At 70.2% G+C, this 113,099-nt stretch carries 103 protein-coding genes and 1 pseudogene (2 of these 104 running past the window's edge); 41 read left to right on the top strand and 63 right to left on the bottom strand.

Features of this window, described 5'->3' with window-relative positions:
* From AB0M73_RS02795 to AB0M73_RS02725, 15 genes are all read right to left on the bottom strand, one after another.
* On the bottom strand, positions 1 to 343 hold the 5' portion of the coding sequence (locus AB0M73_RS02795; protein ID WP_363885995.1) for a class I SAM-dependent methyltransferase. It extends 431 nt beyond the left edge of the window; the window shows 343 of its 774 coding nt (coding positions 1-343); the start codon lies at positions 341 to 343; its stop codon lies beyond the left edge, outside the window.
* Positions 340 to 1,221 carry an alpha/beta fold hydrolase gene (locus tag AB0M73_RS02790; RefSeq protein WP_363885994.1) on the bottom strand — a complete coding sequence of 294 codons (882 nt, stop codon included), beginning with the start codon at positions 1,219 to 1,221 and terminating at the stop codon, positions 340 to 342. Before AB0M73_RS02790 ends, AB0M73_RS02795 begins: the two co-directional genes overlap by 4 nt.
* 41 nt (positions 1,222 to 1,262) lie before the next feature.
* Positions 1,263 to 2,462, bottom strand: coding sequence for a hypothetical protein (locus AB0M73_RS02785; protein WP_363885992.1), 1,200 nt, complete (start codon positions 2,460 to 2,462; stop codon positions 1,263 to 1,265).
* Positions 2,459 to 2,974, bottom strand: a complete 516-nt coding sequence (locus AB0M73_RS02780) for an adenylyl-sulfate kinase (RefSeq protein ID WP_363885989.1) — start codon at positions 2,972 to 2,974, stop codon at positions 2,459 to 2,461. Before AB0M73_RS02780 ends, AB0M73_RS02785 begins: the two co-directional genes overlap by 4 nt.
* The gene (locus AB0M73_RS02775) at positions 2,971 to 3,735 is read right to left on the bottom strand and encodes a phosphocholine cytidylyltransferase family protein (RefSeq protein ID WP_363885986.1); all 765 of its coding nucleotides are present in this window, start codon (positions 3,733 to 3,735) and stop codon (positions 2,971 to 2,973) included. Before AB0M73_RS02775 ends, AB0M73_RS02780 begins: the two co-directional genes overlap by 4 nt.
* Complete coding sequence (locus AB0M73_RS02770; RefSeq protein ID WP_363885983.1) at positions 3,732 to 4,331, bottom strand: gamma-glutamyl-gamma-aminobutyrate hydrolase family protein; 600 nt, start codon at positions 4,329 to 4,331, stop codon at positions 3,732 to 3,734. The genes AB0M73_RS02775 and AB0M73_RS02770 overlap by 4 nt, the downstream gene beginning before the upstream one ends.
* Before the next feature lie 5 nt (positions 4,332 to 4,336).
* Complete coding sequence (locus tag AB0M73_RS02765) at positions 4,337 to 6,706, bottom strand: PEP-utilizing enzyme (protein ID WP_363885980.1); 2,370 nt, start codon at positions 6,704 to 6,706, stop codon at positions 4,337 to 4,339.
* Between the two features lie 904 nt (positions 6,707 to 7,610).
* On the bottom strand, positions 7,611 to 7,946 hold the full coding sequence (locus AB0M73_RS02760; RefSeq protein WP_363885977.1) for a hypothetical protein: 336 nt from the start codon (positions 7,944 to 7,946) through the stop codon (positions 7,611 to 7,613).
* Between the two features lie 33 nt (positions 7,947 to 7,979).
* Positions 7,980 to 8,210, bottom strand: coding sequence for a hypothetical protein (locus AB0M73_RS02755; RefSeq protein WP_043716915.1), 231 nt, complete (start codon positions 8,208 to 8,210; stop codon positions 7,980 to 7,982).
* A gap of 62 nt (positions 8,211 to 8,272) precedes the next feature.
* Positions 8,273 to 10,633, bottom strand: coding sequence for a caspase family protein (locus AB0M73_RS02750; protein WP_363885973.1), 2,361 nt, complete (start codon positions 10,631 to 10,633; stop codon positions 8,273 to 8,275).
* A gap of 111 nt (positions 10,634 to 10,744) precedes the next feature.
* On the bottom strand, positions 10,745 to 10,918 hold the full coding sequence (locus AB0M73_RS02745) for a LuxR C-terminal-related transcriptional regulator (protein WP_363885970.1): 174 nt from the start codon (positions 10,916 to 10,918) through the stop codon (positions 10,745 to 10,747).
* A complete protein-coding gene (locus tag AB0M73_RS02740) occupies positions 10,869 to 13,643 on the bottom strand; it encodes an AAA family ATPase (RefSeq protein WP_363885968.1) in 2,775 nt (924 codons plus the stop codon). Before AB0M73_RS02740 ends, AB0M73_RS02745 begins: the two co-directional genes overlap by 50 nt.
* Before the next feature lie 55 nt (positions 13,644 to 13,698).
* A complete protein-coding gene (locus AB0M73_RS02735) occupies positions 13,699 to 15,156 on the bottom strand; it encodes a hypothetical protein (RefSeq protein ID WP_363885966.1) in 1,458 nt (485 codons plus the stop codon).
* 28 nt (positions 15,157 to 15,184) lie between these two features.
* Positions 15,185 to 17,896, bottom strand: coding sequence for a CHAT domain-containing protein (locus tag AB0M73_RS02730; protein WP_363885964.1), 2,712 nt, complete (start codon positions 17,894 to 17,896; stop codon positions 15,185 to 15,187).
* 80 nt (positions 17,897 to 17,976) lie between these two features.
* Entirely contained in the window at positions 17,977 to 18,948 is a 972-nt protein-coding gene (locus AB0M73_RS02725) for a hypothetical protein (protein ID WP_363885963.1), read from the bottom strand.
* A gap of 206 nt (positions 18,949 to 19,154) precedes the next feature.
* Here AB0M73_RS02725 and AB0M73_RS02720 point away from each other — a divergent pair, with 206 nt between their 5' ends.
* Together AB0M73_RS02720 and AB0M73_RS02715 are read left to right on the top strand one after the other, a co-directional pair.
* Positions 19,155 to 19,631 carry a LuxR C-terminal-related transcriptional regulator gene (locus AB0M73_RS02720; protein WP_363885960.1) on the top strand — a complete coding sequence of 159 codons (477 nt, stop codon included), beginning with the start codon at positions 19,155 to 19,157 and terminating at the stop codon, positions 19,629 to 19,631.
* Positions 19,615 to 19,821 (top strand): hypothetical protein, encoded by a 207-nt coding sequence (locus AB0M73_RS02715; RefSeq protein WP_363885958.1) that lies wholly within the window; start codon positions 19,615 to 19,617, stop codon positions 19,819 to 19,821. The genes AB0M73_RS02720 and AB0M73_RS02715 overlap by 17 nt, the downstream gene beginning before the upstream one ends.
* Positions 19,822 to 19,854: 33 nt before the next feature.
* On the opposite strand, the gene AB0M73_RS02710 is transcribed toward AB0M73_RS02715, so the two are convergent.
* From AB0M73_RS02710 to AB0M73_RS02640, 15 genes are all read right to left on the bottom strand, one after another.
* A complete protein-coding gene (locus AB0M73_RS02710) occupies positions 19,855 to 20,514 on the bottom strand; it encodes a 4Fe-4S single cluster domain-containing protein (RefSeq protein WP_363885956.1) in 660 nt (219 codons plus the stop codon).
* Positions 20,511 to 21,680, bottom strand: a complete 1,170-nt coding sequence (locus tag AB0M73_RS02705) for a hypothetical protein (protein ID WP_363885955.1) — start codon at positions 21,678 to 21,680, stop codon at positions 20,511 to 20,513. The genes AB0M73_RS02710 and AB0M73_RS02705 overlap by 4 nt, the downstream gene beginning before the upstream one ends.
* Before the next feature lie 12 nt (positions 21,681 to 21,692).
* On the bottom strand, positions 21,693 to 22,256 hold the full coding sequence (locus AB0M73_RS02700) for an FHA domain-containing protein (RefSeq protein ID WP_363885953.1): 564 nt from the start codon (positions 22,254 to 22,256) through the stop codon (positions 21,693 to 21,695).
* A complete protein-coding gene (locus AB0M73_RS02695; protein WP_363885951.1) occupies positions 22,253 to 24,214 on the bottom strand; it encodes an AAA family ATPase in 1,962 nt (653 codons plus the stop codon). The genes AB0M73_RS02700 and AB0M73_RS02695 overlap by 4 nt, the downstream gene beginning before the upstream one ends.
* Positions 24,207 to 25,505 (bottom strand): hypothetical protein, encoded by a 1,299-nt coding sequence (locus AB0M73_RS02690; protein WP_363885949.1) that lies wholly within the window; start codon positions 25,503 to 25,505, stop codon positions 24,207 to 24,209. Before AB0M73_RS02690 ends, AB0M73_RS02695 begins: the two co-directional genes overlap by 8 nt.
* 33 nt (positions 25,506 to 25,538) lie before the next feature.
* Positions 25,539 to 27,713 (bottom strand): protein kinase, encoded by a 2,175-nt coding sequence (locus AB0M73_RS02685; protein WP_363885947.1) that lies wholly within the window; start codon positions 27,711 to 27,713, stop codon positions 25,539 to 25,541.
* Positions 27,714 to 27,756: 43 nt separating this feature from the next.
* A complete protein-coding gene (locus AB0M73_RS02680) occupies positions 27,757 to 28,944 on the bottom strand; it encodes an OmpA family protein (protein ID WP_363885946.1) in 1,188 nt (395 codons plus the stop codon).
* Positions 28,944 to 29,735: a hypothetical protein gene (locus tag AB0M73_RS02675; RefSeq protein WP_363885944.1), complete on the bottom strand. Its 792-nt coding sequence runs from the start codon at positions 29,733 to 29,735 to the stop codon at positions 28,944 to 28,946. Before AB0M73_RS02675 ends, AB0M73_RS02680 begins: the two co-directional genes overlap by 1 nt.
* Entirely contained in the window at positions 29,735 to 30,139 is a 405-nt protein-coding gene (locus AB0M73_RS02670) for a hypothetical protein (RefSeq protein ID WP_363885942.1), read from the bottom strand. Before AB0M73_RS02670 ends, AB0M73_RS02675 begins: the two co-directional genes overlap by 1 nt.
* Positions 30,136 to 30,909, bottom strand: a complete 774-nt coding sequence (locus tag AB0M73_RS02665; RefSeq protein ID WP_363885940.1) for a hypothetical protein — start codon at positions 30,907 to 30,909, stop codon at positions 30,136 to 30,138. The genes AB0M73_RS02670 and AB0M73_RS02665 overlap by 4 nt, the downstream gene beginning before the upstream one ends.
* Positions 30,910 to 30,959: 50 nt before the next feature.
* The gene (locus tag AB0M73_RS02660; protein ID WP_363885939.1) at positions 30,960 to 31,772 is read right to left on the bottom strand and encodes a hypothetical protein; all 813 of its coding nucleotides are present in this window, start codon (positions 31,770 to 31,772) and stop codon (positions 30,960 to 30,962) included.
* Positions 31,773 to 31,992: 220 nt separating this feature from the next.
* Entirely contained in the window at positions 31,993 to 33,348 is a 1,356-nt protein-coding gene (locus AB0M73_RS02655; protein ID WP_363885937.1) for a hypothetical protein, read from the bottom strand.
* Positions 33,345 to 34,658, bottom strand: a complete 1,314-nt coding sequence (locus AB0M73_RS02650; RefSeq protein WP_363885936.1) for an AMP-binding protein — start codon at positions 34,656 to 34,658, stop codon at positions 33,345 to 33,347. Before AB0M73_RS02650 ends, AB0M73_RS02655 begins: the two co-directional genes overlap by 4 nt.
* A 29-nt stretch (positions 34,659 to 34,687) precedes the next feature.
* Entirely contained in the window at positions 34,688 to 36,952 is a 2,265-nt protein-coding gene (gene aroF / locus AB0M73_RS02645; protein WP_363885934.1) for a 3-deoxy-7-phosphoheptulonate synthase, read from the bottom strand.
* 124 nt (positions 36,953 to 37,076) lie between these two features.
* Complete coding sequence (locus tag AB0M73_RS02640; RefSeq protein WP_363885932.1) at positions 37,077 to 38,315, bottom strand: MFS transporter; 1,239 nt, start codon at positions 38,313 to 38,315, stop codon at positions 37,077 to 37,079.
* Between the two features lie 109 nt (positions 38,316 to 38,424).
* On the opposite strand from AB0M73_RS02640, the gene AB0M73_RS02635 reads away from it, so the two are divergent.
* Positions 38,425 to 38,994, top strand: coding sequence for a GNAT family N-acetyltransferase (locus tag AB0M73_RS02635; RefSeq protein ID WP_363885930.1), 570 nt, complete (start codon positions 38,425 to 38,427; stop codon positions 38,992 to 38,994).
* Between the two features lie 13 nt (positions 38,995 to 39,007).
* On the opposite strand, the gene AB0M73_RS02630 is transcribed toward AB0M73_RS02635, so the two are convergent.
* The gene (locus AB0M73_RS02630) at positions 39,008 to 40,678 is read right to left on the bottom strand and encodes a class I adenylate-forming enzyme family protein (protein WP_363885928.1); all 1,671 of its coding nucleotides are present in this window, start codon (positions 40,676 to 40,678) and stop codon (positions 39,008 to 39,010) included.
* 214 nt (positions 40,679 to 40,892) lie between these two features.
* On the opposite strand from AB0M73_RS02630, the gene AB0M73_RS02625 reads away from it, so the two are divergent.
* Genes AB0M73_RS02625 through AB0M73_RS02600 form a run of 6 tightly spaced genes read left to right on the top strand, consistent with a single transcriptional unit; the run spans position 40,893 to position 49,489 of the window.
* Positions 40,893 to 41,213, top strand: a complete 321-nt coding sequence (locus tag AB0M73_RS02625) for a chorismate mutase family protein (RefSeq protein WP_052396569.1) — start codon at positions 40,893 to 40,895, stop codon at positions 41,211 to 41,213.
* Between the two features lie 39 nt (positions 41,214 to 41,252).
* Complete coding sequence (gene pabB / locus AB0M73_RS02620; RefSeq protein ID WP_363885927.1) at positions 41,253 to 43,355, top strand: aminodeoxychorismate synthase component I; 2,103 nt, start codon at positions 41,253 to 41,255, stop codon at positions 43,353 to 43,355.
* Positions 43,352 to 44,248 carry a prephenate dehydrogenase dimerization domain-containing protein gene (locus AB0M73_RS02615; protein ID WP_363885926.1) on the top strand — a complete coding sequence of 299 codons (897 nt, stop codon included), beginning with the start codon at positions 43,352 to 43,354 and terminating at the stop codon, positions 44,246 to 44,248. The genes pabB and AB0M73_RS02615 overlap by 4 nt, the downstream gene beginning before the upstream one ends.
* Positions 44,245 to 45,495 carry an aminotransferase class I/II-fold pyridoxal phosphate-dependent enzyme gene (locus tag AB0M73_RS02610; RefSeq protein ID WP_363885925.1) on the top strand — a complete coding sequence of 417 codons (1,251 nt, stop codon included), beginning with the start codon at positions 44,245 to 44,247 and terminating at the stop codon, positions 45,493 to 45,495. The genes AB0M73_RS02615 and AB0M73_RS02610 overlap by 4 nt, the downstream gene beginning before the upstream one ends.
* A complete protein-coding gene (locus tag AB0M73_RS02605) occupies positions 45,492 to 46,355 on the top strand; it encodes a HemK/PrmC family methyltransferase (protein ID WP_363885923.1) in 864 nt (287 codons plus the stop codon). The genes AB0M73_RS02610 and AB0M73_RS02605 overlap by 4 nt, the downstream gene beginning before the upstream one ends.
* Positions 46,356 to 46,366: 11 nt before the next feature.
* Positions 46,367 to 49,489, top strand: a complete 3,123-nt coding sequence (locus tag AB0M73_RS02600) for an amidohydrolase family protein (protein ID WP_363885921.1) — start codon at positions 46,367 to 46,369, stop codon at positions 49,487 to 49,489.
* A 13-nt stretch (positions 49,490 to 49,502) separates the two neighbouring features.
* Here the strand turns inward: AB0M73_RS02600 and AB0M73_RS02595 are convergent, their stop codons facing one another.
* Entirely contained in the window at positions 49,503 to 50,597 is a 1,095-nt protein-coding gene (locus AB0M73_RS02595; protein ID WP_363885919.1) for a helix-turn-helix transcriptional regulator, read from the bottom strand.
* Positions 50,598 to 51,091: 494 nt separating this feature from the next.
* Between AB0M73_RS02595 and panD the strand changes: the two genes are divergently transcribed.
* Positions 51,092 to 51,514: an aspartate 1-decarboxylase gene (panD, locus tag AB0M73_RS02590; RefSeq protein ID WP_363885917.1), complete on the top strand. Its 423-nt coding sequence runs from the start codon at positions 51,092 to 51,094 to the stop codon at positions 51,512 to 51,514.
* A gap of 53 nt (positions 51,515 to 51,567) precedes the next feature.
* On the opposite strand, the gene AB0M73_RS02585 is transcribed toward panD, so the two are convergent.
* Complete coding sequence (locus tag AB0M73_RS02585; RefSeq protein WP_363885915.1) at positions 51,568 to 51,726, bottom strand: hypothetical protein; 159 nt, start codon at positions 51,724 to 51,726, stop codon at positions 51,568 to 51,570.
* A gap of 10 nt (positions 51,727 to 51,736) precedes the next feature.
* Between AB0M73_RS02585 and AB0M73_RS02580 the strand changes: the two are divergent.
* Positions 51,737 to 51,957, top strand: a pseudogene (locus tag AB0M73_RS02580) (cytochrome P450); the annotation flags it as partial.
* Between the two features lie 200 nt (positions 51,958 to 52,157).
* On the top strand, positions 52,158 to 53,645 hold the full coding sequence (locus AB0M73_RS02575) for an LCP family protein (protein ID WP_363885913.1): 1,488 nt from the start codon (positions 52,158 to 52,160) through the stop codon (positions 53,643 to 53,645).
* A 19-nt stretch (positions 53,646 to 53,664) separates the two neighbouring features.
* Here AB0M73_RS02575 and AB0M73_RS02570 read toward each other — a convergent pair whose 3' ends face one another.
* Positions 53,665 to 54,345: a DUF2306 domain-containing protein gene (locus AB0M73_RS02570; protein WP_363885911.1), complete on the bottom strand. Its 681-nt coding sequence runs from the start codon at positions 54,343 to 54,345 to the stop codon at positions 53,665 to 53,667.
* 137 nt (positions 54,346 to 54,482) lie between these two features.
* Between AB0M73_RS02570 and AB0M73_RS02565 the strand changes: the two genes are divergently transcribed.
* Entirely contained in the window at positions 54,483 to 55,112 is a 630-nt protein-coding gene (locus AB0M73_RS02565) for a TetR/AcrR family transcriptional regulator (RefSeq protein ID WP_363885909.1), read from the top strand.
* On the opposite strand, the gene AB0M73_RS02560 is transcribed toward AB0M73_RS02565, so the two are convergent.
* The 3 genes from AB0M73_RS02560 to AB0M73_RS02550 all read right to left on the bottom strand — a co-directional run bounded on the left by AB0M73_RS02560 (position 55,102) and on the right by AB0M73_RS02550 (position 56,690).
* Positions 55,102 to 55,335 (bottom strand): hypothetical protein, encoded by a 234-nt coding sequence (locus AB0M73_RS02560; RefSeq protein ID WP_363885907.1) that lies wholly within the window; start codon positions 55,333 to 55,335, stop codon positions 55,102 to 55,104. The genes AB0M73_RS02565 and AB0M73_RS02560 overlap by 11 nt on opposite strands.
* A gap of 96 nt (positions 55,336 to 55,431) precedes the next feature.
* Entirely contained in the window at positions 55,432 to 56,028 is a 597-nt protein-coding gene (locus AB0M73_RS02555) for a phosphatase PAP2 family protein (protein ID WP_363885905.1), read from the bottom strand.
* Positions 56,029 to 56,042: 14 nt separating this feature from the next.
* Positions 56,043 to 56,690 carry a class I SAM-dependent methyltransferase gene (locus AB0M73_RS02550; protein WP_363885903.1) on the bottom strand — a complete coding sequence of 216 codons (648 nt, stop codon included), beginning with the start codon at positions 56,688 to 56,690 and terminating at the stop codon, positions 56,043 to 56,045.
* Positions 56,691 to 56,763: 73 nt separating this feature from the next.
* On the opposite strand from AB0M73_RS02550, the gene AB0M73_RS02545 reads away from it, so the two are divergent.
* Positions 56,764 to 57,651 (top strand): AraC family transcriptional regulator, encoded by an 888-nt coding sequence (locus AB0M73_RS02545; protein WP_363885901.1) that lies wholly within the window; start codon positions 56,764 to 56,766, stop codon positions 57,649 to 57,651.
* Here AB0M73_RS02545 and AB0M73_RS02540 read toward each other — a convergent pair.
* Both AB0M73_RS02540 and AB0M73_RS02535 read right to left on the bottom strand, forming a co-directional pair.
* On the bottom strand, positions 57,620 to 58,357 hold the full coding sequence (locus tag AB0M73_RS02540) for an SDR family NAD(P)-dependent oxidoreductase (protein ID WP_363885899.1): 738 nt from the start codon (positions 58,355 to 58,357) through the stop codon (positions 57,620 to 57,622). The two genes, AB0M73_RS02545 and AB0M73_RS02540, sit on opposite strands and share 32 nt — an antisense overlap.
* Before the next feature lie 17 nt (positions 58,358 to 58,374).
* Entirely contained in the window at positions 58,375 to 59,802 is a 1,428-nt protein-coding gene (locus AB0M73_RS02535; RefSeq protein WP_363885897.1) for a DHA2 family efflux MFS transporter permease subunit, read from the bottom strand.
* Positions 59,803 to 59,853: 51 nt separating this feature from the next.
* Here AB0M73_RS02535 and AB0M73_RS02530 point away from each other — a divergent pair, with 51 nt between their 5' ends.
* Both AB0M73_RS02530 and AB0M73_RS02525 read left to right on the top strand, forming a co-directional pair.
* Complete coding sequence (locus AB0M73_RS02530; protein ID WP_363885896.1) at positions 59,854 to 60,534, top strand: TetR/AcrR family transcriptional regulator; 681 nt, start codon at positions 59,854 to 59,856, stop codon at positions 60,532 to 60,534.
* Positions 60,535 to 60,544: 10 nt separating this feature from the next.
* Complete coding sequence (locus AB0M73_RS02525) at positions 60,545 to 61,069, top strand: DinB family protein (protein WP_363885894.1); 525 nt, start codon at positions 60,545 to 60,547, stop codon at positions 61,067 to 61,069.
* Here the strand turns inward: AB0M73_RS02525 and AB0M73_RS02520 are convergent.
* Both AB0M73_RS02520 and AB0M73_RS02515 read right to left on the bottom strand, forming a co-directional pair.
* Entirely contained in the window at positions 61,056 to 62,285 is a 1,230-nt protein-coding gene (locus AB0M73_RS02520; RefSeq protein ID WP_363885893.1) for an MFS transporter, read from the bottom strand. The genes AB0M73_RS02525 and AB0M73_RS02520 overlap by 14 nt on opposite strands.
* Before the next feature lie 43 nt (positions 62,286 to 62,328).
* Positions 62,329 to 64,035 carry a hypothetical protein gene (locus AB0M73_RS02515; protein ID WP_363885891.1) on the bottom strand — a complete coding sequence of 569 codons (1,707 nt, stop codon included), beginning with the start codon at positions 64,033 to 64,035 and terminating at the stop codon, positions 62,329 to 62,331.
* Positions 64,036 to 64,214: 179 nt separating this feature from the next.
* Between AB0M73_RS02515 and AB0M73_RS02510 the strand changes: the two genes are divergently transcribed.
* Both AB0M73_RS02510 and AB0M73_RS02505 read left to right on the top strand, forming a co-directional pair.
* Positions 64,215 to 65,180 (top strand): BTAD domain-containing putative transcriptional regulator, encoded by a 966-nt coding sequence (locus tag AB0M73_RS02510; RefSeq protein ID WP_363885889.1) that lies wholly within the window; start codon positions 64,215 to 64,217, stop codon positions 65,178 to 65,180.
* A gap of 4 nt (positions 65,181 to 65,184) precedes the next feature.
* The gene (locus AB0M73_RS02505) at positions 65,185 to 65,697 is read left to right on the top strand and encodes a pyridoxamine 5'-phosphate oxidase family protein (RefSeq protein ID WP_363885887.1); all 513 of its coding nucleotides are present in this window, start codon (positions 65,185 to 65,187) and stop codon (positions 65,695 to 65,697) included.
* A gap of 4 nt (positions 65,698 to 65,701) precedes the next feature.
* Here the strand turns inward: AB0M73_RS02505 and AB0M73_RS02500 are convergent, their stop codons facing one another.
* Positions 65,702 to 66,058: a nuclear transport factor 2 family protein gene (locus tag AB0M73_RS02500; protein WP_363885885.1), complete on the bottom strand. Its 357-nt coding sequence runs from the start codon at positions 66,056 to 66,058 to the stop codon at positions 65,702 to 65,704.
* A 240-nt stretch (positions 66,059 to 66,298) separates the two neighbouring features.
* Between AB0M73_RS02500 and AB0M73_RS02495 the strand changes: the two genes are divergently transcribed.
* From AB0M73_RS02495 to AB0M73_RS02485, 3 genes are all read left to right on the top strand, one after another.
* The gene (locus AB0M73_RS02495) at positions 66,299 to 66,850 is read left to right on the top strand and encodes a DinB family protein (RefSeq protein WP_363885883.1); all 552 of its coding nucleotides are present in this window, start codon (positions 66,299 to 66,301) and stop codon (positions 66,848 to 66,850) included.
* 237 nt (positions 66,851 to 67,087) lie between these two features.
* Positions 67,088 to 67,411, top strand: coding sequence for a helix-turn-helix transcriptional regulator (locus tag AB0M73_RS02490; protein WP_043717013.1), 324 nt, complete (start codon positions 67,088 to 67,090; stop codon positions 67,409 to 67,411).
* A 390-nt stretch (positions 67,412 to 67,801) separates the two neighbouring features.
* Complete coding sequence (locus tag AB0M73_RS02485; RefSeq protein WP_363885880.1) at positions 67,802 to 68,947, top strand: DUF222 domain-containing protein; 1,146 nt, start codon at positions 67,802 to 67,804, stop codon at positions 68,945 to 68,947.
* Between the two features lie 89 nt (positions 68,948 to 69,036).
* Here AB0M73_RS02485 and AB0M73_RS02480 read toward each other — a convergent pair whose 3' ends face one another.
* The gene (locus AB0M73_RS02480) at positions 69,037 to 69,627 is read right to left on the bottom strand and encodes an ATP-dependent Clp protease proteolytic subunit (RefSeq protein ID WP_043717015.1); all 591 of its coding nucleotides are present in this window, start codon (positions 69,625 to 69,627) and stop codon (positions 69,037 to 69,039) included.
* A complete protein-coding gene (locus AB0M73_RS02475) occupies positions 69,624 to 70,238 on the bottom strand; it encodes an ATP-dependent Clp protease proteolytic subunit (protein WP_363885878.1) in 615 nt (204 codons plus the stop codon). Before AB0M73_RS02475 ends, AB0M73_RS02480 begins: the two co-directional genes overlap by 4 nt.
* A 133-nt stretch (positions 70,239 to 70,371) precedes the next feature.
* On the opposite strand from AB0M73_RS02475, the gene AB0M73_RS02470 reads away from it, so the two are divergent.
* The 3 genes from AB0M73_RS02470 to AB0M73_RS02460 are packed head-to-tail and all read left to right on the top strand — an operon-like array spanning position 70,372 to position 72,618.
* On the top strand, positions 70,372 to 70,926 hold the full coding sequence (locus AB0M73_RS02470) for a TetR/AcrR family transcriptional regulator (RefSeq protein ID WP_363885876.1): 555 nt from the start codon (positions 70,372 to 70,374) through the stop codon (positions 70,924 to 70,926).
* A gap of 15 nt (positions 70,927 to 70,941) precedes the next feature.
* Positions 70,942 to 72,138, top strand: a complete 1,197-nt coding sequence (locus AB0M73_RS02465; RefSeq protein WP_363885874.1) for an FAD-dependent monooxygenase — start codon at positions 70,942 to 70,944, stop codon at positions 72,136 to 72,138.
* Between the two features lie 45 nt (positions 72,139 to 72,183).
* Complete coding sequence (locus AB0M73_RS02460; RefSeq protein WP_363885872.1) at positions 72,184 to 72,618, top strand: hypothetical protein; 435 nt, start codon at positions 72,184 to 72,186, stop codon at positions 72,616 to 72,618.
* Positions 72,619 to 72,687: 69 nt separating this feature from the next.
* Here AB0M73_RS02460 and AB0M73_RS02455 read toward each other — a convergent pair whose 3' ends face one another.
* From AB0M73_RS02455 to AB0M73_RS02445, 3 genes are all read right to left on the bottom strand, one after another.
* Positions 72,688 to 72,897 (bottom strand): antitoxin, encoded by a 210-nt coding sequence (locus AB0M73_RS02455; RefSeq protein ID WP_363885871.1) that lies wholly within the window; start codon positions 72,895 to 72,897, stop codon positions 72,688 to 72,690.
* A 113-nt stretch (positions 72,898 to 73,010) separates the two neighbouring features.
* The gene (locus AB0M73_RS02450) at positions 73,011 to 73,763 is read right to left on the bottom strand and encodes an ABC transporter permease (protein ID WP_363885869.1); all 753 of its coding nucleotides are present in this window, start codon (positions 73,761 to 73,763) and stop codon (positions 73,011 to 73,013) included.
* Positions 73,760 to 74,677 (bottom strand): ATP-binding cassette domain-containing protein, encoded by a 918-nt coding sequence (locus AB0M73_RS02445; RefSeq protein WP_363885867.1) that lies wholly within the window; start codon positions 74,675 to 74,677, stop codon positions 73,760 to 73,762. The genes AB0M73_RS02450 and AB0M73_RS02445 overlap by 4 nt, the downstream gene beginning before the upstream one ends.
* 126 nt (positions 74,678 to 74,803) lie before the next feature.
* Here AB0M73_RS02445 and AB0M73_RS02440 point away from each other — a divergent pair, with 126 nt between their 5' ends.
* Positions 74,804 to 74,947, top strand: coding sequence for a hypothetical protein (locus tag AB0M73_RS02440; protein ID WP_363885865.1), 144 nt, complete (start codon positions 74,804 to 74,806; stop codon positions 74,945 to 74,947).
* 236 nt (positions 74,948 to 75,183) lie between these two features.
* The gene (locus AB0M73_RS02435; RefSeq protein ID WP_363885863.1) at positions 75,184 to 75,573 is read left to right on the top strand and encodes a PPOX class F420-dependent oxidoreductase; all 390 of its coding nucleotides are present in this window, start codon (positions 75,184 to 75,186) and stop codon (positions 75,571 to 75,573) included.
* Here the strand turns inward: AB0M73_RS02435 and AB0M73_RS02430 are convergent.
* On the bottom strand, positions 75,560 to 76,435 hold the full coding sequence (locus tag AB0M73_RS02430) for a LysR family transcriptional regulator (protein ID WP_363885862.1): 876 nt from the start codon (positions 76,433 to 76,435) through the stop codon (positions 75,560 to 75,562). The genes AB0M73_RS02435 and AB0M73_RS02430 overlap by 14 nt on opposite strands.
* Positions 76,436 to 76,467: 32 nt before the next feature.
* Between AB0M73_RS02430 and AB0M73_RS02425 the strand changes: the two genes are divergently transcribed.
* From AB0M73_RS02425 to AB0M73_RS02415, 3 genes are read left to right on the top strand one after another with little or no spacing between them, the layout of a single operon-like run.
* Complete coding sequence (locus AB0M73_RS02425; RefSeq protein ID WP_363885860.1) at positions 76,468 to 77,904, top strand: aldehyde dehydrogenase family protein; 1,437 nt, start codon at positions 76,468 to 76,470, stop codon at positions 77,902 to 77,904.
* Between the two features lie 4 nt (positions 77,905 to 77,908).
* Positions 77,909 to 79,369 (top strand): aldehyde dehydrogenase family protein, encoded by a 1,461-nt coding sequence (locus AB0M73_RS02420; protein WP_363885858.1) that lies wholly within the window; start codon positions 77,909 to 77,911, stop codon positions 79,367 to 79,369.
* Positions 79,370 to 79,385: 16 nt separating this feature from the next.
* The gene (locus tag AB0M73_RS02415) at positions 79,386 to 80,345 is read left to right on the top strand and encodes a methyltransferase (protein ID WP_363885856.1); all 960 of its coding nucleotides are present in this window, start codon (positions 79,386 to 79,388) and stop codon (positions 80,343 to 80,345) included.
* On the opposite strand, the gene AB0M73_RS02410 is transcribed toward AB0M73_RS02415, so the two are convergent.
* The 4 genes from AB0M73_RS02410 to AB0M73_RS02395 all read right to left on the bottom strand — a co-directional run bounded on the left by AB0M73_RS02410 (position 80,284) and on the right by AB0M73_RS02395 (position 86,927).
* Positions 80,284 to 81,210 carry a hypothetical protein gene (locus AB0M73_RS02410; protein WP_363885854.1) on the bottom strand — a complete coding sequence of 309 codons (927 nt, stop codon included), beginning with the start codon at positions 81,208 to 81,210 and terminating at the stop codon, positions 80,284 to 80,286. The two genes, AB0M73_RS02415 and AB0M73_RS02410, sit on opposite strands and share 62 nt — an antisense overlap.
* Positions 81,211 to 81,390: 180 nt before the next feature.
* Positions 81,391 to 81,657, bottom strand: coding sequence for a hypothetical protein (locus AB0M73_RS02405; protein ID WP_363885852.1), 267 nt, complete (start codon positions 81,655 to 81,657; stop codon positions 81,391 to 81,393).
* Positions 81,658 to 81,670: 13 nt separating this feature from the next.
* A complete protein-coding gene (locus AB0M73_RS02400) occupies positions 81,671 to 85,789 on the bottom strand; it encodes a hypothetical protein (RefSeq protein WP_363885850.1) in 4,119 nt (1,372 codons plus the stop codon).
* A 61-nt stretch (positions 85,790 to 85,850) separates the two neighbouring features.
* Positions 85,851 to 86,927: a hypothetical protein gene (locus tag AB0M73_RS02395; protein ID WP_363885849.1), complete on the bottom strand. Its 1,077-nt coding sequence runs from the start codon at positions 86,925 to 86,927 to the stop codon at positions 85,851 to 85,853.
* 214 nt (positions 86,928 to 87,141) lie between these two features.
* Between AB0M73_RS02395 and AB0M73_RS02390 the strand changes: the two genes are divergently transcribed.
* Positions 87,142 to 89,148: an RICIN domain-containing protein gene (locus AB0M73_RS02390; RefSeq protein WP_363885847.1), complete on the top strand. Its 2,007-nt coding sequence runs from the start codon at positions 87,142 to 87,144 to the stop codon at positions 89,146 to 89,148.
* Between the two features lie 192 nt (positions 89,149 to 89,340).
* Here AB0M73_RS02390 and AB0M73_RS02385 read toward each other — a convergent pair whose 3' ends face one another.
* Positions 89,341 to 89,907 carry a hypothetical protein gene (locus tag AB0M73_RS02385; protein ID WP_363885845.1) on the bottom strand — a complete coding sequence of 189 codons (567 nt, stop codon included), beginning with the start codon at positions 89,905 to 89,907 and terminating at the stop codon, positions 89,341 to 89,343.
* Between the two features lie 260 nt (positions 89,908 to 90,167).
* Between AB0M73_RS02385 and AB0M73_RS02380 the strand changes: the two genes are divergently transcribed.
* Positions 90,168 to 91,436: an epoxide hydrolase gene (locus tag AB0M73_RS02380; protein WP_363885843.1), complete on the top strand. Its 1,269-nt coding sequence runs from the start codon at positions 90,168 to 90,170 to the stop codon at positions 91,434 to 91,436.
* On the opposite strand, the gene AB0M73_RS02375 is transcribed toward AB0M73_RS02380, so the two are convergent.
* From AB0M73_RS02375 to AB0M73_RS02360, 4 genes are read right to left on the bottom strand one after another with little or no spacing between them, the layout of a single operon-like run.
* On the bottom strand, positions 91,433 to 91,849 hold the full coding sequence (locus AB0M73_RS02375; RefSeq protein WP_363885841.1) for a VOC family protein: 417 nt from the start codon (positions 91,847 to 91,849) through the stop codon (positions 91,433 to 91,435). The genes AB0M73_RS02380 and AB0M73_RS02375 overlap by 4 nt on opposite strands.
* A 57-nt stretch (positions 91,850 to 91,906) precedes the next feature.
* Complete coding sequence (locus AB0M73_RS02370; protein ID WP_363885839.1) at positions 91,907 to 92,569, bottom strand: SDR family oxidoreductase; 663 nt, start codon at positions 92,567 to 92,569, stop codon at positions 91,907 to 91,909.
* Position 92,570: 1 nt separating this feature from the next.
* Positions 92,571 to 93,425: a DUF427 domain-containing protein gene (locus AB0M73_RS02365; protein WP_363885837.1), complete on the bottom strand. Its 855-nt coding sequence runs from the start codon at positions 93,423 to 93,425 to the stop codon at positions 92,571 to 92,573.
* 16 nt (positions 93,426 to 93,441) lie between these two features.
* Positions 93,442 to 95,241 carry a Na+/H+ antiporter NhaA gene (locus AB0M73_RS02360; protein WP_363885835.1) on the bottom strand — a complete coding sequence of 600 codons (1,800 nt, stop codon included), beginning with the start codon at positions 95,239 to 95,241 and terminating at the stop codon, positions 93,442 to 93,444.
* 86 nt (positions 95,242 to 95,327) lie between these two features.
* Here AB0M73_RS02360 and AB0M73_RS02355 point away from each other — a divergent pair, with 86 nt between their 5' ends.
* On the top strand, positions 95,328 to 95,822 hold the full coding sequence (locus AB0M73_RS02355; RefSeq protein ID WP_363885833.1) for a CGNR zinc finger domain-containing protein: 495 nt from the start codon (positions 95,328 to 95,330) through the stop codon (positions 95,820 to 95,822).
* 13 nt (positions 95,823 to 95,835) lie between these two features.
* Complete coding sequence (locus AB0M73_RS02350) at positions 95,836 to 97,482, top strand: MOSC and FAD-binding oxidoreductase domain-containing protein (protein WP_363885831.1); 1,647 nt, start codon at positions 95,836 to 95,838, stop codon at positions 97,480 to 97,482.
* On the opposite strand, the gene AB0M73_RS02345 is transcribed toward AB0M73_RS02350, so the two are convergent.
* Both AB0M73_RS02345 and AB0M73_RS02340 read right to left on the bottom strand, forming a co-directional pair.
* A complete protein-coding gene (locus AB0M73_RS02345; protein WP_363885829.1) occupies positions 97,447 to 98,343 on the bottom strand; it encodes a serine hydrolase in 897 nt (298 codons plus the stop codon). The genes AB0M73_RS02350 and AB0M73_RS02345 overlap by 36 nt on opposite strands.
* Positions 98,344 to 98,375: 32 nt before the next feature.
* Positions 98,376 to 100,616 carry a glycoside hydrolase family 3 C-terminal domain-containing protein gene (locus AB0M73_RS02340; RefSeq protein WP_363885827.1) on the bottom strand — a complete coding sequence of 747 codons (2,241 nt, stop codon included), beginning with the start codon at positions 100,614 to 100,616 and terminating at the stop codon, positions 98,376 to 98,378.
* 199 nt (positions 100,617 to 100,815) lie between these two features.
* Between AB0M73_RS02340 and AB0M73_RS02335 the strand changes: the two genes are divergently transcribed.
* Together AB0M73_RS02335 and AB0M73_RS02330 are read left to right on the top strand one after the other, a co-directional pair.
* Positions 100,816 to 101,796, top strand: a complete 981-nt coding sequence (locus AB0M73_RS02335; RefSeq protein ID WP_363885825.1) for a LacI family DNA-binding transcriptional regulator — start codon at positions 100,816 to 100,818, stop codon at positions 101,794 to 101,796.
* 98 nt (positions 101,797 to 101,894) lie between these two features.
* On the top strand, positions 101,895 to 102,689 hold the full coding sequence (locus AB0M73_RS02330) for a hypothetical protein (protein WP_363885824.1): 795 nt from the start codon (positions 101,895 to 101,897) through the stop codon (positions 102,687 to 102,689).
* A 125-nt stretch (positions 102,690 to 102,814) separates the two neighbouring features.
* On the opposite strand, the gene AB0M73_RS02325 is transcribed toward AB0M73_RS02330, so the two are convergent.
* Both AB0M73_RS02325 and AB0M73_RS02320 read right to left on the bottom strand, forming a co-directional pair.
* Positions 102,815 to 103,705, bottom strand: a complete 891-nt coding sequence (locus AB0M73_RS02325; protein WP_363885822.1) for a hypothetical protein — start codon at positions 103,703 to 103,705, stop codon at positions 102,815 to 102,817.
* Positions 103,702 to 105,717 carry an NB-ARC domain-containing protein gene (locus AB0M73_RS02320; RefSeq protein WP_363885820.1) on the bottom strand — a complete coding sequence of 672 codons (2,016 nt, stop codon included), beginning with the start codon at positions 105,715 to 105,717 and terminating at the stop codon, positions 103,702 to 103,704. Before AB0M73_RS02320 ends, AB0M73_RS02325 begins: the two co-directional genes overlap by 4 nt.
* Positions 105,718 to 105,770: 53 nt before the next feature.
* Here AB0M73_RS02320 and argG point away from each other — a divergent pair, with 53 nt between their 5' ends.
* The gene (argG, locus tag AB0M73_RS02315) at positions 105,771 to 107,237 is read left to right on the top strand and encodes an argininosuccinate synthase (protein WP_363885817.1); all 1,467 of its coding nucleotides are present in this window, start codon (positions 105,771 to 105,773) and stop codon (positions 107,235 to 107,237) included.
* A 51-nt stretch (positions 107,238 to 107,288) separates the two neighbouring features.
* On the opposite strand, the gene AB0M73_RS02310 is transcribed toward argG, so the two are convergent.
* Entirely contained in the window at positions 107,289 to 108,044 is a 756-nt protein-coding gene (locus AB0M73_RS02310; protein ID WP_363885815.1) for an alpha/beta hydrolase, read from the bottom strand.
* Positions 108,045 to 108,087: 43 nt separating this feature from the next.
* Positions 108,088 to 108,552, bottom strand: a complete 465-nt coding sequence (locus AB0M73_RS02305) for an Lrp/AsnC family transcriptional regulator (RefSeq protein ID WP_363885813.1) — start codon at positions 108,550 to 108,552, stop codon at positions 108,088 to 108,090.
* Positions 108,553 to 108,635: 83 nt separating this feature from the next.
* Here AB0M73_RS02305 and AB0M73_RS02300 point away from each other — a divergent pair, with 83 nt between their 5' ends.
* The 5 genes from AB0M73_RS02300 to AB0M73_RS02280 all read left to right on the top strand — a co-directional run.
* The gene (locus tag AB0M73_RS02300) at positions 108,636 to 109,844 is read left to right on the top strand and encodes a PLP-dependent transferase (protein WP_363885811.1); all 1,209 of its coding nucleotides are present in this window, start codon (positions 108,636 to 108,638) and stop codon (positions 109,842 to 109,844) included.
* Between the two features lie 18 nt (positions 109,845 to 109,862).
* Positions 109,863 to 110,360 (top strand): hypothetical protein, encoded by a 498-nt coding sequence (locus AB0M73_RS02295; RefSeq protein WP_363885809.1) that lies wholly within the window; start codon positions 109,863 to 109,865, stop codon positions 110,358 to 110,360.
* Between the two features lie 62 nt (positions 110,361 to 110,422).
* Positions 110,423 to 111,007, top strand: a complete 585-nt coding sequence (locus AB0M73_RS02290; protein ID WP_363885807.1) for a GNAT family N-acetyltransferase — start codon at positions 110,423 to 110,425, stop codon at positions 111,005 to 111,007.
* A gap of 40 nt (positions 111,008 to 111,047) precedes the next feature.
* Positions 111,048 to 112,043, top strand: a complete 996-nt coding sequence (locus tag AB0M73_RS02285; RefSeq protein ID WP_363885805.1) for an LLM class flavin-dependent oxidoreductase — start codon at positions 111,048 to 111,050, stop codon at positions 112,041 to 112,043.
* 186 nt (positions 112,044 to 112,229) lie between these two features.
* Positions 112,230 to 113,099 carry the 5' portion of an ABC-F family ATP-binding cassette domain-containing protein gene (locus AB0M73_RS02280; RefSeq protein ID WP_363885803.1) on the top strand. It continues 726 nt past the right edge of the window, so only the first 870 of its 1,596 coding nucleotides appear in the window; it begins with the start codon at positions 112,230 to 112,232; its stop codon lies off the right edge, out of view.

Genomic DNA, 113,099 nt, shown 5'->3' with positions numbered 1-113,099 from the left:
TGGCGAAGGACGAGCCGAAGGTGACCAGGTCGTAGCGGTCGGCCGGCAGGCCGGTGTCCTCGCCGATGCCGACGTGCCAGGTGACGTCGGTGTCGGCGGTGCGGCGGATGCCGATCTCGCGCATGGCCTCGTTCGGCTCGACGGCGTCGATGACGCATCCCCGGGCGACCAGGTCGACGGTCAGGTGGGCGTTGCCGGCGCCGATGTCGGCGACCCGGGGATGTGGCTTGCCCGCGAGCGTGACGATGCGGTCGACCGCGCGCGGCGCGTAGGGCGGGCGCTGGGTATAGGTCGCCGCGAGCTTGGTGTAGTCCCATTCCACTTTGGAGCTTCCGGTGGTCATCGTGGGTCGTTTCCCTTCCTGGGTCGGGGAGTGTAGGTCAGCCAGCCGCGCACCACGTCGGTGAACGCCTCGGGTTCATCGGTGTAGACCGTGTGCCCGCTGTGCTCGAACATTCGCAACTGCGCGCCCGGAATGCCGTCGGTGATCTCCTCGGAGAACTCCGGCGCGCAGATCCAGTCGTGCCGGCCGCCGATCACCAGGGTCGGCGACGTGATCTTGCCCAGCTGGTCGGTGACGTCGTAGTCCCGCAGGAAACCCGAGTACCCCTCGTTGATGGCGTCGATCGAGTAGATGCAGCGACGTTCCCGCTCCTTGGCCAGGTCGAAGGTGAGCGAGTAGATCGGCCCGAGCACCTCGAAGTACTCGCGCAGCTGCTCCTCGCTCTCGAACTCGCCGTCCCACAGCCGCCGGGCGACCGCCTGTTGCTCGGGGGTGCCCCGTTCGGCGAGGATCTCCTTGGCCCGGTCGATGAAGCGGTGGCTCGCCGCGGTGACGACCAGCAACAGGTGGGACAGGTTGTGGTTGTAGCGGGCCGCGTAGCTCAGCGCGACCATGCCGCCGTAGGACACGCCGATCAGGCCGAACGTCTCCAGCCCGAGGTACTGGCGGAACGCCTCCAGGTCCTCGACGTTGTTCTCCAGGGTGTACGTCTCCCGCGGGCCGCGGGCCGACCGACCGCTGCCGCGGTGGTCCAGATAGATGATCTGCGCCTTGTCGGCCAACGCGGAGAACGCCGGCTTGAAGCCGCTGTGGTCGCCGCCGGGGCCGCCGTGCAGGGCCACCAGCACCGGCTTCCGCCGCATGTCGAGGCCGGCGGGTTCGAGTTCCGCTCCCTCGACGTCGAAGTACAGCTCCGTGCCTCGTACTTTTGCGCGCATACGGTGTCTCCTCTCCACTTCGTGACGAACGAAACGTGTCTTCACCTGGAGGTGGCGGCCCGAGCCAGTAACGGCGCCACCACGGGATGCAGTTCTTCGGCCACCACGGCGTTGCCTTTCGGGCTGCAATGCGGTCCGAGGCGGCCGTACGTGAACAGGCCGTGCCGATCCGGATCCGCTCGGAACCGTCCGGACACGTCGACCACCGGCAGCGTCGCGCGCAGCCGCCGGACCGTCGCCTCGTGCGCCCCGCCGCGGTCCCGCCTGCGCAGGTCCGCCGGCTGGGGAATCACCAGCAGGACGGGGTGTTTGCCAGCCGAACGGCACACCGCGGCGAACCTCTGCGCCAACGCGACCAACAGGTCGGTGGCCTTCTGGTCGGCGTACAGGCGCGCCGTCCAGCGGGCGTTGTCCCGCAGCACGACGTCGAAGGCCCGTCGTCGGTCGCCCCGCAGCACGTGCGTCAGCAACGGCACGTGCCGTCGAGCCCGGCGCACAATCGTGACCGTGTACGGGAAGAACAGCGTGTCCCGGCGGAACTTCGCCTCGTAGAACGGATCCAGGCGCCTGATCGCGGAAAGGTCGTCGGTGTAGGTGCGGTAGTCCGCGGCGGACCTGACCGCGCTGGGGTGCAGGCGGAGCCCGGCCGGCCCGAGGGTGAACCGGGGCTTGAACGCCAGCACGTTGCCGTATTCGAAATAGTGCTTCCAGTAGGAGTGCACCCGCGCGATCGTCTCCGGCACCACGCCCATCACCACGACCGAGGACTCGAGCGTGGGCAGCTCCCGCTCGAGCCGGAGCAGAGCCTGGTCCAGCCCGTAGTTGCCGACGCCGTAGTTGGCGACGTTGACGCCCAGCCGCAGCCCGAGCAGGTGTGGCCAGGTGTGGTGGTCGTCGACCAGCCGACAGAAGACGAAGGAGTCGCCGAAGCACGCCACGCGGGCCGGCTGATCCTCGAACCCGGGGTTGTGGCGCCGGCCGAGTTCGTCCACGCGGTACGTCGTGGTGCCAGCGTCGGTCTCCTCGCTGCCCCGCTCGTGCGGGCGGCGGCACCAGCCGAGCTCGGCGTCGAACGACCGCTCCAGGTGCCGTTCGACGACGTCGACGGGGATGTCGGGGGTGGCGTCGCGCGGGGTGATCAGCCACGGGAAGTCCCGGCGGCAACGTCGGACGAGCACGGCGAGCGCCGCCTCGGAGGCCGCCAAGGCCAGTGCGGCGGTCACCGCAGCCGCCCGCATCACGACCCCGCCTTCGGCAGCGCGGCGAGGATTTCCTCGACGAGCTGGTCGGGACTGCCGTGGCGACCCGAGCTGTCCAGCACGAGATCCGCCTCCGCCGGCCGGGGGAACGGGATGTTCACACCGACGACGTCGTGGGTGTCGCCGCGCAGCGCCGCCCGGTAGAGCCCCTTGGTGTCCCGTGCCATCGCCACCTCCAGCGGCAGGTCCAGGAACACCTCGAAGTACGACGACAGGTTCTCGCGGTTCCAGGCCCGCCACTGCGGGAAGATGGACAGCACCGCCGCGACCACGTGCACGCCCTGCCGGTCCAGCATTCGACACAGCCGGCTCAGCCGGGCGGCGTTGACCTCCCGCCCCTCGATGTCGTGGGTGAGCGTGCCGCCCCAGACCTCCCGCACCAGGTCGCCGTCGAGGTACACCAGGTTGGGGTGGTCGGCTCGCAGCCGGGCGGCGAGGCGCGTGCCCACGGTCGTCTTGCCGGCCCCGGACAGGCCGATCAGCCAGATGATCACCGCCGCACCTCCCGACCGCAGGCGAAGACCAGTCGACCCTCGGCGACGAGGTCCGCGCAGACCCCCAGGTCGGTGGCGCTGTCCACTTCGCCCCAGGGCTCCGGGCAGGCCACCGCGTCGACGCGACACCCGTCGTCGACGAGGGCCTGCAGCAATGCCGTCATGTCCATCGCGTCGATCTGGCGGTCGGTGTGCCGGGCCAACAGGCCGACGACCCGGGCCCATCCCGCCGGCGTGAACCGCAGGAGCCCCATGTACTGCCCCTCGATCTGCTGCACCGCACGCGGCCGTGCGCCGATCGCGGCGAGCGAGCCGTCGGGCCGCAGCCGAAAGGTCTCGGCGTCGGTCAAGGGGTCCTCGAATCGCCGACTCCACAGCGCTTGCCAGTTCGGGTCGTAGGTGATGGCCAGATCGCCCGTCGCCGCGGCGAGCCGGCGGACCACATCGGCGCTGTACACGATGTCGCCGTAGGAGACGACGCAGGTGTCAGCGGCCAACCAGTCGGACGCGGCGAGCAACGACCGAACCATGTTGGTGGCCGCCCACCGCCTCGCCGGAAATACGCGGAGCCCGATGTCGCCGAACTGCTCCGAGCGGTAGCCGGCCACGACCGCCAGCGGCGACACCCCGGCCGCGGTCAGTGCCGCGCGCTGCCACTCCAGCAGCGGCCGCCCCGCCAACCGGACCATGCACTTGGGACGGTCGTCGGTGAGCTCGCCCAGCCGGCTGCCGCGGCCGGCGGCCAGGATCACGCCCTTCATGCTCGACCTCCGAACTGCTCGCTGATCAGCGTCCGGTCCGGCCCGGCCAGCTCGCCGGGCAGCCGTTCGGGATGCCACATCACCCCGACGGTCGGATGCGCCTTGTGCCGCACCGCCTTCACCACGGAATCCGGGGTGCGCGCCCAGACCTCCAGCGGCGCGTTCGCATATGTCGCCGCCCACTGGTGATAGCTGTTGACCACACGGTGCCGGCCGTCCACGACGACGATCTGCCGCGGGGCGACATGGCCGGCCACCCGCTGCAACCGCACGCCGAACCGGTGCAGCAGCAATTGCATGCCGCGGCACACCGCGACCACCGGCAGGCCCGTGACGAGCGCGTGGTCGAGCACGGCGTTCTCGGTCCGGTCCCGTTCGGGCGCGTCACCGCCGTACGCGCCGAGGTCGTTCCCGCCGGTCAACAGCAGCCCGCGCACCGGCAGGCCCTGGACCAGGTCGAGGGCCGCGTCCTCCCGGTTCGGCAGCGGCACCGCAACCAGGCCGCACGACGCCAGGAAGGACCACCACCGCTGGTCCACGGCGTCATAGCGGGTGCGATGAGCCGGGTCGACGACCACCCGCGACGTGACGGCCACCGGGTTCACCGCACGACCTCCACCCGTCGGCTCAGGCAGTCGATGCTCAGGTACTCGGCCGCGGACCACTGTTCGTAGAGGACTTCGCCCGCGCCGATGACGGCGGGCACGCCGAACTGGTGCGCCCGGATAGCCATGTGGGAATTGGCGCCGCCGTAGCGGGTGACGAAGCCCGCGATGCCCTCCGTGAAGATCCAGTCGTAGCCGGGGTCCCCGCTCGGCAGCAACAGGATGGCGCCGCGCAGGTCGGCGTGCTGGCGGCCCAGCACCACGACCGGCCCGGACACGCTGCGCTGGGTCACGTAGTTGGGCTGCGTGCTCGGCAGCGAGAACGACGTGACGTCCTCCGGTCCGGTGATCAGCGGCGGCAGCGCCAGGCGTCGGGTCAGTTCGTATTGGCGGCGACCGGTCTCGGCGCACGCGCGCAGCTCCTGCTCCTGGCTCACGGCCCCGCGGTAGAGCTGATCGACGCAGTCCACGCTGATGTAGGACAGGTCGTCGGTGTCCATGCCGACCTCGCGGCCCAGCCGGGTCAGCAGCGTGAGCGCCTCGCTGAGGTGCCGGGTGAACTCGAACTTGGAGTTCTCCCGGGCCTCGATGCTGGAGACGATGAAGGCGAGCAGGCCGTAGGCGTCCTGGTCCAGCCGGTGCTGGCGCAGCAGCGCGTCGAGCTGGTGCATCGTGGAGGCCGGCAAACGGAACGGCTCCACCTCGGCGGCCGGCTCGGCGCTGGCGCTCGACCGGGAGAAGTACCGGTCGGGCTCCTCGTCGTAGCGCGGCGAGCGGATGTCGTAGGTGCCGGGGCGGAGGAAACCGTAGCGCCGCAGGAATTCCGCCCGAGACAGCGTCCCGCGGTCGCGCAGCATGCGGTTGCTGACAGTGTCCAGCGAGGCCATGAGCCGCGCGACGTCGGCGTCGGTGAGGACGCCCACGGCGACCAGCGACTGCAGCAGCTCGGTCGCGACGAAGCCGAGCCGGGCGAAGCCGGCGAACGCCAGGGTGCCGAACCGGCGGCAGTCCTCAAGCAGCCAGTAGATCTGGGTGGGCAGGTCCAGCGCGGAGTCGCGGACCTCGGCGAGCTTGGCGCTCAGCGCCGCGATGCTGGCGACGTCGGACCGGCGGGCGGGATGCTCGGCGTCCATCAGGTCGTTCGTCAGCGACCGCAGCGCCGTGACCAGGTCGTCGCGTTCCCCACCGCTGAACAGCGCACCGGTCTGGTCGAGGATCCGCTGGCGGACGGTGAAGGTGTAGCAGGAGAAGATGACGTCGAACTCGACCTTGTCGTGGAGTTCGGGCTGCTCGACGATGCGGTCGATGTAGTGGTCGACGAGCCGCTCGGCCAGCTCGTCGGGAACGGCGGCGGGGATGAGGGAGTTGCAGCTCTCCCGGACGTCGACGTACGGCAGGCCGTGGAAGTCCAGCAGCAGCGGGAAGCCGCGGACGTCGCGGTAGCCGTACCGGGCGCGCTGCTCGGCCCACAGCGTGTCGGTGATCAGCCTGCGGTACAACGACAAGGCCAGCGGGCGCGGCTTGGTGCCCACGATCTCGGCCGGGTTCCAGTCCGGCATGACGCCGAACACCGTCCGCCGACCGCGCAGGTGCGGATGCCGCCGGCCCGCCGTGCGGATCTTGTCCGCGATCGTGGCCAACGCGCGGTCGTGCTCCTGGTTGTCCGTGCGCACGGTGGTCACCATGGGGCGGACCTGAAGCAGGTAGAGCCGGTCGTCGCGATCGAAGGCGAACTCGATGTCGAGGCCCTCGGTGTCCAGCAGGTCGGCCAGTTCCGCGGACAGCGCCGCGAGCCGGCGCATCCGGTCGTGTCGACGGGGAATCGGCGCGCGCCGCCACGCGCAGAACATCCGCAGCTCACCCGGGCCACCGCCGGTCACCGCCGCCGGGTTTCCCTCGTCCTCGTAGTTCACGACCAGGTACGGCGCCCCCGTGTTCGGGTCGCAGGTGAAGACGACGCCGGTCATCGAGGCCCGGCGGAGCAGGGGCTGGATCAGGACGAGATCGTCGTCCCCGTCCGGGTAGGACGCGATCACGTCGCCGATCGCCGCCGCGAGCGCGTCCCGGCCGCGGACGTCGGCCACCGACAGGTAGTGGCCTGGCAGCATCGTGCGGGGGTCGTCTTCCCGGGCGGTGCTGCTGCGCACGATCAGCGGCTCGCGGGCCCACGACTCCTCCTCGACCGCGTCGAGGATGCGATTTCGATCTGCTTTCCACGCGGCGACCGAGAAATACACGAGGGGGAGGACGTGGGCATTGTGAATGAGCGGTGCGAGTCGTTCCAGTGTCTCCGCCTTCGAGCCGAACCGCACCGCGGCGCGCGTCCCCACGCTTACTTTCGGCGGAGAGGTTAAATTGAAGGTCATGACTTTCCTTCTATTTCGGGCGCGGGCACGCCCGGCCGCGACCGGGCACGACGAGTGAGGCGAGCGGCAGGGCGAGAGAGGCCAAGTCGCGCTCGCGTTCCCAACCTGGTGATATGCCGCCGGCTACTGAGTAGGCACCGTTTCATCCCCCCATTCGGACGAGACAACCACATCCAGTTCAGAGGCTAGCCGTGTTCACCTGCCGTTAAACTTGATACGGCGAATAAGCGCCGCAAGATCATAGAATGCGCGGATGAGCTGGGTGAATCGCGGTTCGATTGCGCCGGAGTCGATCAGCGGGTCCCGGCGACCACGCGGGCCCTCGACGCCGGCGGCCGGGATGAGCATGTGGGGACGGCTCTGACGCGACCGGCGGCGGAGCTGACCGAGGTGGTCGCCGCCGTTCCCGAACCCCTCAACGGCATGTGCCTGCGGAATGGCCCAACTCGCCGGCGGGGCCGTCCCCGCACTACTTCGCCGGCGACGGCATGGTCCACGCGGTCACTCTGGACGGTGGACGGGCCCGCTGTACGAGCAGCCGGGCAGTCACACTTCGCCCCGGCCTTCAATGGTTTCCATGCGAGATCATGCCGGAACTGGAGACGGTGGGAGCGTTCACGTTCGGCGGCGCGCTTCAGACTCCGAAGGCAGCACATCTCAAGGCGCGTGTGCGAGAACCGGGGAGTTGGCGTTCTTCGGCACCCGACTGCGCCCGCCGTATCTCACCTACTATCGCGCCTTGCCGACCGGAGAGCCGCCCCAAGCGCAGTCTGGACGGCGCATTACTGCCCCAGATACGTCGCCCATCGAGAATTCGACACCCTGCGACGGCCTCGAAGTCGCGCGGATGATCAGCTCGCGGCCCGGGCCGTCGCCGGCAATCCTTCACCAGGTGTATTACCAGCTAATCGGACTCACCAAACCGGCGCCTCTGCCGGCTGATCATGAGCGCAGCCCTTGGTTGATCATTCGTCTTGCGACAGAACGACAATCGACACCAGGGGTTGCGGTGATCAGTGCGCAGGATCCCGACCGCGCGGCTGCGGTCGAGGAGCTGGCCAGGTTCCGGCAGGAACTCCATGACTGCCTGACCGCGCGGGCGGACGCGTTGTTCGAGCTGCCAGAAGCGGTGTTGTTTCTCCCCCCGCCAGCACCCGAGGCCGACCTCGAACGCGAGCCGGGGTTCGATCTCGCCATCGAGGCCCGTCTCGGAGAGCTGCTCGAGGTACCAGTTCCACAAGCCACCGATTGGGGAGCGGAAACCCCGCTGACGTCAGCCGGGGATCTCGGTCGGGCGTCCACCGGCGCCGTTGTCGAACACGGCGGTGGTGGCGAGCTTGCCGTTGAGGTACAGGGTGACGGGGCTGCCGTCCTCCTTCAGCACCGGCAGGGCCACCACCACGCCGTCGGTCATCGCCTGCTGAACGGCCCGGTTCACCTCGGCGGCCTGGGCGTCCTCGACGCCCCACGACCGTCCGTCCACAGTCAACTGCTTGTCGCTCATGCCACTGTCCCTTTCCGACGACGTGAAAGTCCGTTCGTAGTTCCCTGACGGACCGCGACGCCTCACCCCTCGTCGATCAGGAGCCGGAAGGCGACGCCAGCGGCCTTGACCGCCGTCGAACGGCCGATGCCGAAGTCCTCGGAGTCCAGCAGCACGGACCGGAACAGGCCGACGGTGTCCTGGCAGACGCGGGCGAGTTCCCGGCCCGCGCGGTCGATGGGCGCCGCGTCCGTGTGACCGGCGAGGAGGTCGGCGAGCGGAGGTTCGCCGCCGTCCCGCGAGAGCCACACGGCGATGTCCAGCCGGTCCCGCACCTCACCGGCGAACACAACCAGGTCGGTGCCGGGCGACGACAGACGTTCGGTGCGCGCGCGACCGACCTCGCCGCCGGTGACCGCGATCGTGTCCAGCCTGAAGCCACCGCCGCGCCGATCGTGCCGCAGTGCCAGGTCGCACAGCCGAACCTGGACCTTCGCCGGTTCGGACGACCGTGGCCGCAACAGAATCACACTGGCCGCGGGGCGATCGTCCACATGGAATCGTGCCGTCGAGGCGGGCGGCGGCGCGGTGGGAACCAGCTCGAACTCCAGTTGCTGCACGGAGAACCGAGACGGCCGCGTGATCGCGAGCGGCACCGTCTCCCGCCGGCCGGCCGCGGCGAGGTCGACCAGTCGGCGCTCCAGCGGGGACATCAGTCCCCTGGTGCTTCGAACGCCGTCCTGCTCCAACACCGTCACGTCGACCGGCTCCTCGCTGAGCAACACCACAATGGTCTCGGTACGCGGCCGTTCGCCGACCACGGCGGCCGGCCAGCCGACCTCCATTCCCAGCAGTGTCCCGGTGTACTTGTCGAAGCCGAAGACATGGTTCGCCCCAGCCTCGATCAGGACGCCGCTCGGCGACGACGGATCGAGCACCGTGGTCCGCGCGGACACCCCGATGTCCAGCAGGGAAACGTACACGCCGTCCGGCCCGGCGTTGCCGACATCGACACAGATCTTGTCGCCCGGGTACAGGACCGCGCCCGAACGCGGCAACGGCTGCCGCTGCCCGTCGACGACCCGAGCGAAGTCGATCGTGACGGGCGTCGTCAACCCCAGTCCGGGCAACTCGGAGAAGCGGCGGAGCTGATGCGCCTGGGCCATGCGCCTGAGATCGGCCACGATGCTGGGCCCCTCGGTCGCGGCGGGACGTGGCCGGCCCATCGGCCCGATGTCGTCCTCGATCGTGACACCGCCCTCGGCGTCGGCCACGACCTTGACCGGTGCGCCGTCGACGATCGTGAGCTGGGGTATGTCGTTGAGGGCCCGCACGATTCCCGTGAACCGCCCGTCGTTCACGTCGATATGGACGGGTAGCGGCGGCAGGGCTGTGCGCGTCAGGCACGCCCGAGCGCCGAGCGGCAGCGCGGTCGTCCCTGAGCGGCTCGTCCACCGGCCCCAGGCCGACTCCGTGCCGACCTTGTCCACGAGCACCGTGCCCAACGCGGCGGTATCGGCCGGGCCGACCGAATCCAGCGGCACGACAAGCAGTTCGTCGTCGACACGGACCCCGAACAGACGCGCCCCGCCGATCCGGACCCGATCGCCCTCGTCCGGGAACACCGGCAGCGTGCCCGCGGCATCGCTCTCGACGGTGGCGAAGACCAGTCGGCGCGCGGGTCCCTCGGCATCGGGACGCTGGCCGGGCTGGGCGTCGACGACCAACTGCCGAACCCGGTCGATCACCGTCGCCCACGACAGTTCCAGGCCGCTCCGGTGGAGTTCGGCCAGGGTCCGTGTCAGCGCGTCGGTGAGCACACCCATCCGCACGCCGTCCGTGTTGTCCGCCTCGTAGGCCACCTGTTCCGGCGCGCAGGCGACGATCCGCACCGCGTCCGGATTGCTCGGCGCCTGCCACAGATCCAGCCGCAACCCGGTGCGTGCCAGCATCTCGACGTGCTCGCGGACGACCTCGTGGGCGACCGGCCTCGACGTCGACCGCACCAACACGCCGGGATCCCGGGACATGTGCCCGGCGTGGCAGCAGTCGAGCACCACGACCACGTTGCGGGTCCGCAGGGTCAGCCGGGCCAGCAGCACCGAGAGCTCGGCGTCGATGACGGCGCGGAAATCCCCGTCCGAGCTCAGTTCGTAGTCGGTCGGGACGAGGAACTGGATGTCCCGTTCGGCCGGCCGGTCGTCGGGCCTGAGCGCGTAGCCACCGTGTCCGCTGTAGTACAGGACGATCGCGTCGTCGGCGTCCGCCCCCGCGATCAGGCGCTCGTACGCGTCGAGAATGCCCGCCCGGCTGGCGTTCTCGCTCTCACACCGCACGGTGGCGAACCCCCAGAGGCCGAGCGCGGCCTCCATGGCGGTCACGTCGTTGCCGACACCGCCGAGCTCCCCGGTCCGCGAGCCGATGAGCAATGCCTTGCGCGCCATAGCCCCCTCCATCGCCAGAGCAGTTCCATTCGAGGCTAGGCCGGGGAATGTGAGGCTGTCACGGGGTTCTCCTTACGTACATGGACGTATTGCCGACACCTCGGGAGGCTGCTATTCCCGTTCCGGCAGGCCCATCTCACGGGCCTTGGCCGCCGCCTGCACGGCGCTGGTGACGCCGAGCTTGCGGTAAGCGTTGTGCAGGTGCACGTTCACCGTGGATTTCGCGATCACGAGCTCACGGGCGATGTCCTCCGCCCTCAGGCCCCCTGCGAGCCCACCCAGCACGTTCCATTGCGCCGGTGTCAGGCCGTAGGGAGCTTCTCCTTGGGCGGCGACGCGACTTGCGCGGCAGACGAAGCCGTCCCGTCTCCCGAACGAGCAGAGCGCGCAGCGGCTCGGCGCCGAGCTCGACCACGATCGACTCGGCTGCGCCGGCCAGGGGCGCGGCACGGGCGCGATCTCCATCCCGCGCTGTCGCCAAAGCTTGACGCACCAACGCATATGCCCGCGGGTGAGGCCGCTGCAGCGACTGCCAGGCCTTCTCGATCTCGCCCCAGGCCGCCGCGGTGTCGGTGCCGAGAGACCTCGCTTGCTCGCTCTCGCACAGCATGACGAGCACGTCCGTGATCTCGTCCTCGCCGGCTTCAACGGACCGCACAGGCGCCGCGAGGGCAACCGCCGCCGCGAACCAGTCGACGCCGTCCCGCGCATCGCTGGTGATCTGGTCCGCGACGATCCGCAGGCCGAGCGCGCACAACTGTGCCATCTCCTGACGGTCTTCGCCCCGCGTCACGGCTTCGATGCCCGACCGAACCCTGGCCAACGCGTCGGCGGCGTCGCCCCGCGCGACGGCGAGCTCGGCGAGGCAGCGGTACAGCGGCCCGACGAAACGCGGCTGGTTCTCGGGATAGTCGCGCAGGCCGTCGAGCAGCGTGGCCGCGTCGTCGTGCCGGCCGCGGGCGACGTCCAGCTCGGCCTTGGTGAGGCGCTGGAAGACTTCGTCCGACGACGGCCGCCGGCCGGAAAGGTCCTCCAGCAACGCGTCCGCCTCGTCCCACCGGCCGACGGCAAACAGCAGCGCGGCGGCATTGTTGGCCAGCAGGGCGGCATTGCGGTTGTCGGCGAGGCCGAGCTCGTCGGCCTTGCCCAGTCCTTCAAGGAAGACGTCGACGGCCTCGGTCAGGCGGTTCGCCCGTTCCAGGCCCACGCCCAGCGCCGCGTAGGTGCGCAGCATGTCCTCCAGATGATCCGCCTCCCGCGCGATCGCGAGCGCGGCGCGCAGTCCCTCGACACCGGCGTCATAGTCGCCGAGGTGGACCAGCGCCAGCCCTTCGCTGTTGCGGGCCCGCGCGAGCTCCGGCAGGGCGCCTGCCTGCTCCGCCTGCTCGATCGCCGTCCTCGCCAGGGGCAGGGCGTCGCTGTACCGGCCGCTCTTGATCTCCGCCGTGGCCAGCGCGGCGTAGACCCGCGAGCCGACCGCTCCCGGCGGGCCGTCGCCGAGCATCCGCCGCGCCCGGCGGTACGACTCCACGGAGTCCACCATCGCGCCGGCCTCCCACTGATAGCTGCCAAGGCGTTCGTACAGCTCGCCGATCACCGCCGGCTCCGCTGCGCCAACCGCGTCAATGGCCTCCTCCGACCACGCCAACGCCTGCCGGACGTGTCCGGCCCACCGCGCGGCGTCCGCCGCCATCCGCAGCAAGTCCACCCGACGCGCCCCCGAGATCGTCTCGGCGTCGGGCAACTGGTCCCACAGGTCCAGCGTCCGCCGGAACTGCGCGAGCGCCTCCCGGAACGCCCTCATCCGCACCGCGAGCTCACCCGCGGCGATCGAAGTGCGCAGCGCCTCGGGAAACCGCTCGGCGGCGTACCAGTGGTACGCCAATTCCGGCAACAGCCGGCGATTCGCGGCCACGCCCTCCTCCAGCACCGCGGCCAACGCGGCGTGCAGGTTCCGGCGGGCGCGCTTCGGCACAGTGCGGTAGGCGGTCTCGCGGAGCAGCGCGTGGTGGAACGTGTAGGTCTCCTCATCGGGGTCCTCGACGAGAATTCGCTTCGCCAGGCACTCCCCCAACGCGGCGTCCATCGCGGGCTCGTCAAGACCGACCACCCGCGACAACAACGCGTCGCTGACCCGCCGCCCCACGACGGCGGCGATCCGCACCACCTTGTCCGCGTCGGCGCTCAGCTCCGCGAGCCGCGTCGACATCAGGTCGTCAATCGACCGTGGCACCGGCGGCGTCTGGCCGGTGTGGTTGTCCGCGAGCACCAACTGCTCGGTGAAGTACGGATTTCCCTCCGACAGGTCGAAGTAGCGATCCACCTCGGCCATACTGACGTCGCTGTCGGTCAGCGCGCACAGGAAGGACCGCAGCTCCTGCCGGTTGAAGGGCCGCAGGGTGAATCGGTGCACGCGCCGGACGAACTGCGGATCCGCCAGTCTCAGGCGCAGCGGGTGCCGCAGCTCCAGCCCGGAACGATAGCTGCACAGCAACATCACCCGCTGATCCACCGTCTGCTGCACGAGGTGGGCGATGAGATCCAGCGTCGAGTCGTCCGCCCAGTGCACGTCCTCGAAGACCAGCACGAACGGCTGCTGTTCGCCGATGTGGCTCAGGAGTCTCGACACCGCGCCGAAAACCCGCAGCTGGCTACCCTCGGCCATGGCCGGCTGCGCGCCGACGGTGAAGTCCGCGATGAGCCCGGCGAGCTCCGTCCACGCGGGACCGGCCAGCTGACGGGCGCCGGCCGATCCCTTCTCCCGGACCAGTTGGCGCAGCGCCTCGACCAACGGCCCGTAGGGAATCGCCCCGCCGATCAGCTCGATGCAGCTGCCCATCAGCACGAATGCGCCGCTGTCCCTGGCGATCCGCGCGAACTCGCGCACCACTGCCGTCTTGCCGAGCCCTGCGTCGCCGTCGAGCATGACGGCGGCCGGCGTGCGGTCCGCGGTCCGGGCGAGAAGATCCGTGAGGGCTCGGATCTGTTCCCCACGACCGATAATGGCCATGCCCCCATCATCGACCCGAGCCCGCCCGATGTTAGGGGACAGCGACGCGAATCCCTCATTCGGACCTGTGTCCGGCGCGGACAGCGGGCAGCCAAGGGATTTCCGCCGGCGCGGCGTCGACGGCGCGGGCCAGCTCGGCCATCGACCACGCCGCTCGACAGAGGCACCGAAGCAGGTGCAAACCTTCTCGTGTCAAGGGGTCCCCGTCCGTCAGGTGCAGCGCGAGCACGGCGTCGATCCGGCCGGCGAACCCCGCGGCGACGTCACCCTCCAGGCCGCCGAGCGGCCGCTCCGGGTCGAGGAACGCACCCAGGGTGGACATGATCGTGGACGCGGCCGCGTGATCGGGCGGCACTGTGCGCGCCGCCGTCAGCAACATGTCCAGTGCCTCGCGCAGGTCGACCGGGTCGTCGGCGAGGGTGCCTCGCAGACGCAGCGCGACCGCGAGCAGAAAGCCGTCGACGGCGGCGTTGGCCGGCTCCGATCCGTCGAGTTCGACCAACTGGCTCGCCATGGCCACCAGATCGTCGACCACATCGGCCGGGAGTTCGTCTTCGCCGAGGGCCAGCAGCGCCGCCGCGTTCTCCCAGACCGGCACGCCGGGCAGGGTGGGCGGCACTGCCGCGTGCAGGTCCGCACGGAGGCCGGCGGCGGTGGGCTGCTCCGCAGCGATCTCGATCCGGCGTTGCGGAACCACTTCCGGCTCAATGACCATGTCGGTCTGCACGACCACGGAGACCGGACGATCCTTCTGGACGGCCCGCGCGATCCCACCCGGATCACTGAAGTCGAACAGGTCGCCGAGCCAGTTCATGCCGTACCCCGGCCTCATCTGGGTGCTCAGTTTCTCCTGCAGCGCCTGGATCCTGCCTATCCCCGCCATCATGTTCGACAGGTTCACCCGGCTCGCGCCGGTGCCCAGCATCGTCTTCAGGGCCTCACTCAACTCCAACGCCACGGCGGCGGCCTGGGCGATGTCGTCGTTCATGGACGGTCCGGTCGTCACCTCGCGCAGCAGCACCACACCACGCTCGATATCGCTGTCGTCGATGGCCGCCGCCCCGCCGTGCACGAATCGCGACGCGAGGACCGCCGGATCCTGCAGTGCCATCAACGCCTTCATCACGTACAGAAAGCCCAACATCACCTTGCCTATGGGCACCGCCATCTTGGGCAGGATCGGTGAGGCCAGCCCTTCCTCGAATCGGGTGACCGCAATGACCCGATCGCGCTCCTCGCAGAGCAGGGTGAACCGCCAGTTCACCAATAGCCCAGCCAGGAACGAGAGATAGCTGCGCGATGCGTCGTCCTCGGGGAGCCACTGGTGCGCTTCCGTGATCGCGTCGATCGCACCGCCGAGGTCGGACAACCCGGTGGGCGCGGCCGGCCCGTCGCGCATGAACTTCTGGGCCAACGCCGATCCTAACCTGCTGAGCGGCGCCGCCCGCGCCGGTCCTTCCAGGTCGGCCAGCTCGGCCCGGGCCTGCGCGATTACTTCGTCGAACGTGGACACTTGCCTTCCTTTCACACCCCGGTCGGACTCACTGTCCATAATGGACGAATCCGGCCCACGACAACACCTGGGCGTTGCGCTCGTCCGCCGACTGGGCCCTGAGTTCCTCGGGCATGCACTCGGGGTGCAGCCGATTCGGGTCGAGCATCCACATCTGGGCCTCGCGCAGGGCCTCGCGCGGCCGCATTCCCCGTTCCCGCAGGAAGTAGTGGAACAGGAACATCAGCGAGGACGTCGCCGAGTCGGGAACGGCCCACTGTGTCGACAGCACCGACCGCACGCCGCCGGCCAGGAACGCCGTGCCCAGGCTGTAAGCTTCGTCGTAGCCGTGGATCGAGCGGTTCGTGTGGCACGCGGCCATGACCACCAGGCCGATGCGGCGCTGCGGGGCGTCGGACATCAGCGCGATGATCTCGTCGGCGGCCAGTGCGCCGGAATCGGCGACTCCAGGTTCGTTCGGCGCGAGCAGCAGTTCGGCGCGGACGTTCTTGTCCTTGTCGTCGAACACGCCGTGGCACGCGAGGTGCAACATGGTCCCGGCGAACGAGCTCGGGTCGGTAAGCCACGCGCGCACCTGCGCGGCCGTGCCCCGACCGGAGTGGCTGGGTTTCCCGTCCAGCCGCCGGCCGACATAGCGCGCCGGCCGGTAGAACGTCCGGCGGATCGCGTGCGCCTCGGCCCGGGCCGCCGGCAGTGATGCCGCGGCCCCTTCGGTGTCGGGGTCGCCGACGACCAGTCCCGTCGATGACAGGGCCACCGGCGACTTGGCCGCGTTCTCACAGAACAGCCGGGCCGAGACGGCGTGGCTGAACGACGCGAGCTGCACCGCGTACGTGCCGTCACCGCGCCGGGCGGCCTGCCACGGGACCCGCGCGAGGTCGCCCATCGGAACGAGGACGATGCGCGGCACCTTGCCCTCCGCGCCCGCCTCGTTGCGGGCGAAGTAGCTCTCCATCAGGGGGCCGATCGCTGCCCGCCAGGCCCAGTCGCACAGGCTGTTCACCCGGTCGGCGAACGCGGACCCCGAGACCGGCGCGGTCTCACGGGTCGGCGCGGATGATGTCGAGCGGATCTCGCTGGACCGGCCGGACAGGGCCGTCAGGTAGCCGTCGACCTCCTTGCTGTCGACGGTGAGCGCCGGCAGGGCCATGAAGGCGGGGTTGCAGCTGGCCGGCGCGATGACGGCCATACCGGGTCGCAGTTCGCCCGCGGGGACGAGATACACCAGCGCGTCCGCGTCGACCTCGCGGAGCGCGGCCCGGATCTCGGCGAAGCTCGGCGGATCCAGCATCAGCCCGGCCGCCGAGCCGCTCGCGGCGAGGGCGGCGAGCGCCTCTCGACGGAGCATGGTCGACCGATTGCCCTCCGCCGTCCACCGCTCGGCGAGGTCCTGACGGCCGATGGCTGCCAGCTGTCCGGGAATGTCCCGGATTCCCATCTGTGCGAACAACAACAGCCCGCGACAGGTGTCCAGGGCCCGTACGACGTTGGCCAGGTCGGTCGCCATCGCGTACTTGCGGGCCACGTCGATCGCGCCCTCCGCGGCCTCCTCCAACGCCGTTCGGACATCCGCGGCGTCGTGCGACAGCAGAGCCTGCCAGGCGAAACCCCGTTGCGCGGCCATGCCGACCTCGCCCGACTTCGCGATCTTCCCCCGACGGCGCTGGAGGTCGGAGAGCACGTCATGGGTGAACTGCCAGTGCGGATGTCCCGGATCGCCCATGACGGCGACGGCCCGGTCGAGCGCCTTCTCCGCCTCGTCCAGTCCGCTGTTGTCGCCCGCCACCTCCGCCCGGCGCAGCAGGCACACCGCCAGCGAGGTCAGCGCGAAGGCGTATGCCTCGTCGTCCTCCCCCCGCTCGATCGCCTCACGGCACTGCTGGATCGCGGTGTCGATCTTGCCGAGGTCCGTCTCCTGGCCACCGCGCATGAGCGCGGCGGACGCGAGCAGACGCGGCACGACATCGCCGGACGGGCCGGGCGCCACCGGCACGGTCATCGGGTGCTCGGCACCGACATCGGTTCCGTATGCGGCCATGAGCTGGGTCACGCCTTGCCGCCATTCGCGGATGGCCTCGGTGAGGTTCGAGTACTGCGGTGGAAGGTGGCGGCTGCGCTCTTCCAGCTCGTCCAGCTTGTCCAGAAAGCCTGGATCGTCCAACGAGCCGGACGTGATCGCCGACATGTTCGACAGCAGTGCGACCATCTCCTCGACGCCCGGCACGTGCCTCAGCGACGCGAGCGACACCTTGAAGCGCTCGATGGCCTGGCCCCGGTCGGCGCCGTGTTCGCTGCGCATCCCGACGAGCATCTCCAGCATGCTCGTGGCCATTTCCAGGACCTGCAGCATCTCCGGCGCGTCACGGAGCTCATGCCGCAGGGCCTCCAGCTCCCGAGCCCCGGCCGCCTGCTTGGCCAGCGAGTTGGACGTGCTGGCCGCCATGGCGCCGAGAAACCGCCCCACCGTGCGCGCCTTCGGCCAGTCCCCCATGAACGGCGGGTTCTCGCCGGCCAGCGGCAGCAGGTCGGACAGGCGGCCGAGCACGGTGGGCGACAACGTTGTGCCGGTGACCGTCATGCCGTGCACCATCGTGGCCGCGAGTCCGGCGCGCTGCGGGTCGTCGGGGTCCATGGCGGTGACGTCGACGACGAACCGATCCATCTCGGCATCGTCGATGTGACCTTCCCTGGCCCGCTGGATCCCGGCGTGGCATCGCCTGACCACCTCGTCGTCCGCCATCGGTGTCCCCTCGTTCCGCCGACCCCTGCACCTGTCTCTGACGGACCGTCCGTCAGAGACCTGCTGTGCGGACTAGCAACTCACTCGCCGTGCCCGCCGGGGGCGACGATGTCGAGCACGGCGGCGGTCAGGCGGTCGATCTCCGCGCTGTCGGCGAGGCAGGCGGCGACCCGGTCGTCGACGCCGGGCGCGGTGGCGGTCGGCCGGTCGAAGACCGTCCGAACGACGTCGACGACCACCGACCGCGGGTCCTCGCCGGCGGCCACCCGCCGCTCGATGGCATCCACTGCCAGGGCGGCCAGCTCCACCAGCAGGTCATCGTCCCCGGCGGTCGGGGACGCCGGATCGTCCTCGGTGGACTCGGAGGTCAGGGCGACGACCGGCGGCTGCTTGCCGGCCAGCGGTCGCTCCACATAGGACTCGTGCCACCGGGGTCGGGTGCGCATGGCGGCGAGCATCGTCTCGATGTCGTGGGAGATGTCGCCGTGGTTGTCGGCGCCGAGCATCGCCGCGCGGCGCTGGGCCCACGCGTCGACCGGCCACGTGCCGGGCACGGCCGGAATGTCGTTGCCCACGAAGTCGAGCACCGCGACGGCCAGCGTGAGCAGCCAGGCGTCGTGGCCGAGCGCGGCGGCGAGCCAGCCCGGCACGCGGGGGCGCTGGAGCGCGCCACGCTGACCGCGCCGGCGCCGGTAGCCCTCGATGGTGGCCACCTGCATGCGCCGGCTCACCCAGCCCTCCAGGTTGTGGATCGGCACCTTGGCGTTGCGGAAGATGTCGTCGAGCACGGCGTCCATGTCGTCGTGGAACCGGTCCAGGCAGCGCGGCTCCAGCCGGCGCAGGGAGGTCGCGCACCAGGTGTGCCCTCGCTTCAGTTCTCTCTTCCGGGTGAACTGGCAGAACACGATCGGGTGAATGATCTCGTAGGCCTCGGCCCGCAGCCGCCGCCGCTCGTCGTCGCCGACCGCACGCACGTGATCCGCGAGCACCCCCTGAACTGCCAGTTCCCGTACTCCGGCCGCCTTTCCGCGACGGATGTCTCCCTCGGCCATGGTGGCGCTCCCGCGTTACTCGAAAACCCGTTCGGCGTCGTCCGACCCCACATACCCGGACCCTACGTCGCAGATCGGGACCGGAATATTAGCTGAATCAAAAATAACGATTTCTGATTACCTACGGCGGCCGAGCGCCGCCCATATCGCGCGCCTAAATTGGCCGGTAGGACCACGTAAAGCGCGCATCGACCGCGAGGGGCGCCATGCACACCAACCCGTTCGGAGCAGCCGGCGAGGTGCTCGACCGACTGCCCGCGGCCGACGTGCGGGCCGCCGTCGACCGGCTGATGGCGGTGTGCGCCGGCGACCCCGTGCTGCTGTGCGCTCTCGCGTTCACCGCGGCCGGCCTCGACACCGACACCCGCGACCGGCTGCTGCGCGACGTGGCCCGCGACCGGCCCACCGGGCCGCCGGACGGCGCCGGGCCGGTGCTCACCGACCGGCAGCGCGAGGTGTTGGGCCTGCTCGGCGCCGGTCTCACCGCCAGGGCCATCGCCCACCGGCTGGATCTGTCGCCGCGCACCGTGGGCAAACACCTCGAACGGGTCTACCGTCGTCTCGGGACTTCCGACCGACTGACCGCGGTGATCAGGGCACGCCACTGCGGCCTGCTCCCGGACGCGCCGGCCCGGCACGCCGTCCGCCGCAGCGAAGGGGACGACCGTGACGCCGAACGCTGAGCACACCTCGGACGACGAGCCGACCACCGCGGCCGGCGGCGACCGTCGCGGCCGGTTGTTCCGGCTGCTGCACGACGAGCTTTCCCGTCAGCGGGAGACCGCCAAGAACCGCGGGACGACGGCGACCGATTTCGACAATTCGGTGCGGGCCGCAATCGACGAGCTGCGTGACGATTCGGGCGATTCCTGAACCGTTTCGGCAGGCCACGGCGGGTTCGGCCGATCAAGGCCGCCAGGTCGTGTCGACGATCCGAAATCCACGATCCCGGAGCCCACGTTCGAATTCGCCGAGCGAACCCGCTCTCGGCACGCCGATGACCCGGAACCGCTCACCCTCGGCCAGCAACTGCATCGGCGGCCGTTCGGGAGTGTGGTCGACGTAGTCGGCGTAGCGGCGGCGGCCGAGCTCGGACAGCGGCAGCAGCCGCTGGTTGGCCGAGCCGCGCCAGATGAGCGACGTCGGCCGGCTCACGTCGAACCGGCCGACCACCAACACGTCGCAGTGCGCCACGGCCCGGAGCCGGGCATCGTCCAGCTCCGCCTCGGTGTATCCGGTGTAGACCATGACGTCGAAGTCCCGGTTCGCGGCCTTGCGCGCCTCGTCCACGCCGGCCAGCAGCGCGCCCAGCGGCTCCGGCTGTTGCAGCGGTTCCCCGCCGCTCACCGTCAGGCCGTCGGCCCCCTGCGCCATGGCGTCGCGGCACAGCTCGACCAGGTCCTCGACGGTGAGCGCCTCACCGCCAGCCGGATCCCATGTGTCCCTTGACATGCAGCCCTTGCATGCCAGCGGGCACCCCTGTGTCCAGATGCCCAGCCGGCGGCCCGGGCCCAATGCCGTGACGGGATAGAGCGCCCGGGCGACCCGCAGTGTCTCGCCACTCACGACTGGGCTCCCGCAGCCGGGCGGCGCAGGCCACGCCGGTGCTGCACCGCCTCTGTGAACGAGGGATCGGCGACCACGCTGATCAGGGCCGCGAAGTACGCCTCCTCGGCGGCGGCGTAACTGGCGCGCACCGCCCGCACGTGCGCCTCCATCGCCACCGCGCCGTCCTCGCGCGGCTCGGCGTGCTCAGGACTGATGCGGTCGAGCATCTCCTGCCTCAGCGCCTCGGCATCGTCCCGTCGCTGCCGCTGCCGGGCGTAGGCCTCCTGGAACGGGTGCCGGCGGGCGAGCCCGAGCATGAAGGCCATCACCCCCACCACGACCAGCAGTCCGACGAACATCAGCACGACCGTCGTCGACGTCAGGTGCAGCTGTCGCAGACTCCGGTCGTCCAGCACCGCACCGCACACGAAGGCCAGGATCGCCACCAGCACCAGCCACGCCACGGCGAGCGCGAGCGCGGCCGCGGCGAGCCGACGCTCGGTGCCGGTGGCCTGGCGGGCGCGCAGCAGCAGGGCCGCCAGGTGCGGGGCGGTGACCAGGATCGCGGCGGCGGCCACGCTGACCGCCAGGACAAGCACCTCGCTGGTGCGCCCGGCGAGCAGACCGGACATCGCGTAGTGGATCAGGAAGACCGCGACCACGAACAGGCCGGCGAGCACGAGCAGCCGCCAGCGCAGCGCCAGGGTAGTGGTTTCGCCTTCCCACACCGGGTCCTCGTCGTCCATGTCGTCGGGCTGGGCCGGCTCCGCTTCGCCGTCGAGCGGCTCGCGGCCCTCGTGCGCGCGCACCGCGAGCCGGTTCATCATCGACCTCGCCGCCGTCATGAATCCGCTCGCCTCGGCGCTCACCCGGCGCAGGTGCTCGGTCCGCGACTCCGTCATCTCGTGGCGTTCGATCACCGAGTCGACGGCAGCCTCGCAACGCCAGCGCAGGCCGACGACGTAGCTCGGGTCGAATTGCTCAGACACCTCGTCGGCCGGACCGCCGAAGGACCAGCTGTCCCGCTCGTGGCGGCGCCCGTCCGCGGCCCCGCGGGCCTCCGCCTCGGCGATGAGCACCGTCGCCGGCGTGCGCGGATCGACCAGCGACGCCGGCAGTCCGGTGGCGTCACGCGGCTGCGTGCGCGCCCGGCGGCGGAAGAGGTTCTCGTCAGGAATGCTCACACCGGGGTCCCATCAGGAGCGGGGCTGGAGGGCGTACAGCGCGACCTCGCCCTCGACGTCGGACCCGAACCGCAAGCGGTCGCCGTCTCGGAGTGGCCGGTGGGATTCGGCGGCCATCTCGTCGCCGTTCACGAACGTGCCGTTCGGCGTGGGCAGGGCCTGCACGGTGGCCCTGCCATCGTTGACGACCACAACGGCGTGGCGGCGCGACACCGTGCCACGGCTGACGAAGACGCGGCTGTGGGGGCCGAGCCGGCCGAGTTCGGTCCGGTCGTCACGGTCGAGTGCCACCTCGCCGTCGGCGAAGCGGATGTGCACGGCGGGCGCGGTCAACGACCGTCCACAGGAGGCATTGGCGCAGTTCGTGGCGCCCGTGCTCGGCGAGGATGTGCCGCACCGCCAGCAAACGTCGGTGCTCCACGGCCGACGCTCGACGGCCTCTCCGCCGCTCGACGCCGGCGTTTCCCTTGGCGCGCCGGACGGGGCCGCCAACTCAACCGTCGGACACAGGTCCTCATCGCAGAACAGCACGTCGTCGCCGACGAACTCACCGCCCAGCTGGCACTGCCGAGTCACCGGCCACCACCACGGTCGATCCTGATGTCCAACGCCGGCGCGGTGGCGCCCTCGGCGGGCCGGAATCCGGTCACCACGGCGGTATCGCCCGGGCTGACATCCTCCTCGAACAGCTTGCGGGACAACGGGTTGATCAGGTTGCTCTCCAGCATGTTGCCGATGCCGCGGCCGCCGTGCTCCAGATTCTCCGTGCAGGCCTGACTGAGCCCGGTCAGGGCCGTGCCGCCGATCTGCAGCGTGACCCCGAGCGCCGCCTTCACGGTCGCGGAGATGTTGCCCAACTGCGACGCGAAGATCTCCCCCGCCGTCGTGTCCTTGTCGATGAAGTCGAACACGACGATGTTGTCGCCCAAGCGGTTGAGCAGCTCCGGCCGGCCGATCTCGAAGTTGAAGTGGTCGCGGATGGCCGCCTTCACCCTGGCCTCCAGCTCCTCGTACGGCAGACCCGGCAGGATGAGTTGCCGCCGTTCGTTCGTCTGCGGATCCGTCTCGACAATGCCGAGATTGGACGTGAAGATCAGCACGCATTCGGAGAAGTGCGTGGTCACGCCCTGGCCGTCGGTGAGCCGGCCGTCCTCCAGGATCTGCAGGAACTTGTCCAGCACCTGCGGGTGCGCCTTCTCGATCTCGTCGAACAGCACGACCTGGAACGGCTTGCGCCGCACCGCGCCGGTCAGCTCGCCACCGGCTTCGAAGCCCACGTAACCCGGCGGGGCGCCGACCAGCCGGTCGGCGGCGTGCTGGGCGGCGAACTCGCTCATGTCGAAGCGCAGGTACGCCTTGGCGTCGCCGAAGAGCAGCTCGGCAACCTGCTTGGCCAGCTCGGTCTTGCCGACGCCGGTCGGGCCGGCGAAGAACAGCACGCCACGCGGCCGCGAGCCGGGCGTGGTCGCCTGCGCTCCGGACAACCCGAGCGCGGCCCGCTTGAGAATGTCGAGAGTCTTGACGACGGCCCTGTTCTGCCCACGGACCCGGTCGCCGATCACCTTCTCGCCCTTGGTGATCTGCGCGCGCACGCTGGCCTTGCGCCACGGATTCGTGTCCACGCCGAGGGTGTAGATCCGGACCGCGTCGGCGATCTCGTCCTGGCTCAGCCGGCGTTCCCGCGCGAGTCGGGCGATCCGCATCATCGCTTCGAGCGTCATGCCTTCGGTGCGGTTGGCCAGCTCCTCGGCCGGTTCCCTGGTCGGGGGCACCGCGCTCGCCGGCGGCGGCGCGAAGCTGCCGATCAGCCGCCGGGCCATGGCCAGCCGCTCGGCCAGGCCCGGCAGACCGATGCCGATGGTCCGCATCTGGTCCACGCCCGCGGTCAGCCAGGCCGGCAGGTCCCGCTCCCCGTCGACCAGCCAGATGATCGGGTTGTATCGCAGCGGCGCCTGCGGATCGCCCGGCTTGGAGGGCGTCGCCGTCAGCGCGAGCCGATGGCAGAACAGGAAGAACTCGAGCTCACTGTCCTGGAGCTGACCGGGCACGAGGATCATTCTCGACGCGTGCTCGACGACAACGGCGATCCTTGTCGGTGGCCCGCCGCCCCCGATGAGGTTGTCGGCCGGCGACTTTGCGGAGTCCGGCCGCGCCGCTTCCATCTCCGGCTGCTCGCGCGCGCCGACCAACTTGGCCAAGTGTCCGCGTAGCCGATCCAGTGGCGGCCGCCGCCCGACCACGCCATGCCCCAGCAAGGCTTCGACGACCTGTTTCGCCCGGCCGTCCTCCGGCGGATGGACCGACAGGCCGTCGACCGGGTCGTAACACACCAGCGCCTCGAAGCCCTGCCGCCGCAGCCCGGTCCACAGGGCCCCGCGCAACGGCAGGATCTCCAGCCGCTGGTCGCCGGTCTGCACCAGGAACTGGTCACGGATGTTGCCGTGCAACACATACTGCGATTGCACGCCCAGTGTGCCGATGATCTCGTCGACGAACCCGGGAAAGTTCGACAGGTTCTCGCTGCGCTCAGACATCGCGGCTCCTCGTCCGCCTCTTCGTGGTGCCCGACCGCACGTGGTTCGGCAGGTTGTCGGGCACCGCGGCGGGTTCGATCCGCGTCTGCACCCTCGCCGTGCCGCCGATCTTGCCGGCCGCCCGCTTGACGTCGTCGAGGATGTGCTCGCAGCGGGTCAGCTCACGGTGCCGGGCCTCGTCGTTGTCCACCCGGACCGCCCGGACCAGTTGTGTCCTGACCGTGTCGCCGTCCACCCATACGTCGGCGGTGTGCTCCTTGTTCCACTCCTCATGGCTGACCCGCATCCCGATGCACTGGTCGGCCGGGTAGGTCTCCTCGACCGTGTAGCCGAGGTCGACGAGCTGCTGCCGCGCCACGTCGCGATACATGAGCTGCTCGGCGCGCCGACTGGCCCGCGTGCGCAGCTCGCTGGTCTCGTTCCGCAGCTCATCGGTCACGTCCGCGTTGCCCCGCACCACCTCACGCAGCCGGGCAAGGGTGCCGGCCAGCGGTCCGGGCGGTTCGACGCCGGCCACGACCTCGGCCACCGGCGGGCTCTCCAGCATCTCCAGCTGGGTCGCGGCCCACCGGCGGCCGCGCACCCGCGGGTTGATCTTCACGAAGACCTTGTCGCGGAGCTCGCCCAGGTACATCGCCCGCTCCTGCGGGTTGGCCAGCGCGGCGGACGCCGTCGCGAGCACCAGGTCCCGCTCCCGAAGGGAGGCGTCGGCGTCGAGCTCGGCGACGATACGGGCGATCTCGTCCGGCGTGATCGGCGGCGATGGGGCGACGACCTTGGCGTGACGGCCGAGCAGAGCCTCGCGAATGGCCGCGCTGGATGCCGCCGACTTCGCGGTCTCGGCCTTGACGGTCAACTCCGGCAACCCCACCCGCGAGTCGAGAAGGTCCTGCGCCACAACCAGTTCGGCCTGCACGCGCCGGGCCTCGTCGAGCAGCTGGGGAAGCGTCACACAGGACCCGAGCCGGACCGGGCTCGGCATGGCCAGCTGCACGCCCGCGGCGGCGGCCTGCTCCCGCACCATGCGGATGCGACCGTTGAGGCCGACGACATCGGCGGCGGCGTACTCCCATCGAATGGCGGCCTGCGCCTGCTCGTCCAGCCGCTGCACCTCGCGTTCCAGCCTGTCCCCGTAATCGCCGACCGCGCGGACACCGCTTTCCACGGCCGCGTTCGCCGCCTTGAGCGCCAACACCGCGCCGGCGGCCGCGGCCGTGGCGACCACAACGACCGCGCCCACCGCGACCACTCCCACGGCGGGCGCGAGAAGAACAACTCCTCCGGAACTCATCCGCACCTCCTCGCCGATACCTGACGGACCGCGTCAGCCGCCGGCGACTATCTCCCGCTCATGACGCAGGTCCTCGCGATAGTGCGCGTGCCGCCGGACCGTCCACACGAGCATCGATCCGCAGAGGACGAACGGGGTGGCGGCCGGCAGATAGATCGTCAGCGCGGCCAGCAGCGCCAACGCGGCCAACACGACCGGGGTGGCCGCGCGCCGGTCGAGCAGGGTGCGGCTCGCCCGGCCGAGTGCCATGGCGCCGGCTCCGAGGAACGAGTACCGGGGATGGAACCGCCCGCCGGTTTCCCACGCCAGCAACGATTCCGCCAGCGTCGTCGTGACGAGCGCGGCCGATACCGCGAACCAGGCGTCGACGACCTGGGCGTCCGTCGCGATGCCGACCCAGTCGCTGATGCCGACGAGGACGAACAGGAGCACGGCGACCGCCGCGACACCGGTGACGGCGTAGCCGAGTGCGTACGGCCGGTTCTGCCGATGCGACCACTCCCGCTGCCGCGCGGTGCGGCGCAGCCGGGCCTCGCGGTCGAGCCGGGCCCGCTCGTCGCGGTCATGCTGGTTGGCCTGCCGCTCCGCGTAGGCGCTCAGGGCGTAGGCGAGCCACAGATGGCGGTCGGCCAGCCCGGCGAACCAGGGAATCCCCGCACGTTGTCGCAGGCCGCCGACGGCGTCCCGGGCCTCACGCTCGTGGTTGACGGTCGCTGTGACCTCATGCAGCGCCAACGCCCAGGCGAAAGGTTCGTCGTGCAGGATCCGGCGCAGCTCGGCTCGTGCGTCCCGGTCCGGAATCAAACCGGCCGCCGGGGCCTGGCACCCCACCGCGTCCTGCCACCGGCCCCAGACCTCCCGCAGCCCGTCGCCACCGGATCCCTCGGACAGGACCGGCAGCAATCTCGCACGCCACAGATCCGCGACGATGTCCGCGCTCGCCTCGACCCGCTGGACCGCGTCGTGGGCGAGCAAAGGCAGGTGGGCCACGGTGATTCGTCGATGGCGGTAGATCGGCTCGTAGCCGGCGTGCATCGCGCGCAGCTCGTACAGCAGCCGCACATCGGCCGACGTGCCTCGGTCGAGCTTCGGCGGCGGTTCGTAGTCGGCGAACTGCCCCAGCCAGGCACGAAGTTGGTCCCGTGCGTCCTTTCGTCCCTCGAACAGGGTGGCCCTCGCCGTCTCCCAACCGTCGTACATGGCCACGGCGAGTTCGCTACGGGTGTGGTACTCGGCGCCGGCGAACACGAAGGGATCCTTGGCCCCGATCTCGCCGCCGCTGGGCGGCGGCGCGGCGGCCACCGGCGGGGACTCGCCGGCGAGCCACCGGGCGACCTGCTCCGGACCCCACCGGTGTTCGGGGTCCATCGTCAGGAGACCGGAGCACAGCAGCCGGATGCGTTCGTCCGGGACGTCGTCGACCGACACCGGCCGGCCGGCCACCCGGCTCCGCAACAGCATCGGATTGTCGACGCCGGGGAACCGCGGGCCGCCGATGACCAGTTCCAGCACGGTCATCCCCAGCGACCACCAGTCGAACGCCGCCGCTATCTCGGCGCCGACCAGGAACTCCGGCGGCGTGAACGGCACGGTGCCGATGTCGTTGCTGACGTCGACGCAGGGCCAGTATTCGCTGTGCCAGCTGATGCCGAAGTCGGCCAGCGCGACGTCGAGCGGTTCCAGACCCCGCACCAAGACGTTGGCGGGCTTGAGATCGCGGTGCACGATGTTCTCACCGTGCAGCTCCCCTAGCGCCTCGGTCAGCTGCCGCACCACCGTCTCGATGGTCTGAGTGTCCACACCGGACCGATTGCGGTCACGCAGATCGAGCAGGCTGCCGCCGGCCAGGTGCTCCATGATCTCGTACTGGCGGCCCGCCTCCTCCCCGATCTCCTCCACCGCAACGATGTGTCGGCTGCGGCGATGGGGCAGGTACTCTGTCACGCCCTCGGCGAGGCGGGACGGCAGCCGGTAGAGCTTCACCACTCGCTGACCGAGGCCGTCCCGCTCCCGTACCAGATACACGTCGCCCTGGGCCGACGCCGCCAGATCGCGCACCAGCTCGAAACGCGTGGCGAGCCCGGCCGGCAGGGCCCGTCCCCGGTCCGACCCCGCATGCTCCCGCCCGGGCTCGACCTCCGTGTCGTTGGCGTCCCGCGGACGGTGGCCGACCACCGTCGCCGCATCGGCGCGCGGGTCCTCACACACGGTCGCGGGCCCACCGCCGAAAGCCGTCATACGTGTGCCCCCGTCAGCCCGAGCACGAGGTTTCTACGACCACGGACCGGTTCGCGGTCGCCTTCACCGGATCCAGCGAGCCGTTGGCAGTTCGGTCGGCGGCATGGTACTTGCCGGTGCTCCCGTCCCCCTCGGCCGTGATGCGACCGTCCGGCACGCCGAGGCGCACCAGGACGGCCTTCACGGCCTGGGCCCGTTGCTGGGACAGCGCGACCCGATCCGGCTCCGAGGTCCCGGCGCTGGAGGTGTTGCCGATCAGCTTCATCGTCACCGGCTGGCCGGACACCTTGTCCACCAACTGCTTCAGCGTGCGCTGCGCCGCGTCGGGGTCGCGGAACGTCGCCTGGTCCGCGACGAAGCCGACCGCGCTGCTGTCGTCGTACACCGTGGTGCCACAGGGATCGACCGGCGGATCGGACGGCAGGTCGACGGTGGTCACCGGCACCGTGGTGTCGAACCGATCCCGGTGCGTCTGGCCGGGAATGACGGCGGTGCAGGCGGCGTCGGCCCTGGCCGCGACGGCCTGCCAGATCGCGGCGATGTGCTCCTGCTGGGCGTGATCCAGCTCGGCCTGCGGTTCGGCCGTCTTGCCCGGTGCGACCAGCACCACGGACATCTTGCTCAGCTTGGGCAGTTGGTGCTGCGCGAAGAGACTCTCGGCGACGTCCTTCGGGTCCGCGCCGAACATCGCCTTGGCGCGGAAGGTCAGCTGCCCCGCCGTCGCGATGCCGGAGTCCACCACGACGACGGTCCCACCCTCGTCGGTGACGCCGCCGGCCTCGGTCAGCGCGCCGAGCACGTCCGCCTCGGGGGCCTTGGGCTGGAGCGTGGCGACCGCCTCGAAGAACCGCTTCTCGGCGATCTTCAGGTCGTTCTCCCGTTTGGCCGTGTTCGTGGCGGTCAGCGACGGCTGCGCGGTGGTCACCACGTTCGGCTCGCCGTCGAGCCGGATCAGCTGCACCTTCTGCCCCGCCGCCATCGCCTGCTCGATCATCGCGGGGATCGGATCGGGCAGCTGCGGCCGCTGGCTGCCCATGCGGGCCCCGACGACGAGCGTCACGGGCTTGCCCGCGGCGGCCGGGCAGCCGTCGGGCTTCGGCGTCCACGTCGACGCCGTCGGCTGCGCCGACGTGGACGAGCAGGCCGCCAGCAGACCGGCGGCGAGCAGGACCGCCGCGAGCGGCGCAAGAGTGCGTGCCATCAGGATTCCCCGCCGGAATCGGATTGTGTCGGGTCGATGCCCAGTGGCCCGTGGTCGCGCGGACGCGCGTCGAACTCGTCCTTGAGGCGGTTGCTCAGCTGGATGGTCGCCTGCGCCATGGACTGCCAGTCGGCCTCGTGTCCCCGGCGGCTCTCCTCGACGGTGCGGGCCAGCGCGTCGGCCGCGGTCGACGCCTCGGCCAGCTCCACCCGCACCTCGTTGGCCTTGTCCAGCTTCCTCCGGGCCCGGAGGTACTGTCCGACGGCCGCGCTCGGCTTGTTGTAGCCGGCGACCGCCGACACCACGCCGGTGCCGACGAACAGCGCGACGAACAGCAGGGCCGTGTAGTGCCCCTCGTCGACCGAGGGGTCGGCCGGCAGCACGTCGCCGCTGGGGCCGGTGAGCGCGCCCGCGTCGGCGGTGAAGTTCCATCGGAACAGAAACGACATCGCGCCCAGCGCCACCCAGCCGGCCAGGGCCGAGCCCGCGATGATCCTGGACCCGGGGGCTTGGCGCGATCGCACGCTCCGGTGGCCGAACTGGCCGACCATGTGCGACAGCACGACGGCGACGAGGGTGAAGCCGCCGACGATCATCCACAGGATCCACTCGTCCTGGTCGATCGCCAGTTCAATGGCCTGGTGGAAGGTCATGAGGTCGGTCACGCCGGCCCCGAGCAGGATCGCGTACGAGACCAGCGCCACCCAGAACGACCGGCCGGCGATGAGCGCCAGGTTCCCGACGATCGTGCGGCGTCGGCTCTCGAACTCGCGCATCGGCGCAGTGGTCACTAGCGGCCTCCGTCCATGCGCCTGGTCCTGGGCTCGAACAAGGGGCTGTCCGGATCGCTGATCCGGTCCCAGGCATGGGCCACCGCGGCCTTCAGGTCGCTCACCACGTCCTCCTGGTGGTCGAGGCGGATCCGGAAGCCGGTCCGGATCTCCTCGACGTGGGCGGCCAGCAGCCGCAGGTCCACGCCGACGGTGTCGTGCTTCCGCTTGGCCGCGGCCAACCAGTCGACGACGAACGTGTCCACGTACTCGTCCGTGACCCGGCCGCGCACGCGCTTGATGTGCTTGATGTTCTTGCGGGCCTCGCTCGCGTCGACCGTCGGCGACCACTGCAGGTCGCGCAGCTTCCGCTCCAGCTCACGGACCTTCGCCCGCTGGCGGTCGCGCCACCAGAGGACCCTCACGATTCGTCCACCCGGGCCAGCCGCCGCACGATCCCGCGCGGCACGAACAGGTCCGGCGCCAGGCCGGCCGGCTCGTGCACCGGTGGGGCTGTCACCCAGTCGGGCATCAGCTGGGAGGTGAAACGCAGGATAGGCGCCAGATGCGGGCCTTCCGGATGGACGTGCACGACGTTCTCCCAATAGGTCTCGACGCGAGCGGCGTAGCGGGCGCCGGCCTGGCGCGCGGCGGTCTGCGCCAGCACGAACTCGCCGCTCATCTCCGCCTTCACGGTGGCGATCTCGCTGTCCAGCTGTTGCAGCGTGGTGAATCCGGCGGCCTCGTTCATCCGAGCCGTGGCGATGCGCTGTGCACGCATGTCCTCCCGGCGGCCACGGATCACGCCGGCTTCCAGCACCGTGAGCTCGATGGGGTTGCGCGGCATCAGCTCTTCGACGGTGATCGCCGCGCCGGCCGCCACCACGGCCGCGGCCAGTCGCGTCTGCGCGCTGTTCGCGGACGCGCGGTTCTGCTCCAGTGCCGCGAGCCGGCGCAGGCGGTCGGCGATCCGCGCCACCCACGCGCGGTATTCCCCCTCCACCTCGTGGAGCTGCTGCTCCAGCAGGTGATTCGGGTGCTGCGCGGTCGCCGCGCGCCCCTTCTCGTGCAGCCCGACGACGTCGTTGAACATCGGCTGCCGGCGCCGGCCGTCACGCCGTCCCTTCCAGCGGTCGACCCGCCGCTGCGACCGTATCGAGCTGTCGGCGCCGGTCACCCCGGCACCGGCTCCCATTCGTCCTCCCGCCACATCTCCATCTGACGGACCGCACCTCGGCGCAGCGTTCATTCGATGTAGCGGTGGGTCACATCACGCCCGGTCGGGAGCACCGTGGTGAGGTCGACGGAGATGCGGGTCGGCAACACTTCGGTGCCGGTGCCGAACGTGAACGGCATCGTCGGCCTGGCCCCGACTGCGTGTTCGCGGTGGCGGCGTTTGAGCGCGCTCTCGCCGATGACGACTTCAGCATGGGTCGCGGCGAGGACCTGGATGGCGTGCGCTCCGGCACGTAGGTGAGCGCGTACACGGCGGTCGTCACCATGGCCGAACTTGTGCCAGTGACGGTATCGGACGAGGTAGAGCAGGTGAGGGTCGTTCGCACGGGCGCGGTGCGTGCGAGAATCCGGCTCGGGCGGGCACGCGGGGCACTCGGTTCGGCCTCTGTTGAGCTTGGCGACCGTTCCGCAGGCGTCGTGCCGGCCCCAGGTGCCATGTGACGCGGAGCCGAGCTGGGCGCCCATCCACGGGAGGCCGTGCACATCTCCGGCGAGGACGGTCCAGCCCGGGCGCCTGTAGCTGTCCAGGGTCGCTTCGAGCGCGGTGGCGGCCAGGAACTCCGCGACCCCCGGCAACGGCGTGGGCTCGCCGGTTCTCAAACCCAGAAATTGGCGCACCAGAGCGATCTGCCGGTTGGCTCGGAACGTGGCCAGGGCATCCCGGGCTTGCCGCATCGCGGGAAGGTCCCGCGCGCTGCGCCGATCGAGGCAGATATGACATCGAGTGCGCCAGCCCGGACGGCACGCTCGTTCGGTGCCGCAGTGCCGGCAACGGAGGAGCTGGAGGCGCAGGCCACCGGGCCGGTCTTCGAGCAGTTCCATGCCCTCGGTGGCCACCTGCGCACAGGGCCAGCAGTGGACGAACCACGCCACGTCGGGCCCCCGTCCAGTACCGCCCGCGCGGCCGGTGACTTCGTCATCGCAGTTTTGGCACCGGAGAGCCTCCCGTTCCCCCTTCATGATCGAACTTGGTATCGGATCGGCACTGGATGATCAAGAGGGAGTCGGCCGCGCGCAAGCAGCCTGTGCCACGCCGAAGGGATCAGGCGGGGTGGCTGAAGGCCGCGGTGAGCTGGGGCAGGGCGTCCCAGCCGACGACGGCGCTGGTGGCGGATTCGGAGAGGGCGCGGATGTAGGTGCCGGCGTAGCCCTCGTCGGTGAGGTATACGCCCCAGGTGGCGAACCAGTCGCGGAGGTGGCCGGTGGCGGGGTCGGCGACGGGCTCGGGCTGGGCGGGGGCGCGGCGCTGGACGAGGGTGCGGGAACGGTCGCAGGAGGTGAGGGCCTGGTGCCAGTCCTGGTCGGTGGACTCCCAGCCGGCGACGATGCCGCCGCCGCGGGCGTCGTTGTTGGGCTTGAGGATGAGGTCGGCGCGGTGGGCGCGGCAGTAGTCGACGAGGTCGACGGGGTGGCCGTCCACGTCGACCTTGGGGTCGGCCATGGAGCGGGTCCACGGGAGGATGCCGTCGACGAGGGAGAGCTCGGAAGCGGTGAGGGCGGCCCGGAGGCGGGAGTCGTGGAGCATGGGCAGGATGCCCTTGTTGCCGTGCAGGTCGGTGCAGATGGGGGTCAACTGCACGGTCCGCCCCTCCTCGTGGGCCCGGAACACGGGCTCCATGCCGGCGGCGACGTCGGGATCGGCGAGGATCTGGTCGACGGAGACGTAACGCAGGATGACGTCAACGGGCGTGCCGTCCAGGTGGACCTTGCCGGCCCTGGCGCCGAGCTGGCCGACCTCGGCCAGGCGGAGGTCGATTCCCTTGCCCCGCATGAACTCCTGGAAGGGCAGCATGTACTTCTGGTACTTGGCCATGCGGCCGTTGCTCTCCAGCATCACGACGACGGGCGCGCCGGCGGCGGACACGGATTCCGCGCAGCGGGTGAGCATGCGGGCGATGCTGGCGCCGATGTCCGGATAGGACAGTTGGTGGGCCTCGGCGAACTCGCGGAACCGGGGCACGTCCATCAGCGCACGGGGGATGTCGCCGGTGCGCTCCATGCCGCCGAGGTCGGCGCCGATGTTGAACTCCAGCAGCTGCCAGGAGTCGCCGTCACGATGCAGGTCGGCCCGCCCGTACGGGACGGGTGGCACGAGTCCGTTGCGGCACAGGATGTCCACCGACCGGCGATCGAGCCCGAGCGCCTCCCCGTAGGCGAGGACGTCGCCGTCGAACAGCCGGCCGGGCAGGGAGACGACGAGGTGGTGGAACCGCATGAGCCGGTCGGCGACGTCCCGGATCTGGCTGTCCTCGACGAAAAGCGGGCGACCGAGCACCCGGCCGTCGAAGGCGGCGGTGAAGTGCGGCGGGAACCGCAGGTGGTCGACGACCCCGCGCAGTCCGTCGCGCCCCTCGGCGGCGCATTCGTCCATATAGGACTGAGTGACGGTGCGGCTCATGCGGTCACCAGCTTCTGGTAAAGGGTGGGCACCTTGCCCCGCTCGGTGCGGACGAACTCGTGCGGCTCGACGTGTTCCACGGTGAACCCGAGGCAGCGCGGCCCGGTGACGATCTGGTTGAGCTCCACGGTGTCAGAGAAGGCGGCTACCACGGCGTCCACGGTGACGTCCCGGGGCGTGCTCGGCGACAGGAGCAGCCGCACGCGATAGCGGTTGACGTCCCACAGCACCTGGAACTGGCAGTCGGCGGGGTCGGTGATGCCGACCAGGGCCAGCCGCGACATCAGCTGGTCGGCGGAGACCGTCTCGGAGTCCACGTTCAGCGACTGCCGGGCCCGGCCCAGCAGGGTCAGCACGGCGGCCTGGCTGCCACAGCGGCACGGCTGCCGGCTCAGGCGGCCCCGATCGCCGATGGCGTAACGGAAAAGGGCCATGCCGGTGTCGCTCAGCGGCGTGACCAGCAGCTCACCCTCCTCGCCGTCGGCCATGGCGAGCCCGGTCTCCTCGTCCACGACCTCCACCACCATGGCGTCCTCGTGCACGTGGTGGTCGGTGCCCGTCTGCCACCGGCACTGGTAGCCGATGGGCCCGGTCTCGGTGGTGGAGTAGGCCAGCGAGCGAACGGTCAGCTCGGGCAGGGCGTCGGTGAGCGCCTTGATTCGGCTCGGGCCGAGGCTTTCCCCGATATACAGGAAGGTTCGCAGCGGGGCGAGCTGCTCCGGGGGCGTGCCGGTGATCAGGTCCACGCCGTAGCCGGGCGGCGCGGCCAGGGTGTCGATGGAGTGCTCGGCGATGATCTTCGCGGTGTCGGCGACACTGGTGACATTGCCCAGCGGGTACACCCGCGCGCCGAGCAGCCGGGTGATCTCCTGGGTGAACAGGAAGGAGCCGTTGAGGTCGGCGCCGTAGAGGCAGTTCGCGAGCCGGTGCGGCGGCTCGGGCAGGGCGGCGCGCAGCCCGCGGGCGCCGAGCGCGGACACCTGCTCGTTGAACTCCCAGGAGTGGTACATCATCTTGACCTTGCTGGAGGTTCCGCTCGACCGCAGCACCATGCCGGGCCGGTCGCCGTCGAGCAGGAACTCGTCCGAGTGCGGCGGGCAGCCGTCGGCCAGCGCGCCCGGGGTCAACACGGGCAACGACGGCAGGTCCTCGACCCGGTGCACGGAGTCCAGCCCGGGCCGGCGGCGCAGCACGGCGGGGGTGCGGCGGGCCGCGGTCACCAGCTGCGTGAAGTTGTGGTCCCGCAGCCGCTGTATCTCCTCCCGGCCGGTCGTGTCCAGGTCGGTGGCGAGCCGAATGCCGGTGTTCATCGGGAACCTCCGTGGTGTGCTGATCTCGATCACCGCGCCTGGCCCGCCGGCGCAACCTGGCGCAGCACGTCCGGGCTCAGACGGCCGGCCAGGGTGGCCCAGTCCCGCATCGCCTCGGCCAGCCCGTCCAGCGCCGCCTCGTCCAGGGCCTGTTTGGCGTCGCACAAGGCTTTCTCGGGCTCGGGGTGCACGTCGAGCATCACGCCGTCGGCGCCGACCGCGACGGCGGCCCGGGCCAGTGGCAGCACGAGTTCGCGGAGGCCGCTGGCGTGCGAGGGGTCCACGATCACCGGCAGGTGGGACAGTCCCTGCGCGACGAGCACCGCCGAGAGGTCCAGTGTGTTCCGAGTGGACGGTTCGAAGGTGCGGATACCCCGCTCGCACAAAACGATGTTGTTGTTGCCCCGCACTGCGATGTACTCGGCGGCCAGCAGCCACTCCTGGACGGTGGCGCTCATGCCGCGCTTGAGCAGGATCGGCCGTCCGCTGTCGGCGGCGGCCTCCAGCAGCCCGAAGTTCTGCATGTTCCGGGTGCCGATCTGGAGCATGTCGGCGTACCGGGCGACCAGGTCCACGTCGGGGCTGTCGACGACCTCGGTGACGATCGGCAGCCCGGTCTCGGCGCGGACGTCGGCCAGGATGCGCAGGCCGTCCTCGCGCAGACCCCGGAACCCATAAGGAGAACTGCGGGGCTTGAACGCGCCGCCGCGCAGCAGCGTCGCGCCCGCCGCCAACGCCATCCGCGCCGAGGTGAACGTCTGCTCGACCGTCTCGACGGCGCACGGACCGGCGATGAGGGTGAACGTGTCGGGGCCGATCTCGACGCCGCCGACCGTCACGACCGACCGGTTGACCATGGCTTCCCGGCTGACCAAGGGATACGGCACACGAGCCGGGCGCAGCCGGACGTGTAGGTGCGCGGCCGCCTGGTCCAACCGGTCGAGCAGCTCGGCCCGGGTGGCCGCCCACGCGATGACGTACCCGACGTGGTCACCGATCCGGTCGCCGGTCGGCGTGGTGACGGCGACCTCCTCGACCCCGGGCACGGCGAGAGCAAGGTCGACGCCGGTCACCTCGTCGAGAATCCCTTGCGCACGGAGGAAGTGGACGCCGGCGACGCCGTCGAAGGACGGGTCGCCCGCGCCGGCCAGCGCGCGGAGCTCGGCCTGCACCAGCTCGGTTCCCGTGGTGAGGCGGAACAACCGGGACAGCACCGCCCTCGATGCAACCGTGCCGTTGGACTCCGCAGGCAGGATCTGCCGATCCCGGCCGACCTGCTCGACGCCGAATCCCGCCGACGGGCCGGGGACGCCGAGGTCGGCGGCCAACCTCGCCGCAACGGCCTGGTGGGCGTGGTCGGTGGACAGCACTCCGACGATCTTGTCGGCACCACAGGCCCGCAACACGGTGCGGCGCAAGGCGATCGGGTCGGCGCATGTTCTGACGTGGGTCGGCGTCAGGCCGAGGGCGGCCGGCACGATAACGTCCGAGGACTCGACGAACACCACCCGCAGCGCCTCGTCCGGGCGGGCAGCCGACATCGTGGACAGCGGGAGCTCCGCGATCCGGTGCCGCGCCCAGTATTCGTCGCTGTACACGGTCTCCACGCAGTCTTCACCCCGGTCCGGGAAGACACCGACGATCCTGGTGCCAGGGGCCGCCTTCGCCGCGAGCTCGCCCAGGACCCGGTACACCGCACCGGAAACCGGGCCGGCGAACAGTTTCTCGTCGAGAGCCAGGTTCCTGGTCGCCTCGAAGGCCTCGTGCTCGTTCAGCCGGTACAACTCGTCGAACGGCGAACCGTTCCGCGGCAGGGAACCCCGCACGCCCACCACGCGCACGCCGGGCAGATGCGCCCGCAGCGCGCCGGCCGTGGCCCGCAGGTCGTCGTCACCACCGACCACGACGTCGATCCAGTCCAGGTCCTCGGCGAGCTCGGCCGCCAGCTCGTCCTGGGACACCGCATCCGGCGTCAATGTCGGCGGCTCGGCCGTGGGCAGGCAGCCCAGGGCCGTCAAAGCGGGCCGGGCAACGCCGTCATCGACGACGTGCACCGGATGCCCGAGGCGGCCGGCCACCAGCGCGACCGCCGGCGCCCAGGCGCCGCTCACCACCACCGGGACATGATCGGCCGGTCGAGCGGCGGCGACGGCCAGCCTGGCGGCCCGGGCCCCCGGTCCGCCCGGGCCGAGCGCCTCGCACTTGGCGTAGACCTCGACGCCACGGTCGGCCCCGAGCCGCAGCCGGACCAGCGGCGTCCGGCCGATGACGTCGATCAGGTCGTGACTGAGCATCAGCGTGATCCCATTCCCATTCCGTCGACGCCCGAAAGACTAGATTCCGCCGGGCGAACCGACGACCGGCTTCGTTGCGTAATGAGGCGGCATTTCTTGCGGCGGGCCGCATTTGTTGCGCGAATTATTCGACCGGAACCGGGACACGGGCCCGCTCGTCCATTCCGCGCCACACCCGGAACAGGAACGGCCACAGCGTCACGACCAGGCAGACCCCGCCCAGCGCGAGCACCGCGGCGGTCGGCCCGACGGCGTCCAACAGCACCCCGGCCAGCAGCAGGCCCAGCGGCATGGCGGCGTTGGCCGAGGCGTGGAACGCCGCGAACACCCGGCCCCGCAGCTGCTCGGGCACCCGGGCGTACTTGACGGCGGCGATCACCGGGTTGATCGGGCCGTTGGCCATCATGCAGGCGGAGACCACCAGTACCAGCAGCACCGGATTCGGGTCGACCGCCACCGCCAGGAACACCGGCGCGCCGGAGATCAGGGAGCAGGTCGCGAACACCCGCCACCGGTGGCCGCCGTCGCCCAGCCAGCCGTACAGCGCGGTGCCCAGGATGCTGGCCCCGCTCGACGCGGCGATCAGCACGCCGACCAGCGTGCTGTTGTGCCACACGGTCAGCCCGTAGGCCGGCAGCAGCACGGAGAGCAGGCCCACGGTGACGGCGTTCAACGCGGCGCACTGCACGCCGATGACCAGCAACAACCGGTCCTGCCGGAAGTGCTCGGCGGCCTGCCGGAGCTCCCGCAGGTAGGCCCGGGTGCTCGGGGCCGGCGTGAGGTTCACGGCCGAGCGGACCCGGACCAGGAGGCCGACCAGCACCGCCGCGGACAGCAGCGCCGCGCCGTCGGCCAGCAGCACCCACGTGGGCCCGACCAGGCCGATCAGCACGCCACCGAGCGGCGCGCCCAGCAGATCCCCCGTGCGCAGCGCGGACTCCTCGGCGCTGGTCCCGCGCTCGACCGGGACCCCCGTCACGGCCAGCACGGCCGGCAATAGCACCTGTTTGGCGCTGCGGGAGGGCGCCCGCCCGGCGCCGATCCCGAACACCAGCACCACGAGCACCGGCAGCGACAGCACGTGCAGGGCGTCGGCGACGGGGATGGCCACCACCGCGAGGAAGGCCGCCAGGTCGGCGACGACGCTGCCGCGCCACGCGCCGTACCGGTCGAGCAGCGGGCCGGCCAGCACCACCGACAGCACCAAGCCGAGCGTCTCGGCCGCGGCCACCGCCCCGGTCTGCACGCCGCTGCCGGTCCTGGACAGCACGAACCACGGGATGGCGATCATCGTCATCGTCGCGCCGAATGACGACACGCCGCAGGCGGCGACGAGTGCGGTCAGCGGCAGCCGGCGGATCACCGGCGCGTTCCCTGGAAAAAGGCGTTCACGAGTCCCCCATGCCGATTTCCGGATGCTAGCATCCGATGGCTCATTCACGGCGAACAATTCAATTCGGAGTGGTCACCCCATGGATCCTGTTGTCACCGAGCGGCTGGTGCTGCGTTCCTTCACCGAGGCGGACCTGGACGACCTGCACGACATCCAGCGCCGCCCGGACGTGACCCGGTACCTGCTGTGGGACACCCGCACGCACGAGGAGACGCGGACGGCGCTGGCCACCAGGATCGAGCAGTCCGAGCTGGCCGGCGAGGGCGACAACCTGGCCATCGCCGTGCAGCTGCGCGAGTCGGGGCGGCTCATCGGCGAGTTCAACCTGGACTGGCTGAGCGCCGAGCTGGGCCGGGCCGAGATCGGCTTCGTGATGAACCCCGACCACGGCGGCCGCGGATACGCCACAGAGGCCGGCCGTGAGGTGTTGCGGCTGGCGTTCGAACGGTACGGCTTCCACCGGGTCGTCGGCATGTGCAACGGCAACAACACCTCGTCGATGCGGCTGATGGAGCGGCTCGGCATGCGTCGGGAGGCGTTCTTCGTGCAGGGCGAGATGCTCAAGGGCGAGCGGGCGGACCTGGCCGTGTACGCGATGCTGGCGGCCGAGTGGGCCGCCGCGGACGTCACCCCCGCCGCCCGGGGATGACGTCCACGCACGGTCAGACGGCGGCGGCCACGACGGCGGCGTCGCTACTGCCCAGGTAGTCGGCGAGCGTGGCGTACCGCTGGCGCAGCTGGCGCTTGAGCACCTTGCCGGTCACACCCTGCGGGATGTCGGCGGCCGACGGCGCCAGTTCCAGCACGGCGAGCGCCGGGTGGCCGGCCGCCGTGAGCACGGTGTTGGCCGCGCCGAGCAGCTCGGACGGGTCGGTGTGCTCGTCGCCGGTGGCCACCAGCGCCACCGGAACAGTGGTCCCGTCGTGCTGGCCGGCCACGACCGTGCAGTCCACGATCGCCGGCAGCTCGTTGAGCAGGAGCTCCTCCATCTGCACCGAGTGGGCGGTGCCGGCGGCGGTCTCGATGGCGTCCACGGCCCGGTCCAGCTGGTAGAAGTCGCCGGCCTCGTCCTGGTACGCCAGGTCGCCGGACAGCCAGTACCCGGACAGGCGGCTGCGGTAGGTGGTGTCGGAGTCGTTCCAGTACCCGGCGGTGATGGTCGGGCCCTTGGCGGCGAGCAGCCCGATCTCGCCCCGCTCGGCCAGAGTGCCGTCACGGCGCAGCACGACGATCTCGGACAGCGCGTCGGGACGGCCGACGCAGCGGTCGTTGCGCTGTGACGTCAGGGAACGCGGCTGCACCATCAGGCCCCAGCCCAGTTCGGTGGAGCCGAAGCGGTCGTAGAACACCGCGGAGGGCAGCTCGGGATCGCGCTTGCCCAGGATGGCCTTGAGGTGCGCCTCGTGGATGGCGTCACCCATGGTCACCCAGCTCTCCACCGAGTCCACGGCGCCGTCGGTCACCTCGACGTCGGCCAGCTCCGCGAACGCGTGGGCGAAGGCCATCACCGTGGTCGGCCGGAACCGGCGGATGGCGTCGACCAGGTCGGCGCCGGCCGGGTCGTAGTGGGCGACCATCGGGGTCCCGGCCAGGACGGCGTAGTTGACGTATACCACCGAACCCAGGTGCGACTGCGGCTGCGCGGCCATCATCAGGTCGTCGGGCGAGTCCAGGTAGTCGGTGAGCCGGAACCGCGGCCCGGCGACGCTGGACGCGTGGGTCTGCACCACCGGCTTGGGGAATCCGGTGGTGCCCGAGGAATGCAGGATCGACACCGGGTCCTCCGGGGCGTGCCGGAAGCGGGCGGCGGCGGACAGCTCGGCCGCGGGCGGCGCGGGCACGTCCTCGGCCAGCACGATCCAGCGCGAGCCCGGCAGGTCGGCCAGCCCTTCGCGGAGCAGGTCGAGTCGGCCGGCGGTGGTGTACACACCGACCGGGCCGGTGCGCCGGATCAGTTCGAGCGCGTTCTCCTTGGGGGCCTTGCTGTTGACCAGCACCGCGATCGCGCCGATGCACCCCAGCGCGTACAGGTGCACGGAGTAGGCGAAGGAGTCCTCGATGTAGACCGCTACCCGGTCACGGGGCCGCACGCCCTGGCCGAGGTACCAGACCGACCAGCTCTGCACGAGCTGGTCCAGCGAGCGGAGGCTGAACTCGGTCGTCGTCCCGCCGCCGCAGGTGGGGATCGGGCGGCCGGTGCCGATGAACGGCAGGTCCGGGTTCGGGCTGACGGCCAGCGCCGACGCCAGGACGTTGCCGCCGCCCATGGCGGGATCCGCGGCGAGCTTCGCCCGTGACTCGGCGGACAACAGGGTACGAGCGGACAAGGTCATCGACGCGCCTTCCGGTGATGGCTTCAGGTCCCGATCGTCCGCGCGCGCGACCGGGCGGGACAACGTCTTTCTTGCGCGAGTGCACCTCGGTTGTTGCGCGAGGCCGCGTTTGTTGCCGCATCCCCCGTGACCCGCCCCGCGCGCCGCCGCCGCCCGGTAGATCTGGGAAGGCCCGTCGGTGAGCGGGACGACCACAAGGAGATTCCAGGTGACCATGGCGGATTCGGCGGCACGATCCTCGGACGCGGCCCGCGACCTCGAGGCGCTGCGCGGCGAACTGGACGGCATCGACGCCCGCCTGTTGGACGTGGTGCGCGACCGGATCGAGGTCTGCGTGCGCATCGCTCGCCTCAAGAGCGAGCACGACATCCCGATGATGCAACCGCACCGCATCGGCATCGTGCAGGAGCGGGCCGCGGAGTACGGCGAGCGCAACGGGATCGACCAGGACTTCCTGCGCAGGCTGTACGACCTGATGATCGCCGAGACGTGCCGGGTCGAGGACCTGGTCATGGGCAACACGCCGGCCAGCTAGCAGCACGCCTCACCGACGGGGGAAGGGCAGACCGGCCACATGCGGACACTGCTGATCGACAACTACGACTCGTTCACCTACAACCTGTACCAGCTGCTCGGCGAGGTGACCGGACAGGCGCCGGTCGTGGTGCGCAATGACGTCGAGTTCCCGGCCGAGCGGATGGCCGAGTTCGACGGCATCGTGGTGTCGCCCGGTCCGGGCCGCCCCGACCGCGCCCGTGACTTCGGCATCAGCTCCCGCGCCGTCCTCGAGTCGGGACGGCCCGTGCTCGGCGTGTGCCTGGGCCACCAGGGCATCGCCAACCTGTTCGGCGGCAAGGTCGGACCCGCGCCCGAGCCCATGCACGGCCGCAGTTCGCTGGTGCACCACACCGGCGACGGCGTTTTCGCCGGGCTGCCCTCGCCGTTCTCGGTGGTGCGCTACCACTCGCTGACCGTCACCGACCTGCCCGAGGTGTTCGAACGCACGGCGTGGACCGAGGACGGCGTGCTGATGGGTCTGCGCCATCGGGAGAAGCCGTTGTGGGGCGTGCAGTTCCACCCCGAGTCCATCAACAGCGAGCACGGCCGGCTACTGCTGGCCAACTTCCGTGACCTCGTGCTGGACGCGCGTCCGGCGCCGGTGGTCGCCCCTCCCCCGCCGGCCGCACGCCCGGCACCGGCCGTTGCGGCGCCGGACCTGCGCCTGCACGTCCGCGAAGTGGCCTACGAGCCGGACGCGGATGTGGCGCACCGAGAGCTGTTCGCCGGCTCCGCCCGCAGCTTCTGGCTGGACAGCAGCGAGATCCGCCCGGGCCAGGCGCAGTTCTCCATCATGGGCGACGACACCGGCCCGCTGGCCGAGTACGTCTCCTACGACGTGAGCCGGCGGGTGGTCACCGTGACCCGATCGGACGGCCGGGTCGAGGAGATCCAGCGGGACTTCTTCGGCTACCTGCAAGAGAATCTGGCCGCGCGCTCGCTGCCGGTGCCCGATGGCCTGCCGTTCGACTTCAACCTCGGTTACGTCGGTTACCTGGGCTACGAGCTGAAGGCCGAGACCGGCGGCTCGGCGGCGCATCGGGCCGACACCCCCGATGCCGCACTGCTGTTCGCCGACCGCGCGCTGGTCATCGACCACGAGCGGCACCGGTCGTTCCTGCTGGCCTTGAGCACGCCGGAGCACGAGGCGTCCGCGCTCGGCTGGTTGGACGAGACGGCGGCCCGACTCCCCCTTTTCGCCGCGTCCACCATGGACAACGCGGGCGTGCTGGGCGCGGCCGAGGCCACCGACATGGCCGGCTCGGAGACCGCCCACCCCCGCCACGACCGGGACGGCTACCTCAAGCGGATCGGGGCCTGCCTGGACGAGATCCGGCTCGGCGAGTCCTACGAGATCTGCCTGACCAACGCGGTCACCGTGGACGAGGAGATCGACCCCCGGCACACCTACTCCCGGCTTCGCCGGGTCAGCCCGGTGCCCTACGGGGCCTTCCTGGACTTCGCCGAGGTGGCGGTGCTCAGCGCCTCGCCGGAGCGGTTCCTGCGGATCGGCGCCGACGGCGTGGTGGAATCCAAGCCCATCAAGGGAACCCGGCCCCGCGGCGGAACTCCCGAGCAGGACGAGCTGCTCAAGCTGGACCTCTCCACGCACGAGAAGGACCGCGCGGAGAACCTGATGATCGTCGACCTGGTGCGCAACGACCTGAACACGGTGTGCGAGATCGGCTCGGTGCATGTGCCCGTGCTGTTCGACGTGGAGACGTACGCGCCGGTGCACCAGCTGGTGTCGACCATCCGCGGCACGCTGCGGGCGCAGGAGAGCGCGGTCAGCTGCGTGCGGGCGGCGTTTCCCGGTGGCTCCATGACCGGCGCGCCGAAGGTGCGCACGATGGAGATCATCGACCGGCTGGAGGAGGGCCCGCGCGGCGTGTACTCCGGTTCGCTGGGCTGGTTCTCCCTGTCCGGCGCGGCCGACCTGAGCATCGTGATCCGGACCCTGGTCACCACGGGCGAGAGCATCAGCTTCGGTGTCGGCGGCGCGATCGTGGCGCTGTCGGACCCCGATGAGGAGTTCGAGGAGACCGTGGTGAAGTCGCGCGCGGTGCTCACCGCCGTCGCGGCGACGGCCCTGCGTCCCGCGCTGGGAGGATCGGCGTGAGCGCATCGGGCGTGCGGTTGTTGCGGCGCTGCGTGGTTGTCGGCGGCGCCGGTGCGGTGGGCGGCATGTTCGCCGAGCTGTTGGCCGGCTCGGGCGCCGAGATCGTCGTGGTGGACGTGGCCGGCGGCGACGTGGCCGGGGACATCACCGCGCCCGGTGACGCCCTGATCGCGGAGCTGGGCAAGGCGGACCTGGTGCTGCTGGCCGTTGCCGAGCGCGTCGCGCTGACCGGGATCCCTTTGCTCGCACCGTATCTACGTCCCGGCGCACTGCTGGCCGACACGATGTCGGTCAAGGGCCCTGTGGTTGAGGCGCTGCGAGACGTCGAAGGCGTGCAGGCGGTGAGCCTGAATCCGATGTTCGCGCCGTCGCTGGGTATGCCCGGCAAGCCGGTGGCCGCCGTGGTGGTGCACGACGGTCCGGCCGCCGCCGAACTGCTGGGCCTGCTGGCCGAGTGGGGCGGCCGACCGGTGTTGGTCGACGCCGAGCGGCACGATCGGCTCACCGCCGCCGCCCAGGTGCTCACCCACGCCAGCGTGCTCGGTTTCGGGCTGGCGCTGGAGGAACTCGGCGCCGACATCGACGACCTCACGGCGATCGCGCCGCCGCCGCACGCGACCCTGCTGGCCCTGCTGGCTCGAATCGCCGCCGGGACACCGGAGGTGTACTGGGACATCCAGGCCGCAAACCCCTACGCGGCCGGGACTCGCGGCGCGCTGGCCGCGTCGGTGCGCCGACTGGCCGACCTGATCGACGGCGCCGACGAGGCCGGGTTCACGGCGGCGTTGGGCCGGCTGGGCGCGCTGTTCGGCGACAGCCTCGACGAGCACCGCGACACCTGCGCCCACCTGTTCGACGCCCTGTCCACGTCCACCCGAATCGAGGCGACATGATCCAGCCGCAGCAGGAGACACGGGCGGCCAACTGGGTCGAATCCCGCATCTCCAAGACGTCCGACTCGCTGGACGTGGCGTTCGAGCAGGGGCTGACCGGGCACGTGGTCACCGGTCGCAAGCCCGGCAAGATCGTGTGCCTTGAGGACGGCACCGAGGCGCTGGAGTTCGTGTCCTGCTCCTACCTCGGCCTGGAGGAGCACCCCGCGCTGGTGTCGGCGGCCGAAGAGGCGTTGCGCCGCTTCGGCGTGCACCTGTCGACCTCGCGCAACCGCATGCGTCCCCACTACCTCGGCGAGCTGGAGCACCTGCTTTCCCAGGTGTACGGCGGCAACAAGGCGGTCGCCTTCACCTCGGTCGGCACCGTCCACTTGGGACTACTGCCGCTGCTCGGGGCCGGCGCGCTACCCAGCTACCCGATCGCGCCCGGCGGCTCGACGTTCCTGGTGGACAAGACCGCACACTCCTCGATGCAGGTGTTGCGCGGCGTGCTCGACCAGATCGGCTCGGCACGCCGGTTCGACTCGGAGACGCCCGACTCGCTGGAGTCCGCGCTGCGGGAGGCCCGCCGCGACGGGCGCACCCCGATCGTGCTGATCGACGGCGTCGGCTCGATGGGCGGTCTGATCGACGTCAATGGGATCCTGGCGGCGCTGGAGCCCTACGGCGGCCACCTCTACATCGACGACGCGCACGGCATCTCCATCGCCGGCCGGCACGGCGCCGGCTACGCCTTCGAGGCGCTCGGCGACCGGCTGCCGCCCAACGTGGTGATCGCCGGCTCGCTGTCCAAGGCGTTCGGCGGCTCCGGCGGCTTCGCGCTGGTGCCGAGCGAGGACGACGTGCGGGTGCTGCGCAAGTTCGCCAACCCCTTGGTGTTCGGGCACTCGATCATGCTGCCGCTGCTGGCCGCCAACGTCGCCTCGGCCCGCCTGCACCTGGACGGCGAGGTCGCCGCGCTGCAGGAACGCCTGTGGCGCAACGCCGAGGACTTCGACGCGCTGACCGGCGACCGGCTCGTCAACGCGGGCCTGCGATCCCCGGTGCGGGGGGCGCACTTCGACACCGAGGCGGCGGCGTTCCGCGCGGCCACGGCGTTGAAGGAGGCCGGAGTGCTGATCCTGCCGGCGTTCTTCCCCACCGTGGCCAAGGGCACCGGCCTGGTCCGCTTCGCCCTGTCCTCGCTGCACGAACGCGGCCATCTCGAAACGGCCGCGAAGATCCTCGAAGGGGTCTGGAACGGATGACTGCCACCACGCTCGGCGCCGTGCTGACGGAAGCCGAGAAGACCCTCACCGACGCCGGGGCCTGGCTGCCACGCGAGGATGCGGAGCAGCTGGCCGCGCACGTGATGGGCTGCACCGTGGCGCAGCTGCCCCTCGACGCCGTGCCCGGCGCGGAGGATCTCGCGCGGCTGCGGGATCTGGTGGCCCAGCGGGCCGACCGCGTGCCGGTGGAGTACCTCACCGGGCGGGCGGTGCTCGGCGGCGTCGAGATCGCGGTGGGGCCGGGCGTTTTCGTGCCACGCAAGCACACCGAGCCGCTGCTGGCCTGGGGTCTCGACGTGCTCCACGGGGTTTCCCGGCCGCTCGCGGTGGATCTGTGCACCGGATCGGCGGCGATCGCCCTGGCCGTCGCGCATGCCCGGCCGGACTCGACCGTGCACGCCATCGAGCTCGACCCGGTGGCCCTGTCCTGGGCCCGCCGCAACGTCGCGCGGCAGGCCGAGCTGGGCGACACCCCGGTCGCGCTGCACGCCGGCGATGTCACCGACCCCGCGATGTTCGCCGAGCTGGACGGCACGGTGGATCTGTTGCTGGCCAACCCTCCCTTCGTGGTGGACGGTGTCGTGCTGCCGCCGGAATGGCAGGAGCACCAGCCGTGGTCCGCGCTGTTCGGCGGGCAGGACGGGCTCGTCGTGATCCGGGCGGTGGTGGCCGCCGCCGTGCGGCTGCTGCGGCGCGGCGGCGGCGTCGCGATCGAGCACGACGACGAGCAGGCCGAAGTGATCATGTCCCTGCTGCGGGAGCAAGGCGCCTTCACCGACATCAGCTACGGCGTGGACCACTGGGGCACGCCCCGATACACCACCGCGCGCAGGAAGTGACAGGGAAACCCATGGAACACAGACTCTCCCGCCGCCAGGTGTTACGCGGCAGCGGCACGATCGTCGCCGGCACCGGCGCGCTGTGGCTGGCCGCCGGCCCGTCGACGGCGGCCGCCGAGACACCGCAGGCACAGAACCCGTCGGTGCACGACCGTGTCGACGCGGGCAGCGTGACCGTGAAGGACAGCGCCAACCTCGGGGTCTCGGTGTCCCCGGACGGCCGCCGGATCGCGGTGGACATCGCCAGCGGCATCTGGCTGCTGCCGACCGCGGGCGGCCGGGCCACCCGCATCACGCCGGAGGCGCACGACGCGACCCGGCCGCACTGGTCGCCCGACGGCCGCCGGATCGTGTTCCAGTCCTACCTCAACGCCACCTACGACGTGTGGATGATCAACGCCGACGGCACCGGGCTCACCCAGCTCACCACCGGGTGGGGCTTCGACCTGGAGCCGCGGTTCTCGCCCGACGGCAAGCAGGTGGCGTTCTCCTCCGACCGCGACCACGTCAGCCGCGTCTACGTGCTGGACATCGCCAGCGGGCGGCAGCGGGCGGTCACCGAGGCCGACGAGGTGCACGCCTCCCCGGTGTGGTCCCCGGACGGCACGAAGCTGGCCTACGTCGTGGGCGACGGCGTCATCGAGGAGCTGGATCTCCCCTCCGGCCAACGCAAGCAGCTGCTCAGTGACCCCGCCCTGGCCTACTCCCCCGTCTACACACCGGACGGCCGGATCAGCTACGTGAGCGCCGGCGCCACGGCCACCCTGATGGTCGGCGCCACCGCGGTCGTGACCGGCGAGGACCTGCCGCCGCTGCCGGTGTCGTGGCTCTCCGCGCAGGAATTCGTCTACAGCTCCGGCGGTCGACTGCGCCGCCGCACGCTTTCCGGTGCCGCACAGGAGATCCCGTTCACCGCCGAACTGCCGTTCGCGGGCCGGAACTACCAGCGCAAGCGGCGGGACCTGCTGTCGGACGCGTCGCGCCGGGCCAAGGGCATCGCCGACCCCGTGGTGTCGCGGGACGGCAAGCAGGTGGCGTTCCGTGCGCTGAACGCCCTGTGGGTGCTGCCGGTCGGCGGCCGCGCGCGCAAGGTCGTCGACGACGGGCACTTCGCGGCCGATCCGGACTTCGCGCCGGACGGCCGGTCCCTGGTCTACACCAGCGACCGGGCCGGCACCGCCAACCTGTGGCGGCTGGACCTGGCGTCGGGGCGGTCGGACCGGCTCACGGACTTGGCCGGCGGACAGTTCTCGCCGCGGTTCTCCCCGGACGGCACGAAGATCGCCTACCAGGACGAGTCCGGCCAGACCTGGGTGTTCGACGTGGCCGCGCGCTCGGTGCGCCAGGTGCTGCCGGCGCTGTACCAGCCGGGGCGGCCTACCTGGTCGCCGGACGGCGGCACGATCGCCATGGCCGCGCTGCAGCCGTACTCCAAGCGCACCTCCAACGGCAACAACCAGGTGCTGACCGTGAACCTGGCAACCAACGAGCTCCGGTACCAGGAGATCGCGCCGGACCGGTCGATCAGCACCAGGGACAACGACGGTCCACTGTGGACCGCCGATGGCCAGCATCTGGTGTTCGGGGCGGAAAGCCTCGGCTGGCGGGTGCCGGTCGCGGCCGATGGCACCATCACCGGCCCGCCCGAGCAGCTGACCGACGAGGTGACCGACTCGCTGTCGATCGGCGCGGACGGCTCCGTCGTCTACCTGTGCAACGGCGTGCTGCGCACGGTCGGGGCCGCCGGCGGCGCGGCGCGCACGATCACCGCCGACCTCTCCTACAAGCCGGCCCGGGTCAGCCAGCCCACGGTCATTCGCGCCGGCGCGCTGTGGGACGGCGCCTGCGAGCAGCTGCGGCCCAACGTGGACATCGTCGTGCGTGGCGCGACGATCGAGGCGGTGCTGCCCAGCGGCAGCGCGGCCAGCGGCGCGCGTGTCGTCGACGCTTCCGGGCTGACGGCGATGCCGGGCCTGATCGACACCCACAACCACTGGAACATGCGTGGCAAGCAGTGGGGCGACCGGCAGGGGCGGCTGTGGCTGTCCTACGGCGTGACCACGAGCAAGTCGCCCGGCGACCTCGCGTACCAGATGGTGGAGAACCGGGAGGCGATGGAGGCCGGCGCCCGGGTCGGGCCCCGCTACCTCGGCTCGGGCCAGGCGCTGGACGGCAGCCGGGCCTTCTACAACTGCATGCGGCCGATCCACTCCGCGCAGCAGTTGGAGCGGGAGCTGGACCGGGCCCAGGGGCTGGACTACGACCAGCTCAAGTCGTACATGCGGCTGCCGGTCGCCTTCGAGCAGCGGGTGGTGGCCCGGGCACACGCGATGGGCGTGCCGGTCACCTCGCACTACCTCTACCCGGCGGCGCACACCGGCCTCGACGGCATGGAGCACCCCGGCGGCGGACATCGGCTGAACTACTCGCGCACGCTGAGCTTCGCCGGCTACCACATGTCGCAGGACGCGGTGGACCTGTTGGTGGCCACGGGCATGTGGGTGTCGTCCACCATGATCTTCGCCACCGAGCTGTACGCGGGCGACCGGTCGCTGGTGGACGACGAGCGCACCAAGGTGCTGTTCCCGGACTGGGACTACCAGCGGCTGGTGGCCAAGGCCGACGCCGCCGGGCAGCCGGGCGGCGAGTTCGACGAGTTGGTCACCAAGGGCATGGCGGACGCGCTGCTGCGGGTGCACCGGGCCGGCGGGCTGGTGGTCTTCGGCACCGACGCGCCGCTGGACGACCTCGGTGTCAGCGCGCACCAGAACCTGCGCGCGCTGGTGAAGTACGGCTTCACCCCGCGTGAGGCGCTGCTGACCGCGACCGGCAACGCCGCCAGGGCATTGGGCTACGGCGACCTGCTGGGCGCGGTGGCACCGGGCCGGATCGCCGACCTGGTTCTGGTGCAGGGCAACCCGTTGGCCGACATCCACGCCGCGGCCGCGGTGCAGTCGGTGATGGTGGGCGGTGTCCTGCGCACGGTGCCGGAGCTGCTCGCGCCGTTCCGGCCGGGCCCGACGGCGAAGGCCTCCGCCGTGACGGTCGGCCCGGCCGCGGCGTCGGCCGCGCCGGACACCGCCCACTACTGGCACCGTCCGGAATGGAGCATGCGGACCTGTTGCCAGCACTGACCGTGCGGTCGGGCTACCGGGTCACGCCCCGGTAGCCCGACGCCGAGGTGCCGAACCACTTCTTGAACGTCCGCTGGAAATGACTCAGCTCCGGATAGCCGACCGTACGGGAGACATCGGTGATCGACATGGTGGTGTCGCGCAGCAGGTCCCTGGCCTCGGTCAGCCGCAGCGCGGTGACGAAGTCGATGAACCGCCAGCCGGTCTCCTGCTTGAAGCGGCGGGAGAAGTGATATTGGCTCAGGTAAGCCTTGTGGGCGACGCGGCCGAGGGTCAGTCCCCCGTCCGCGTAGTTGCCCCGCAGATAGGTCACGGCGACCCGGATGCTCGGCGAGAGCGTGAGCTTGTCGGTGTCCGGCAGGTCCGGGCCGTCCGGCGTGGCCGGCGCCTGCTGGTGGCGGGCAAGGAAAACCCGCTGGTTGGCGTGGCGGTAGCCGGGCAGGGCGCGGATGAGCTGGTGCGGCGGCCGGATCTCGACGCCGGCGGGCGCGATCAACACGCGGCACTGGTGCAGCCAGGGTTGCAGGCGCGGCCAGGTGAACCGGGCATCCTCGGTCAACAGCCCCGGGGTGAGCACCTCGGCGGCCCGGTCGACGATCCGCGCCCAGTCGCCCTGGTCGAGCTGCTGCGGCGAGAGCAGGCTGTCGGGGCCCTCGTGCAGCATCCGCGCCACCGCGGTGTGCGTGTCGACGCCGAGCGACAGCACGAGCTCGCAGAAACCCTCGTAGGCCTGGCGTTGCAGCCGGCGGTCGACCCGCAGCGCGAACAGGCTGCCGACCAGCTCGCTGGCCATGTTCTGGTCGTCGAACACCACCACCTCGGCCGGCTCGACCTTGGGATTGGTGTTGAAGTAGGTCGGAAAGTCCATGACGCCCAACGCCTGCGCGTTGTAGTAGGCGACGATCTCGCTCAGCGAGTCCTGGCCGCGCAGCCGGCGCGCCGCCGGCAGACCCGGCATCGAGTCGGCCCGCGAGAGCACGCGGTCGCTGTCGTCGGTGAGGTAGGCCACGCTGCGTCCCTGTTCGAGCGCGTAGCCGGCGACCAGCAGCCCGGTCAGCGTGTGATCGTGGTCGGCCGGGACGTCCAGCACGACGTCCGTCTCACCCATTCTGGCGCTGTAGAGGTCGAGCACCCGGTGTTCGAGCGCATGTCGTCGATCAGACTCGGACTCGACACCGTGTCGACCACCCGTCAGGGCAGCGGTCACTTGTCCCCCTTGTGCAGAAATGCCTCGCTGACCGCATGCGGGAACACAGGTCCGTCTCATGTGGACGCCCGGTCGGAGCCGCCACATCGGCTCGTCAGGACGCGCCAGAATCCTGGCTCGACAACAACTCCGGTGGCTGCGCGCACGACAAGGCGCGGCACCGGTTGTGACCCCCAGAACACGAACCAACTTCCCCCATGGTCCCCAGACCAGCCACGGTGTCCCCAGGCACCGCTTCAACCGATGGTTGCATCGCGTACCAATGCGCGTCAACCCGCCGGGGGTGTGACCAATGACCACGGCCACCGCCGCCCGTCAGCCGATCTCCGCGCCGTTTTCCTTGTCCACGCAAATGGTCACGGTGCCTGTCTCACACAGTCAACAGAGGAGCAGTCATGTATCGCACCCTGATGCGGTCGAAGATCCACAGGGCCACGGTGACGCAGGCCGACCTGCACTACGTCGGCTCGCTGACGATCAGCGCCGACCTGATGGCCGCGGCCGACCTCGCGCCCGGTGAGAAGGTCGACATCGTCGACATCAACAACGGGCAGCGGCTGTCGACCTACGTCATCGAGGGCCCGCGCGACAGCGGTGTGATCGGCATCAACGGCGCCGCCGCGCGGCTCATCGGCGTCGGCGACCTCGTGATCATCATCGCCTACGCCCAGGTGCACCAGGACGACCTCGGCAAGCTCGAACCGCGCGTGGTCTTCGTCGACGAGGCCAACCGGATCCTGCACGAGGGCGCCGACCCGGCCGACGTGCCCGCCGACTCCGGCCTGCTCCGCGGCGACGTGGTCGCGGCCCGCAACTGAGGCCACCGCGAGCGGCCGGCCTGCTTCCCGCGCAGGCCCGGCCGCTCGCGTCGTCAACTGGCGGTCGCACCGGCGATCAGGGGCTCGGGCAGGCGGCGCAGGGCCAGGATGTGCAGGGCGATGGCCAGCGGCACCGCGGTCGTTGGGACCAGAACGAGGGGCGATCCGCCGGGCGGCAGGTGCAGCACGAGGCCGCTGCTGCGCCGGGTCATCGACGAGGCCATGCGCCTGTGGCCGCCCGCGCCCGGCTACGCCCGGCAGGCCGTCGCCGACACCGTCCTGGGTGGACAGTATCCGCTGCGGGCCGGGGAGTCCGTGTTCGTGCTGCTGCCGGCACCGCACCGCGATCCGGTGTGGGGTCCCGAGCGCTTCTCCCCGACCGCTTTCTGCCCGAGCGGGTCCGGGGCCGGCCGCCGCACGTGTACAAGCCGTTCGGCACCGGGCAGCGGGCCTGCATCGGCCGCCAGTTCGCCGTGCACGAGACGCTGGTCCTGCTCAGTTCCCTGCGACCTGGCGCCGGATTCCGACTACCGGCTCCGGGTGCAGGAGCTGATCACCTTCCGCCCGGCCGGCTTCACCCTGGAACTCCGGGCCCGTTGACGTCCCCGTGCAACCTGACCCGTGCCTTCGGCGTAGGGACGGCATGGGGAAGCAGGTTGTCTTGGTGGCCGCCAAGGTCGCGGCCACGGTCGTCTCGGTGGCGGTGCTGGCCACGACCGGTCTGGCCTGGGGGACGTATCGCCAGCTCCAGGGCCTCGGTTCGTCCTCGGCGATCGACGCCGGCGGGCCGAAGTCGAAGGACGGCGCGCAGAACATCCTGGTGATGGGGCTCACAACCCGGTTGGACCTGAACGGCAATCCGCTGCCCAAACCGGTGCAGGACGCCCTGCACGCCGGCGACGGCAGCCGTGGCGGCTACAACACCAACACGATGATCGTCGTCCACGTGCCCAACGACGGCAGCCGGGCCATGGCCGTGTCGGTGCCCCGCGACGACGAGGTGACCTTCGTCGACACCCCGCTGGGCCAGCGCACCGGCAAGCTCAAGGAGGCCTACGGGCTGGCCAAGGAGCAGCGCCAGGAGCAGGTGTACGCCACGGGCGAGCGTGACCAGGCCACGTTGGAGCAGCAGGGCCGGGAGGCCGGCCGCCACTCGACCATCGTCAACGTGCAGAATCTGCTGGACATCACCATCGATCACTTCGCCGAGATCAGCCTGGCCGGTTTCTACGACCTGGCCTCCCAGCTCGGCGGCATCGACGTCTGCCTGAAGCACGCCACCTCCGACACCAACGCCGGGGCCGACTTCAAGGCCGGGCAACAACATCTCGACGGCGCGCAGGCGCTGGCCTTCGTGCGGCAGCGGGACAACCTGCCCAACAACGACCTGGACCGCACCCACCGGCAGCAGGCGTTCCTGGCCGCCGTGACCACCAAACTCAAGGGCCAGGGCGTGTTCGGCAGCCTCGGCAAGATGCAGGACCTGCTCACCGTCGCGTCCAAGGACGTCGTCATGGACAAGGACTGGGACCTGCTTTCCTTCGCCCAGCAGGCATCCGCCCTCACCTCGGGGAACATCGAGTTCCACACGCTGCCGATCAAGAGCTACAGCAAGGACTCCGACGGCTCCGACATCAACGTCATCGACGTGCCGTACGTGCAGGCCGTGGTGCACACCCTCTTCAACCCGCCGGCCAGCACCCCCGCGCCGACGACCACCACCACACCGCCGCCACCGGCCATCAAGGGCGGTGGTTCCACTGTGGACGTTCGCAACGCCGGCGCGCCCGACGGCATGGCCCGCAAGCTGTCGACGGCTCTCACCGCCGTCGGCTTCACCCAGGGTGAGGCCACCACCATCGGCGATCAGCCGACCACGCACATCTACTACGGCAGCGGCGCCAAGGACGACGCCGCCAAGCTGGCCGCGTTGTTCGGCAACGCCGCCGTCACGGCCAGCAGCGCCGCCTCGGCCCACCACGTCGCCGTCTATCTCGGCAAGGACTTCACCTGGCCGGCCGCGCTGGCCGGTGGCGCGGCCGCGCCGTCGACCCCGACCTCGGTGGCCATCCCGACCGAAGGTCCGCAGGGCGGCGCCGTCGCCGGCGGCGGAATCCCCTGCGTGGACTGACTTCCGGCCCCTGAGCCATTCAGACCGGCTGGGGGATCGCGGCCGGGGACTCGCGCTTGCGCCGGGCCGTGTGGCGGAGGATGAAGTACTCGGCGACGAGGACGTTGCCCAGCAGGGACAGCCAAGCACTGGAGGTGTAGACGTCCCGGAACGTCAGCGACGGGATGACGTCCATCAGCGCCACGCCGAGCATCAGGTACAGGCGCAGGGTCACCGCGGCGAAGGTCAGCGTGTAGTTGCGGATCATCCAGATCCGGTGCGAACGGACGTCGCCGCGGCGAATGGTGCGGTAGCCCTGGAAGGCGGAATAGAGCCAGGCGACGATCAGGACGGAGAAGGCGACCTGGAGCGGGAATCCGCTGGGCGTCACGACCGTGGCGTACGAGGCGGCCGCGGCGGCGAGGATGACCGACACCAGGTAGACGCGTCCGAGAACGCGATGTAAGCGGGGGAAACGCGTGCGCAGCTTGGGCACGAACTGCCACGGGCCGACGATGAGCGTGAGGCCGGCCGGGACGGCGTGCACGACCAGGCTGGCGTAGTAGCCGACGATTCTCATGTCGATTGGAATGGTCGAGCTGCCGACCAGGTAGGGCGGCACGAAATAGGCGGCGATGGCCAGCGCCAGCACGGTGAGCAGGCTCCACAGGGACCACCACCAGCGACGGCGGACGGTCGGCGACATGGCGGCAGTGGACATGCGAATACTCCGATTACCCGATCGGCGAAGCGCCCGGACACCGACCCGAGCGGCGATTACGGTCGTAAGGTTACGGCTGTAACCTTACGACGCGCAAGGACCTACTGCGGGTAAGTTTTCGAGTGTAAGCTCACGGGATGGCAGAAGAGGCGACCGTCCGGCCCCGCAACCGACGAGGCGAGGGCGCCCGCCTGCGCGACGAGATCGTCGAGGCGGCGGTGGAGCTGCTCGACGAGACGGGCGTCGAAAGCGCCATCACGCTGCGTTCCGTGGCCCGCCGGATCGGGATCGCGGCGCCGTCGATCTACCGCCACTTCCCCGACCAGCCGACGATCATGCTGGCCGTGGTCCGGCGGGCGTTCGCCGAGCTGGAGGGCTATCTGCGTGAAGCCGTCGACGCGGCCGGCGACGACCCACGGCAACGGCTTCTCGCCTGCTGCACCAGCTACCTTCGCTACGCGGAGGAACATCCCCAGCGGTACCGCACCATGTTCGCCGGCGTGTGGATGCCGGCGCTGGACACCACCACGGTGACGGCGGAGGAGGTCGCGGCTCTCGGCGACGCCTGCCTCCAGGTGCTGACCGAGACCCTGGCCGACTGCGTCGACTCCGGCCAGGCCACCAGCACCGACCTGTGGGCCGACACCGTCGCGTTGTGGATGGGCCTACACGGCCTGGCCCACCAGCGGTCGGTCACCGTCACCTTTCCGTGGCCGGCGGACATCGCCGACCGCATCATCACCGGGTTGGCCCACCTCAGGAACTGAGCTGTTTCTTCACCGGATCGGCGCCGGCCCGCTTGACGAGGCCGTCCCCTTCGGCGACGGAGTTCCACAGGCCGCGATCGACGCGGACCTTCTTGGTCTCACCGGTGTCGAGCTGCACCGTCAGATAGCGGTAGAGGTTCGAGCCGTCGGTCATACCGCGCGACTTGTCGAGGACTACGCCTTCCCATGCCTCGTCCGGGCCGGGCCGTCGTGATGTGAACATGACACAAGTCTGCGGGTCCGGGCCGTTCCCACAACTCGACCGGAAAGACAGACCTCCATCAACCGACCGGTTGATGTCGGCCTCAGCCGGCGTGCGTTATCGCGATACCCGGGCCATCGCGGCGACGATGACGGCCGCGATCAGCCAGCCCCCGACAACGTCGGTGAGGTAGTGCACGCCGAGGGCCAGGCGGGTGAAGCCGGTGATCACCGGCACCGCGACCGCCACCACCGTCCCGACCCGACGGGCGCGCTCGGACAGGGCCGGCCAGGCCACGATGAGCAGCACCGCGCAGGCCATGGCCGAGGTCAGCGCGTGCCCGGAGGGGAACGACGCACCGACGGCGTGCGAGACCGGGTCCGTCCAGTGTGGACGATCCCGGCCGATCAACACCTTCATGCCCGTTTCCACCAGGCCGGCCAACACCGTCGTGACCAGCACCCAGGATCCGGCTCGGGCCCGCCGCCGCCACAGCAGCCAGGCGGCGACGGCGATGAGGATCACGCGCAACGTCAAGGGCTGGAACACATCGGTCCACACCTGCACAACGGTGACGAACCAAGGATGGGCCAGCGCGAAGGCGTGCAGGCCGTCGGCGACGAGATGGTCGACCGCCAACACCGGCCCGAACGACGTGACCACCGCAAGCGTGACAACAACGGCGGCCACGGCCAGCAGGACCAATAACGTCACAGTCGAGCAACCTACTACCGATCCATCGGACGCACCGCGCGGTAGTAGGCGATGTCGCCCAGCACGGGATGCCGCCGCGTGGCCGTCCGCTCGCAGTCCAGGCCGGCCGCACCCAGCAGCTGGGCGAGGTCGTCGTCGAGGTGCGCGGCCTTCACCATGCGCTGGGCCAGGAATCCGTGGATCCCGTGCGCGTGGCCGACGAAGTCGACGAGGTGCAGGCGGCCGCCGGGCCGCAACACCCGTGCCACCTCCGCCGCCGTCGCCACCTTCGTGTCGTGGTCGAGGTGGTGGAACATCAGCGCCGACAGCACCCGGTCGAAGCTGCCGTCGGCATACGGCAGCTGCTGCCCGTACCCCTGCTCGAACCGGATTCCGTTCAGGTTACGGGCTTTTCGCCGAGCTCGGGCCAGGGCCAGCGGGTCCGGATCGGAACCGACGAGCTCCACGTCGGGGTGGATTCTCTTGGTCCGGACGGTGACGTTTCCGGTGCCGCACCCGATCTCCAGCACCCGGTGCCCGGCGGCCAGCTCGGCCTGGTCGATCAGGGCGCCGTGCACCTTGGCCGCGCCCAACAGGGCCGTGAACGCGTCGTAGAAGGGTAGGAAGGCGTCGCGGCCGGCAGCCGGCAGGTAGTCGCGGCTGGTAGGACGATGTTGGGTCATACGTCCATGGTGCTGTCGTTGAAGGCTCCGGAACATGGTCGATTGTTGGCGAAAGTAGGACTATCTTCGGGTCATGACCGAGGCGGCCAGGGCGGTCAGTCTCCGGGCCGGGGTGCCGGTCTACAGCTACCGGATCACGCCGGGCGGGCCGCCGGTGTCGGTGCTGCGGCTGGACGCGCACCACCAGCCCGGCGAGGCGCATCGGCACATCCACGATTTCCCGGTGCTGGTGTACGTCGAACGGGCCGGGCGCCTGGAGACAGGCGTCCCGCCGGTCCAAGCCCGGGCCGGAGACGCCTACGTGCTGGCGGCCGGCGCGGTGATCGATCCGGCCCAGGTGGCCGGGGTGGGCTCGGCGTTCGCCGTGTTCTTCGATTCCGCCGCGCTGGTCGGCGACGGGCAGGCGTCGTGGCAGTCCCATCCCCTGCTTTTCCCTTTCCTGCACGGGATTCGCGGCGGTCTGCTGCGCCTGCACGTGCCGTCGGTGCGTCAGCCGGCGTGGTCGGGCGCCATCGCCGCCATCGAGCGGGAGCTGGCCGACCGCGGCGCCGGCTACCGCCAGGCCGCGCTGGCCCATCTGACCCTGCTGCTGGTGGACGTGGCCCGGCTGGCCACCGATGTGGTCGGCGATCTCCGCCGTAGCAACGAAACCCTGCTGGCCGAGGTGTTCGACGTCATCCAGCGCCGCTTCGCCGAGCCGCTGTCCCTGCGCGACGTGGCCGCGAGCGTCGGCGTCACCCCGGGCTACCTGACCACGGTCGTCCGTCGTCGCACCGGGCGCACCGTGGTGGACTGGATCACCGAGCACCGCATGGTCCGGGCCCGCCGCCTGCTGTCGGAGACCGATCGGCCCGTGCAGGAGATCGCCCGCCAGGTCGGCCTGCCCGATCCGGCGTACTTCACGCGGGTGTTCCGGGCCAACAACGGCGTCACGCCAAGGGACTGGCGCCGCGAGTCGTGAGCGGCAACCCGTCGCGGAAGAAGCCGCCGGTGGGGCCGTCGGGCGGCAACGTCGCGGCCCACACCACGCCGCGGGCGCTGTCGGCGGGGGAACGGTCGTCGGCGTCGTCGCCGCGTTCGGGGTGGGTGGCGGTGGCGCCGGGGTCGACGGAGTTGACCAGGATGGGCGTGTCGGCCAGCGCCCGGGCCAACACCTCGGTGAGGACGTTGAGCGTGTGCTTGGCGAAGGAATGCGCCGGTGCGCGCAGGCTGGCGCCCAGGTCGAGGCCGATGGCGATCTGCAACGCGGACACGCTGGAGACGTTGACGACGCGGGCAGCCGAAGCCTTTTTCAGCATGGGCAGCAGGGTCTGGACCAGATGCCACGGACCGAGCACGTCGACGTCCAGGGCCGAGCGGACGGCGGAGATGTCGGCGTCCAGGGCAGACAACACGGCGAAGTCGACGACGTCGCTGGCGTTGTTGACCAGCACGTCGAGGTGGCCGAAGGTCCGGGTCACATTATCGGCGACCGAGGCCATGGCGCCGGGCTGAGCGAGGTCGAGTCGTAGTGCGGTGGCGTTGCCCAAGGCGGCGGCGAGGGGTTCGACGCGGGCGAGGTCGCGGGCGGTGAGGATGACGTGGTAGCCGAGCTCGGACAGCTGCGTGGCGACGGCGAAGCCGAGGCCTTCACCGCGGCCGGCGCCGGTGATCAGGGCGGTTTTCATGGCGGACTCTTTCGGGGTCACTGCTGAGCGTGCCTGGGCAGCAGCCCGACCAGCAGCAGGGCAAGCAGGAACACGGCGGCGGTGATGGCGAAGACCAGCTGGGCGGCGGCGAAGTAGCCGGCGGAGGCGGCGCGGGCGAAGAACACCGTGCCCAGAGCGGCCACGCCGATGGCGCCGGCGAACTGCTGGGCGGCGTTGAGGACGCCGGCGCCGGTGCCGACCTCCTCGGGGGTGGCGTCGCCGAGGATGAAGTCGAACAGCGGGATGAACAGCAAGCCGGTGCCGAAGCCGGTGACGAACAGGGCCGGGGCCAGCTCCCACACCGTGATCGAAGAGCCGAAGTGGGCGGCGGTCCACCACAGGCCGAGCAGGCCTACGACGGCGACGGCCAGGCCGAGGTGCAGGCCGGCGCGGCCGAGCTTCGCGGCCAGCACGGCGCCGGACAGCAGCGTGGCGACGGCGGTGCCGGCGGCCCACGGGATCAGGGCGAAGCCGGTGTCCAGCGGGGTCCAGCCGAGGCCGGACTGCAGCAGCAGGTTGACGACCAGCACGAACGCGCTGAGCGCGGCGTAGAAACCGCCGGTGATCAGCAGGCCGACGACGAAGCTGCGCTTGCCGAACAGCGAGCGGGTGATGACCGGGTGGCGGCTGCGGCGTTCGGACGCGACGAACAGGCCGAAGGCGACCAGGCCGGCGGCGATCATCACGTACGTCCAGGCCGGCCAGCCGAGGTCGCGGCCCTGGATGAGCGGCACGATCAGCAGCGCCGAGCCGGCCGTGAGCAGGGCGACGCCACGCACGTCGAGGCGGGCGGCGCGGTCCTCGCCGGCGTGACGGGGCAGCGCGAACCAGCCGACGGCCAGTGCGAGCAGGCCGAACGGGATGTTGATCAGGAAGATGGCGCGCCACTGGCTGCCGAACAGGTCGAGGTGCAGCAGCCAGCCGGCCAGGATCGGACCGGCCACGGTGGCCAGGCCCATGATCGGGCCGACCGGCATGAAGGCGCGGCGCAGCAGGTGCGGCGGGAAGGCGACCTTGACCAGGGCCATGCCCTGGGGGATGAGCACCGAGCCGAACAGGCCCTGGAGCACGCGGGCGCCGATCAGGAGCCCGGCGCCGGGCGCGAGGCCGCAGGCCAGCGAGGCGAGGGTGAAGCCGGTCAGGCCGAGCAGGAACAGCCGGCGGCGGCCGAGCAGGTCGCCGAGCCGGCCGGAGGTGATCAGGCCGAGGGCGAAGGCGGCGGTGTAGGCCGACAGCACCCATTGCAGGGTCATCGGGCCGCCGCCGAGGTCGGCGCGGATGGACGGGCCGGCCAGGTTGGCCACGCTCGTGTCGAGGAGGTCCATCAGCTCGGCGAGGACCACGACGACCAGGACCAGCCAGGCCCGGCGCGGGGGCAGCGGGGCGACTGGGGCCGCCGAAGACGAACTAAGTTCGATACTCACGAACTAAGTTCTACTCAACGAACTTAGTTCGTGTCAAGGTAGGCTGGCCCCATGTCCACCGACCCACCCCGCGCCGGCCGCCCGGAACGGCGGCCGCGCAAGCCGCCGATCACCGCTGACCGCATCACCGACGCGGCGTTGCAGGTCATCGCAGCCGAGGGATACGACGCGCTGACCGTCCGCCGGGTCGCCGCCGTGCTCGACACCGGGCCGTCCTCGCTGTACGCCCACATCGTCAACAAGGACGACCTCGACGACCTGCTCGTCGCCCGGCTCTGCGCCGAGATCCAGCTGCCCGGGCCCGATCCCGTGACATGGCGTGAGCAGCTGATCGACGTCTTCGTCCAGCTGCGCGACCAGTACCTCAAGTACCCCGGCGTGTCCAAGGCCGCGCTGGCCATGATGCCCATGCACCTGGAAACGCTGCGGGTCCAGGAGGGCCTGCTGGCGATCATGCTGGCCGGCGGCGTCGAACCGCGGGCCGCCGCCTGGACCCTGGACGCCCTCACCCTCTACGTCAGCGCCTACGCCCTGGAGCGCTCACTCGTGCGGCAGCGCCAGCAGCACCACGACGACGCCTGGATCGTCAGCCGCGAGGACATGGTCGACCGCTTCACCGCCCTGCCGGCCGACCGCTTCCCCCTCACGAGACGCCTCGCCGCCGAGCTGAACTCGGGCGACGGCCACGACCGTTTCGACTTCACCCTCAGGATGATCATCGGCAAGCTGTAGGGGTGCACCCATGTCCGAGATAGACCGGCTCCTCCGCGAGTACGACCGCGCCCGCGCCTACACCGACGAGCTGTGGCGGGACCTCAGCCCGGACGAGGTCGTCTGGCGTCCGCACGAGAACTCCAGCGCCATCGGCTGGCACCTCGGGCACCAGGCCCACGTCGCCCACTTCATGGTGCGCAACCTGACCGCCGCCGAGCCCAGCCCCGATCCCGAGCTGGACGGGATCATGGACTCCGCCCAGCCCGAGCGGTTCCGCGGCGCGCTGCCGACCGTCGAGCGGCTCACCCTCTTCCGGGACACCGTCGCCGAACGCGTGCACGCCCGACTCGGCGACATCGCCGGCGGCCGCGTTGCCGCCCCCGATCAGCTCGCGGTCGTCGGCCGGCACCTGCTCATCGCCCTGATCAACCACGAGTACCAGCACGACCAGTGGATCGGCGAGGTCCGCTCCCGCGACCTCGGCCACGAACTCCCGCCCGACCCCGACACCGACCTCGTCGGCCGGGTGGACGGTTACCTCATGCTGTCCTGACTTCGGTTCGTGCATCCTCGCCGCCGGCCCGTGAGCGCCGCAGGCCGACGGCCGCCAGCGGCACGAGGGCGATGGTCAACAGGGCCGACACCACCAGGCCGCCCTCGGTGCCCACGGCCTGCACGAGCGGCCCGCCGAGGGCCAGGCCCAACGGCGCAGCCACGTTCGAGCAGGCCGTCCACAGCGTGAGCACCGGCTGCTGCTCGGACGGCGCGAGCACCCCCTGCACGACGGTGTAGACCACGGGCGTGAACGGCGCATAGATCACGCCGCCGAGGAAGAACACGACGGCCGCGTACGGCACCGACGGCGCGAAGGTCAGCAGCACCACGACCACACCCCACAGGCCGATGATCGAGACGAGCACCCGGTGCTCGGGCAGCTTCCGCAACAGGCCCGTCAGCACCGCGCCGATCAGCGCCCCGACGCCGAAGCCGGTCCAGATCACGCCCAGCGACAGGCCGTCGCCGTGCAGCGGGCCGCGCACCAGCAACGGCAGGGCGATCTCCACCGGCATGTAGAACAGGTTGAAGCCGAACACCACCACCAGCAGCCGGGCCGCCAGCGGAATCCGCCGCAGGATCCGCAACCCGGAGGCGGGAATCCGGTCGCCCTCCACCGATCCCGCGGTCGACGGCGTGACGAACACCGCCGCCAGCAGCAGCACCTGGGCCGCCCCGTCGACGACCAGGGCGATGCCCGGATTCTGGCCGGTGGCCAGCACGCCGCCGATCACCGGGCCGATGGCGTACGCCGCGAGGCTCTGGCTGGTGCCGAGCAACCCGTTGGCCGCCAACCGATCCTCCGGCGCCACCAGCTCGGTCACCACCAGCCGGCGGGAGCTGACGCCGACCATCCGCAAGATGGAACCGAACAGCAGCCCGCAGACCAACGCCGGCAGCGTGATCGCGTCGGCCATGGCCAGCAGCCCCAACCCGGCCAGCACCGCCCCGCGCAGCAGGCAGTCCACGATGATCGACGCCCGCGGCGGTATGCGCAGCCTGGTCAGCCCGATGGTGAAGGCCAGCGCCGTGGCCAGCACGTACGGCGCCGCCTCCACCGCCGAGATGGCCAGCGGCGCCGGCACGTCGCCGTGAATCCGCAGGGTGAGCAGGGGAAGCGCGGTGATGATGGCCCCGTCGCCCACATTGGCCACGACATCGCCCACCAGCACCGCGCTCACCCGGTGATCCCGCAGGACCCGCCAGTACTCCATCCGGCCATTCTGGGTCCTCCAGCGCACTGGAGGTCCAGTGATCTCAGCTCAGACGCATCTTGCCGTCGTAGAAGCCGGTCGGGATCGAGAACCAACCGTGCCAGCCGCCGTTTTCCACGGAGCCCCACCAGAACGTGCTCATCACATGACCATCGGCCGCAGTGGTGAACAACTGCGTCTGACCGTTGAGCGTCGTCACGGAAATCGCGGCGTTGGCCGCCGTCACGCCGTCCCCGTATCCCGTGGGGATGGAGAACCACGCGTGCCAACCACCGTTGTCGGTGATGTCACCGGACCAGAACGTCGACATCACATGGCCATCCGGAGCCCGCGTGTAGAGCTGGCTGCCGGCCACGGTCACAGTGGCGTTCGCGGCCGCCACACCGTCGTAGAAACCGGTCGGGATGGAGAACCAGCCGTGCCAGCCGCCGTTTTCCACGGAGCCCCACCAGAACGTGCTCATCACGTGGCCATCGGCCGCTGTGGTCAACAGCTGCGTCTGGCCGTTGATCGTCGTCACGGAAATCGCGGCGTTGTTGGCCGTCAGGCCGTCGCCATAGCCGGTGGGGATGGAGAACCACTCGTGCCAGCCGCCATTGGTGTTGGCACCCGACCAGAACGTCGACATCACATGGCCATCCGGAGCCCGCGTGTACAGCTGGGTGCCGGCCACGGTCACGGTGGCATTCGCCGCCGCCACACCGTCGTAGAAGCCGGTGGGAATGGCGAACCAGTCGTGCCAACCGCCGTTGGTGGTGATGGCCCCGGACCAGAAGGTGCTCATCACGTGGCCGTCGGGCGCGGTGGTGAACAGCTGGGGCTGGCCGTTGATCGTCGTGGTCGACACGGTGGCGTTGGGTGCGGCCTTGCCGTCGTAGAAACCGGTCGGGATCGAGAACCACTCGTGCCAACCGCCGTTGGTGGTGATGTTGCCGGCCCAGAACGTGCTGATCACGTGGCCGTCGGCGGCGGTGGTGAACAGCTGCGTCTGGCCGTTGATCGACGTCACCGTGACGGTGGCGTTCGGCGCGGTGACGCCGTCGCCGTAGCCGGTGGGAATCGAGAACCACTCGTGCCAACCGCCGTTGTCGGAGCCGCCGGACCAGAAGGTCGACATCACGTGGCCGTCCGGGGCGATGCCGTACTCCTGCCCGCCCGTGGCCGTCACGACCGCTCGCACGCCGGTCGGCGGCGGGGTGTCGTCGAGGATGTTCTTGTAGCGGTAGATCTTGTAGCTGCTGGCCGGCCAGCCGACCCAGCTCGAATTGTGAATGTTGGTGTGGCCGTGGGAGATCGGCGTGTCTCCCCAGCTGTAGTAGCTGAAGTTGCCGTTGTTGTCGTCCCACTTCTCGAAGATGAACGCGTGCCCGGTCGGGTACACGGCGGTGGACCGGTTGAAGAAGTCGCCCGGCTTCAGGTCCTGCCACGGGATCTCGTAGCCGTAGGTCGGCAGATCGGCCGTGCTGGGGCTGTGGGCCAGGTGCAGCGCCATCGAGACGTAGCCGGAGCAGTCGTGGCGGTAGGAGCCGTCACCGCTGGGGCCGGGCGAGTACGCGCTCTGGTCGTACGGGCCGGGATTGTGGTCGTACCAGGCTTTCGCCCGCGCGATGACCTCCGACCGGGTGATCGTGCCACCCAGCGACGAAGTTGCCGGGGCCGCCGTCGCGGCCGGCGCCGTCACCGTCGTCACGACGCCGGTCAGCAGCACCGCTGCCGCCGACACCGTGGCCAGTAATCTGCCGAGTCTCATGTTCCCCCTCTATAACCCCTGAAGCGCAACGAGAAGTCCATGGTGGCGGATCGTGGCGGCCGGGTGATCACCGTCGGCCGGGGTGCAATTTCGGTGGTCAACGCGGCGTCGACGGCCCCGGTACGGGTTCGGTACGGGCAGACTGGGTCGCGGAGACGGTCACATGACGCGGGGGGACAGTGGAGACGATCGAGGGAAAGGCGGTCGGTCACCTGATCGCGGAACGCAGACGGGCCACGGGTATCACCCAGAAGGAGCTGGCAGAGCGCTCATGCCTGAGCATCGGGGCCGTGCGCGACATCGAGCAGGGCCGCACCGCGCGGCCGCGGCCCGCCGCGCTGCGCAACCTGTTCAGGGCCATCGGACTCGATGATGAGCATCTGTCATATGTCTTGACCGCAACGCCGTGGCGGTTCCGGGTGTTGGGCCCGTTCGCGGTGACGTGCAACGGCGTGCCGGTGGATGTCGGCTCGGCCCGGCAACGCGCCGTTCTGGGACTGCTCGCGTTGTCCCCCAACGACTTCGTGCACCGCGACGCCATTGCCGACGCCCTGTGGACGGATCGGTCGGCCAAGGCGGCACGCCGACTCGTCCCGGCCGCGGTGAGCCGGCTGCGCCGGGCGCTGGCCAAGAACCGGACGGCGAGGCGCGAGCTCCTGGTGTCGGACGGCCCCCGCTACCGGCTCGTCGTGCACGTGGACGAGCACGACCTGCTGCGGTTCCGACATCTCGTGCGGGCAGAGGACCACGAGGCGGCGCTGCGGCTGTTCCACGGCGATCCCCTCGCCGATCTCCCGGACCTGCACAGCCTGCCCGAACACACGACGATCAGGATCGAGCACACCGATGCCGTGCTCGCCTACGCCGACATCGCGCCCGCCGGGGCCGCGCTCCCCCACCTGCGCGCCGCGTCCGCTGCCGAACCCCTGCACACCGGCGTGCAGGCCAAGTACCTGCTCGCCCTGGCCGGCACCGGGCAGACGGCCGTGGCGCTGCGGCACTTCGAGGTCGTCCGGCAGCAGCTGGCCGACGAGTTGGGCATGGCGCCGGACGACGTGCTGCTGGCCGCCCGGCGGCGGATCCTCGGCCGGGCCCGCGAGGGTGTCGATTCAGGTGCGTCCCGTTCGACGCTGGGGTATGACTGACGCCATGAACGAGCCCAGCTCGACCCGGAACCTCGATCTGTACGGGCACGCGGAACTGCCGTGGAGCAGGCCCCGAGACATCCTGGCCACGGACACCCCGACGGCGGACCTGACGTTCTTCGTGGCGACGGTGCGCCCGGACGGGCGGCCGCACACGGCCGGTGTCGGGGCGGTGTGGGTGGACGACGCGCTGTACTTCGTCGGCGGGCCGGGAACGCGAAGGTCACGCAACCTGGCGGCGAATCCGGCGTGCAGCGTGGCGGTGCGGCTGCGAGGCATCGACCTGACCATGGAGGGCGAGGCCCACCGGGTCACGGACGCGGAGACGCTGGAGCGGCTGGCGGCGGTGTTCCGCAGCGGTGGCTGGCCGGCGTCGGTCGACGGCGACGCGCTGACTGCGCCCTACAGCGCACCGAGTGCGGGGCCGGCGCCCTGGCATCTCTACCGCCTGACGCTGCGCTCCGCGGTCGGCGTCGCCGGGCAGGAGCCGCACGGGGCCACCCGCTGGACGTTCTGAGACGTCACGGCGCCCCCTGCTCGTGGAAGCTGCGCCGCCACTCGCCGTCGTCCAGCATGTAGACGCTGGTGCATTTGAGCAGCTCCGGGAGGACCGAGCCGCCCGCTTCGAGCCGGGCCGTGTACGTCAGCACCACGGCGGCGTCGGTCAGCTCCACCGTACGCGTCGACTCCAGCCGGCAGGCCCGCCAGCGCGGCGGGCCTGCGTAGTGGTCCAGGACCTCTTTGCGCCGCAATGGCCCGTCCGCGAGCAGCACCACCGCCCCATCGGTCATCACGCGGTCCAGGAACTCGACGGCCGTGCCGGCGACGATCGCGTCCCAGCACGCCTGTTCCAGTTCCCACGGTCCCGGACTGTGCATCCGCGCGACGCCCCATAACTCGACAACAGTTTCCTCAAGAAAGTGTTGCATAGTGCATGATGGGTCGGCGGGCCCACCGGTCGACCAGGGCGGGCGGCGGCGCGACGGAGGTGTCGACGGCACGGGCGAAGACCGGCCGGGACAACCGCTCGTCGAGGCCAAGCGCTTCGGCATTGTCGCCTAGGAGACCGTCCGCCAACGCGGACAGCAGTTGTCCTCAATGCGTTCTAGCATCGCTCCATGGACACCAACCTCGACTGGACCGACCTGCTCATCGACCAGGCCGACTGGCACTGGACGAACCAGCTGCGGCCGCGGTTGGAGGGCCTGAGCGACGACGAATACCGCTGGGAACCGGTGGCCGGGGCATGGAACGTGCGGCCCCGGGGCACCAGCGCCACCGCCATGGCCGCCGGCACCGGCGACTACGTCATCGACTTCGCCTTCCCCCAGCCCGACCCCGCCCCCGTCACCACCATCGCCTGGCGCCTCGGCCACATCATCGTCGGCGTCCTCGGCATGCGCGTCGCCTCCCACTTCGGCGGCCCCGCCATGGACTACAACAACCACGACTACCCCGGCGACGCCGCCACCGCCCTCCGCCAACTCGACGACAACTACCAGGCGTGGATGGACGGCGTGCGCAAGGCCGACCTCGCCGAGCCCTGCGGCCCCGCCGAAGGCCCCTTCGCCGACAGCCCCATGGCCCGGCTCGTCCTGCACATCAACCGCGAACTCCTGCACCACGGCGCCGAGATCGCCCTGCTGCGCGACCTCTACCGTTGGCGGTGAGGTTCTGCCGGTGGCGATGAGGTTCTGCCGGTAGCGGTGAGGTTCTGCTGGTGGCGATGAGGTTCTGCTGGTAGCGGTGAGGTTCTGCTGGTAGCGGTGAGGTTCTGCTGATGGCGGTGAGGTTCTCCTGGTAGCGGTGAGGTTCTCCCGGTAGCGGTGAGGTTCTGCCGGTGGCGGTGAGTTCGCTGGCAGCGTAAGGCCGGTCCGCGCGCCGCCAACCGATGCCACCATGGCCGCATGGCGGACATCATCCCGTTCCCGCGCACCCGCGCCCCCGAACCCCTCTGGCGCGAGGCCCTGGGCCGCAGCCTCCGCGCCGCCCGCGAGGAACAAGGCGACCGCCTCATCGACACCGCCGAACGCGCCGGCATCTCCCCCCAGTACCTCTCCGAGATCGAACGCGGCCGCAAGGAACCCTCCAGCGAGATGATCGCCGCGGTCACCGGAGCGCTGGGGATTGAGCTGTCGACGCTGCTGCTGGAGATCGCCGGCGATGTGCAACGCCTGCAGCGACTGCGGCGGCCGACAGGGCCGGCGGGGCCGGTGTTGATGGCTGCGTAGGGGCGGGCGTTGGGTCGTGGTGGTGCGGCGCGTCTGGTGGTGCGGCGCGTCTGGTGGTGCGGCGCGTCTGGTGGTGCGTCGGATGTCCGCACCGCGCGGTTGCCAGCCTTTGCCTACAAAGCACGATCACTCTGTTCGGCATGCGGTTCTGGAGTGAGGGTGCGCGGAGCAGGTGGGTGGGCGGGGCGCGTTGCGCGGCATCGGTGGGTGGGTGCGCGTGTTTACAGAAGGCTTGGGACGGGCCGAAGGGTGAGGGTTCGATCATGGCGAGGAAGGTGTTGCAAGAGGAGGTGGAAAGCGCTTTCCAGCGAAGGGATTGAAGGCCGCCACGATCGTGTATAGGTTGGTGCGTAACGGAAGTCGATCACAAAAGGGTAGTAGAATGGGGATATGTCAGCGAATCCTGAATTCCCTGCCGACACCGAAGGGTGGCAGCACGGCGAACTGGAGCTGTGGCAAGCCGGCGAAGAAGCCGAAGCCCGGTATCGCGCGCTCTACATCCAGCAGTTGGAGCGGGTGTGGGAGGTGTGGGACCGATCGTTGAAGTCGAAAGAGGACCGGACCTCGATCGTGTCGACAATGGTGATCCGCTGGCGGCTCACCATCAGGGAAGCGCGTGAGCGGCTTCGGTACGCGGAGTTGTTCCACAGCCAAGCGATCCGCGAAGCAGGCCGCGCTGGAGAGTTGGACCGGCAGCACCTGAAGATCATCCACGAGACGTTGCGGATAGCGCCGGCGGTCGAGCGGGGCCGGGTTGAGGCGTCGTTGTTGGAGAACGTCCAGTTCGACGAGGGCGAGTTCAAGAACATCGCGCAGCGAATCCTGTTCCATCTCAACCAGGACGGCAAAGCGCCGGACGACCGGGAGTTGCGGGCGCCGAAGCGGGAGTTCCGCTTCGAACGCAAGCTGGACGGCAGCATGGTGTTCTGGGGAATGCTTGACCAGGAGTACGGGGCGAAGATCGCGGCGATGCTCAGCGCGCTGGCCAAGCCCACCTCGGGCACAGACCCCCGCACCACCGCCGAGCGGCAGGGCGATGCGTTCGCGGAGATCATCGAACTGGCCTCCCGCAGCGAAGGCCTGCCCGAGCAGGGCGGGGAACGGCCGCACCTGACGCTGTCGATGTCGTTCCAGGACTTCATGGACAACACGGGTGTGGCGAAGGTCGAAGGCGGTGGCGTGATGAGCGCAGCCGAAGCACGGCGGATCGCCTGTGACAGCACGGTGATGCGGCTGGTGCTCGGGGCCGGCAAAGAGATCCTGGACGTGGGGCGGCAGCAGCGCACGGCCCCGAAGGGGATCCGCAAGGCGCTGATCGAGCGGGATGGCGCTTGCGCGTTCCCGGGATGCCAGACGGAGCCGGCGCGATGCCACGCCCACCATGTGGTCGAATGGGCGAACGGAGGACCGACCAGCCTGGACAACATGGTCCTCCTCTGCGGAGCCCACCACCGGCTCATCCACCACAGCCGATGGACGGTGAAAATGGTGGACCAGCGGCCGGTGTTCTCCGACGGGCTCGGGGAAACGGCGTAGAGAAGGCCCGCGCCGGCGGTCCCGGCGCGGGGCAGCACGACTACGCCGGCACAAGCTGGTCACGCAGCGCCGGCCAGGCTCACGGGGCGCTAGGCCTTGTGCTCGAAGACGAAGTCGGCCAAGCCGTAGGCGACCGCGCCCGGGGCGTCGAAGACGCGGTCACGGTCGGTGTCGTGGCGGAGCTGGGCGACGTCGTGGCCGGTGTGGCGGGAGAGGATGTTCTCCAACTGGGTGCGCACGCGGACGACCTCATCGGCCTGAAGGATGAGATCGGGAATGGTGCCACGGCCCTGAGCGGCGGGCTGATGGAGCACCACGCGGGAATGAGGCAACACGGCGCGGCGGCCGGGGGCGCCGGCGGCGAGGAGCACGGCGGCAGAGGCGACGGCCTGGCCGATGCACGTGGTGGTCACGGGAGACTTGATGAAACGCATGGTGTCGTACAGGGCGAGCATCGCCGACGGGTCGCCGCCGTCGGAATTGATGTACAGCTGGACCTCCTGCTCCGGGTTCTCCGCCTCCAAGAACAACATCTGCGCGATGAGGGCATTGGCCACGCCGGAATCGATGCCGGTGCCGAGATAGACGATCCGCTCCGAAAGCAGGTGCGAGTAGACATCCATGATCCGCTCGCCGCCGGCGACACGGGTGATGACATTGGGAATGGTGTACGTGCTCATGCGGAAGCCCCCAGACCCAGAGCATGAGTGCGGACGGGCACGACCTGGCCCAGCGCCGCGACGATGTGGTCGATGAAGCCGTACTCCAAGGCCTGCTCGGTGGTGAACCAGCGGTCATGCAAGGAATCGGCGAAGATCCGCTCGATCGACTGCCCGGTGTCCTCGGCGACGAGACCGAGCACGGTGTCCCGGGTATGGCGCAGATCATCGGCCTGCACCTCGACCTCCACGGCGGAGCCGCCGATGCCGGACGAGCCCTGGTGCATCAAGATCCGGGCATGCGGCAAGGCAAAACGCTTGCCGGGAGTGCCGGCCGAGAGCAGGAACTGCCCGGCGCTGCACGCCAAGCCGATGGCCAGAGTCGAGACATCACACGGCACCAGCCGCATCACGTCCCGAATCGCCAACATCGAAGGGACAGAGCCGCCGGGCGAATGGATCCACAGCGCGATGTCCTTGCGCGGATCCTCACTCGCCAGCGACAACATCTGAGTCGCCAACACGGTTCCGTTGTCGTCGTCGAGCACACCGTCGAGGATCAGCACCCGCTGGCTGAAAAACCGCTCACGGAGCCGATGATCGAACAGCGGCGACCTGTCGTCGTTTGCCATGCCCCCGACAATGCCGGCGACACAGCACGGCTCGGGACACACGCTGCTGTGGGCAGATCAGCCCACGGCGAAGCTGTGCTACCGTCTAGGGCAGTCGTACAGGACGACTGCCCTAGACAAAAGAAGGAGCGCGATGCCGGCGGCGGAGCGTGGCCGCGAGGTGCGACAACGACTGTTGTCGGCGGCGGTGGAGCTGATCCCGGAGCGGGGCTGGCCGGCGGTGAGCACGAGGGTGCTGGCAGAGCGCGCGGGCGTGACGCCCAGCGTGGTGCACTACCACTACTCCTCGCTGCCGGCGCTGCTGAACGAGGCCGTGGTCGGCGTGATGCGCCAGATGCTGGCGGAGCTGGACGGGTTTCTCGACGCCGCGAGCACGCCGGCGGAGGCCGTGGACCTGATGCTGGCCTCGGTCAACCAGTACTCGGGGACGGATCCGCTGTCGTTGCTGTTCATCGAGGCGTACCTGGCCGCCACGCGGGACCCCGAGCTCCGCGAGGAGATCGCGACCGTGGTGGACGGCTTCCGGGAGCGATTCGGCCGCTGGCTGGACGAGCACGGGGTGCCGGAGCCGGTCGAGACGGCGGCGGTGCTGGTGGCCTCGATCGACGGCCTGCTGCTGCACCGAGGGCTGGGCACGCGACCGAACCCCGAGGCGGTGAACGCCGTTCTACGCAGGCTCCTTCCCTGAGCAGAGGAGAAGGCAATGAAGGTGGTGATCTGCGGCGCCGGGATCGCCGGGCTGACGCTCGCGAACCGGTTGTCCGTGCTGGGTGACGAAGTTGTGCTGCTGGAGCGGGCACCCGGCCCGCGCACGCAGGGATACATGATCGATTTCTTCGGAACGGGATACGACGCGGTCGAGGCCATGGGGCTGCTGCCGGCGGTCGAGAACGTGGCGTACACAGTGGACGAAGCCAGCCTGCTCGACGAGGACGGGCGACGCCGCGGCCGGGTACAGTACACCCAGTTCGCGAAGGCGATTCACGGCCGGCTGCTGAGCGTGATGCGGCCCGATCTGGAACGAGTGCTGCGCGAGAACCTGCCCGAGGCGGTCGACTTGCGTTTCGGCGCAACGGTTACAGCCGTGAACGACCACGGCGACGGCGTCACGGTGGGACTGGGCGACGAGGAGATCGAGGCGGATCTGCTCGTCGGCGCGGACGGCATCCATTCGACCGTGCGGCGACTGGTGTTCGGCGAGAAGCCCTTGCGCTGCCTGGGTTTTCACACGGCGGCGTTCCAGTTCGACGCACCGGAGATCCACGCGGCGATCGGCGACCGGTTCTGCCTGACCGACACCGTCGGCCGGCAGATGGGGTTCTACGCCCTGCGTGACGGCCGGGTGGCGGCGTTCGCCGTGCACCGCACGACGGATCCGCAAGTGCCAAAAGACCTGCGAACGGCGATCAGGGAGTCGTACCGAGGGCTGGGCTGGGTCGTGCCGACGGCGCTCGACCGATGCCCACCGTCGTCGGAGATCTACTACGACCAGGTGGCGCAGATCGAGATGCCGCGCTGGGGCAAGGGAAGAGTGGTGCTGGTCGGCGACTCCTGCTACGCGGTCTCGCTGCTCGCCGGTCAGGGGGCATCGCTCGGCATCGCCGGCGCCTACGTGCTGGCCCACCAACTGGCCCACGAGCCGTCGATCGAGCGGGCGGTGTCCGAGTACGAACGGCTGTGGCGGCCGATCACCGAGGAAAAGCAGCAGACGGCCCGGGCCGGCGCGCGCTGGTTCCTCCCGGAATCCGTTATCCAGCTGAGGATCCGTCGCGCCGCGCTGAAGGCGGCTCGCCTGCCGTTGGTCAACCGCTTCGTCGCCGGGGCGCTGGCCGGCAAATCCAGTGCGCTCATCACGGCCATGCGCGCACCCGGGCGAAATCCCGTTGTCCGATATCCGTAGAGTGACCCACTGACACGGTTTGTTCTCTCAGGGGGGAAGTTCCTGATGCGCTCTGCGCTGCTCGTTGTCGTGCTCGGGGCCGCTGTGCTGACGTCCGCCTGCGGCTCGTCGCCCGCGGCCGACACCTGCACGCCGGACCAGGCCAAGGTCGCCACCGCCCAGGCCGCGAAGACCAAGGCCGACGCAGACCTCAAGGCGGCCGACGACAAGGTGGCCAAGGCCAAGGCCGACTCCACCGCCGCCGACGCCGTGATGAACAAGGCCAACGCCGACGCCGACGCGCTGCAGGCCTCCGGCGCCACCGACGCGGAGTCCTCGGCCAAGGCCGCCGAGGCGGCCGCCACCGCGGCCGAGGCCATCTCCAAGTCCACCGACGCCACCGTGGCCGTCAAGGCGGCCGAGGAGGACCAGGCCACGCTCAAGGGCAAGGCCGACGAGGCGGCCAAGGCCGTCAAGAACGCCCAGTCCTGCAAGAGCTGACCGGCCTGCAAGAGCTAGCAGGCCGAGCCGGCCCGTACACGAATCACGGGCCGGCTCGGCGTGGCCTGACTACTGCTGCTGCTCGCCGCCACCCCAGTTGCGCAGGCCTTCCTTGGCCTTGTCCGCACCCTGGTTGATCTGGTCGGAGTGCTTGTTGCCGGTCTTCTCGTCGACGAACTGACCGGCCCGGTCGACGCCGTCGTCGACCTTGTCGCCGTGCTGGCCGACCATGTCCTTGGCCTTGTCCTTCATCTCGTTGAACTTGTCCGAGAGAGCCATCTCGCCTCCAGATTGGACGGTCGTACCCGAGGAGGCTGCCCGGCTCCGAGGAGGCCAAACCCGGCCTCCCCAATTCGGGTGACGGCCCGACAACACTTGTTGTCGACGAGCCCTCACGTCCTCGGATCGCGACCGAACAACGCCCGCGACGCCAGGTAGCCGACCAGTGCCAGGCCGACGCACCACAGCACGGCCGCCAACGCGCCGTCGACCGGCGTGTCCAGCACCAGCCCCCGCAACGTGTCGGTGATCGGCGTGAACGGCTCGTGCGCAGCGAACCACCGTACCGCGCCGGACATCGAGTCGGTCGGCACGAAGGCGCTGCTCAGCAGCGGCAGGGTCTGGAGCAGGAACACGAACGGCATCCCGGCCTCGGGTGTCCTCGCCGCCAGCCCGACCGCCACCCCCACCCAGGTCAACGCGAGCGTGAGCAGCACGACCATCCCGAGCAGAGCCAGCCATCGCACCGGGTCCGTGGTCGGGCGGAAGCCCAGCAGCAGCGCGACGGCGATGACCAGCAGAACGCTGACCACCGTGCGAATCACGGAGCCGAGCACGTGCCCGGTCAGGACGCTGGCCCGGGGAACAGCCATGGTGCGGAACCGATTGACGACACCGGAGGCCATGTCCCGGGTGAGCATCAGCGACATGGTCGAGGAGCCGTAGCCGACGGTCATGACCAGGATGCCGGCCACCAGGTAGTCGACGTAGGCCCCGTGCGCGACGCCGACCTGCAGCGCCCCGCCGAACACCCCGACGAACAACAACAGCAGCACCACCGGCATGACGACGGACAGCATCATCGCACCGGGATCACGAAGGCCGTGCTTCATGTTGCGCCGCAACATGATCGCCGTGTAGCTCATCGCGTCGCCTCCTTGGTCAGGGCGAAGAACACGTCGTCGAGGTCGGGGGTGTGCACGGACAGCTCCAGGGCCTGGATCCCGGCCAGCCGCAACCGGCCCAGCACCTCCTGCAGCGCGGCGACGTCGCCGTCGCCGGGAATGGCCAGCGTCAGCGCCTCCTCGTCCCTCGTCGCGTCGACGAAGATCGCCGCCGCGGCGGCCAGCCCCGCGTCATCGGCGAAGCGCAGGCGCACGTGCCCGCCGGGGATGCCACGCTTGAGCTCGGCCGGCGTGCCGACCGCCACCAGCCGGCCGTTGTCCAGCACCGCCACCCGGTCGGCCAGCTCGTCGGCCTCCTCCAGGTACTGCGTGGTGAGCAGGATCGTCACGCCGTCGGCCACGAGCTCCCGCACGATCCGCCACGTCGTCTGTCGGCTGCGCGGGTCGAGGCCTGCGGTCGGCTCGTCCAGGAAGATCACCCTCGGCCGGCCGACCAGCGTCATCGCCAGGTCCAGCCGTCGCCGCATGCCCCCGGAGTACGTCGACGCCGGCTTGCCGGCCGCCTCCGTCAGCTCGAAGCGGGCCAGCAGGTCGGTGGCGCGGCGACGCCCCTCGGCGCGGTCGAGGCGGTGCAGATCGGCCATCAGCAGCAGGTTCTCCCGGCCGGTCAGCAGGTCGTCCACCGCCGAGAACTGGCCGGTGACGCCGATCGCCTTCCTGATGTCGCCGGGGTCCCGGCACCCCGCCACGGCGAACTCCCCCGCGTCGGCGTGGATCAGGGTGGACAGGATCCGCACCACCGTCGTCTTACCCGCGCCGTTCGGTCCCAACAGGGCGAAGACGGCGCCCTGGTCGACGTCCAGGTCGACATCGTCCAGCACCACCTTGTCGCCGAAACTCTTGCGCAGTCCACGGACCGTGATCGCGCTGCCCATGGCGCCCCCCTTCGTTCGTGTCAACTGCGCACGAGCATCGGCGCGCCCGGTTTCACGGCGGTTTCAGCTCGGTGTCTCGGGCAATCGCCGGTGGACGCGGCCGAACGGCCCCTAAGATCACCTGTCATGACCGAGGGTCACGAACCGACGCCGCCCGAGGCCGGTGTCGCCAACGACATGTCGGGCGAGGTGACCGGCCACGCCGTGCAGACCGGCAATGTCGGGGCAACATCCACATCGGCGACGTGGTCAATCCGCCGCGGACGGTGAACCGCAAGGTCGTGGCCATCTCCGTGGCCGCCGTGGTGGTGATCGCCGTTCGCCGTGACCGCCGTGGACGGCCCGACCAGGACCAAGATCGCCGACGGCGTGGTGTCACTCTCGACGCCGCCGAAGGCGTGACGCCCGCGTCGCCAAAAAACGTGAATGGGTCGGCGTCGAGACTTGATGGCAGCGCCACGGGCCCTGCCCTAGGGTCGGGAGCAGGGACAACAGGGAGGACGTTGATGACAGTCGTGCCGGAATCGCACCTGGACCTGCTGGAGCGGCCGCTCTACGGCCATGTCGGGACCCGTCGCCCCGACGGGACCATCCAGGTCAACCCGATGTGGTTCCTGTGGGACGGCCAGCACATCCGGCTCACACACACCACGACGCGGCAGAAGTACCGCAACATCGAGTTCGACCCGCACGTGTCGATGTCGATCAACGACCCGGACGCGCCGTACCGTTACCTGGAGGTGCGCGGCACCGTCGTCGAGATCGAGAAGGACCCGAACGGGGAGCTCTTCCAGACGCTGGCCCGGCGCTACAGCCTGGACCGCCAGGGCCCGCCGCCGGACGCGGCGGACCGGGTGGTGCTGGTGGTGGCGCCGAGCGCGGTCAGCTTCCAGTAGGGGCGCCGTCGAGCAGTCGTTCGAGGGCGGCGGCGATGTGCGGCCGGTTCTGCCGGCCGCGCACGCAGGCCAGATAGTTCGGATTGAGCACCGGCGACGCCGGTGTGTGCAGCACCCGTATCCGCCCGGCGGCGATGGCCGGTCGGGCCATGAAGCCGGGCACGACCGACAGCAGGCCGGTCTCCACCAGGGTGACGACCGACCGCATGTCCGCGATGGTCACGGCCGGGGCCGGCGGGGTGATCCCCCAGCAGGACCGGAAGTACCGCCGCGCCATGGGCATCTCCTGGGAGAAGCCGACGAACCGCCGCTGCGACTCCGGGTCGTAGTCGGGCTCGTCGGCCGGCCCCACCAACACGAAATCCTCGTCGAACCAGTGCCGCAGGTGCAGCTGGATCCGCGGCGCGCCCTCGATCTTCGTGACGACGGCGAGGTCGAGCTCGTCGGTCAGCAGGGCGGCCACCAGCTCGGGTGAGACGCCGATCCGCAGCTGGAGGGTCATGCCCTCGGCCACCAGCGGCGCCAACAGCGGCCCGACCAGCTGGTCCAGCTGCCCCGGCGTCGACCCCAGCGCCAGCGGCACCGCGTAGGAGGCGCTGTCGCGCCGTGCGTCGATCACGGTGTCGAGCTGGTCGAAGACGCCCGCGATGTCCGCGGCCAAGGCGTGCCCGGCCTCGGTCGGCGCGATGCCCCGGCCCGACCGCGTGAACAGCGGCCGGCCGGCGACGGCCTCGGCCAGCCGCAGGTGGTGGGAGATCGTCGGCTGGGACGTCTGGAGCTGCTCGGCCGCGCGAGTCACTCCCCCGCTGCGGTAGACGGCGAGGAACGAGCGCAGAGCGACGAGCTCCTGCGAGCTGAACACGAGCCACACCCTAACAACCCGAGGAGAAACGCGTGGCCCGCAACCATATCGACGGCCGATGGCTGGACGGTGACCGACGCGCCGAGTCGCTCAGCCCGGCGACCGGCAAGCCACTCGGCACGTACGCGGACGGTGGCGCGCGGGAGGCCTCCGCGGCCGTCGCGGCGGCCCGGAAGGCCTTTGACAGCACGGAATGGGCGCACGACCGGCAGCTGCGAGCCCGGGTGCTGCGCGAGATGGCCGATGCGCTGGAGGCGCGCCGGGACGAGGTGATCACGTCATTGGCCGTGGAGAACGGGAAGATCCTCGGCGAGGCGACGTTCGAAGTGGACCTCGCGATCCCGAAGCTGCGCTACTACTCGGGGCTGGCGCTGTCGGATCTCGGTGCGGCGGCTGAGGTTTCGCCGGACGTGTACTCGTTCTCGCTGCGGCAGCCCATGGGCGTGGCGGCGGTGATCGTGCCGTGGAACTCCCCGGTCGTGCTGTCGATCCGGTCCGTCGCGCCGGCGCTGGCCGCGGGGTGCACGGTGGCCATGAAGATGCCGGGGCAGACCGGGCTGACCAACGGGCTGCTGCTGGATATCCTGACGTCGGCGCCCAGCTTGCCGGCGGGGGTGTTGAATTCCTTCACGGAGTCGGGCAACGAGGGCGCCCCGCTGCTGGTCCGCGATCCCCGCGTGGACGTGATCAGCTACACCGGCAGCACGACGGTCGGCCGGCAGATCATGCGGGACGCTGCGGACAACCTTACGCCGGTTTCCCTTGAACTGGGCGGAAAGACGCCCATGGTGGTGTTCGACGACGCCGATCTCGACGCCGCGGTGCCCGTGCTGACCGCGGGAATCACCACCTTCGCCGGCCAGTTCTGCATGGCCGGCAGCCGGATCCTGGCCCAGCGCGGCATCGCCGACGAGCTGCGGGAGCGGCTGGCCGCTTCGTTGCGTGCGGTGCGGGTCGGCCCCGGCGACGATCCTTCGAGCGACATGGGGCCGATGATCGACAAGGCCAACGTGGAGCGGGTCTCCCGGTTCGTGGAGTCCACTCTGGACTATGCGACGCCGATCGTGCGCGGTGGTGTGCCGACGGATGCCGACCTGGCCGACGGCGCCTACTTCCGGCCGGCGCTGCTCGCCGTGTCCGGAACCGACAATCCGTTGGTGCAGCAGGAGGTCTTCGGCCCGGTCGGCACGTTCGAGGTGTTCGACACCGAGGACGAGGCCGTGAAGCTGGCCAATGCTACCGAGTTCGGGCTGGCGGCCAGCGTGTGGAGCCGGGACGTCGACCGACCGCTGCGGGTCGCGCGGCGCATCGACGCCGGCACCGTGTGGACCAACGCCTGGGGCATGGTCAACGACCAGTTCGAGGAGGGCGGCTTCAAGCACAGCGGCACGGGCCGGCTCAACGGGCTGCGTGCCCTGACCGAGTTCCAGGAGATCAAGCATCTGATGCAGCCAGTGAGGAAGGGATAGCCAGATGTACCAGCTCGTCGACGGTGACCGGACCGCCCGTGCCATCTACTCGGGTGGCTGGCGGCCGGCCACGTCCTCCATCGAGGTGACCGAGAAAGCCACCGGCAAGGCGCTCTTCGACGCCGGCGTCGCCACTCGTGACGACGTGGCCGCCGCCGCGGAGTCGGCCTTCGCCGCGCAACCGGCGTGGGCGGCGACCCTGCCCCAGGACCGGGCCGCGATCCTGTACCGGGCGGCCGATCTCATCCAGCGGCACGCCGAGGAGATCACCTGGTGGGTGCAGCGGGAAACCGGCGGCACCGCGATGAAGGCCGGCTTCGAGATCTTCAACGCCAGCACCGAGCTGCGGCAGGCGGCCGCGCTGTGCCTGGCCGCCGACGGGCACACCCTGCCCAGCACCGTTCCTGGCCGAACGAACTTCGCCCGGCGGGTGCCGCTCGGTGTGGTCGGCATCATCACGCCGTGGAACTTCCCCATGCTGCTGGCGATGCGGGCCCTCGCGCCGGCCCTGGCCCTGGGCAACGCCGTGCTGTTCAAGCCGGACGTGAACACCCCGGTCACCGGCGGCGTGCTGCTGGCCCGGATCTTCGAGGACGCCGGGCTGCCGGCCGACGTCCTGCACATGCTGCCCGGCGACGGCGTCACCGGCGCGGCCGTGGTGGAGGCGCCTCAGGTCCGGATGATCTCGTTCACCGGCTCCACCGCCACCGGTCGGCTCGTCGGCGAGACCGCCGGCCGGCTGCTCAAGAAGGTGCAGCTGGAGTTGGGCGGCAACAACGCGTTCATCGTGCTCGACGACGCCGATGTGCCGGCGGCGGCCAAGGCCGGGGCGTGGGGCGCTTTCTTCCACCAGGGCCAGGTGTGCATGGCCGCCAGCCGGCATCTCGTGCACCGGTCCGTGGCCGACGACTACATCGAGGCGCTGGCCGCCGAGGCGTCCCGGCTGAAGGTGGGCGATCCGACCGACCCGTCGGTCCACATCGGACCGATCATCAACGAGCGGCAGCTGGCCAAGGTGTCCGACATCGTCGACAGCACCGTGGCGGCCGGGGCTCGCACCGTGACCGGCGGCACGGCCAGCGCGCCGTTCTACCGGCCGACCGTGCTCAGCGAGGTCACCCCGGGCATGCCCGCGTTCGAGGAGGAGATCTTCGGCCCGGTCGCGCCGGTCGTCGTGTTCGACAGCGAGGAGGAGGCCGTCGAGCTGGCCAATCGCACCGAGTACGGCCTCACCGCGGGCATCTACACCGGTTCCACCGCGCGGGGGCTGGCCGTCGCCGGGCGGCTGCGGACCGGCATGGTGCACATCGGGGACCAGACCATCAACGACGAGCCGCACATTCCCCTCGGCGGCACCGGCTCCTCCGGCACCGGCGGCCGCTTCGGCGGCGTGGCCAACGTCGAGGAGTTCACCGAGTGGCGCTGGTTCACCGTGCAGGAGCAGCAGACCGGGCTTCCCTACTGAGGTAGCCTCGATGGCCATGGGCCAACCGTCGATCATGTCCTTGGCCGATCTGGCCACTCCCATGGCCATTCGGGTGGCCGCGACCTTGAACCTGGTGGACCGTGCCGGCGACGGCGCCACCGCCGAGCGGCTCGCCGCCGACACCGACACCTCCGCCCCGATCTTGCGCCGCCTGCTCGACCATCTCGTCACCGTCGGCCTCTTCACCTGCGAGTCCGACCGCTACCGCCCGACCGATCTCGGCGCCCAGCTGGCCGAGTTCAAGCCCCTGCTCGACATCAACCGGGCCGGCGGGCGTGCCGATCTGGCGTTCGTGGATCTGCTGCACACGATCACCACCGGCGCGTCCGCCTACACCCACCGCTACGGCCGCGAGTTCTGGGCCGACCTCGACGACCATCCCCCGCTGCGCCGCTCTTTCGACGCCCAGATGGCGTGGCGGTTCGAGAACCACGCCTCCCTCATCGCCGCCAACTTCCCTTGGGGCCGTTACCCTTCGATAGTCGACGCCGGCGGCGGCGACGGCAACCTGTTGTGCGCCATCCTCTCCGCGCATCCCGGCGTCCGCGGCACCGTGGTCGACCTTGCTCCCACCACCGCCCCCGCCCTGGCCCGCTTCGCCGCCGCCGGCGTGAGCGACCGCGGGAATGCCGTGCCCGGCAGCTTCTTCGAGCCCCTCCCCGCCGGGGCCGACGCCTACATCCTGTCCGACATCCTGCACGACTGGGACGACGACCATTGCCGCACCATTCTCGGCCGCTGCCGTGACGCCGCCGGCCCCCACGGCGCCATCATCGTCATCGAGCCCTTGCTTTCCACCGCCGGCACCGCCATCGACCTGTTCATGCTCATGTGCTTCGGCGGCCGTGAACGCACCGTCGAGGAACTGACCGCGTTGGCCGCCTCCTGCGGTCTCACGCTTCGGGGTTCCACTCCCGTTTCGGCAGGCAGAACCGCCTTACAACTCGGTATCTAGTGGCTCGGACCCGGTCGTAGATCTCGCGCAGCCAGGGCTCCCGCACCGCCGGCATCCTTGTCAGCGTGTCAAGGAAGAGGCCGACGTCCGGTTCGAACGGAAACCAGGGCCCCGGCGGCGTGTCCTCGTCCCTGTCCTTGACGAGCGGGAGCCCCAGCCAGCGCACCATCGCCGGCGGCATCGACACATCGTCGACGCTCACCATCCTCGGCTCCCCGGTTGGAAGCAGCACCGCCAGCGCCGGCGCGAAGACCTTCTCCCACAGTCCACTCGGGACGGTCAGCGACGCTCCGTCCGAGGCCGCCACCAGGTGGGCCAGTGCGATCCCCACCTCCGCCTCCCAGCGCGGATCCCACCTTCCCTCCGCAGTCACCGGCGGGATGTCCGTCTCCTCCACCGGCCGCTCCGCGCTCGGCACCGCCCGCACCGCCTCCGGCTGCAGCCACACCGCTTGCCACTTCGCACAGTCGTCGATCCTCGTCGCCACCGGCTCTCCACACCGCTCGCACGCCAGGTTCGGGCCTTCCCTCCCGTCCACGCCGTAGCAGTAGCCGTCGAGCCGCTCCGGGATCAGCCTCATCCCCCGGCCGTCCCCCGGCGCGATCACCACCCACCCCTCCGCCCCGTACGACAGGCTGTACACCGGCGCGTACACACCCCTCGCCGCCGCTTCCTCTTCCCCCACCTCGTCCCACTTCCGCCACGGCGGCCCCCACGGCTTCGGGTCCACCGCGTACGTCCCCGGCTCCATCAGCGCCGGCAGCAGGTCGTGCCGGTAGCGCTGATGCGCATGGCCCGGCAGCGGCACTTCCGTCAGCCGCGCCGTCAGCTCCGCCCCGCACCCCGCACACTCGAACACCGCCACGCCCCGGATTCTCCCCTCGGACCAAGGCATCCCCAACCGAAATACCACCGCACGAAAAAGCCCAGGTCGCCTGCATCAGTAAGCAGAGCTAACCTGGAGTTCGACGCTTGGCGTCCACTCCGGACAGATAGCGGCATGCCCGGGCGCCGAGATGGCACCCGGACACACCACGCCGGTCAATCAGCCCTCCATCTGCGCCTTGAAGCGGCGGGTCAGGACCTCCACATAGAGTTCGACTTCCCTCTCCTCGATCCGCTCCGCGTCCCGGTTCATAGATCCGTGGCTGATGCGGCTGAGAATGGTGCTCTTCTCCCACACCAGTCTTGGCGAGAAAAACTCCTCCAGCGGTAGGCCCGAATCCGGACCCCAGGCTCGAACAAGTCCGTAGGGACTGTCCCTGGGATCGAGATCCGACACGATCAGGTAGTAGCGATATTCCCGTTCCATGGCGTCTCCCACCCTAGGCGACGACTGACCCGACTTTGATCGCCCCGTCCGGAAACGGCACGTCGCCGAAGATCAGTTTGGACTGTGCCTGAGCATAGAGGATCGTCATCTCCGACACCCCCGGCAGCCGGGTCAAGTCGTACCAACCGTGCTCGATCGTCTTAGCCGCCAGACTCGCTTCGGTATGCAGCTGGAGCTCGAATACCTGGTTCGTCGCCGGATCGAACAGCGTCAGGTTGATCCCGCGGTACTCAAAGTTGTCCTTGTTCTGACGCCACTTGTTTTTCAGCACCTCGAGCTTGAAATCGGCCGCTTTGAGCTTCTCGATCGTCTGCTCGGCCAGAACCGCGTAGTCCTTGTCCGGCAACACCAACGTGTAGCGGAGGGCATCATTCACCTTGGCGACCGCAGTCTCCGTGGTAGCGCCGTCCATGAACTCGGTCGCGAGCTTGCGCTTGAGCGAGTTGTCCCCCTTGAGCTGGTCCTTCAGACCGTCCAGCCGGGTGCCAGGCATCTCCTTTTCAAGGTTCTCGATCTTCGGCGTGACCGTCTTCGCGCTCTCCTTCGCCTGGGCGAGCAACTGCTTCGCGACGGTGTTCTGCTCGGCGGTGAGGGAGAGCTTCGTGCCGAACTCCTCGCCTTCCCAGCCGCCCCCGGGAACATCTGCCCCGCTCTTGGGGAACTCCGGCGGCAGGGTGCCCTTCGGGGCCGGCTTGAACTCGATCTTGGCGTCTTCGAGGGTGGCGACGCCGTTCTCGACGCGGACGAAGCCACCCTCCACGCTGGCGACGGCGCTGTCGATCTTGCTGATGTCACCTTCGACCTTCAGTGGCAGCGATCTGAGCGGGAACTGCCGATCGCCGAAGAGCACCACCGCCGTGTCCAGCTTGGCCAGGCCACCCTCGATACGCACGGTGGTGCCGATGACAGGTACCCAGTCGGCCAGCTTGCCAGTGGCGACGTCGAGCACCCGAACTGTGAACTCAGTGATGTGGCCAACGCCATCGACCAGCCGTGTGGTGGCCTTGGCGATCAGTTCCGAGACCGTGTCGAGCACCTTGGAGACGGCGCCGCCCGCGCCGCCGATCGGGGTGGTGGCGACCGTGCTCAACACGTCGAAGGCGGTGAGGCCGAAGGCGCGGCCCGGGTCGTCGTGCCAGACGTCGAGGTGGATGATCTGATACGGGTTGTCGATCAGATTCTGGATGCCGGCCTTGATCGCGCCGCAATCCGAACCGGGGTTGAGACTGGCGGTCTCGATGAAGCAGCCGCCCAGAGTGACCAGGCCGTCCCAGAAGCTCTTCGCGCCTTCGAGAAAGCCGTAGACGGCCTTGTCGATGAAGTTGTATACCTTGACAGTGGCGGTGTTGAAGCGGTTGCACGCGTTCTCGTCACCGGCGAGGCAGTTGATGCCGTCCTTGACGTAATCGGCGGTGGCGCCGATGCCGTCGACCAGAGCACCGCCCGCCTTCGCGGCCAATTGGGCGCAGGGCAGTGAAACCGGGGCGATCGCGCACATCTGGCCCTGGAAGGCCAGCTCGATGAACTGGTGGTTGAGCGCGTCCCGCTTGTGCTCGGCCTCTTCCCGGGCCAGCCGCTCGGCTTCAGTGGCCTTGGCCTTCAGGTCCTCGAACTGGTCAAGGGCATGGCTGATGTTGTCGCCGAAGTCATGAATCGCGGCAGTGACGGCGTCGGCCCATGTCTCGATCTTGGACGCCGCGTCGGCGGCCTGACCGGCGATGTACGCGGCGTTGCTGGCCATGTCGGCAGCACGGCCGGCGACAACTGCGTCGACCTGCGCGGCGGAAGCGGCCCTTGTCGCGTTGGTCGCGGCGTTGTGTGCGTTCTGCGCGAAGCCTGCGGCGGCGTTTGCCGCGTCGACAGCGCCAACGGCGTAACTCGCAGCTTGCTGTGCCGACTGGGCGGCGCGGACCGCCGCGTCGTAGGCCGGCTTGACATCGGCGACGGCGGCGTCGGCGGCCTTCTTGGCCCGATCGGCGGCCTGGTCGGCCTCGGCGGCCCGGTCATGCGCCGACTTGGCCAACTGCTGGCTGAGCTGGATGGCGTCGGCGACAGCCGCCAGGACCTGGCGGGCGTCGCCGTTGATGTTGGCGAACGGCGTGGCGATGACCTCCGCCATCCGTGCTGGGTCGATCACCAACGATGCCGACGCGCTGGCCGCGGCGGACGAGCGGTCGGCAACGTCAGCCTGAAACACGGCCTGGTTCGCCTCAGTGACGGCGCCCTCGGCCTCGTACCGCGTCTGGTCGGCGGCGGCCTGTGAGTTCGCCGCGACATTGGCAGCCTGCATGGCCAGCTGGTTAGCGTCGTCCGCGGCCCGACGCGCGGTCTGCGCCTCCTGGTCGGCCTTGGCCGCGGCCTCACGGGACCGCTGAGCGGCTGCGGACGCGGCAGCAGCCTCGGCCTGGGCGGTCGCTGCTGCGGCACGGGCTCGGCCTTCCCACGCGGCGGACTCGTTGGCTGCGCTGCGGGCCCGGGCGGCGTCAGCCGCGATGTCCTTGGTCACCGCGTCGGCGTCCTTGCCCTCTGCGGTCGCCTGGTCCCGCGCAGCCTTGAGCGCAGCCTCGATCTGGTCAGCCCGCTGCTGCTTGGCGTAGCACATCGTGGTGGCGTTCTTCAGCTGCTGGCCGGTGTTGTAGGCCGCGACCTTGGCATCCCGCTCACGCTCGCCGTCGCGCACGGCGTCGTTGTTCGCGGCGACGGCGGCATTGCTCTTGGCCACGGCATTGCCGGCCGCGCCCTGCGCATTGACCCGGGCGGCCCGCGCGTTGGCGGCGTGCTGGCGCGCCTGGGCGGCGGCGTTCTCGGCGGCGATCTGTTGGGCCTTGGCCCGGTCCCGGGCACCGATGGCGATGTCCTGCTGTTGCTTGGCCGCGGTAGCCAAGTCGGCAGCAGTCTGGGCCTGGCGCTCGGCCTCGGCCCGCCACTTCTTGGCGTTCTCCGCGTGCTGCTCAGCCCTGTTGTCGGCGTCCAGCGCGCGGCTGTCGGCCAGCGAGGCCTCGGCGGCGTGCTGCGCGGTGGCGGTGGCCTGCGCGCACGCCTCGACGGCCGCACCCACCGCGATGGTCACCTTGGCCCAGTCAAGGCCATTGGTCATGCCGGTATGCAGCAGGTCGACGGCGGCGTTCTGCACGGCGGCGGTAGTGCCGCGGGCGGTCTGCGCAGCGCGGCCGGCGGCGTCCGCCTCCTGAGTCGCGGAGGCCCGGAGCGCATCGATCTCCGGCGTGCGGCCCGGCTGGCCGTGCTGGCGGCCAGGCAGGTCCTCCCGGACGATCTCATCGGCTCGGTGGGCCGCGGTCGTGCCCAGCTTCATGGCCAACGTGACGTCGTCGAGGGCCTTGACCGCCTCGATGTTGGCCCGCAGAATCTCCGCCCGGGCCTGTGCCGCGGCTGCCGTGCGACGGGCCAGGTCGGTCAGGGCTTCGACCGCCTCGTTGCGGTCGTCCAACGCCTTCTCGATCGCGGCCTCGAAGTCGTGGTCACGCTGGTTCGCGTCGGCGTAGCCGGTCAGGTAGAACGCCTTGATCCGCGTGTAGTCGCCGGAGGCCAGCGCGGCCGTGCCCTCGACCTTCACCTGCGGACCGCCATGGGCGACCATGTCCCTGACCCGGCCGGTGATGCGTTCCTGCTCGGCCTTGGCGTCGGCGACGTCCTGCTGGTCCTGCTTCTCGGCGATGTCGTGGCCGTACAGGACGAAGTCGGCCAGCGCCTGGTCGTCCCCGGAGGCCAGCGCGGCCTGCGCGGCGGCGCGGACCTTCGGGCCGCCAGTCTGGGCCCAGCCCTGCACCAGTTCCCGGTTGTGCGCGGCCTCGGCCCGCTTGCGCTCGGCCGCCCGGGCCTTCGCCTCGGCCTCGCCATGGTCCAAGAACCAAATGATCTTGGCCGGGTCGTGCGAGTCGAGGGCCTCCTGCGCGGCCTGCCGAACTTCCGGCTCGGATGCGAGCCTGGCGATGTCCTCGACCAGCTGGCGGTTGAACTCGTCCTCGTCGTCGTCCGCGGCGCTGTCAACGGACATGGGCATGGCGGACGGTGCACTCGTCGGCGGCGGCGCGACAGCCGCAGCCGCACTGCCGGACATCTCGCCGAGCAAGGCCATGATCACCGCCAGCACGGCGGCGGCACTGAGTCCGCGCCACCCGGCGGTGGCGCGTTCGCGTCTGTTGCTCATGATGTCAGCTATTCCCCCCGTCGCGGGCGGCGGCATCCGCGCTCGCCCGCGCCTGATCGGCGATTGCCTTCCAGCTGTCGGCCTGGGACTGCGCCCACGCCGCTTCCGCGGCCCACGACGTGCGGCCGGCTTCGCCGCGCGCGATCACATCGGCCCAGTCCTGCTCGCTGGTCGCGGTACGGGCATGCACGGCGATCGCAGCCCACGCGTCCACCTGCTGCACCGCCTTGGCCTGCTCAGCGGACCAGTCCACACTAGACTGTTCGGCCGTCGTCTCGACCTGCCGCCACGCGTCGATCGCGTCGGCCCGGTACTTCTCGGCCAGTTCTCCACTCGCCGCGCGTTCGGCCTTCTCCGCCGCCTCGGCCGCCTCCACCAATCGAGTGACATCGTTGTGCCAAATGGCGTCCCGGTCCGCGGTGAACCGGCGGAACGACTCGTCGTCCAGGCTGGCGGCGCTCGCCCAGTAGTACTTGAAGAACAGGTCGATCGCCTGTTCGTTGTGTTGGGACAACGCGCGGTTCGCGGCGGCACGCACCTGAACCCCCGGATCGTGGGCCGCGAGGTCAGAGACGTAGTCCTGGTCCTCCTTGGCCATTTTCACAAGCTTTTCCTGGTACTGGTTGTCCGTGTCCCGATCGGCCTGCTGAGCCTTGGCCAGTCCGACCCGGACGTACTCGTCCTGTTCGATGTCCGACCCCAGCAGCGCGCGAGCCGAAGTGACCTCCACCGCGCTGCCCGGCAGCGAGTATTTGTTGGTGCGCTGGATGAATTCGGTGTTGCGTTGCGCCCGTTCGGCCGCACGGGCCTTGGCTTCGGCCAGGCCGGTGGCCAGGAACTCAGCGATCGCCTCGTCACCCTGACTGCTCAGCAGCGCGTTCCAGGCCGAGACCTGCACATCTGGCCGCGGGTCGTGCAACGCCAGGCGCTCCACGAACTCGCGGGCCGCAGCGGCTTGCGCCGCCGGGTCTGTAACACTGATGATGGTTTCCGCGATAGCGGCCGAGTTTCCGGCCGCCGCAAGGAAACTTGTGGCCAGCACGGTGGCCGTGACCGCGCGAACGAGCGTACGACGTCCCATGTGTTCCCCCCAGAGGACAACAGTGGTTTCCGGGCGTGCCGCCCGTCGTGACCTCCTAGCATGGCCGGATGACGCTACGCGAGCTATGCCCGAGTAACGTGACTCACGCCACCTTGCACTGAATGTCCGGTCTGTGCGAGTGTGCCTCGACAAAAGGCCATCGGGAGTGGCCGGGTTCTGCTATACATACCAACAGAATCTCTGGGGGGAACGCTTGTCCAGATCCAATCTGGTCGGCCGCCGCATGCGCGGATTCGCCGTGCTGGCCATCTCGGCCACGATCGCTGCCGGCCTCGCCGCCGGCCCGATGACGGCGCCGACCGCGTCCGCAGCCACCTCCGTGGCCCCGGAATCCAGCAATGCAGCCAAAGTCTCGGCCGGCCGCGAGATCCAGGGCTTCTCCGTCACGCCGGACAAGCTCGCCCTGAGCGACAAGAACTTCGTCATCGCGCTGTGGTCGGCGGCCGCAGAAGGCACCCACATCAAGGCCGATGCCCTCAAGGCGTTCACCGACACCGTCGATGAGCTGGCGTGCAAGCGTTTCATCGAGATCGACATCCACAGCGCCGCGCAGTTGGACGCGATCGAACTGGGCCAGAAGGCGGTACGCGACCATCAGCGCTTGGACGCCGCCAGGGAGATCCTGTGGACCGACGTGCCGCAGTCGATGCTCGACGTGTCGCTGCAGAACTTCGTCTTCGCGCTCTGGCAGCACGCCGCGGAAGGCAGTGACGTCAAGAAGGGCGCCGCGGCCGTACTCAGCACGAACTCGACCGACGACCAGCGCACCAGGTTCATCGTCACCGACATCTACATAGCGTCCAACGCCGACCGCCAGCGGGCCATCGAACAGCAGGACACCGAGGAACGGGAGCGGGCGGCGAAGGAGGCCAACATCAAGGCCAAGGCCAGCGCCTGGGCCGCGGCCACCCAGGCGACCGCCACCGACGACGTGAAGAACCTGCCCGACCACGAGTTCATCTGGGAACTCATCAAGCGCGCCACCGGCGCCCAGGTCAAAACGGCGGCGCAGACCGCGTACGACAGCAGGGACACGGCTGTGTGGCACGACTTCATCGTCAACGGCGTGCACGCCGCGCACCGGGCCGACATCGACGAGCAGGATCGGCTCGATGCCATCGCAGCCAAGAAGAAGGTTCAGGTCATCCTCGACCAGGCCGTCGCCGACGGCTACCTGCCGAACCTGGCCGCCGCTGCGCGCACTGCTCTGGCCGGCACTGTCCTGGAGTGGCACGCGTTCCTCAACACTGGTGCGCACGAGGCGGCCAAGCTCGACCTGATGAAGCCGGCCGACCACCGCGTGATCGAGCTCCAGGCCAGCAGGTCCGGTCGCTGCCTCCAGGTCGCCGGGCTGTGGGAGAACCCTGGCGACGCCGCCCACGGTGACGGCGCCGTCACCGAGCTGTGGGACTGCCTGCGCGGTGTGAAGCAGGTCTGGGAACTGGTCCGCGCCGCGGACGACACGTACTCGCTGGTGAACCTGATGTCCAAGAAGTGCATGGATGTCAACGGTGACAACATCGTGCAGAACACGTGCAACGGCGCAGGGACCCAGTGGTGGCGGTTCGTCGAGAACACCGACGGCTCGTTCCAGATCCAGAACGTCGGCACCGGCAAGTACGCCACCGTCGCCGACAACGGCACAGCGAACGCCTCGCTCGTGGTGCAGTACACCAACACCAATTCGATCGACCAGAACTGGCGGATCATCGACCCCAGTCACCACGAGGGCCTGCTCGACCTGACCCCGGGCACCATCAATCTCAAGGGCGTGCATTCCGGGCGGTGCCTGCAGGTGGCCGGCCTGTGGGAGAACCCCGACGAGGGCGCCAATCAGGACCTGGCCGGCATGGAGATCTGGGACTGCGTGCCGAGCGCGAAAGAGGTCTGGACGGTCATCCCGTTGGGTGATCACAAGTTCTCGCTGAAGAACCAGCAGTCGGGCAAGTGCCTGGACGTGCTTCACGGCGACACTGCCAACGACACGCCACTCGTGCAGTTCACCTGCCACAGCGGCGGCTCGCAGCAGTTCGTCTTCCCCCAGGGTGACAACGGTTCGTTCGGCATCCAGAGCGTGCTCACCGGCAAGTACGCCGATGCCTTCAACGACGGCACCGGCAACGGCACCGTGGTCCACATGTGGGGCGTCAACAACCTTCCCAACCAGCGTTGGACCGCGGTCCAGCTGACCACCGCCTGATCTCGGCTCATCTCCGACAGTGCCTCCCGCGCTCAGCGCGGGAGGCACTGCGCTAGAACGACAGGAAAGGGCTCGGTGACTCGTGCCATGTCACCGAGAGCTGCTCGCGGGCTCGTGTGCAGGCCACGAACAACAGGCAGCGCTCTCGCTGTCGATCTCTCTCATGTGCCTGCACGTCTTCCTCGACCGGCGTCACCGCGTTGGGCGCCGGCCTGTGCTTGGCGCCGACCCTACGACGACCAGGCAGCGAAATTCGAGGCCCTTCACCCGGTGCATTGTGCCCACCGAGATCTCGGTGTCGGCGGACTTCCCGTCGGACAGCAGGTGAACGGGCAGCTGCTCACCGGCCAGGAACTCCCGGATCCGCTCACCGGGCCAGTTCGAGCGCGTGGCGACCGCGATCTCGTCGGCTTGGACACCGGATTCGAGCCATTGCCGGATCCTTGTTGCCACGATACGGAATTCGGCGTCACGAGTTGAGAAGCCCCGTAGCTTCGGGGATGTCCCATGCAGCTCGGAACGGCAGCCGGCGATGGAGTCCAGGTCGCCGTCCATGTCGTCGTCGGCGGCAAGGCCCGCGCCGTCTTCTCCCCCACAGTCCACGCCGGCCGCATCGTCGAGATCAACATCCTCGCCGACCCCGACCGCCTCGCCAACCTCGACCTCCCCCCGCTGCACTGATCTACCACCCCCAACACCAAAGAGCGCTCGGCCCCGCCCCTGCTTCGCCCGGTTGCTGGATTTTTCGAGGTCCGCCACCCAACGCACCCCACCACCCAAGCCAACGCGGGCCTCGAAAAATCCAGCAAGGGCGAGGCAGGGGCTTGATGGGGGCCGAGCACGCGACGCCGAAGGCGGCGCCAATAAGCACAGCGCCACAAGCACAGCCACCGTGGGCGCGAAGTGTGCGGGGAATCGGGTGAAAGTGCTGTTCCGTGGCGCACACAAGCACAGGACCGGGTCGATGTGACCGATCCTCCCCTAACGTCGGGGCACCGACATCACAGTGGGAGGCGGGCATGTCCGAGCACTCACGGCGCACTTTCCTTGCCGCGTCAGCGGGAGCGGCGGGGGCGGTGGCGGCCACAGGGCTGGCGGCGCCGGCGGCGGCCGAGGCGAACGGGTCGATCAGACGGTTCCGGGTGAATGTGCCGCAGCGGGATCTGGACGATCTGTACCGGAGGCTGGCAGAGACGAAGTGGCCGTCGCCGGAGACGGTGGGCAGCCGGGATCAAGGGGTGCGGCTGGAGACGATGAGGTCGCTGGTGCAGTACTGGCGGACCCGGTACGACTGGCGCAAGGTGGAGGCGAGGCTGAATGCCCTGCCGCAGTTCATGACCACGATCGACGGACTGGACATCCACTTCCTGCACGTGCGGTCGAAGCACGCGGACGCGCTGCCGATGGTGGTCACGCACGGCTGGCCGGGGTCGGTTCTCGAGCTGCTGAAGGTGATCGAGCCGCTGACGGACCCGACGAAGCACGGGGGCAGCGCCAAGGACGCCTTCCATCTGGTGATCCCGTCGATGCCGGGCTACGGCTTCTCGGGCAAGCCGACGACGCCGGGCTGGAACCCGGATCGCATCGCCCGGGCCTGGCAGACGCTGATGGCCCGGCTGGGCTACGAGCACTATGTCTCGCAGGGCGGCGACTGGGGCTCGGTGGTCTCGGACGTGCTGGCGCAACAGAAGCCGCCGGGCCTGCTCGGCATCCACGTGAACATGCCGGCGACGGTCCCGCCGGAGATCGCCCGCGCCCTCCAGGCCGGCGACCCGCCGCCGGCCGGCTTGGCCCCGGACGAGCTGGCCGCCTTCAAGAAGATGAACGCCTTGTACACCAGGGGTTCCGGCTACGCGGGCATGATGGTGACGCGCCCGCAGACCGTCGGCTACAGCCTGGCCGACTCGCCGGTTGGCCTGGCGGCGTGGATGTACGACAAGTTCGCGGACTGGACCTACAGCGACGGCGTGCCGGAGCGGTCGCTGACCCGGGACGAGATGCTCGACGACATCAGCCTGTACTGGCTGACCGGCACGGCCAACTCGGCTTCCCAGCTGTACTACGAGAACAACGCCAACAACTTCAACGCGGTCGACGTCTCGGTACCGGCGGCGATCACGGTGTTCCCGGGCGAGATCTATCAGGCTCCGCGCAGCTGGGCGGAGCGCGCCTATCGCAAGCTGGTCTACTTCAACAAGGTGGACAAGGGCGGGCACTTCGCCGCGTGGGAGGAACCGGAGCTGTTCACCACCGAGGTGCGGGCGGCGTTCCGGTTCCTGCGCCACTAGGGCTTTTCCTGGACGATCCAGGTGTTGCCGTCCGGGTCGGCGAAGTCGAGGAAGCTGGCGTAGGGACGGCGTTCGGGGTCGACGCCGGGCACGAAGTCGCCCTGCCAGTCGGCGGAAGCCTTGTGGCGCACCGCCGACACGCTCACGCCACGGGCGCTGAGCGCGGCATGGGCGGCCTCGATGTCCGGCACGGCCAGGTAGTTGGCCCGGGCGGAACCCGGCGCCGCGTCGGTCAGCCCGAGTCCGAATTGGACGGAGGCGGCGGAGCCGGGCGGGGTGACCTGCACGACCCGGAAGGACGGCGTGGGCTGGTAGTCGACGTCCAGCGCGAAGCCGGCCCGGTCCACGTAGAACCGCAGGGCCCGGTCGACGTCGCCGACGGGAAGGGTGAGCACCTCGATGCGGAAATCCATCACTTGCCTCGCTTGATGACGATGGGCGGGATCGGGCCGAGCACGGTGGTAGTCATCTCACACCAGCGGTTCCCCACCGTCGATGCCCAGCGAGGCGCCGGTCATGAAGGTGGAATCGAGGGCGAACAGGACGGCACGGGCGATGTCTTCGGGAGCGCCGATGCGGCGCGCGGGGTTGGTGGCGGAACGCGTGGCGAACAGGGTGGCCTTGGTCTCCGGACCGAGGGCGTCGTAGGCGCCGGTGTCGATGGTGCCGGGCGACACGGCGTTGACGCGGATGGGCGCGAGCTCAACGGCAAGGCCGCGAACGATGGCGTCGAGGGCGGCGTTGGTGCCACCGACGGCGAGCATGCCGGGCATCACCTTGCGCGCGGAAGCGCCGGACAGGAACACGAAGGAGCCGTCGGCCGGCATCAGCGGCGCGAAGTGCCTGGCCAGGAAGATCGGCGCGATCGCCTTGACACCGAAGGACGCGAGCACCGCTTCGCGGGTCAACGTCTCGACGGTGCCCCGGGCCCGGGCCGACGCGGTCGACACGACGTGATCGACGTGGCCCAGCCGCGCGGCCAGGGCGGCGATGCTGGCCTCATCGGTGACGTCGACCTCGTCCCGGCCGGCGACGACAACGGTGGCGCCGGCCTTCGTAGCGGCTTCGACGACGGCATGGGCGATGCCGGAGCTGCGGCCGATGACCAGGACGGTGCGGTTCTCCAGAGACATGTCAGTTTCCCTTCGAGGACAGTTCATCGGCGTCAAGGCCACGGTCGACACCGTGCGGCACAACGGTCTGACCGGGGGCCAGGGACAGCTTCCGGTCGTCCAGCCAGACGTCCACGACGTCCGGCTCGAACGAGATCAGGCCGGACACGGCGGCGACCTCCGGCCACGCGTCCGGGTAGCCCCAGGCGGCACGGCGACGGGCGCCGATGTCGTAGTAACTGGCCAAACCCTTGTAGGGGCAGAATGTCTGACCCGCGACCGACTCCAAAGCAGCCATATCGACGTCCTCACGCGGGACGTACCACCGGACGTCGAAGCCGGATTCGTACAGCGCCAACGGGGTGTGCGTGTCGGCGATCACCCGATCGCCGTCGCGGACGACGAGGTGCCGGGAGGTCTTGCGGATGTCGACCCGGTGGTACATGTCGGCGGCATGCCCGAAGATCCGCTCGTCCTCCTCGTAGAAGGCGTCCATGGCCCGCCAAGCGAAGGCAACCCGGTTCCGCAGAACCGAGGCGTGCGAAGGAAGATCACTGAACTGCCACGCGGCGTGGGGCTTGCCCGCAACGGAGAACCACGCCGTGGCGCCGAGATCCTTGTGCATGGTCGTCCGGGTCTCCACTGACAAAAAGCCCTCGACCACATCGGACAGCGGGAAGTACGCCACCGGGTATTTCCCGGGCTCGTGCAGGAGCACGACGTCCTCGCTGTCGGCGATCCACTCCCCGCCCAGCTGCACCCGCATCCGGCGGCGCAGCGGCTCCACGAACAACAGCCGCTCGGGCAGCGGCTCCGGCGTCAGGAAGTGTCCGACCGCCTTGCTGGACAACGGTCCTTGCTGCCATGCCAATCCCATGACTTCATCTCCTCGTTCAGGCTGTCGCGAAGGCGACGGCGTGGGTCCGCGCGGTCTCGATGGCGCCGTTGAGCGAGGCCAGGTCCTGCGGCCCGTCGTGACGGCGACCGTTGATGAAAAACGTTGGTGTGCCGGCAACTCCGCTGAGGTCGGCCGACTCGACGTCCCGCGCCACGCGGGCCTCGACGCGGCGCAGGTCGTCGCGGAACCGGTCGATGTCCAGGCCCAGCATGGCGGCGTAGGTGACGACGTCCTCCAGACCGAGGTCGCTCTGGTTGGCCAGCAACATGTCGTGCATGTCCCAGAACGCGCCCTGCTCCGCTGCCGCCTCCGCCGCTTCGGCGGCCAGCTGCGCGTGCGGGTGCACATCGGGCAGCGGCAGATGCCGCCACACGTAATGGATGTCCGCGTTGTCGGCCAACAGCTCCCGAGCGGTCGGGGCGGCCATCGCCGTCCACGGGCACTCGAAGTCCCCGTACTCCACGACGGTCACCGTGGCGTCGAAAGGCCCCCGCACGTGATCACGCTCGATGTCGACCGCCGGCACGAGATCCGTGAGCTGGCGGGCTTTCCCCAGCAGCACACGGGTCCGCAGCGGATCGGGCAGGGCGGCCGTCACGCGGTAGACGACGAAGCTCAGCGCGGAAGCCCCGACAGCGGCGGCAAGGACGCCGACCTTGGCCTGATCCAACAGCGGCCCGGTGAAAGCGAGGTCGGCGATCAGCAGCGACACCGTGAATCCGACGCCGGCGATCGAGCCGCTGCCCAGCACCGCCGCCCACCCGACCGGCGGCCGCAACGCCCCGCCGCTCAGCCTGGTGACCAGCCACGAGGCGCCCACCACGGCGATCGGCTTGCCCAGCACGTAGGCGGCGACGATGCCGATGGTGATCGGCGTGACCAACTGCCGCATGTCGAGCGTGATCCCGGCGTTGGCCAGCGCGAACAGCGGCACCACGAGCAGGCCGGTCATGCGGTGGAACACGTGCTGGAGCCGAGCGTTGACCGACAACGTGGACGTCAGCCCCATGGTCGCCGTCCGCGCCAGCTCCGGCGTCGGCTGCTCACGGAACAGCCGCACCAACGTCGTCGCCTCGATCAGCGCGTTCCGCCGGGGCAGGTGCGCCGAAGTCGCGAGGCCGACGGCGAGTCCGGCCACCACCGGGTCGATGCCCGACGCCAGCAGCCCGCCCCACACCGTCAACGTCAGCACGGCGAACACCGGCATCCGCCGCCGGAAGATCAGCACTCCGCCGTAGGCCAGGGCGGCGACGGCCAGCCCGAGCGGCCGGATCTGGCCGCTGTAGGCCACGGCGATGACCACCAGCGCGACGATGTCGTCCACCACGAACACGGTCAGCACGAACGTGCGGATCCGGTCCGGCAGGCCCCGCCCGACCACGCTGAACACGCCCAGCGCCAACGCGGTGTCGGTGGACATGGCCGCGCCCCAGCCACGCGCGCTGGGCCCGCCGCCGTTGATGCCGAGGTAGATCAGCACCGGCAGCGCCATACCGGCCAGGCCGGCGGCCACGGGAAGGATCAGGCGGCGGTGGTCACGCAGGTCGCCGAGGTCGATCTCGCGCCGCGCCTCCAGCCCGACGACGAGGAAGAACAGCGTCATCAGCCCGCTGTTGACCCAGTCCCGCAGGCTCAGCGCCGCCAACAGCGGCCCGAGCCGCACGTCCAGCGGCAGCGCCCAGAACTCGGCGTAGGCCGACGGGGCGAGGTTTGCCCAGGTCAGGGCCAGCGCGATGGCGGCAACGAGCACACCGGCGCCGCCGGTGGCGGTCCGTCGCGGAGACATCGTCATCATGGCTTCTAACCTTTCTAACTGGCTTGACTGGTTAGATCGAAACATGATTTGATATAACCTGTCAAGCCCGAGGTTGGAGGTTAGGAATGACGGACGAGACACTGCTGCTGAACCTGCTCAACACGACCCCCGTCGTGGAGGGCACGCAGCGTGACACCCTCGACAACGCCGAGGCCGGCCACGACTGGCTGCGGGAACACGGCCAGGAGCCCACCGACGACGAGTGGCGGGCCCTGGTCAGCGCCCGAAACGCGCTCCAGGGTGTCGTGCGCGGGCACTCCACACCACAATCGCTGCGTCCCTACGTCGACGGCATCGCCTACCGGGCGTCACTGGCCGAGGAGGGCATCGCCTGGGCGCCCGACCTGCCGGCGGGCCGGACCGCCGCCGCTCGGGCCGTGCTGGCCTGGGACAAGCTGCGCACCGACAACCCCGGCCGGCTGCGCGCGTGCGCCAACCCGGAGTGCCGGCTGTTCCTGATCGACCACAGCAAGCCGAACAGCGCCCGCTGGTGCTCGATGGCCGTGTGCGGCAACCGCATGAAGGCCCGCCGGCACTACCAGCGCACCCGCCAGGGCTGAAGGAGCCGAGACCATGGCACGCCTGTTGTCACTGAATGTCGGGATGCCCAAGGACGTGCCCTGGCAGGGCCGGACCGTGCACACCGGCATCTTCAAACACCCGGTCGAGGGCCCGCGCATGGCCCGCACGCTCAATGTGGACGGTGACGGGCAGGGCGATCTGGGCGGCCACGGCGGCGAGCAGCGGGCCGTGCTGGTCTACCAGCAACAGTCCTACGACTACTGGCGTGACGAGCTGGGCCGCGACGACCTGGAGTACGGCAACTTCGGCGAGAACTTCACCGTAGACGGGCTGCTCGACGACGAGGTGCACATCGGCGACCGGTACCGCATCGGGAACGCCGAGTTCGAGGTCACGCAGCCCCGTGTCACCTGCTTCCGCGTCGGAATGCGTTTGAACGAGCCGGAAATCCCCTCGCTCCTGGTGGCCCGGCACCGGCCGGGCTTCTACCTGCGGGTGATCCGCGAGGGCGAGGTGCGGGCCGGCGACGACATCGTGCGCACGGCGGTCGGGCGGCACGAGATGAACGTCGCCGACATCGACGCCCTGCTGTATCTGCCGAACCGGGACGTCGTCCAACTGCGCAAGGCCGTGGACATCCCGGCGCTGAGCCCGGGCTGGCAGTCCTCGTTCCGGGACCTGTTGGAGCCCAAGGCTTCCCCCGTCACGACCGGTTGGCCCGGGTTCCGGCCGCTGAGGGTGACGAAGATCGTGCCGGAGAGCACGACCATCGCCTCCGTCCATCTGTCCACACCGGACGGTTCGGCGCTGCCCACTCCACTCCCCGGCCAGTTCCTGACCGTACGGGCCGATTCCCAGGTGCGGAGCTACTCGCTGTCGGCGGCGTCCGAGGACGGATACCGGATCAGCGTGAAACGCGACGGCGCGGTCAGCACCTTCCTGCACACCAAGATCCGCGAGGGCGACACCTTGGACGTTGCCGCGCCGCGTGGCGACTTCACCTTGGTGGACAGCGATTCCCCGGTGGTGTTGCTGTCGGCGGGCGTCGGCATCACGCCGGTGCTGGCGATGTTACGGGCGCTCAAAGGAAGCACGCGCGAGGTGTGGTGGCTGCACACCGCTCGTTCCGCCGCCGATCACGCCTTCGCCGACGAGGTGCGTCAGCTGCTGGGCGATCTTCCGGAGGCCCACGAGCACGTCTACTACACGTCCGAGGGCCATCGGTTGAACGCCGATGCCTTGCAGGCCTTGGATCTACCGACCAACGCCAGCGCCTACATGTGCGGTCCGGCCGGCTTCATGGACGACATGACCTTGGCGCTGAAGGAACTTGGCATCACGGACGTCCACTCGGAACTGTTCGGCGCATTGCCGGCGATCAACCCCGGCATTGTCGGCGCCGTGACCAAGACGCCGCACCAGCCGGAGGGCCCTGTCGGCACCGGCCCGCGGATCACCTTTGCCCGCAGCGGAATCACCGTCCCCTGGCGCAGGGACTTCGAGAACCTGTTGGAGCTGGCGGAAGCCTGTGACGTGCCGACCCGCTGGGCCTGCCGAACCGGCGTCTGCCACACCTGCATGACGCCGGTGCTGTCCGGGGACGTGCGGTACCAGCCGGATCCGCTGGAGCCACCAGAGCCGGGCCAGGCGCTGGTGTGCTGCTCACGCCCCGCCGACGACCTGGTGCTGGATCTGTAGGCCCGCCACCAGGTTCTTGGCCACGGTCGTCATGACCCGGGTGGCGCCGCCGAAGCCGCCGGCCACGGGCTGCTGGCTCAGCGCCACCACGACGTAGCGCCGATCGGCCCCGACCAGGCCGGTGGTGTGCACGTCCCAGGCCGGACGGCAGCACGCCCAGGCCTGCTTGGCCCACCACTCGCCGTCGGGAAGGGCCGCGGTGATGCCGAAATCCTGGTTGGTGCCGTCGGCGGCGCGGGCCGTGGTGGCCAGGTCGGCCAGCAGGACGTCACGCTGCGCCGCCGGCATCGTCGTCACGATGTGCTGGTAGATCCGCACCACATCGGCGGCCGTGGTGCTGGTGTCGCCCCAACGGCCGGGGTCGCGCGGCGGGATCGTCCGCTTGAGGCCCATGGACCGCACCGCGCGGCTGACGATCTGCGGGCCGCCGTCGGCGGTCCACAACTGGTTGGCGGTGGTGTCATCGCTGGTGGACAGCATGCGCTGCACCTTGGGCAGGTTGTCCCCGGTCAGCTTGCCGGCCGCGGCCAGGTCGGTGGCGATGAGCAGCTTGGTCAGCGACTCGGCGGCGAACGGCTGGTTCTCGTCCGAGCGGCTCACGAAAGCGTTTTCCCGGAGGTCGTAGACGGCCGTCGCGAGCTGGATGTCGGCCGGCACGGCGGCCTTCGTGGTGGTCGGGGGCGCCACCACGGTGGTCGTCGGCTGAGGCGGCGGCACGGCGGTGGTCGTCACCGGCCGCTGTGCCGTGGCGACCCCGGCGGCGCCCACGCTCTGGAGCACCACGACAACCGCGACGAGGGCGGCGACGGCGACCCCGATGACCGTCACCGGCTCGGTCAGGTCTCGTCGTCGCTGTCTCACGGCAGTCACTACGCAGGGGGCAACCGAACGGGTCAGCCGAACATCAGACGACGGGCCCGCAGCCCGGGGTGGGTGAACACGGCGAACACGTCACGGATCCCTGGCGCCTCACCGGTGATCGGCGCGCGCTGCGGGCCCGAGCCCGGCGGCACGGCCAGCACCCCGATCAGCGGGCCCTTCGGGTCGTCCAGGTGCAGCCCGACATACAGCGGCACTTGCGTCGGATTCTCCGCGTCCAGGCTCCACGTCCGGCAGCCGGTCGCGTCGCAGCCGCGGAAGGCCAGCCATGACCGCTGCCCCGTCGCCTCCATCGCCGGGCCGTCGACCAGCACCATGCCGGCGGCCTCGTCGGCCCTGGTGCACATCAGCGAGGCGCCGGCGAGCCGCCGGATCGGGATCTCCTGGCCGACGGTGTCGAACCGGACCGCGTGGCCGCCGACCAGGACCTCGTGCTCGGCGGTCTCCAGCACCCAGTCCTGGCTGGCGACGTCGAAGAACGACACGTCGTCGGCGGTCAGCGTGAAGGCGACGGTTCGCGAAGTCCTTGCCGGCACGGCGATCCGCGTGAAGTGCCGGAGCTGCCGCCGGGGTTGGCGCACGCGCGAGGTCAGTTGGCGGGTGTAGAGCTGCACGACCTCGTCGCTGTCGCGGAAGCCCTTGTTGTGCACGCGGATCGTCACGGTGATCCGCCCGTCGGCACGGAGTTGTCGGCCGCTGAGCACCGGAGGGTCGTAGCGGAAGGTGGTGTAGCTCAGGCCGTGGCCGAACGGGAACAGCGGTTCCGCGCAGTGGTACAGGTAGGTGTCGAAGCCGGTGTCCGTTGCGCGGTACCAGGTCTGTGGCAGGCGGCCGGCCGGGGAGCGTTCTCCGAACAGCACCTCCGTCACGGCGACGTCGGTCTTGCCGCCGGGAGCGCTCCAGAGGATGCCGCCGATGTTGGCCTCGGCCCAGTCCAGCGCGTACGGATGACTGCTCAACACCGCCAACACCGTGTTGGGGTTCGCCGCCCGCACCGCTCGCAGGGTCCGCTCCTGCTGCGCCGGCAGCAACAGGTTCTCGCGGTCGCGGCGGTCCTCGGCGTCGTTGGCGACCACCACCAGCGCCACATCGGCCGCGGCCGCCGCCTCGGCCGCGAGCGTGGCGCCGTCGGCGACGGGTTCCCAGAGCATGGTCTTCAGCACAACCGTTTGTCCATTTCGGACGTATCGGAGCGTGACCGTGCCGTCGTTCGCCGGCCGGAGGTCGACCACTTGACGGCAGGGTCCGTTGCTCAGCTCGAACACGTGCCGAGACCACTCTATGGCGTCGAACACGTCGTTGCCGCCGCTCGGCTGACCCAACCGGAGCTCGCCGCCGGCGGCCACCAGGCAGCGGCGGCCGTCGGCCTCGCGCAGCCGCACGCGGTCGTTGCCGCCGGTCAATGTGACGGTGCCGCCGGCAGTGGTGACGACCTGTCGCACCGCGGCCGACAGGCCGCACGAACCGCCCGGATGCACCACGGCGACCCGCATCCCGGGGCCGACCAGCAGCGGCAGCAGGCCGTCGTTGCGCAGCAGCACAACGGCTTCACGGGCGACGTCCAGATCCAGCCCGCCGTGATCGTCGCCCGAGGACACGCCCACCCGCCCGAACACGGCGGCCATCCGCGCCGTCGCCGCCGCGATCTCCGCGTCGAGGCCTTCTGCCGCCACGAGTTCGTCCAAGACTTGGCCGTTGCCGACGAAGCCGTCCGCGCCGGCCCTCATCGCCGGCACGACCGGGCCGCCGGTGGTGAGCACCGGCGCGCGGCCGTCGCTCCACGGCCGAACGCCCTCCTCGATCAGCATCCGGACCACCATCGGCGAGTCGTCGAAAAGATGTCGTGGCAGCACCAGGCCCTGCGCGCCGCCGATTTCGAAGACCGCGCGGTAGACCGGCAGTTCCTGCTCGTGCAGGGCCCGCGCGCTGAAGCCGTGGCGACGGCCGCAGCACGCCTGCTCGTCGAGATCGGTGATCACCGGCGTGCACGCGCCGCTCATGCCGAACAGGTGCGCGGCCGCCAATCGGGCGGCGAGCAGCGGGTCTTCGGCGTAGCCGAGCTCGTTTCGGCCCAGCCGGGGATCCCGCAGAGCCTGGTCCAGTTGGACGCCGACGACCTCGCCCGCGTGCCGGTCGCCGAAGGCCGTGCCGACCCGGCGGGCCAGCTCGGGGTTCCAGGTCGCGCCCAGCCGCAGCGGCCGGACCTCGGGCGTGGGCATCGGAATCGGCGGCCGGACCAGGTCGTGCGCAGCCATGGGCACCCTCGCGTAACCGAGCGACCATCGGCTCCGAAGTCGCGGGAGCTCACCCAACCATTCCGACCCCGGCCGGTCAAGCATGATCGTCCACGTTGGTCTGTACCATTTTCCTTTGCCTCGCAGCATGTTCAGCGCTTTCGACAGTTTCGAGTCGGCCGACCTTGCGTTTGCGTGAAACGTCAACTAACTTCTGGCCGTGGCCACCATCCACGACGTCGCGCGGGCCGCCGGTGTGGCGCCGAGCACGGTGTCCTATGTGATCAGCGGCAGGCGGACGGTGTCCGCCGCGACTCGAAGACGGGTGCAGCAGCAGATCCGACTTCTCGGCTACCGACCCCGAGCCAGCGGTCTCCTCGAACGCAGCGACCTACTCGCGTTACTGGCCCCGCAGCGGCCCGGGATCGAGGCGCCGACGGCCATGCGCTTCACCGCCGCCGCCACGGCCGCCGCGCGATCGCACGGCCTGGACCTGTTGCTACTGACCAAGGACGGCGATCCCGGCGAACTGCGCGAGGCGGTCGTCGGCTCGCTCGCCGACGGCCTGATCGCCCTCGACGTGACCGCCGCCGACAACCGCGTGCCGATGCTCACCGCGCTTGATCGGCCGACAGTGCTGGTCGGGGTGCCGGACCATCCCAACGCGATCACCTGCCTGGACCTCGACTTCGCGGCGGCCGCCGCGCTGTGCGTCGAGCATCTGGCCGAGCTCGGGCATCGCCGCGTCGGGCTCGTCGGGCCCCCGCCGGCCGTGCACGAACGTGGGGTCAGTCACGCCGCTCGGTTCCGGCAAGGGTTTCTCGACTCCGCCGAGCGCCACGGGGTGCTCGGTGTCTTCCGGGCCTGCGGCGACAACATCCAGGCATGCCTGGACGGTCTGCTCGATGCCGGTGTGACCGCCCTGGTGATCCAGAACGAGGTCGCCCTGACGCCGCTGATGAACGATCTCGGGCAACGGGGACTTGTCGTGCCGCAGGATGTCTCGGTGATCGCCGTCGGGCCGCACGGCGGCGATCCCTGCACGCTCACCACCGTCGAGGTCCCGGCCGCACTGCTGGGGGAGCTCGCCGTCGAAATGGTCGTCGATCAGCTGGACGGCTCCTCCCCCGCCGAGATCCGCCTGCTGCCGCCCCGGCTGGCCGCGCGCGCCAGCACCTCGCGACCGTCCACTCGGGACTGATCCGTCGAATCTGTCGAATACCGGTGATTCGTGAACCGAGTGGCTCTTGGTCCTCGTAAACGAGATCGGGACGTGGCAGACGGGACAGGAGTTTGGTCATGAGGATCAGTTACGCGGCGGTTCCGCGAAAGTTTCGAGTCGCCGCGGTGGTGCTCGGGGCCACCGCAGTGCTCGGCGGGGCGGCGGTCGTGGCCACCCACAGCGGCACGGCCAACGCCGCCGCCGCCGTGCCGACCGTGGTCTGCCCGTCGGTGCGGGACAAGCTGCCGGCCGTGCCGGCGGCGTCCCAGGCCGAGGTGACGCGGAACCTGACTCTGCTCGACACCCAGATCGCCGAGGCGAACCGGCGCCTGGTCACGACTCAGGGGCAGGGCGGGCCGAATTTCGTCAACAACGCCATTCTCGGGCCGTTGAAGGACAAGCGGGTGTCGACCATCGACCGCATCGCCATCTCCATCGGCCGGCACGCGGCCAAGCCCGCCGGGCTCGACGCCCTCGCGCCGTGCAGCCTGAGCACCGCCGGCGCCGCACCGGGCACGGTCTCCGTCTCGGTGCCGACCTCGACCTCGACCTCGACTTCGGCTTCGGCGGCGGGCGTCCCGACCGTCAACTGCCCGTCGGTCGAGGGCAAGCTGCCGGCCGTGCCCGCCGCCGCCCAGGCCGGCGTCACCGCCGAGCTGGCCAACCTGGCCAAGGAGATCGGCGAGGCCGACAACCGGTTGGTCACCTCGCAGGGGCAGGGCGGTCCCAACTTCATCAACAATGCCATTCTCGGGCCGTTGAAGGACAAGCGGATCGCCGTGCTGGACCGCATCGCCATCGACATCGGCCGCGTCACCGGCAGCAAGCCGGCCGGCCTGGCCGCGCTGGCCCCCTGCACGCTCAACGGATGATCCGCCAGGACACGTAGACGCAGACGGCCAGCGCCGGCGTGGTGACCACCGTGCCGGCGATGGCCGGCGCCACGACCTGGTCGGAGAGATACAAGGCCGGCACAGGTGGGATCGTGGCTATCCGGTCATTCCGGCGGATCGCCCGGCAGCACGGTCGCGGCCCGCTGGCCGAGGACGGCGCAGCGCAGGTCGACATCCTGGTCGAGGATCGGCGGCTGTCCTAACAGGACCGATCCGACGACGACGAGGAAGACCCGGGTGACGGCGTCGCTGCCCTTCTTGGTCTGCGGGGATTGGTAGAGCAGGTAGCGGGCGGCCTGCCAGGCCGCCAGCGACCGCTCGGCGACCAGGAGTGTCAGAGCGGCGGAGAACAGCGTCGCCCGCACGGAATCGTCGGCGGAGACGGCATAACAGGGGTCGCCGCCGATCTCGATCTGAGAGACGTCACGACCACGGCCGACCAGGCGGGCAACCAGGGCGGCGCTGATGTGCGCGGCCTCGGCCCCGCGGACGAGGCGGTTGCCTTCCCGCACGGTGCCGTCGGGGAGGGTGACGGCGTTGACCAACACGTCACCGTCGTTGCCCTCAAGCGAGAAACGGTCGTGCACCGCCCGGCCGTAACGGAGCATGATCCGGGAGGCAGGGGTTTCGTTGCCGCCACGGAAGGTTTGGGTCTCGGGATCCCAGGTGGCGCCGTGGCGGAGGCGGCCGAGGTAGCCGAGGCGGTCGTAGTTCGGGCCTCCGTCCTCAAGCGAGGTCACAAAACGAGAGGCGTCGAGGGCCAACCCCTGCCCGATGCGGCCGGGCGCGCGCAGGGCGAGATCGTGCCGCCAGCGGATGAGATCGGCGTGGACGGCCCGCAGGTCAGTGACGTCAAAGCCGTCGGCCAACCGCTTGCGGGCGGCCTCGGCCGCTGCGGCCTGCTCGCCGCCGAACGCACGGACCCGTTGCAGCTGAACGGGATCGTCGGTGCGTAGGGAGAGGTCGGGAGTCGGGAAGCTGTCGGTGGTAATCATGCCTGGTCCAATCGGCCGCGAACCCGCTCGGCGTCGGCCCCGCGCTGCTGGTTCTCGTACAGGGCCAGGGCTGCCTCCCAGGATCGCCGCGCACGGGCGGCATCCCCGAGCAGCGACCGGCATTCGGCCAACCGGTCCAGAGTCTCGGCCAGGTGGTAGGCGTGCCGGCCGTCGAACAACGCCAGCGCCCGCTCGTAGTGTCCGACGGCCAGATCGACGTGGCCGGCTTGTTGTTCGATGTGCCCCAGACCGTCCGACGCGGTCGCCTCACCGTCGACGTTTCCGTTACGCCGATACAGATCCAGCGCCGCCAGGCACGCCGCCCGAGCGTCGTCCACATGGCCCAGCACCGCCTCGTACCGGCCCTGGAGTTCCAGCGCGTCGGCGATGTCCAGAGCCGCGTCAACGTCCCGATAGGCCGCCATGGCCAGGGATGCGTGCTCCAATGCCCGCGGCATGTCCCCGGCCTCACGCCAGGCCCGGGCCAGCGACCGGTGCGTGTGCCCCTCACCCCACCGGTCGCCAATGCCTTGATACAGAGCCGAAGCCTCCCCCAACAACGCCAGGGCGTCCTCGACCGCCCCCGTCCGAACGAGGGCGGACCCTAACAGCCGCCGCGCCAGGGCCGCCGACGAATCGTCCAAACGGTCACGCAGCGCCACCCGCCACGTGCCGGCCTGGTCCCGCACAAGCCCCTGCTGCCAATGAAAGCTGTGCATCACCCAGGCCAGCCGCCAGGCATCGACGAACCGTTCCCGCTCGGCCACGAGCCGCTGCAACGCCAGCAGGCAGCCATGTTCGGCCTCGAACCACGCCAAGGCCGCGACCCGGTCCTCGAAACGGGCCTCCGACGTGACGTCGATGGCCACCCGCCGCGGATCGAGCACCCGATCGGCGGCATACCCGGTCCGCACGTAGTAGCCGACGAACCGGTCGAGGGCGTCCTCGACACCGTCCAATTGGGACAACGCATACAGCCGAACCAGGTCGTGCAGCTGCCACCGGCCCGGCACATGCTCGTGCACAAGGGAAACCCGTTCCAGCGCACGGAGAACCGTCAGCACAGCCGGCCGATCCGTCAGACAGGCAATGGCCGCAATGCCCGCATCGGCGCCGGGAATCAGGCCCAACAGGACGAAGATCGCGGCCTCCTCTGCCGACAGTGCCTGGTACGACCAAGAAAGCACCGTCTCCAGCTCGTCCAGCGCCGGCAATCGGCTGGCCCGGAGCTCGCGGGCGAACACCTCGATGGGGAACTCCAGGCGATCGGCCACGCGGCCGGCCGCGATCCCCAGCGCCAGCGGCAGCCCCGCGCAGTCGGCGACCAGGCTGCGCACCGCCGCCGGCTCGGCGTCCAGGCGCGGCCGCCCCAACCGTCGCTCGAACAGGTCGACACTTTCGTCGGCGGTCAGCTCCCGGAGCCGGACCCGCACCGAGGCGTCCAGGGTTCGAAGCTGGTTCCGGCTGGTCACCAGGGCCACGCACCCCGGGGTCGCCGGCAGGGCCGCCCGCACGTGCTCGGCGTCCCGCACGTTGTCGAACACGATCAGCATCCGCTTGCCGGCGACCAGGCTGCGAAACCTTCCGACCTGGGCCTCAAAATCCACCGGCACGGCCGACGGCGGCACTCCGAGCGCGTCCAGCACGCAGCGCAGCACCGCCGCCGGCGGCAGGAACTGCCCGGCCGGCGCTATGCCCCGCAGGTCGACGAAGACCTGGCCGTCCGGGAAGAGATCGAGGTTGCGGTGCGCCCAGTGCAGCGCCAGCCACGTCTTGCCGATGCCGCCGGCCCCGACGATCGCCGCCAGCACCGGCCCGTCCGCGGACACCGCGGCGTCGAGTAGGGCCAGTTCCGCGGCACGGGCCGTGAACCACCGCGGCGCGGGTGGCAGCTGCCGGGGCACCGGGGCGTCCGGCTGGGCGAAGACGATGTCGCCGTTGACCACGCCGGCCAGCACGAACGGCGCCGACGGCGAGCCCGTCACCTCGTTGTGCGCGCCCCCTCTGTCCACGCCCCGAATCTACCGCGTTGCATGATCATGCATCGGGATGTATATTTCCGAACGTGTCCAAGGTGCTCACTTCCCTCCCTGTCGGCGAACGTGTCGGGATCGCCTTCTCCGGCGGCCTCGACACCTCGGTAGCGGTCGCGTGGATGCGCGAGAAGGGTGCCGTCCCGTGCACCTACACCGCTGATATCGGCCAGTACGACGAGCCCGACATCTCGTCGGTGCCCGCCCGTGCCCACCAGTACGGCGCCGAGATCGCCCGAGCCGTCGACTGCAAGGCCGCCCTGGTCGAGGAGGGGCTGGCCGCGCTGTCGTGCGGCGCGTTCCACATCCGATCCGGCGGCCGGGCCTACTTCAACACCACGCCGCTGGGCCGCGCCGTCACCGGCACCCTGCTGGTGCGGGCCATGCTGGAGGACGACGTCCAGATCTGGGGCGACGGCTCCACGTTCAAGGGCAACGACATCGAGCGGTTCTACCGCTACGGCCTGCTGGCCAACCCGTCGCTGCGCATCTACAAGCCGTGGCTGGACGCCGACTTCGTCACCGAGCTCGGCGGCCGCAAGGAGATGTCCGAGTGGCTGGTCGCACACGGCCTGCCCTACCGGGACAGCACCGAGAAGGCGTACTCCACCGACGCCAACATCTGGGGCGCCACCCACGAGGCCAAGTCCCTTGAGCACCTCGACACCGGCATCGAGATCGTCGACCCGATCATGGGCGTGCGGTTCTGGGACCCGGCCGTCGAGATCGCGCCCGAGGACGTGACGATCGGCTTCGAGCGGGGCCGGCCCGTCACGATCAACGGCAAGGAGTTCGGCACGCCCGTCGACCTCGTGCTGGAGGCCAACGCCATCGGCGGCCGGCACGGGCTGGGCATGTCCGACCAGATCGAGAACCGGATCATCGAGGCCAAGAGCCGCGGCATCTACGAGGCGCCCGGCATGGCCCTGCTGCACGCGGCCTACGAGCGGCTGGTCAACGCCGTCCACAACGAGGACACGGTGGCCAGCTACCACAACGAGGGCCGTCGGCTGGGCCGGCTGATGTACGAGGGCCGCTGGCTGGACCCGCAGTCGCTGATGCTGCGCGAGTCGCTGCAGCGCTGGGTCGGCATGGCCATCACCGGCGAGGTGACGCTGCGGCTGCGGCGCGGCGAGGACTACTCCATCCTCGACACCACCGGCCCGTCCTTCAGCTACCACCCGGACAAGCTGTCCATGGAGCGCACCGAGGACGCCGCGTTCGGCCCGGTGGACCGGATCGGCCAGCTCACCATGCGCAACCTGGACATCGCCGACTCCCGCGCCAAGCTGGAGCAGTACGCGGGCCTGGGCATGGTCGGCAACGCCCACCCCGTGCAGCTGCTCGGCGCGGCGCAGGCGGCGGCGACCGGCCTGATCGGCGCCATGCCCGAAGGCGGCGCCGAGGCCATCGCGGCCCGCGGCGAGGCCTCCACGCTGAGCGTGTCCGACGAGGACGAGCTGCTCGACCTCGCGGCCATGGAATCCGGCACCGACTGAGCTTCTCCCCCGGACGCCGGGAAGGCCTGCCGGCCTTCCCGGCGTTTTTGCTTACAGGGCTTGCAGGATCAGTTTGGCCACGGCATCGGGGCGCACCACGAAGGACAGGTGCCCGGTCGGCAGTTCGCTCGTGACGGCATTCATCCGCTTCGCGACGAAGCGCTGCAATTCCGGCGCCGTGGTGCGGTCGGCGGTGGTGACGAGATAGCGGGACGGCTTTGTCCGCCAGGCCGCCGTTGTCGTGCGGCCGGCGAACAGCGTCTGGGCAATTCGCCCCTGCACGGCGTAGAGGACGCGGGCGTCTTTTGTCGGCACCCCGTTGGCGAAGTCGGTGAGAAATGCCTGTTCCGTGAGCCCGCCGAAGCCGTTGGCGAAGACCAGGCCGGCATTCGCGGGCGGCGTCGGGAATCGGCCGGCAAGGGCCGCGTAGTCCTCACCCTCGGCCGGCGCGCGGGCCGACAGGTAGACGAGCTCGCTGACCAGCGGATGGTCGCCGGCCTGGGTGATGACCGAGCCGCCGTAGGAGTGGCCGACCAGCACGGTCGGGCCGCTCTGCCGGTCGATGGCCCGTTTGGTGGCGGCGACGTCGTCGTCCAGCGAGGTCAGCGGATTCTGCACCGACGTGACGGTGACACCGGCCGCCTGGAGGATCGGAATCACCTTGGCCCAGCACGAGCCGTCGGCGTAGGCGCCGTGCACCAGAACCACGTTGCCTTTGGCTCTAGGTGTCGCATACGCGGTTCCGGTGCCCAGTGCGGCAACTGCGGTCCCCGTGGCCAGGAGCTTGGAGAAATGGCGTCGATCCATGGATCCGAAGGTACTCGGGGCCGTGCTCGGAGTTCTTACCAAATCATTTCGACTCCACCAATGCGCAGAGAGCTTCGACACCCGAACCGCGGAGTTCCCTCAGTTGCAGGCGCGTGTCGGTTTCGACGACGCCGTAGTCGCGCGGCAGGGCCATGACCAGTTCATCCAGTTCGGCCACGTCACGGCAGGCGACTGTGAGGGTGTAATCCCAGCGGCCGGTGACGTGCGCCCCGGACAGCACCGCCGGCAGATCCAGCAGGCGGTCTTCGAGCTCGGCGTGGTCGGGGCCGGGACGCAGGCGCACGTCGATGAACGCCTTGAGCGGGCGGCCGAGGGCGGCGAGGTTGATCTCGGCGTGGCAGCCCCCGATCACCCCCGCCTCGGTGAGCCGGCGCACCCGCTCGGCCGTGGCCGTCGGGCTCAGCCGCACCCGCGCGGCCAGGTCCCGAAAGCTCAGCCGGCCGTCCCGAACCAGCTCACCGAGGATAATCCGGTCGATCGCGTCCATGGCTGGAGTATCCGCTACGAAATCGCGTTTTCACAGCGGGAGACGCCACCAAATCCGCCTTCACGGCCCGTAATGTCGGGTCCATGAGCGACGCCAGGCCCGCCAAGTCCGCCGGATACCTCTCCCGCACCCGCCCGGTGGTGCCGCCGATCTACCAGTCGGCCACCTTCTACCTGGACGACCTGGCGTACAAGGACATTCAGGAAGGCGGGCTGCGGGAGCACTGGTACAGCCGGTTCGCCAACCCCACCGTGGACGCCGCGGCCGCCGAGATCGCGGCGCTTGAGGGCGCCGAGGCCGCCCTGATGACCTCCTCCGGCATGGCGGCCATCGCCACCACGCTGCTCACCCTGCTGGCCAACGGCACCGCCGACCAGCCGGCCCACGACAACACCCAGTCCTCGCCCGTTCTCGGCCGGCCCGGCCGGATCGTCGCCGCGCGGCAGGTCTACGGCGACACCCGGGACCTGCTCGTCCGGGACCTGCCCGCGCTCGGCGTCGACGTCACCATGGTCGACGCCACCGACATCGGCGCCTGGGCCGAGGCCATCGCCGCCGCGCCGACCGCCATCGTCTACGCCGAGACGCTGTCCAACCCCCAGCTCGACCTCACCGATCTCCCCACCCTGGCCCGACTGGCCCACGCCGCCGGCGCGAAGCTGGTGGTGGACAACACCTTCGCCACCCCGTACACCGTCAATCCCTTGCGCCATGGGGCCGATGTCGTCGTGCACTCGGCGACCAAGTTCCTCAGCGGCCACTCCGACGTCATCGCCGGCGTGGTCGTCGCCGACGCCGCCACCGTGACCGAGGTGCAGAAGCGGGTCATCACCTTCGGCGGCTGCCTCGACCCGCATGCCGCTTTCCTTGTCTGGCGCGGCATCCAGACGTTCGATCTACGCCTCGAACGCTCCTGCGCCACCGCCGCCCGGCTGGCCTCCGTCCTCGCCGCCAACCCCGAGATCGTGTCCGTCCGCTACCCCACGGGCGACATCGCCACCCGGGTCATGCGCCCCGACCGTCGCGGCGCCATGGTCGCCTTCACCGTGCGCGGTGGTGACACCCGTGCGCTGGCCGTGATGCGGCACCTCACCGTCGCTTCCGAGGCCACCAGTCTCGGCGGCGTCGAGTCCTTGGTCAGCACGACCTTCAACTCCTCCCACTTCTCCCTCACGCCCGAGGAGCGCGTCGCCGCCCGTATCGACGACGGCATGATCCGCCTGTCCTGCGGCATCGAGGACCCTTCCGCGCTGATCTCCGACCTGGAACAGGCTCTGGCGGCTACCGTCTGACCGCATGTTGCCGAAAAATTGAACACTGCCGCGACGTTGGCCACCTTGCTGCCTTCGGCCCTGCACCAGGTCGAGCCCCGCGAACGCCCTCGCCTCAACGACAATCTCCTGGCGTTCTACGCCGACTACTACCCCGACCACGCCCTGTTGTTGTGCTGCTTCGACAACGCCGAGGCTCAGCGGGCCAAGCCCTTGCTGCTCTGGTACCGCCCCGCCGACCCCGACCTGCTCGTCGCCCCCGCCCTCGACTGCCACACCGGCGGTGTTCCCTCGTTGGACGCCTCGGTCCCCGTCGACCACCTCGTCGCCTTCGGCACCGACGAGGGCCCCGCCGACTGGGGTTGGCCCGTCGCCTACTCCCCCGGCCTGCGCCACAAGCTCCGCCAGCTCCTCCCCGCCGCCGTCATCGGCCAGCCCTTCCACGGCGAGCTCCCCAACGGCGACTTCGCCATCACCCACGACGACCTGCTCGCCGGCGACCCCGCCCGCATCCGCCGCCTCAGCCCCGCCGGCTGAACAGGGGCATGGCTCACAATCCCGGTTCCGCTCCAACGGATTTGTCTCGTAAGGTCGGTGGCGTGCCTTCTCTTGTCACGCCAGCGTTGCCGGTGGGCACGCTCGCATCGCGGACGCAGCCGGAGATCCACGCGGAGGGGCTGGTCCTGCGGCCGTGGCGGGCGGATGACCACGCGAGCGTGATGGCGGCGTACGCGGATCCGGGGATCCAGCGGTGGCATGCCCGGACGATGACCGACGACGAGGCCCGCGCCTACATCGAGAACTGGGAGCGGCGGTGGTGCCAGGAGTCGGGGGCGGGGTGGGCGGTCACGGAGGACGGGAAGGTGGCGGGCCAGGTCAGCCTGCGGACGATCGACCTGCGGGAGGGCCTGGCGGAGGTGTCGTACTGGGTGCTGCCGGAGGCGAGGGGGCGTCGGACGGCGAAGCGGGCGCTGACCGCGATGTCGGGGTGGGCGTTCGGGGAGCTGGGCCTGCACCGGATCGAGGTGCTGCACTCGACGCGGAACGAGGCGTCCTGCCGGGTGGCGACGGCGGCGGGCTACGCCCTGGAGGGCACCAAGCGCAGCGAGGCCAAGCACGCGGACGGGTGGCACGACATGCACCTGCACGCCTGCGTCACATCAGATTGTCAAACTTTCAACTAAGCGGGAGAATGGGGCCACGGACGACCTCGGGAGGCTTCACGTGCCGCTGCGCAAGCTCGGTTTCCTGACCATCGGCCTGTTCGACGAGGCCGATCCGCGCCGGGGCCACGAGTCCACGCTGGAGATCATCCAGCTGGGCGAGCAGCTCGGCTTCGACAGCGCCTGGGTGCGCCACCGCCACCTCCAGTACGGCATCTCCTCGCCGGTGGCCTTCCTGGCCGCGGCGACCCAGCGGACCAGCCGCATCCAGCTGGGCACGGCGGTCATCCCGCTGGGCTGGGAGAACCCGCTGCGCCTGGCCGAGGACCTGGCCACGGTGGACGTCCTGTCCGGCGGCCGGCTCAATCCCGGCGTGAGCGTGGGCCCGCCGATGCACTACGACGACGTCAAGGACGCGCTCTACCCGGACACCCAGGACGTCGAGGACTTCAGCTACCAGCGGGTCCGCCGGCTGCTGGACTGCGTCCAGGGCGAGCAGGTGTCGACCTTCAGCGGCAACGAGGGCATCGAGCAGTTCTCGCCGCGGGTGCAGCCGCACTCGCCGGGCCTGATCAACCGCATGTGGTACGGCGCGGGCAGCGCCCGCTCGGCCCGGTGGGCCGCCGAGAACGGCATGAACTTCCTGACCAGCAACGTGGTGGCGGCCACGGAGTCCAGCACCGACTTCGACGACATCCAGCTGGACCTGATCAAGACGTACCGCAAGCACAGTCCCGAGGGCCGCGTCTCGCACGGATTTGTGGTCATCCCGACCGACGGCGCCAGCGCCGACCAGCGCGCCCGTTACGAGGAGTACGCGGCCAGCCGGGCGACCCGCTTCGGCAAGCCGTTCGGGCCGAAGGGCCTGCTGTTCGCCCGGGACATCGTCGGCACCTCGGAGCAGATCGCCGAGCAACTGCACGACAACGCGGCGTTCCGCGAGGTCGAGGAGGTGGCGTTCGCGCTGCCGTTCACCTTCGAGCACGCCGACTACGTGCAGATCCTCACGGATATGGCCACAAAACTCGGCCCCGCCCTCGGCTGGCGCGCCGGCTGATACGCTGGCTGGGAAGCGCACCGCAGCAACAGGGAGTAACCGCCGTGATGGTGGTCGAGGACGACATCGAGGGCTGATACGGCCCCGCGACAACGGTGTCCACGTGACGCCGCGCTCGGTCGTGCCCTCACACCTGTTCGTTTTCCGGGCGCTCACGCGCGCCCGTCTCGCGGTGGAGAAACTTCCATGCCGAAGATCGTCTGTTCCAACCTGTCCTTCTCCTGGCCGGACGGCACCCCGGTGTTCGACGACCTGTCGTTCGCCGTCGGCGCCGGCCGGACGGCCCTGGTCGCGCCGAACGGAGCCGGCAAGAGCACGCTGCTCAAGCTCGTCGCCGGCGAGCTCGGCCCCCGCACAGGCACGATCACCGTGGACGGTGTGCTCGGCTACCTGCCCCAGACGCTGCCGCTGACCGGCGAGCCCACGGTGGCCGAGGTGCTGGAGATCGCCCCGATCGTCGCGGCGATCCGGGCGATCGAGGGCGGCGACGCCGGCGAGGGGCACTTCACGGCCGTCGGCAACGACTGGGACGTGGAGGAACGCGCCCGCGCCGAGCTGGACCGCCTCGGCCTCGGCGAGGTGGCGCTGGACCGTCGTCTCGGCACGCTCAGCGGCGGCCAGGTGATCGCCATCGGGCTGGCGGCGCAGCTGCTCAAGCAGCCCGACGTGCTGCTGCTCGACGAGCCGACCAACAACCTCGACCGAGACGGCCGGCAGCGGCTGCACACCGTGCTGCGGGACTGGAAGGGCTGCCTGCTGATGGTCAGCCACGACCGGGAGCTGCTCGACCTGGCCGACCGCGTGGCCGAGCTGGACCGTGGCGAGATCACCCTGCACGGCGGCTCGTTCGAGGAGTACCAGGCGGCGGTCAAGGCGGCCCGCGAGGTGGCGGAGAAGAACATCCGCAACGCCGAGCAGGACCTCAAGCGCGAGAAGCGCGAGATGCAGCAGGCCCGGGAGAAGGCGGCGCGGCGGGCCAGCGCCGGGGCGCGGTCCGGCAGCGACATCCCGCGCATCGCCCTCGGCCTGATCAAGCAGAAGGCCCAGTCGGCCGCC

It is taken from the genome of Kutzneria sp. NPDC051319, assembly GCF_040682195.1.
Taxonomy (GTDB): domain Bacteria; phylum Actinomycetota; class Actinomycetes; order Mycobacteriales; family Pseudonocardiaceae; genus Kutzneria.
Note: the sequence above shows the minus strand (reverse complement) of the source record. Positions and strands in the feature narration are given on the sequence as shown.

Excerpts from the sequence above, each read along its gene's own strand:
- AB0M73_RS02665 (WP_363885940.1), bottom strand. The coding sequence starts at position 30,909 with ATGGGAGCCGGTGCCGGGGTGACCGGCGCCGACAGCTCGATACGGTCG.
- AB0M73_RS02550 (WP_363885903.1), bottom strand. The coding sequence starts at position 56,690 with ATGACCCAACATCGTCCTACCAGCCGCGACTACCTGCCGGCTGCCGGC.
- AB0M73_RS02765 (WP_363885980.1), bottom strand. The coding sequence starts at position 6,706 with ATGACCTTCAATTTAACCTCTCCGCCGAAAGTAAGCGTGGGGACGCGC.
- AB0M73_RS02545 (WP_363885901.1), top strand. The coding sequence starts at position 56,764 with ATGACCGAGGCGGCCAGGGCGGTCAGTCTCCGGGCCGGGGTGCCGGTC.
- AB0M73_RS02695 (WP_363885951.1), bottom strand. The coding sequence starts at position 24,214 with ATGTCTGAGCGCAGCGAGAACCTGTCGAACTTTCCCGGGTTCGTCGAC.
- AB0M73_RS02505 (WP_363885887.1), top strand. The coding sequence starts at position 65,185 with ATGAACGAGCCCAGCTCGACCCGGAACCTCGATCTGTACGGGCACGCG.
- AB0M73_RS02595 (WP_363885919.1), bottom strand. The coding sequence starts at position 50,597 with ATGGGTGAGACGGACGTCGTGCTGGACGTCCCGGCCGACCACGATCAC.
- AB0M73_RS02460 (WP_363885872.1), top strand. The coding sequence starts at position 72,184 with ATGCGCTCTGCGCTGCTCGTTGTCGTGCTCGGGGCCGCTGTGCTGACG.
- AB0M73_RS02465 (WP_363885874.1), top strand. The coding sequence starts at position 70,942 with ATGAAGGTGGTGATCTGCGGCGCCGGGATCGCCGGGCTGACGCTCGCG.
- AB0M73_RS02350 (WP_363885831.1), top strand. The coding sequence starts at position 95,836 with ATGGCACGCCTGTTGTCACTGAATGTCGGGATGCCCAAGGACGTGCCC.
- AB0M73_RS02520 (WP_363885893.1), bottom strand. The coding sequence starts at position 62,285 with ATGGAGTACTGGCGGGTCCTGCGGGATCACCGGGTGAGCGCGGTGCTG.
- AB0M73_RS02480 (WP_043717015.1), bottom strand. The coding sequence starts at position 69,627 with ATGAGCACGTACACCATTCCCAATGTCATCACCCGTGTCGCCGGCGGC.
- AB0M73_RS02380 (WP_363885843.1), top strand. The coding sequence starts at position 90,168 with ATGTCCGAGCACTCACGGCGCACTTTCCTTGCCGCGTCAGCGGGAGCG.
- AB0M73_RS02655 (WP_363885937.1), bottom strand. The coding sequence starts at position 33,348 with ATGAGCCGCACCGTCACTCAGTCCTATATGGACGAATGCGCCGCCGAG.
- AB0M73_RS02450 (WP_363885869.1), bottom strand. The coding sequence starts at position 73,763 with ATGAGCTACACGGCGATCATGTTGCGGCGCAACATGAAGCACGGCCTT.
- AB0M73_RS02395 (WP_363885849.1), bottom strand. The coding sequence starts at position 86,927 with ATGGGACGTCGTACGCTCGTTCGCGCGGTCACGGCCACCGTGCTGGCC.
- AB0M73_RS02360 (WP_363885835.1), bottom strand. The coding sequence starts at position 95,241 with ATGATGACGATGTCTCCGCGACGGACCGCCACCGGCGGCGCCGGTGTG.
- AB0M73_RS02440 (WP_363885865.1), top strand. The coding sequence starts at position 74,804 with ATGACCGAGGGTCACGAACCGACGCCGCCCGAGGCCGGTGTCGCCAAC.
- AB0M73_RS02420 (WP_363885858.1), top strand. The coding sequence starts at position 77,909 with ATGTACCAGCTCGTCGACGGTGACCGGACCGCCCGTGCCATCTACTCG.
- AB0M73_RS02755 (WP_043716915.1), bottom strand. The coding sequence starts at position 8,210 with ATGAGCGACAAGCAGTTGACTGTGGACGGACGGTCGTGGGGCGTCGAG.
- AB0M73_RS02475 (WP_363885878.1), bottom strand. The coding sequence starts at position 70,238 with ATGGCAAACGACGACAGGTCGCCGCTGTTCGATCATCGGCTCCGTGAG.
- AB0M73_RS02575 (WP_363885913.1), top strand. The coding sequence starts at position 52,158 with ATGGGGAAGCAGGTTGTCTTGGTGGCCGCCAAGGTCGCGGCCACGGTC.
- AB0M73_RS02660 (WP_363885939.1), bottom strand. The coding sequence starts at position 31,772 with ATGGAACTGCTCGAAGACCGGCCCGGTGGCCTGCGCCTCCAGCTCCTC.
- AB0M73_RS02490 (WP_043717013.1), top strand. The coding sequence starts at position 67,088 with ATGGCGGACATCATCCCGTTCCCGCGCACCCGCGCCCCCGAACCCCTC.
- AB0M73_RS02455 (WP_363885871.1), bottom strand. The coding sequence starts at position 72,897 with ATGGCTCTCTCGGACAAGTTCAACGAGATGAAGGACAAGGCCAAGGAC.
- AB0M73_RS02680 (WP_363885946.1), bottom strand. The coding sequence starts at position 28,944 with ATGGCACGCACTCTTGCGCCGCTCGCGGCGGTCCTGCTCGCCGCCGGT.
- AB0M73_RS02375 (WP_363885841.1), bottom strand. The coding sequence starts at position 91,849 with ATGGATTTCCGCATCGAGGTGCTCACCCTTCCCGTCGGCGACGTCGAC.
- AB0M73_RS02340 (WP_363885827.1), bottom strand. The coding sequence starts at position 100,616 with ATGGCTGCGCACGACCTGGTCCGGCCGCCGATTCCGATGCCCACGCCC.
- AB0M73_RS02445 (WP_363885867.1), bottom strand. The coding sequence starts at position 74,677 with ATGGGCAGCGCGATCACGGTCCGTGGACTGCGCAAGAGTTTCGGCGAC.
- AB0M73_RS02305 (WP_363885813.1), bottom strand. The coding sequence starts at position 108,552 with ATGGACGCGATCGACCGGATTATCCTCGGTGAGCTGGTTCGGGACGGC.
- AB0M73_RS02310 (WP_363885815.1), bottom strand. The coding sequence starts at position 108,044 with ATGGATCGACGCCATTTCTCCAAGCTCCTGGCCACGGGGACCGCAGTT.
- AB0M73_RS02330 (WP_363885824.1), top strand. The coding sequence starts at position 101,895 with ATGAGGATCAGTTACGCGGCGGTTCCGCGAAAGTTTCGAGTCGCCGCG.
- AB0M73_RS02435 (WP_363885863.1), top strand. The coding sequence starts at position 75,184 with ATGACAGTCGTGCCGGAATCGCACCTGGACCTGCTGGAGCGGCCGCTC.
- AB0M73_RS02540 (WP_363885899.1), bottom strand. The coding sequence starts at position 58,357 with ATGAAAACCGCCCTGATCACCGGCGCCGGCCGCGGTGAAGGCCTCGGC.
- AB0M73_RS02690 (WP_363885949.1), bottom strand. The coding sequence starts at position 25,505 with ATGAGTTCCGGAGGAGTTGTTCTTCTCGCGCCCGCCGTGGGAGTGGTC.
- AB0M73_RS02750 (WP_363885973.1), bottom strand. The coding sequence starts at position 10,633 with ATGGCGCGCAAGGCATTGCTCATCGGCTCGCGGACCGGGGAGCTCGGC.
- AB0M73_RS02725 (WP_363885963.1), bottom strand. The coding sequence starts at position 18,948 with ATGGCCGAGGGAGACATCCGTCGCGGAAAGGCGGCCGGAGTACGGGAA.
- AB0M73_RS02355 (WP_363885833.1), top strand. The coding sequence starts at position 95,328 with ATGACGGACGAGACACTGCTGCTGAACCTGCTCAACACGACCCCCGTC.
- AB0M73_RS02500 (WP_363885885.1), bottom strand. The coding sequence starts at position 66,058 with ATGCACAGTCCGGGACCGTGGGAACTGGAACAGGCGTGCTGGGACGCG.
- AB0M73_RS02625 (WP_052396569.1), top strand. The coding sequence starts at position 40,893 with ATGGCGGATTCGGCGGCACGATCCTCGGACGCGGCCCGCGACCTCGAG.
- AB0M73_RS02495 (WP_363885883.1), top strand. The coding sequence starts at position 66,299 with ATGGACACCAACCTCGACTGGACCGACCTGCTCATCGACCAGGCCGAC.
- AB0M73_RS02775 (WP_363885986.1), bottom strand. The coding sequence starts at position 3,735 with ATGAAGGGCGTGATCCTGGCCGCCGGCCGCGGCAGCCGGCTGGGCGAG.
- panD (WP_363885917.1), top strand. The coding sequence starts at position 51,092 with ATGTATCGCACCCTGATGCGGTCGAAGATCCACAGGGCCACGGTGACG.
- AB0M73_RS02415 (WP_363885856.1), top strand. The coding sequence starts at position 79,386 with ATGGGCCAACCGTCGATCATGTCCTTGGCCGATCTGGCCACTCCCATG.
- AB0M73_RS02470 (WP_363885876.1), top strand. The coding sequence starts at position 70,372 with ATGCCGGCGGCGGAGCGTGGCCGCGAGGTGCGACAACGACTGTTGTCG.
- AB0M73_RS02485 (WP_363885880.1), top strand. The coding sequence starts at position 67,802 with ATGTCAGCGAATCCTGAATTCCCTGCCGACACCGAAGGGTGGCAGCAC.
- AB0M73_RS02515 (WP_363885891.1), bottom strand. The coding sequence starts at position 64,035 with ATGAGACTCGGCAGATTACTGGCCACGGTGTCGGCGGCAGCGGTGCTG.
- AB0M73_RS02300 (WP_363885811.1), top strand. The coding sequence starts at position 108,636 with ATGAGCGACGCCAGGCCCGCCAAGTCCGCCGGATACCTCTCCCGCACC.
- AB0M73_RS02565 (WP_363885909.1), top strand. The coding sequence starts at position 54,483 with ATGGCAGAAGAGGCGACCGTCCGGCCCCGCAACCGACGAGGCGAGGGC.
- AB0M73_RS02610 (WP_363885925.1), top strand. The coding sequence starts at position 44,245 with ATGATCCAGCCGCAGCAGGAGACACGGGCGGCCAACTGGGTCGAATCC.
- AB0M73_RS02630 (WP_363885928.1), bottom strand. The coding sequence starts at position 40,678 with ATGACCTTGTCCGCTCGTACCCTGTTGTCCGCCGAGTCACGGGCGAAG.
- AB0M73_RS02365 (WP_363885837.1), bottom strand. The coding sequence starts at position 93,425 with ATGGGATTGGCATGGCAGCAAGGACCGTTGTCCAGCAAGGCGGTCGGA.
- aroF (WP_363885934.1), bottom strand. The coding sequence starts at position 36,952 with ATGCTCAGTCACGACCTGATCGACGTCATCGGCCGGACGCCGCTGGTC.
- AB0M73_RS02525 (WP_363885894.1), top strand. The coding sequence starts at position 60,545 with ATGTCCGAGATAGACCGGCTCCTCCGCGAGTACGACCGCGCCCGCGCC.
- AB0M73_RS02730 (WP_363885964.1), bottom strand. The coding sequence starts at position 17,896 with ATGGCGGACGACGAGGTGGTCAGGCGATGCCACGCCGGGATCCAGCGG.
- AB0M73_RS02370 (WP_363885839.1), bottom strand. The coding sequence starts at position 92,569 with ATGTCTCTGGAGAACCGCACCGTCCTGGTCATCGGCCGCAGCTCCGGC.
- AB0M73_RS02585 (WP_363885915.1), bottom strand. The coding sequence starts at position 51,726 with ATGACCCGGCGCAGCAGCGGCCTCGTGCTGCACCTGCCGCCCGGCGGA.
- AB0M73_RS02650 (WP_363885936.1), bottom strand. The coding sequence starts at position 34,658 with ATGAACACCGGCATTCGGCTCGCCACCGACCTGGACACGACCGGCCGG.
- AB0M73_RS02720 (WP_363885960.1), top strand. The coding sequence starts at position 19,155 with ATGCACACCAACCCGTTCGGAGCAGCCGGCGAGGTGCTCGACCGACTG.
- AB0M73_RS02600 (WP_363885921.1), top strand. The coding sequence starts at position 46,367 with ATGGAACACAGACTCTCCCGCCGCCAGGTGTTACGCGGCAGCGGCACG.
- AB0M73_RS02570 (WP_363885911.1), bottom strand. The coding sequence starts at position 54,345 with ATGTCCACTGCCGCCATGTCGCCGACCGTCCGCCGTCGCTGGTGGTGG.
- AB0M73_RS02530 (WP_363885896.1), top strand. The coding sequence starts at position 59,854 with ATGTCCACCGACCCACCCCGCGCCGGCCGCCCGGAACGGCGGCCGCGC.
- AB0M73_RS02325 (WP_363885822.1), bottom strand. The coding sequence starts at position 103,705 with ATGATTACCACCGACAGCTTCCCGACTCCCGACCTCTCCCTACGCACC.
- AB0M73_RS02790 (WP_363885994.1), bottom strand. The coding sequence starts at position 1,221 with ATGCGCGCAAAAGTACGAGGCACGGAGCTGTACTTCGACGTCGAGGGA.
- AB0M73_RS02635 (WP_363885930.1), top strand. The coding sequence starts at position 38,425 with ATGGATCCTGTTGTCACCGAGCGGCTGGTGCTGCGTTCCTTCACCGAG.
- AB0M73_RS02405 (WP_363885852.1), bottom strand. The coding sequence starts at position 81,657 with ATGGAACGGGAATATCGCTACTACCTGATCGTGTCGGATCTCGATCCC.
- AB0M73_RS02740 (WP_363885968.1), bottom strand. The coding sequence starts at position 13,643 with ATGGCCATTATCGGTCGTGGGGAACAGATCCGAGCCCTCACGGATCTT.
- pabB (WP_363885927.1), top strand. The coding sequence starts at position 41,253 with ATGCGGACACTGCTGATCGACAACTACGACTCGTTCACCTACAACCTG.
- AB0M73_RS02560 (WP_363885907.1), bottom strand. The coding sequence starts at position 55,335 with ATGTTCACATCACGACGGCCCGGCCCGGACGAGGCATGGGAAGGCGTA.
- AB0M73_RS02605 (WP_363885923.1), top strand. The coding sequence starts at position 45,492 with ATGACTGCCACCACGCTCGGCGCCGTGCTGACGGAAGCCGAGAAGACC.